The sequence below is a fragment of the Marinobacterium marisflavi genome (assembly GCF_982447095.1).
Window position 1 is genome coordinate 2,694,344 of record NZ_OZ457898.1, and the last position, 115,343, is coordinate 2,809,686.

Sequence of the window (115,343 nt, forward strand, 5' to 3'; positions counted from 1 at the left end):
CTGAATGGTACGTACGTTAAGGGTAATATCCTCACCCGTCGTACCGTCACCACGGGTTGCTGCGCGCACCAACAGACCCTGTTCATAGAGGATACTTACCGCTGCACCGTCGAGTTTGGGTTCGGCGCTGATACTCAGACTCCCCTCTTCACCCAGCCCCTCCTGCGCCTGGCGATAGAAGGCGGCCACATCCTCGGCGGAGAAGCGGTTGCTAAGGCTAAGCATAGCGACCTCATGCTTCACTTCGGCAAAACCTGTGTCTGGTTTCGCGCCAACGCGTTGAGTGGGTGAATCAGATGTAACTAACTCGGGATGTTCTGCTTCTAGCCCCTCTAACTCGCGATAGAGACGATCGTATTCGGCGTCTGTAACACTGGGGTCATCGAGGACGTAGTAGCGATAAGCGTGTTGATTGAGTTGCTCACGCAACGCTGCAATTTGGGTTGCTGGAGTGCTCATTAGTACTGGGCTCTTGCGACAAAGACACAGCCGCCTAGCGGCTGCGTCGTTTTGATCGCTGTTTTAGCTGGTAGGCACTGACGCGTTCGCGTAGATGCTCTTTAGTTTGGTTACGCAATACCGAGCGCTCACTATCAAGCAGCTCAGCATTCAAATTTTTAGCAAAGGTCTCTGCCGTTGCCAACATACACTCGTAGGCGTACATCGGATCACGCGCTTCGGCCAGCGACATAAACAGACTCACAGCTGGGGTCTGGTAGTCATCGATGGTATCCAGATCGAACTGACCGGTGTTTACCGCATCACTCATACTGAACTGGATCGGTGAGCGATCACTGGCGTCTTCAAAACGGTGGAACAGGTTCTGCTGCCCATACTCCATGCCACAGGCCTCAGCGAGAGCACGAACTGACTTGCCCGCTAGTGCAGCGCCCTTAGGTGCGACGACAAAGATTGCCAACGCTAGCTCGGGATCACTGAAATCGAGTTTGCGTGGCTGACGCTCACCGCTCACGGATTCGGCTTCGGGCGTACCTGACACCTCATCACTCTGATCTGCAGAAGAGGGTATCAGCGATTCGATATCATCAACCTCAGAGATTTCAGCCTCCTCAACTCGATCGAGCAGGGTGTCAAACAGGCTATCTGTTTGAGGCTGATCGGCATCTGCCTGAGCTTTGCTCTTCTTCGATTTGCGCGGTTTACGCTTGGCTGTCGGTTGCTGCTCCTGATGCTCGGGCTCAGCTTCAACTAGAGGCTCCAGTGCTGTTTCGGGCACCTGATTCGCCTCGTCGTCCGACTCCATATCGAGAATCTCATGAATGGGACGATCGAAATCTAGGTCAGGTATTGCAAAGAGGTCCTCCATCTCGCCAAGTTCTGGCTCAGGGCGTGCATCTTTGTTCGGTTCGCTCTGCTGTTCGGCCTCAGTTTCGACTTCTTGAGAGACCTCAGCGCTCTCCTCGACCTGCTGTTCTGCAGCTACCTCAGCAGTCTGAGTCTCCTCAGTAGCTTCAGTGCCTTGCGCCGGCTCGTCTGACGCGTTCTCGATTTCGGTCTCGGCCTGAGGCTCCTCGGCTTCTTGCAACTCTTCTTCAACTGCTGGAGCGGCTTCAATCTCTGTTTCGTCTGCTGGCTGCTCTACAACTTGCGAGTCGTCATCTGCAGTAGCCTCTGCATCAATCGCATCTACGTCAGGCTCTGAAGTGGATTCAATCTGGCTCTCGGACTCTGCATACGGGGCTGGCTGGGGCTCAGCAACGCTCTCATCAGTCGGAACAGGATCGGTCGCACTGAACGAAGCAGGCTCGAGTTCAGTGTCTTGGGTACCATCAAGCTGAGGTTGACCCGCGCTAAGATGAGCGCCACCAATAACGGGCTTACCTTCTGTCAGGCGTTTTGCTTCGGCTGGCGCCACATCGGCGACGCGCGGCTTGGAGATAAAGTCTCCGGTATCCGTTGGCGCAGACACTTCGCTACCATCGCGGCTAGCGGAGAGTCCAGAGAGCATGGAAGCTTCGCGATCGAGATCAGCATTCATCTCGGCGACGGCCGCATCGATCTCGGGAGAGTTAGGTAGTTCAGTCTCGGCGGCTGGGGGCAGGTCCTCATCGAGGTGCGATTTAACTCGCGCACCACCATTGGGCAGTTCGGGGTTGCGACCGTCCGCTTCGCCGATCCCTGACAGGGATGAATCAATATCCAATTTGAGGCGGCGTCGACGGCCGCTGATGCGGCGCCAACCATCAAACAGAATCAGTGCGACAAGTAGGGCTCCACCGAGGATTAACCACTCGCGAAGATCCATCAATAGCTATCCTTATTAGTTGTACGCGCGTTTAACTCTAACTTTACTCTACAACGTCGGATACTACCATCTCTAGCGGCGTTTCTAGCCCCTGAGTCGGTACCGGCTGAATCTCTACAATCAAATCACCTGGCTGGGGCGAAACATTTCCGCTTTTACTGATGCGTGCACTGACACTCACATGCTCATGGCTGCTCAAACGGTTTGAAGGTGCCATCGCCTGAGCATCGCTCAACTCCAAGCTTACCGGCAGATCCGCCAACGTCAGGCGTACCGCCGCTGCTGGCATTCCTCCCTCAAGCGAACGTGCAACCAGGAATACTGGGGTTTCGGGCGCAAACCCCTCTGTAACGCCCGGTGCTACCGATAGATTCACCGCAATTCGAGCCACTGCTGGCAGCTCGATATCACTTACATCTTCACCCCGCGCTGCCAGAGATTCGACTGCTCTCTGAACACCATTATGGATGGATGCAGCCGTGTCTGGATCAGCATTGATCAGCGCCTGTTGCCAGAACGCGATTGCAGCGCGGAAATCCTCTTTTTCAAACGCATCGGCTCCGAGTAGACCCAAAGCAGTAATTTCCAGCGGCTCAATCTCTAGTGTCGCCATCACCTGCTCACGCACCTCTGGACTCATACCGCCGGCTGCAAAATACATCGCCTGTGACAACTGCCCCATAACGGTCGCGTACTGCACATCTTCAGGCGAAAGCAGGCTGACCACGGTACGGTAGCCTTCCATCGCTTCCTGATAACGACCTTGCCCCATGTAGGTGGACGAAAGAATGTACCAACCCTCAGGGTTATTTGGATTGCGTTCAAGCTCTGTCTCTAGCTGCGCCAATGCCTCTTCGAAACTTGGCTCCCGTCCGTTGAACGGGTCAGCCGGGCGGTTCATCGCCAACTCCACCTCAGCGGAGCTGCCCAACTTCATATAGAGCCCTAGAGAGGCGACAGGGAGGAGCAGAGCAATAAGCACGACAGTCATCAGCTGCGCTTTCGACAGACTCTGCTGCTTCAAAGTCTGATGTTTACCATCCAAATCAATCAGCAGGTTCTTCTCGAGCTCGACTTTGAGTGAGTCAAACTCCTCTTGCGCCATAGAGCCACTCGCAAGCTCCTGTTCAAGCTCTGATAAGCGATCTCGGAAGACCTCTAAATTGTCTTGCTGACGCGCCTCAGACTGAGCGTTCGCCTCGGCATTTGCGCGGTAACGGATGACAGGGAGAAAAATAAACAGCAGCGCCAAAAGTGTTAGCGCGGCAATGCCAACCCAGAGAGTGATCATTACTTAGTATCCTTGTTCAGCAGCGCATCGAGTCGCGCGCGCTCCTGCTCCGTCAATTCAATATCTTTAGCACCGTGCTGTGCGCGGCGATTAGCCTTGCGCAGATAGACAATCAGCAAAATAACCACCAAACCCAGACCCAAGAGCAAGTATGGGCCATACCAGAGAAACCAAGTCTGCGAGTTCACCTTGGGGCGATACAGAACGAAGTCACCGTAGCGGGTCACCATAAAATCGATCACCTCGGTGTCCTGTGCGCCCGAATCAACCATGCGGTAAACCTCGCGACGCAGGTCTTTTGCAATCGGCGAGTCAGAATCTGCGATGTTTTGGTTCTGACACTTGGGGCAGCGGAGTTCAGCGGTCAATTCATGAAAGCGCTGCTCATCGGCAGAGTTTTTGAACTCATAGGTATCAATCGCAGCGAAGCTAAGCGTACTGAACAGCAACGAAAATAGCGCTAGAAATCGCATCAACTGGCGGCTCCCTCAACTTCCTGCATGATCGCCTGAAGCTGCTTCCAAACCTTGGCATCCACTGCACCAACATGACGGTAGCGAATCGTGCCATTGGCATCGATAACATAGGTTTCAGGGGCACCGTAGACTCCGAGATCCAAACCGAGACGCCCCTCTTTATCAAGAATCACTTCACGGTAGGGATTGAGGTAACGCTGCAGCCATGAGGTCGCTTTAACCGGCTCATCTTTGTAGTTGATACCGTAGATAACAACGCCTTGCTGAGCCAATTGGTTCAGGAAGGAGTGCTCCTCCTTACAGGTCGGACACCAGGTTGCCCAGACGTTAATCAGCGCAACCTCGCCCTTGAGGTCAGCCACGCTCAGTTGGCGATCGGGTTCGGTCAGCGAAGGAAGTTCGAATGCTGGCATAGGGCGATCGATCATGGCAGAGGGCAGCTCGCGCGGGTCGAGGTACAACCCCTTCCAAAGAAAGAAGCCCAACCCCAAAAACAGAGCCAAGGGAATTAAAAATAACGATTTACGCATTCGCGGGCTCCAGCCTCTGTTTATCACGGCGCGCCTGCTTACGATAGCGCGGGTCAGTCGCTGCCAACACTCCACCGAGGGTCATCAACAAGCCACCTAACCAGAGCCAGCGAACGTAGGGTTTAAACTGCAAGCGAATAGCCCAGGCACCATTCTCTAGCTCCTCACCCAAAGCAACATAAAGATCGCGGAACAGGCCCGGATCAAGATCAGCTTCCGTCATCACGATGCCACGGGCCGTATAGAGGCGCTTTTCAGGGTGCATCACGTCGTAGGGCTCGCCCTTGTAAAACACACGCAGTGTTCCTTTATCCGAGACAAAGTTAGGCCCCTCGTAATGCTCCGCCCCCTCGAATACAAAGGTGTAGTTGCCGACCTGCTCTTTATCGCCCGGTGCCATGCGTAGATCGCGCTGCTCGTCGAACGCCGAAACCATTGCAATGCCAACAGCTAGAACAGCTACGCCGAGGTGGGCCAGCTGCATACCGTAGTAACTGCGTGGCAGCTTACGCAAGTTCTCCCAAACCGAGGTGCTGCGTCGTCGAACACGATCTGCAACATCAGTCAGGGCCATAAACAGCAGCCAGAACGCCAAGATTACGCCCACATATGTCCCGACACTGCCCCCCTCGGTGCGGAAGGTGAGTGCCGCGGAACCGACCACTATTGCAGCGATAAAGGGAAGGATCAGTTGCTTAACTAGACTACCAAGATCCTGCCGGCGCCAACGTGTGACGGCGCCAATACCGAGGAAGAACATCAACAGCGCACCTACCGGAACCGTTAACGCGTTGAAGTATGGAGGTCCTACAGAGAGTTTGCCCAGCCCCATCGCATCGACGAACAGCGGGTAGAGCGTACCCAGAAGAACGGTGAAACAGATAACCGTGAGCAACACGTTATTCACCAGCAGCATCGTTTCTCGCGAAACCAGACTGAAGCTCGATTCGCTTTTAACCTCAGAGGCACGAATTGAGTAGAGCAACAGTGAGCCACCGATGGTAATCAGCAGCAACATCAGCAAGAAGAAACCACGCTCAGGGTCGGACGCAAACGCGTGAACGGAAGTCAGTACGCCTGACCGCACGAGGAATGTACCTAGGAGACTCAATGAGAATGCAAAGATCGCCAGCAAGACGGTCCAACTTTTGAACACACCACGCTTCTCTGTCACAGCCAAGCTATGCACCAACGCCGTACCCACCAACCAAGGCATTAGTGAGGCGTTCTCGACCGGATCCCAGAACCACCAGCCACCCCAGCCAAGCTCATAGTAAGCCCACCAGCTACCGAGCGCGATACCGAGTGTCAGAAATGCCCAGGCAATGTTTGTCCAAGGGCGCGACCAACGGGCCCACGCTGCGTCCAGTCGCCCACTCAGCAAAGCCGCAATAGCGAAAGCAAAGGAGACGGCAAATCCTACGTACCCCATGTAGAGCATTGGCGGATGTATTATCAGGCCAATATCCTGCAATAGTGGGTTGAGGTCAGCCCCCTGAGCGGGCGTGTCGACCAGCAGACGCTCGAACGGACTCGAGGTAAACAGCACAAACGCCATGAAACCTGTCAGTACAATACCTAGAACACCCAGCACGCGCCCAAGGATATCAGCCGGAAGATCGCGACTCTTCCAAGCTACTGCGACCGTCCAACCCGCCAGCGTAAGCACCCAGAGAAGCAACGAACCTTCATGGCCGCCCCAAACCGCACTGATTCGATAGAACCACGGCAGCGCGGTATTCGAGTTATTGGCAACATAACTCACACTGAAGTCATTAGTCAGAAAAGCGTAGGTTAGAATCACAAAGCTGATTGCGGTAAACGCAAAGATCCCGGAAGCGAGTGGCCTCGAGAAACTGATCCACAGCAGATTGCCCACCTGAGCACCCACCATCGGTATGATCGCTAGTAGCACGCTGAGGCAGAGTGCTAGCGCCAGCGCATAGGTTCCAAGTTCAGGTATCACTTGTTGAACTCCTGTCCTTCAGGTTTTGGCATCTTACCGGCTTTTTCCAAAGCTTCCGCAACCTCTGGCGGCATGTAGTTCTCATCGTGCTTTGCCAGCACCTCTACAGCCTGAAGCTTACCGTCGGAATCCATCTCACCCTGAGCCACTATGCCCTGCCCCTCACGGAAGAGGTCAGGCAGAATACCGGAGTAAACAATAGGAACAGAGTTCTCGAAATCGGTCACAGCGAATTCAACGCGCAGACTATTTGGGTCACGTATCACACTGCCATCGACAACCATGCCACCAGCACGGATACGGGTATTGAGGGGAGCCTCGCCGTTAGCGATCTGAGTCGGCGAGTAGAAAAGGTTAATATTTTGGCTCAGAGCATAGAGCGTGAGACCGATCGCTGTACCGGCACCGCCCAAGATAAATAGGACGATCATTAATCGCTTTTTACGTTTTGGATTCATGCGGATCCCTCCTCACGACGTAGACGACGGCGCAGCTCACGAATCACCTGTTTCGACTGCTGCATCGGCAACAGCAAGTTCATAACAATAATCAGCAGACCAAGCCCATAACAGAGCCAGACGTAGAGCCCGTGGCCGCCCATATTCAAGAAATCCGCAAAACTCTCAAACGCCATGATTTCCTACTTCCTATAAAGATTTACGCTCACCCTAAGAGGTCAAGCTGACTTATGCCTTAACACTCAACAGTTCGCGCACCCAAGAGGCGCGACGCTCACGCTGCAGTATTTCGTTACGTAGACGTAACATCAGCGCTAGACCAAAGAGGGTATAAAAGCCGATAACCATAACGAGCAGCGGCACCCACATCTCGGGGGGCATCGCCGGTTTCTCTGTCAGTTTGAAGGTTGCAGGCTGATGCAGGGTATTCCACCACTCAACTGAGTATTTAATGATCGGAATATTTACTAGTCCGACGAGCGATAGGACTGCCGTTGCCTGCCCAGCCGTTGTTTCGCTCTCTATCGCCGAGTTCAGTGCGATCACGCCCAGGTAGAGGAACAACAACACCAACATGGAGGTGAGACGCGCATCCCAAACCCACCAAGAACCCCAGGTCGGTTTACCCCAGATCGCACCGGTCAGCAGCGCCAGAACCGCTAACGAGGCGCCGATAGGTGCGACTGATTTAGCCACCATATCCGCAACTTTCATCTTCCAGATTAGGCCGATTGCACCGGCTAGCGCCATCAACATATAGAAGGACTGTGCCAAGATGGCTGCCGGAACATGCAGGTAGATGATACGGAAACTGTTACCCTGCTGATAATCTGCCGGCGCAAACGCCAAGCCCCAAACGGTCCCGGCCACCACGAGTGCGATGGAGATCACTGCAAACCAGGGAATTAGCATGCCGGTGATCTGATAACACCAGCGCGGCGAAGCCAACTGAAAGAACCAACGCGGTAACCACTTAACTGCCATAACGTCTATCCACTAACCGAAATTCGTAGAGCCGCGCCCGTTGCCAGCGGCGCGAGCGCCAAAGCCAGCGCCAGGAGCGCACCTAAAAGAGCAAAATAACCACCCAACGGCAAACCAGTGATCGCAGCTTGCACTGCGCTAGACCCGAAGATCAATACGGGTATGTAGAGCGGTAGAACCAATAAAGAGATCAATACGCCACCCCGTCGCAGTCCGACCGTCAAAGCTGCGCCAATCGCACCAATCAGCGATAGGGTTGGCGTACCAAGTAGAAGGCTTAGCATAAGGCCTGGCATACCCTCGGCTGGTAGAAACAGCATGACCGCGAGGATCGGAGCAACCAGCGTCAGCGCTAGCCCCGACATCAACCAGTGCGCGCTCACTTTAGCCAACACCACCATAAACAGCGGTTGCGGGCTGAGCAGCAATTGCTCAAGTGAGCCATCATCAAAATCCGCTTTGAACAGCGACTCCATCGACAGCAGGGTCGAGAGCAAGGCCGCTACCCACAGAAGTCCTGGGGCTAACTCCGCCAGAAACTGAGGCTCAGGGCTGACACCAATAGGAAAAAGGGTTACCACAATTAGGAAGAAGATCAGCGGGTTGACCAGCTCGCTCTTGCGTCGAAACGCCAGCACCAGATCACGCTTAAAGGTATGTACAAAGAGTTTCGCGAAGGAGGTTTGCTGGTTACTCATAAGCAACCTCCTGCGGCTCGCCCAGGCTCAGCGTACGCACTGGCATCTGATCACTCATATCCTGATGGGTCGTCAGTATCACACTGCCACCGCGACTCAGGTGTTTGAGCATCAGCGCCTCTTTGGCAGCGACACCGACCTTATCGATCGCGGTGAAGGGCTCATCCAAAATCCACAACCTGGCGTTACTCATGTAAAGCCGCGCCAGAGCGATACGACGTTTCTGACCCGCAGAGAGCTGATAGGCCGGCAGGTCCTCAAACCCCCGCAGTCCAACCTGAGCAATCGCGTAATCAATCTTCTCTATATCGAGCGACGGATGCAGAGCGCAGTGCCAACGTAGATTCTCTTCAGTAGTTAACTGATCACTGACGCCTGGCAGGTGTCCAATGTAGACCAGATCAGCCAGATAGGCCTCCTGTACCTCACCCATCACTTCGCCTTGCCAGAAGAGCTCGCCTTCAAAGTGGCTACTAAGGCCAGACAGAATTCGCAGCAGAGTGGTTTTACCACTGCCGTTGCGACCCTCTATCTGCAGAATCTCGCCTGTGTTTAACGTCAGATCAAGCCCCTCAAACAGGATTCGATCATCACGCTCACAAAAGAGAGATTTAGCACTTAGCAACTCTGTGCTCACATAAACTCCTAAACACACTCGATAGACTGAAATATTCGAGCGCGAACGCATCTAACACGGCTGTTGTTAAACTAAACTGAAACTTATACCAGCCGCTAACCAAAACTAGCGGCCGATTATAACCTTATTACTTCTAACAGTCAGGTGACTGAGACCAATGATGTTTTCGTTACAGGTATATACGTTTGACCGCCGGCACATACAGAGGCTCTAGCTCTGAATCCGTTCTGAAATTTAACTGGTTATACTTGCGAGTTAACTTCGATATGGTGGGTGTGCTGCGCGGTCATCTGCGTTATCACAGCGGACGCACAGAGCTGATATGGGGCGAAGCGTTATCACTATCGCGCCGTAAACGCAGTCATTGTTGCCTTAGAAAAACTGCGCAACTGATCAGGTCTTGACGCTGCGCAACCTCCGTATCATCGGGCAGCAGGCGTTCCAACTCATTACCGTTGTCATGCACTTGGCGCACGACACTCTTCATATCCAAGGTAAATATTCGCTTCACTTTCATCACTAACCCTTATCGGCTAAGAGACTGTATTCATTAGGGGTTTACTGACCTACAACCGTCGATAAGATCGTAAAAAAGACGATTTTCCGGTATCTCCTGATAGGAAAATACATGAATCTGGTGCCCGGAAAACAGGTTCTGCATCACTTTCAACAATTTGACGCTGACGTGACAGCGCCAGATCACCCAAAAGGGTTTTGCAGAAAAATACCAGAAGAGCAAAAGTGCCGAGAAAAGAAGCTAGCTTGTCAGCTGAGAAGAGTCACCGTGCGTAAGGCGTACGTACATCAACGCCACAGTAATCGCGTCGCCCAAAGCAGTGTGACGCTGGATTATCGGCATATTGAGCTTTGATGCGATAGTATCGAAACGAAGGTCCACATCGCCACCCACATGCTTCCACTTGATGATATCGTGGTACACATGTGAAAGCTCAATCGCTCTATTGGGTAGATCAAAGCCAAATTCTTGACGCAGGTACTTGCTCAGGACACGAATGTCGTACTTAACATAGTAACCTAAGATAGGACGATTACCGACAAATTCCAACACCTGCTCAAGCGCCTCACGCAGCTCTATACCCTCTGCCAAGTCCTGTGCTCGAATCTTGTGAATCTTAATAGACTCGGCTGTAAGATCAGCTGGCGGTTTGAGGGCGATATCTAGACGATCGCTGGTCTTCACACGCTTGCCGCTGATGCGCACGGCACCAATAGAGAGGATTGATGCCTTGTTCACATCCAGACTGGTTGTCTCGAGATCAAGTGATACAACCTCGTTCCCTTCGTACGTCTCAAATAGATGGGCCCAAGGGCCATCTTTCTGCGAACGTCTATCTTTAAATCGGCGGATCGCGCGTAACAACTGCTAAACTCCTAGATCAGTTGAATTCCCAATGAGCTATGCTTTCCCTGCTTAGCTGCTCAGATGATATCGACTAGTGAGACTCTTTTTAAACCCTTTAACCACCTGTAACGCATCACGCAGCAAATCTCTATCCATTTTATTCAAACTACCTAGCTCAATGATATTAGGCCTTGGGTCTACACCGCTCTCGGCTTCGTCCGCCCGTCGCAGCTGCTGACGTAGCCGAATGTTAATAAACAGCCCAAGCGCCTCACACAGATCCTTCGACTCCTGCTCACCCAGCACACCCATCTCCTGCAGCAACTCTAACCGCTCATAGGTGTTGGTTTTAAGAATGCGATGCTCCAGCGCCAAAGTTCTGACGCCATGGACAATCGGAAAGATACCGCCTTTTTTAATATCCAACTCACCTTTGTCTTTTATATTGCCAAAGAAGGTCAGCGGCGTATCAAACTCAATTGCGGCGCGTGCAAAGTGAGAGAAGAAGATATCGTTATTGCGCAGATTACGCAGGAACCAGTTACGCGCCACCTTGAACAGTGCCACGTTGCCCGCTACCGGTTTAGCATCCACTGCTATAGCGAGATTCATCTGATCCTCACCATCATTGCTGAGAGACCAATCCTGAAGTTTCTGCGTCCAGTCATCGACCGAGTTCACCCAATAGGGGTTGGAGACCATAATATTGCCGGGGCACGGAGGGAAACCGAAAGAGATTAGCTTTTCACTAAACTTCTGCATCACCTTCTCCATATCGGGCCAAATAAGCGCGTTACGGTAGATGATCGCGTTATCCTGGTCAGTCTTCATAATCTGTTCGCCACGCCCCTCAGACCCCATCACAATCAAACAGATATGCGGCTGCAGGTCATCGGGCACAATCAGATCGAACAGCTTGGAGATGATACGACCGTTCATTGCCGCAAGTAGATCCATAGTGAAACGAATGCGCACACCGGTAGAGATGAGGGCTTTAATCAACGCGTTGATTCCCTTAGCCGCCTCGCGCAGATCCTCAACCGTACTCGCTCGCTCAAGACGCAAGCCAATAACATGCGAGTGACTCGAAAAGTAAGAGAGGACATCAGTCAGCTGCACGATCCCGACCAGCGTCGCACCATCCATCACCACCACACGCTCAATCTGCTGCTGCGTCATCAGCACCAGTACATTAAACAGATAGTCCTCAGGATGTGTCGTTATCAGACGGTACTTGGCAATCTCCGATACATCAGTATCGAGCGCCTGCCCCTCCAGCACCACAGCATCAAGCAGATCAGTGCCAGTCACCATCCCCACACGTGAGCCTTTGCGCGCCAATACACAGTCAGACTTCGTCTCGCGCATCAACGCAGTCGCCTCAGCGATCGAAGTCCCCTCATTAACAATCAGCGGATCACGCAGAGTCGCATCAGATATAGTGGCGAGCATGAACTCCGCCATATCCTGACTTTCACCCTGCTGCGCGGCTATCTGCGACTTAGCGGCTAAGTTCTGCTGGAAGTAGTCCGCAAAATCGGCATTGGTTGCCATCAATTCCAGGAGCGCTGCCGTGGGCAGAATATGACAGATCGTCTCCTCTTCAGCGATGAAGTTATGGATAGTTGTGCCGTGTATCGCACTCCAACCGCCAAAGTAGTCCTCGTTCTCATAGTGCATAAAGACGTGCTCAATCCCGTCCTCGGCATCGGGATCCACCTCAGCAACACGCCCCTTATAGACGACATAAACCCCCTCAGAGAGCTCAGGCGCCTGCAGAATAGCCTCACCTTTCTGGTAATAACCCAAATCCAAATTCGAACGCAGAAACTTCTGCTCCCGCTCATTCAACAGACTGAATGGCAAGTTCGACATCTTAAAAGAATCAGGCATCCCCACACTCCAAAAACACCACTAAGCACTCACCCAAGTATGACCAATACACACCCGTTCTGCACCCACCCAAGTCAATGATTTTGGGAGACTTGGCAATACATTCGTAGGCTGGAGCGTCCGCGTAGTGCTTCTCAGACTCTTGATCGCACGGACGCGATCACGAAGCCTCCATGGATGGATTCACGGCGTGTCTGAGAAGTACTACGCGGATGCACTATGCACATTAATTTCACCAGCAAAAAAAAGGCGCATCGGGAGAGATGCGCCTTTCGGTCGAGTATTCAGCAATGCTTAGTGGCTAGAAGCTGCACCTGCACCCCGTGGAATACGAATATCTTCAACGATCTGCTGAATCTCAGCTGGTGGTTCAGCAGTCATAGAAGATACAACCTTAGCAACGATGAAGTTGAGGATCATACCTACAGTACCGAAGCCTTCTGGAGATATACCCATGATCCACTGATCAGACGTACCGCCCATGAACTTGAAGTAGACGATGTAAGCCATAGTTACAGCGATACCTGCAACCATACCTGCTACCGCGCCTGCAGTGTTCATGCGCTTGCTGAAGATACCCATCAGGATTGCTGGGAATACAGACGAAGCTGCCAGACCGAATGCAAGTGCTACCACCTGCGCCACGAATCCTGGCGGGTTCACCCCGAAGTAACCGGCCACAAGAATCGCGACAACAGCAGCACCACGTGCGTAGAGCAGCTCCTCCTTCTCTGTTAGATCAGGTTTGAGCGTCTTCTTCATCAAGTCATGCGAGATCGAAGTAGAGATTACCAGCAGCAGACCCGCCGCTGTAGACAGTGCCGCAGCAACCGCACCCGCAGCAACCAGAGCGATTACCCAGTTTGGAAGCTGAGCGATCTCTGGGTTAGCCAGTACCATGATGTCACGGTTGACAGTCAGCTCGTTCTCATCAGTTTTGCTGTAGAAAACTACACCGTCGTTGTTTTTGTCTTCCCACTTGATCAGACCAGTGTTCTCCCAACGAGAGAACCACTCAGGGATCTCGGTGTATTTAACACCTGTGTTGGCCACACCAGAAGCAGCAGTTTCCGCAGTACCGTTTACAGTCTGAATTAGGTTTACACGACCGAAGCCGGCAACACCTGGTACAGAAGTGTAGAGGATAGCGATGAAGATCAGCGCCCAACCTGCAGATGCACGCGCGTCTTTAACGCGAGGTACAGTGAAGAAACGTACGATTACGTGCGGCAGACCCGCAGTACCCGCCATCAGAGCGAACGTCATGAAGAACAGGTCAATCGTGGTTTTGGAACCGGCCGTGTATTGCGCAAATCCAAGCTCTACGGAGAGTTGGTCAAGCGTTGCAAGTACTGACTGTCCGCCATCCAAAGTTGCACCCAGTGCAGTCTGTGGCAGGAGGTGGCCTGTAACCTGTAGAGACAGGAAGATCGCAGGAACCATGAACGCCAGAATCAGTACACAGTACTGAGCAACCTGGGTGTAGGTGATACCCTTCATACCGCCAAGTACAGCGTAGAAGAATACGATCGCCATACCGATGATTACACCGGTGTTGATGTCTACGTGCAGGTAACGTGAGAATACGATACCGACGCCGCGCATCTGACCCGCTACGTAGGTGAAGGAGATGATGATCGTACAGATAACTGCGATGGTACGTGCAGTGTTGCTGTAGTAACGGTCACCAATGAAGTCAGGCACGGTGAACTTGCCGAACTTACGCAGGTAAGGTGCCAGCAGCATCGCCAGTAGTACGTAACCACCGGTCCAACCCATCAGATAAGCTGATGCGTCGCGGCCAACGAAAGATACGATACCCGCCAATGAAATGAACGAAGCAGCAGACATCCAGTCAGCAGCAGTCGCCATACCGTTAGCGATAGGTGGTACACCACCGCCCGCAACATAAAACTCTTTAGTTGATCCGGCACGTGCCCAGATCGCGATACCGATGTAGAGGGCGAAGGAGCCACCTACAAAGAGGAAGGTTAATACGTCAAGACTCATCTTCTATCCCCTTACTCGTGAACGTCGTACTTTTCATCGAGTTTGTTCATGCTGAACACGTATGCCCAGATCAAACCGACGAATGTGAAGATAGAACCCTGCTGTGCAAACCAGAAGCCCAGTGGGAAACCGAAGAACTGGATCTGATCCAGTGCATCGACGAACAGCACGCCGCAGCCGTAAGAGACTACAAACCAGATCGTCAGATAAGTGGTGATAATGCGCAGGTTCTCACTCCAGTAAGCCTGTGCATTTTCGTTGCTCAGTGACATAGCACCTTACCCTTATGTTGTTGATTTTACTTTTATAACTAAACGAGCGGCGCATCATACCGGCAGCTCACCCGAACAGGTGTACGACCTTAGTGGTATTTGATTGCTAAACACTCAATTAGTTAGAAACTCGTCCATACCAGGATATGGAGAACGTAGGTGCGAGGGTACGGAAAGGGTAATAACAGAACAAGCTAGACCAACGTATAGGGAATATAAGAACTTGTCTAAGTCATTGTTTGCACAGCAATATAAGATACGCCTTATATACACTTCTACAACTTATGTCTGTTCTTTCTCTATTGAAAACGCCGAGTAAAACAGATTTTTGCACAGTGACTTCAAAGGGTTAGAATGAGGTATCGACTCTGGCGAGCCGACTTATAGGAGCCCACATGTTCTCAGGTTTAACTATCACACTGCTGGCCGTTGGCTACCTTGGGCTGCTATTCGCCATCGCCTATTTGGGTGATCAGAGCCGTGTCGGTAAAGAGTGGGCTGGAAACCCATTCATCTACTCGCTATCGCTGGCAGTCTACTGCTCCTCATGGACCTTTTATGGTGCCGTTGGACGCGCATCGACCAGCGGCTGGGAGTTCCTGGCAACCTATATCGGCCCTGCCATTGTCTTTATCTTCGCCTGGCAAGTCTTAGAGAAGATCAACCGCGTCAGTAAACAGCAGAACATTACCACCATCTCTGACTTTATCTCGTCACGCTACGGCAAGAGTCAGACCGTTGCCGTTCTGGTAACGACAATCGCAGTCCTCGGTACTATCCCCTACATCGCGCTACAGCTCAAAGCCGTGGCAGTGAGTTACAACGCGATTGCCCCCGGCGCCACAGAGACCCTCAGTGCCGGTAGCGATACAGCGCTGGTCGTCGCGTTGATGATGGCTGTATTTGCGATCCTGTTCGGCACCCGGCACATTGATGCGACGGAGCATCATGAAGGCCTAGTACTTGCGGTCGCTTTCGAATCGATCATTAAACTGGCCGCCTTCCTGGCCGTCGGCCTGTTCGTAACTTTTGAGATGTTCGGTGGCTTAGAGAGTACAGTTGCAGCTGTTCGTAATGAATTAGACGCAGCGGCCAACTTCAACCGTCCGCTAACGGAGGGCAGCTTTATCACCGAGATTATTCTCGCCTGTGGTGCAGCTATCTGTCTGCCGCGACAGTTCCACGTCACCATTGTCGAGAACACTCGAACCGGCAACTTGCGCATGGCACGCTGGTTGTTCCCACTCTATCTGATGGCCTTGGCACTCTTCGTGTTGCCGATCGCAACAGCGGGTAACACCTACCTACCGTATCACCCACTCGGTGCAGACTCTTACGTTCTCAGTCTGCCACTCGCCGCGGGACATGAGTACCTCGCCTCCTTTGTCTTTATCGGCGGACTCTCAGCCGCTACCTCCATGGTTATTGTGGCGGTTATCACACTGGCGACAATGGTGTGTAACGATATTGTGATCCCAATTCTGTTGAGGATCCCCAGTTTACGCCTGGCGGAGACACGTGATCTTGGCTCACTACTACTAAGTGTGCGACGTATCACCATCTTCTGTCTGTTGTTGATGGGTTACTTCTACTACCGCATCCTTGGTGATCAGGGCTCTCTTGCATCCTTCGGGTTGCTTGCATTCGTCGCTGCTGTGCAGTTCTTGCCCGCTATTTTAGGTGCGGTCTACTGGACTCAAGGTAATCGCTACGGTGCGATTGCTGGTCTGAGTGCAGGGTTTGCGCTCTGGGTCTACACCCTGGTTATACCGGCGCTATCAGGCGCTAAGCTGATCCCTGACGCCTTCGACCCGGTCATTCTTGCACCAGAGTGGCTCGCACCAACCACGCTATTCGGCCTGAACACGCTGGATCCTCTAACCCACGGCGTTATCTGGAGTCTTGGCCTTAATACACTGTTCTACATCCTCGGCTCTAAGCTGCTGTCAGCGCGCCTTGTAGACCGCATACAGGCGAGTGCCTACGTCGATAGCCAGCGCGACCCTAACTCCGAACCGGGACGCCAGACCACCCCGGTGACTGTCAGCGACCTACAACTGCTGGCTGAGCGCTTCCTAGGCATCCGCCGCACGCAGCAGGCATTCAACGACTTCGCGATCCAACGCAACGAAGATCCCAGCCCGCCGTCTGAGCGCGCCCATCCAGACCTAATCCAATTTACCGAGCGTTTGCTAGCCGGTGTTATCGGCGCGTCCTCCGCGCGTATCGTGATGGACTCGACGCTGCGCGGCAAATCAATGCAGCTGGGCGATGTAGTAGCTATCGTCGATGAGGCCTCACAAGCGCTGCGTTTCAACCGCTCGCTGCTGCAGTCAACAATTGAGAACGTCACACTGGGCATTAGCGTGGTTGATCAGAAGCTGCGCCTAGTAGCCTGGAACCAGCGCTTTATAGAGATGTTCGACTTCCCTGAAGAGCTAATCACGGTTGGCCGCCCTATCGAGGAGATCTTCCGCTACAACGCCATTCATGGTGAGTATGGCGACTCTGCAAAGAGTATCGATGAGCTAGTTGAGGAGCGCATGGAGATGCTACGCTCACGAACACAGCACGATTTCGAACGCTACCGTCCTGACGGTAAGGTGTTAGAGGTACGGGGTAACCCAATGCCGGATGGCGGGTACGTCAGCACCTACATGGACATCACCGAACACAAACGCACCGAAGAGGCGCTGCGTGAAAGTGAGGAGAATGTGCGCATCTACACCGACAGTGTGCCGGTGATGATCACCTACCTCGATCCCGAGCAGAACTTCCTCTTCGTCAACAAAACCTTTGCTGATGCGATGGAGCTCGATCGCCACACTATTGCCGGCACACCCTCACACAGCGTTTTCTCCGAGACTGAATATCTGCTACGTCAGCCCTACGTAGAACGGGTCTTACAAGGTCAGCGTGTCTCCTTTGAAGCACCGCTGCCCACTCTTGATGACAGTCACCGCGTCGCGGAGCTGACGATGATTCCGCATATCGGCGACTATGGCGATGTGCTCGGTTACTTCACGCTCTATCAAGATATTACGGAGCGCCGCATTGCGGAGCTTGCGATCAAAGAGACCAATGAGAACCTTGAGAGGCGCGTAACCGAACGTACTCAAGCACTGCAGCTGGTAAACAAAGAGCTACGTAAAGAGAACACCATTCGCGCGCTGATGGAGGATGAGCTACGGCAGGCGAAATCCGATGCAGAGGATGCCAACCTCGGCAAAACGCGCTTCCTCGCGGCGGCCTCACACGATCTACTCCAACCTCTGAACGCAGCGCGTCTGTTCACCTCAGCACTGACCCAGAAGTCACATGAGGAGGAGACCCGGCAACTGGTTGAGAATGTAGATGGCGCGCTGCGCTCCGCCGAGGAGCTCATTACCGCACTGCTGGATATCTCGAAGCTCGACGCCGGAGCACTGGAGCCGAAATTGAGCCACTTCTCACTGGAGGCTGTCTTCAGCAATCTGACCAATGAGTTCAGAGCGATGGCCGACAAAAAGAACCTGGAGTTCAAGTCTGTCGCTTGTAAACAGGTGGTCTACTCCGATCAGACCCTGCTGCGCCGAGTCCTGCAGAACTTTATCTCCAACGCAATTCGCTACACCACTCAGGGTAAAGTTTTGCTGGGCGCACGTCGCATCGGTAACAAACTGCGTTTGGAAGTCTGGGATACAGGCGTCGGCATTGCACCGGATAAGATCGGCGAGGTGTTTGAAGAGTTCAAACGCATTGATAATCCGCGTCACTCAGAGGTTCAGGGGCTTGGACTGGGGCTAGCGATTACAGAGCGTATCGCAAGGATGCTCGCGCATGATCTGAATGTTCGCTCATGGCCGATGGAGGGAACGGTGTTCAGCGTTGACGTCCCTCTGGGCGACCCAAACAAGGCTGAGAGGGCTGCCCCTGAGAGCCGCGGCTGGATCAAGTCTAAGGGTCTCAACGGTATCAAGGTGCTGGTAATCGACAACGAGCCGAAGATTCTCGAGGGTATGTCTGCCCTACTGAAAGGCTGGTCTTGTGAGGTTCGCACCGCACTATCCGCTGTAGAAGCTGAGACGATTATCCGAGCAGAGTCATTTACACCCGACATCATACTGGCCGACTACCACCTCAGTGAGAACGACACAGGCCTGATGGCGCTGGAGCAGATTGAACCCTTGCTCGAGAACCCGGTACCGGCCATCGTCATCACCGCCGACCGTACCGATGAGATCAAGCAAGAGATCGCCAACGCCGGTGCCAAACTGCTGAACAAGCCGGTTAAGCCCGCCGCACTGCGGCAGATGATTACTAAGTCACTGAAATAAAACCAGGCAAAGACAATAAGCGGGCCGAGGCCCGTTTATTTGTCGCGTCGTTCGGCTCCGCCTAACAACCCTCCCACAACACCGCAGGAGGGACGGACGCACAACTGTGAGAGGGATATTCGCGCAGCGAATGTCGCGACCGAATTTTCAGCGGTCTCTTTAGGCGGGCTCTTTAAGAGGTCTTTGGCGGCTCAACACCCAGACGCTGTGCTGCAATAACCGCCTGCGTACGGCTATGCACTCCCAGCTTACGCAGAATCGCAGTAACGTGTGCTTTGATGGTCGCTTCAGAGACGTTGAGATCGTAAGCGATCTGTTTGTTCAGCAGACCTTCGGTCAGCATAGTCAGTACGCGGAACTGCTGTGGTGTCAGTGACGCAACAGCTTCAGCAAACTGCTGATCTTCATCGGTCACCAGATCATCCATGCTATCTTCCAGCTCTTGCGGCAACCACTCATCACCCTGCAGCACCGCTACAATTGCTTCAGAAATGGTCTCAAGCGGAGATGATTTAGGGATGAAACCAGAGGCGCCGTAGTCGATGGCGCGCTTCATCACATGTGTCTCTTCTGAGCCTGATACTACGATCACGGGTACACCGGGGTGCTGACCACGCAGGAACACTAGACCTGAGAAGCCCTGAGCGCCTGGCATATGGATATCCAGCAACACCAGATCCGCATCAACGTTTTCGTCGACCTTCTGCTGCACGGACTCCAGCGTGTCCGCTTCAATAATCTCAACACCGGGAACTGCCGAGGTTACCGCCTGGCGTAGTGCAGCACGAAACAGCGGATGGTCGTCAGCAATGATGATTTTTTGAGCGAGCTGCATTCGAAACTCCATGTTCTTTTTCTGTAGATTCTTATTTTGAATCAGGTTTTTAGGCCTCGTTGGTTATAACTTAATAGAAAGTCCGCAACCAAGCCAGTTAAAAAGCATTATAAACGCAAAAACCCCAAGCCAAAGCTTGGGGTTTTTTGTTGTAAAACTACAGGATGCTAATCACCGGTGTAGTTTTAGCTCTTGCGGTTCTTACGGTTATCGATCAGGTCATCAACTACGCTTGGATCAGCCAGCGTTGAAGTATCACCCAGCGCACCGAAATCGTCCTCTGCGATCTTACGTAGGATACGACGCATGATCTTACCTGAACGTGTCTTCGGCAAACCTGGCGCGAACTGAATGTGGTCTGGCGATGCGATAGGACCGATGTCCGAGCGTACCCAGTTACGCAGCTCTACCGCCAGCTCATCCGTTGGCTCAGTGCCAGCCTGCAGAGTTACATAGCAGTAGATACCCTGACCTTTGATATCGTGTGGGTAACCAACAACTGCGGCCTCAGCAACAGTCTTGTGCTCTACCAGAGATGATTCGATCTCGGCAGTACCCATACGGTGGCCCGATACGTTGATTACGTCATCGACACGACCAGTAATCCAGTAGTAACCATCTTCGTCACGACGCGCGCCGTCACCTGTGGTGTAGTAACCCTTGAAGCTTGAGAAGTAGGTCTGGATAAAGCGGTCATGGTCGCCCCAGATAGAGCGGCTCTGGCCAGGCCAAGAGTCTTTGATAACCAGGTTACCTTCACCAGCACCCTCGATCTCTTTGCCTTCGTTATCGAGCAGCGCAGGCTGCACACCGAAGAATGGACGTGTCGCCGAACCCGGCTTAGCTGCAGTGGCACCTGGCAGAGGCACGATCATGATGCCGCCAGTCTCGGTCTGCCACCAGGTATCAACGATTGGGCAGTTACCGTTACCGAAGATACGGTGGTACCACTCCCAAGCCTCTGGGTTGATTGGCTCGCCGACTGAACCCAAGAGTTTCAGTGATGAGAGATCCGCATCGCCCAGTACGTCGTCGCCTTTCTGCATCAGTGCACGGATTGCGGTAGGTGCAGTGTAGAACTGGTTAACTTTGTGCTTCTCGATAACACGGCCGAAGCGGCTGTTATCTGGGTAGTTAGGCACACCTTCAAACATCAGTGTTGTAGCACCGTTCGCCAGCGGACCGTAAACGATGTAGCTGTGACCCGTTACCCAACCCACGTCAGCTGTACACCAGTAAATGTCGCCTTCCTGGTAGTCGAACACGTACTGATGAGTCATTGCCGCCCAAACCAGGTAACCACCTGTAGTATGCTTCAGACCCTTAGGTGCACCGGTAGAACCTGAGGTGTAGAGAATGAACAGTGGCGCTTCAGCGCTCATCTCAGCTGGAGTGTTCTCAGCCGATGCAGCCGCACAGTGCTCTTCCCACCAGATGTCACGACCTTCAGTCCAAGCAACATCTTGTTCAACACGCTTAACCACAACGATTTTCTCAACCAGCGCAGCGGCTGCTGGGAACTTGTCGAGGGCTTTATCAACGTTGTCTTTCAGCGGAACAACTTTACCGCCACGCAGTGAGTAGTTCGAAGTGATAACCAGCTTAGAATTAGCACCTTCAATACGTGCTGCCAGTGCGTCTGGTGAGAAGCCACCGAAGACGATTGAGTGCACTGCACCCACGCGAGCACAAGCCAGCATTGCCACGGCCGCTTCAGGAATCATTGGCATGTAGAGGGTAACCACGTCGCCCTGCTGGATACCTTGAGCAGTCAGTACGTTCGCGAAACGACAGACACGCTCGTGCAGTTCGCGGTAAGTGATCTTTTCGCTCTCTTCTGGGTTATCACCTTCCCAGATGATCGCTACCTGGTCACCGCGTGTTTCGAGGTGACGGTCCAGACAGTTGTGAGCCACGTTGGTGGTGCCATCTTCGAACCATTTGATATCCAGATCGCCTTCAAACGAAGTGTTTTTAACTTTGGTAAAGGGTTTGAACCAGTCGATGCGCTTAGCTTCTTCGGCCCAGAAAGCTTCTGGGTTTTCGACTGACTGCTGGTACATCTCCATGTATTTAGCTTCGTCTGCGTGTGCATTTGCTGCCCACTCTGGCGTAACTGGGTAGATAGGGTGGTTCATTCCGGTCGGTCCCTTTGAATTGATGACTTTAGCTGCGATCTGACAACTACACAGATGGAGTGCAACTACTAAGAAAATATCTCAGCCGTAATTTATACCTGTAAGACCTAGCGCCTAAGAATTAGACATTGGTAGGTTTGGGGCGTTTTTATAACCAAAGTTCAGGGTGGGTTCGCTACAACCCACTCAGATCTACACCACCCTCGTGCAAGCGAGCGAGTTTGATGATCTCGCCGAAGAGGTACGTAAAAACAACTATAATGTCGACGCAACCGCAATTGCAGAACGCCCGAACAATCTCTTACTTCTGCTACGCTAAACCTCTTTCCAGCCGGTACAGCTTGCACTGGGACCTCAAGTCGCTAAAATCGCCCTGTGCCCCAGTAGCTCAGCTGGATAGAGCAGCCCCCTCCTAAGGGGCAGGTCGAACGTTCGAATCGTTTCTGGGGCGCCACACCAACACCTCTTTACTCTCCTGTAGCTATTGAATTTATGGTCCGATACGGTCAGTATAGTGGTCATATATTTCTTACGAATTCTGCCTAGAAAAGAGAGTAAAGATGGCCTTTGATGACACTCGTTATACGGAACGCGCGCAGACCTCTCGCATCCTCTGTCTGGATGATGAAGAGGCGGTGCTGAAATCGCTGCGTCGTCTGTTGGAAAACGTCCGTTACGAGGTTCAGTGCCATACCTCAGCAGCGGAAGCTCTCGCCTATCTAGAGCAGAACGAGGTTGATCTGCTTATCTCCGATATGCGCATGCCGGAGATGTCGGGTGACAAATTTCTGACCAAGGCCGCTGACATTGCACCAAACACCGTCCGCATTCTGCTAACAGGCTACGCTGATCTAGAGTCGACCATCAATGCGATCAACGACGGCAAGATCCACCGCTACATGCAGAAGCCTTGGGACAACGAAGAACTTCTCGAGATCGTCGCCTCTGAAATTTCTTTGAAACAGCGGGAAGATGAGCGCAAGCACTACGAGAAGCTAGTCTCCTCGCTGGCTACTACCGATGGGCTGACTGGTCTACTGAACCGTACGGCGTTTCTTGAACAGCTTGAGAGCCAAGCTGAGTGCGGCACGCTAATGACTGGTATGGCTGCCTCTTATCTCATTCTCATGGACGTTGACGGCTTCGCTAAGATCAATGATGAAGTGGGCCCTCAAACAGGTGATGACATACTCAAGCTTGTGGGTCGCATGCTGACTTGCAACCTGCGCTCAGGCGACCTGATTGCGCGCGTTGAGGCGGATGAGTTCGCGATCATCATCAACCAGTACACCAAAGAGGATTGCATCGATACCGTCATCGAGCGTATCCGCGGATTCATGACTGAGCGTACCTTCTTAGTGCGCAACCACCCAGTTGACCTCACCGTTAGCTTGGCAGCAGCGCCTATCGCTGTGGGTGCGAGCGCTGATGGTGTCTACAAGAAGGCCAGCGAGGCACTAGCTAAAGTACAGAGCGCAGGCGGTGATCGCTACGAGATTGCCGACTGACCGAGTTGTTCAGATAGAGAAAAAGCAGCCGATGGCTGCCTTTTTTGATTCTCAGCTCGGTAGCCTGATCTCTTTTTAAAGCGCACTACCAACTCATGCAAGTGCTGCGAGATTCCCTGCAGAACCAGAATACCCTGCGAACTATCACCCGCTTTACCCAGTAGTGATCACCGTTCTTAGAACGCTTCTTGGCCAGACCCATCCAAGGGCTGCCAGCCTTAAGTGTGTCCCACATCACCTGAAAGGCTTCAGGCGGCATATCAGGATGTCGGATGAGGTTATGTGGCTGGCTAATTAACTCATCGCGGCTGTAGCCAGAGATCTGCTCAAAGGCGTCGTTACAGTGCAAAATATTGCCCTGCAGATCCGTTGAGGATATGAGTTTTTTGCCTTCAGGAAACTGGACTTCATTCTGAGTAACAGGAAGGTTTCTACGCATTCTCTTGCCCTTCTAGTCGCGGCGGCTCTCAGTCGGGGCGCAGTCTTGCACGCACTAATATATAGTCGCCAATCGCGATTCCCGCAAAGCCTGCAGGGGTTTATCTTTGATCTGTATCAGGCTCTTTACTGCTCTTCCTTGCTGTCTGCCAACGGCAAACGTATCGAAAACCGAGCGCCTCCAGTAAAGGCCTCGTCTAGGCATAGTTCACCCTCTACCGCTTCAATTAGCATACGCGCGCGATAGAGCCCCAAACCTGTACCCGAACCGACGTCTCGAGTTGTGAAGAAGGGGTCGAATATCTTGTCACGATTCTCTTCGGGCACACCTGCCCCGTTGTCACTCACCAGTATCTGCATCCGCTGATCATGCACTTCAAATTCCAGAGCAACCCTGGCGTCATTACGTCCCTCAACAGCCTGACAGGCATTCACCAACACCGTATTCAACGCCTCTACCAGTGCATCAAAGGAGCCCAGCACATCGGCTGGCTGCTTTTCAGGTACCTCAACCTTCGCCGCATACTGGCCCGAACGCTGAAGCCGCTGTAGCGCCTCATCAACAGCGTCAGCAGTATGCACACGTGCAGGCGATGTTGACTGGCCGGACTGAATTGCTGTCATCTTCTCGACAATCACCTTGACGCGATCAAGACCCTTGCGGGTATCGACATAGAGCTCGGCAAGATCCTCCGTAATGAACTCGTAATCCATCTCATCTAACAGATCTTGAAGTTCCGTTTCAGAAAGCGGTGAGGTTCCAGAATGTGCATCCAGCAACCGAGCTGTCAGCTTACCCAGCGAGTCCTGATACTCTTTCAATGTACCCAAATTCGACATCACGAAGCCCAGCGGATTATTGATTTCGTGCGCTACGCCAGCTGTCAGCACACCGATAGTCGCCCGCTTCTCCGATTCAAGTAACTGCGTTTGTGCGTTCTGGATAGTCTCGATCGCACCCTCAAGCTCACGATTCAACTTCTGTAACTCATAGGTGCGCAGACGTACTTTATCTTCGAGCGTTTCGTTGAGATCTCGTAACTCATGAGTCAATTGGTTCATCTGCAAATGAGAGCTCTCTACCGCCCGCGTCATCTGGTTGAACGCCTTGCCTACGATATCGATCTCATCCTCGCCAGGCACTTCCACTCGCCGCGTAAGATCGCCCGCGCCAACGGCTTCAGCCGCATCGCGTAACGCACCGAGTTTGTGCGTAAGAAAACGGCCAAGCATGAACGAGAACAGCGCCACCAGCATCATCTCTAGCAGCACGATCGTGAAGCTCCAACGCTCCGCATTACCAATCACCTGCTCAATCGGGTCAGTATTAAAGCCCAGTTGGACGTAGCCGTAGGTTTGACCACCCTCACGAATAACGGTTTGCGCATCGAATACACCGTCGTTCACTTCATGCATACTGGAGTCAGTCTCCGGTAGAAGCTCCTCTGCTGCATCCGACGCAGCGAGGACCTGGCGATCGCTGTTCAGCACACGTGCATATTTAATACCCGGATTGGTCATCACCTCATTAACGATTGCAAAGAGTGTAGCGAGGTCATAGCTCAATACAGCGTCCTTCGCCGTCGCGGCGAAAAGTCGTGAAGTGGTCTCTGCACGCGTTTCAAGCGCTTCATAGTTTGAGTCTTTGATGTAACCCAACATCAAGAAGACCAGCGATAACAGCAGCACACCCTCGATCAGGGCGACGCCCAGTATGGTCTTGACACGAATCGAGTTACGAATGAGATTCATTATTCAATCAATGAGTCCAGTAGAGTGATACCGAGCGAACGAACATCATCCCAGTCAGCGTTTTCAGAGGCTTGCCAACGCTTGATCTTCAGCGGCTCCAACAGCGCTTTGCCCTCAGCTGTGTTAGCCATATCCACCAACGCTTCGGTAAGCTTGGCTACTGTTGCTGAATCGACACGCGGATGCGCGGCGATCGCATGCGGCGTGTAGGGCTGTGTTTTCCAAAGGACACGCAACTGTTCATTCACCTGCGGATTCGTCGCACTAAAAGTGCGTCCAATACCACCACCGGCAATAAAGAAGCCTTTCGAAACGTTGAGGTAGACAGAGTCGTGAGACGAGACGTAGACCGGCTCAATATTTATCCCCTGTTTGGCAATCTCAGCACGCGGTACAACTGATGCGGCGAAGGCAGCCGGTGATGGGAACGCCAACTTCTGCCCGTCCAACTGCTGGAGTGATTGAATCTCACTATCTTTGCGCACCACTATAATCCCCTGGATGGATGCATCACCACGGCGCACCATCGCACTGAAATCGCGATGCTGGTTAAAGAAAGTGAAGTGATACGGGTTCATATAGGCAATATCATATTCGCCCGCTAACAACCGCCTCTCAAAGGTCGGAATATCCGCAGCAGTCGCAAAATGAAGCTCAATTCCTGTACGCTCTCTCAGATACTGCAGAATCGGTGACCAGTTAGCGGCTAATACCGTCGCCGACTGCTGTGGCACTATGCCTATCGTCAACGTTTGAGCCTGTACTTGCCCGTGCAGAGCGGCCCAAGCTAACAACATAAATAGCAACTTCTTCATTTTCGCTTCCACTCCAGTCTTCAAAAATTAGCCCTGTGACATCCTCTATTGAGCGTCTCGCTGGGATAGCCAGAGACGAATATCTGGCCCACTCATGGGCTTCGCTAAGCCGTAACCCTGATAGCTAAAACGGTAACGCTCGCGTACGAAGCTGAGCTGCTGTTGATTCTCGACCCCCTCAAAACTGAGACGTTTACCGCGCTCCTCTATGCGGTCACAGAGATTAACCAGCATCTCCTGTTTGTTGGGGTGAGCATCTAACTCATGCAGAAAAGCACGATCAAGTTTTACAGCATCGACCGCTAGCACATCATCAGTGTTGAAATAGGCATGCGCCGCGCCCTGATCATCGAGCGTGAGCTCCACTCCAGCATCGCGTAACCATTCAAGATTAGCCATGCAGCCGGGTGTTTTTGAACGTAGAGTAGCTTCACCTATATCAATCGACAGCCGCTGCAGATTGAGCCCGGCTTTGCCGACGCTATGCTCTATCAGGCTCTGTAGATGCGGTGAGCTACATTGGCGCAGAGAGATATTTAGCACAAGTTTAATCTCTTCTGGCAAGTTCAGCGCTTTGAATTCGCTCACTGCAGCCGCCAACTGAAGTTCGGTAAATAGATCGGTATAACCCAAAAGATCGATATGCCGAATCAGCTCGCTAAGCGAAACATCTGAATCCGTGACAGCCGGACAGCGCACCAGGGCCTCTAAAGCCTTGAGCTCACCGGTATCTGCGCAGATCGGTTGAAACACTGCACTGAAGGAGCGTTCATTAACAGCGCGGGCGATCGTCTCGGATAGTTCAGTATCAAGTAACGTACCCCACCCGCTTTGGGCAAACTCTGCCTTGTCTAAATCCATGTGAGAGAGGTCAAGTAGCAGTTGACGTAACCTATCAGCACCGGCCAGTTCCTTGGGATGTGAAACACACCAACGGAGATAACTTAGGCTTCGCAACTGTTCTTCAACGGAAGCGGATTGCTCGCTGTCGACAAGCAACATCAGCGTATAGCCGTTCCAGTGACAGAAACCCGTATCATTAGGCAGCGTTCGAACAAGTCGATCCGTTAGTAGCGCGAGTGCGCTCTTGGTATCCAAATGCTCTTGCGCTAGCACGACTCTGGGAGATGAAAACTCCACAGCATAAAGCGCTCGTATTTTCCCGCCGGGGGTATCCAGTTCATCAACAAGATTGACCGGATAAAAGCGCTGGTAGTCGCGCTGTAGACTATTCAACAAGCCACGTCTGTCCATATCAATATCTGAACGTTTCTGTTCGGCAATATGGAAGGCGTTTTCAATTTGTTCTAGCAGGTCATTGTCGACCCAGGGTTTCGGCACAAAACGGTGCACGGCACCAGAATTAAAAGCACCGAGTACCTGCTTAAGCTCTGCAAACCCGCTAAGAATCAGGCCAACACAAGGGGGATCGAGTTCGGCTGCACGCTGCAACAGTGCGCCGCCGTCGGCACCTGGCATGCGAAAATCGGAGAGGATCACCGGAAACTCTTCGACCGCTAGGAGTTCAAGCGCCTCTTCAGCACTCTCGGCGATCGATATTTGATAACCAGCCCTGCGAAAAAGTCGACGAAGGGCGCGGAGAATTCCCACCTCATCATCGACCAGTAATAAGTTGCGCTGCACTCCATGCACCTTTAAAGCGACAGACGCTTACTCCTCTTCGAGGATGCTGCGTGATTGCACACCAACCAGACTACTCACACACTCTAGCAGCTGATCGTTATCAAAGGGTTTCGTCAGTACCGCGTCAGCGCCCAGATCAATCGCCTTCTGTAGTGCATCGCTGCCTAACGCAGAGATCACGATGATCTTGGTACCTGCGATCTCAGGTGTCTCGCGTACAAAACTGAGCACGTCGTAGCCACTCAAACCGGGCATGCTCAAGTCGAGGGTCATTAAAACTGGACGGTCCTTCATCAACTTAGTACCGCCTTGGAACCCATCCACCGCCACATCGGTCACGAAACCATTGCTGCGCAGCACACGCTGAATTGAGCGCGCGATCGCTGGCTCATCATCGACAATGAGCACACGACGGTTGTCGTCACCTGCAAGCTCCGGGGGGATCGGGATATCGTGCTCTACCAAGAAGGCGATAAAGTCCTCAACACGGACTCGGTTATTGCCCCTACCGGGCAGTTTGAAACCTTTCAGTGCTCCGCGTTCAATCCAGCGAATCACTGTTCTAAGGTTAACATCACATAGTTTGGCGATCTCGCCTGTGCTTAATGTCTTCATAGGTCTATGATTTACTTATGCAACCCGCGTTAATTTTTATTGTTAACTGACATCAGCTTCAGACAAACCCTGCTTAGCCGTTAACAGAATAGAGATGGCTCAAATCGGCCGTCTAAATGTCATGTCTTACAGGTTAGTAACAAATTTCAGATCGCGCCAACTATGAGAGGTAAAATGCATAGCGAGACGGATAAACAAGACAAACAACCTCGAATTCTCTGCGTTGACGACGAAGAGCACATCGTCTCATCCCTAAAACGCACCCTACGCAAAGAAGCAGAAGTATTCACAGCACAATCAGGTGCTGAAGCGCTTGATATCCTTAAGCAGAACGAGATAGATCTACTGATTACCGACATGCGCATGCCGCGAATGACCGGTGCGGAGCTTCTCACAGAGGTTAACAATCTTGGCCTTGATCCTGCGCGCATACTGCTGACCGGCTATTCAGATATGGAATTGCTACAGCAAGCGATCAACGAAGGGCGTTTGGATCGTTACTTGCGCAAACCTTGGGAGAATGACGATCTTTTGGCCGCTGTCCGACAGGAGCTGCACCGGCGTAATCTCGAGAGACGGAACGCAGAGCTGACCCAAGAGCTGAGCCTGAAAAATGAAGTTCTAAACGAGCTCAACAAGAATCTCGAAGCTAAGGTTAACGAGCGAACCGTTGAACTGCGTGCCAGCTACGCCCAATTAGAGGCCAGCCTGGCCGATCTGAAACAGTCGCAGAAAGCGACCGCTCGTATCTTCTACAACCTGCTCAGCCTTAGCGGACAGCTCGGTGGCAACCAGGCGATTCTGACTGGTAAGCTGTGTACTTTGATGGCCCGTAATAAACATCTGGAAAAAGAGTCTATCGGACAGATTCGACTGGCCGGTATTCTAGGCGACTTGGGTCTTCTCTGTATGGATACGAGTTTGCGCACTGCAAACTGGTACGAACTGACCGAAGAGCAACGCCGCATCTATATCACACATCCGAGCTTTGCTGTTGAAGCGATGGCACCTGCCACCCACCTGATTGAGGCTGCAACCGCCATAAAGTTTCAGTTTGAGCGCTTTGATGGCAAGGGCACGCCTGATAAGCTGAGCGGTACCGATATCCCACTGGCAGCCCGAATTCTCAGTGTCGCCAGAGACTACATCCGCACCCTGCACGGTGTGATGCAGAAAGGACGCCTCTCATCGTTTTCTGCTTTTAAGGAGATCGAGAAGGCCGCCGGGCATCTGTATGACCCGGAACTTGTAGAAATCCTGCAGGATGTCATCCCTCAACTAAATGAGGAGGTTGTAGAGAAGGATGAACGCATTCTCTCTACGTCCAAACTCCAAGGTGGGATGATCTTATCGCGCGATCTGTTCAACAGCCGCTCAATTCTGCTGCTACCCAACGGTAAACGTTTAACCCCCAGTATTATCGAGCGTTTGCACAAAATTGAGGAAGCGGACGAGACTTTCCTGGACGTCTACGTCTATAAATAACCGTTTACATTTATCAATAGCCGTTGACGTCTTTGAGTAGTCTTCCAGAAAAAACGCTTACTGAAGCAGAACACCTAGAGAGCCTTTAGGTAGTTTTTCGGCCGGCGTTTCCCGCAGAAACGCCAATGAGTTCTGCCGTTCGAGCTGATCCTCATCTAATTTCATTCTCTTAGTAAGACGCAAATAACGGTCCACCATACGCAAGCGCTCATCTCTGCGGGCACTATCATCACGAGCCGACTCTAGGAACAGCTGCGCTAAATTGAGATAGGCCAAAGCATTAGAGGAGTCATATTCAGTCGCCATGCCGAAGTAGCGAATCGCCTGAGAAGGCTTGCCAGCAAGGTAGTGCTTAATACCGATACGATTGACCTTGGCCGACATCTGCGGGTCGCGTTTCGGCGAATCTACCGCCGCTACAGTTTCTGGTACTTTGATCGGCTCGAGCACCGGTACGGGGTCGTTGTTAAGAAGCTCTTTCTCACGCGTGAGGTTGAGCGGATTACGCAAACCGGAATTGATCATATCAGCGCGGGATAGGGCTCGGGATGCGGCTTCAATGTCGCCGACTGCAAGATAAGTCTCATTCAGCACCAACTCTGATTTAACTCTGAGCGCCTCATCTTTGGGAAACTCTTGCTGAGCCCGCAACAGCGTCTCTCTAATCTCGTTAATCAAGCTCGCATGCGCTTTGTCGGGAGTTGTTTTAAGTTGCAAACGCGCGATGTTCGCCAGTTTGAGATGCGGCTCGGCACTGCCGTAACAACTTTTACGACCGAGAGTAATCGTGCGTTTATAGGCTGAGCGCGCCACCTCGTAAGCATTACTCTGGGTTGCCACACGCCCCAACTCCATTTGGCGAAGAATCCCTAGAGGCGCCTGTGCGGTGGCAGACTGCAGGGTCTCACGCGCCTCGTCCAACTCCCCCTGCAGCTCAAGCACACGCGCTAACAGGTCGTATGCCTGCATAAACAGCGGGTAATTATTCACAATCCCATCCAATAATTTCTGGGCGTCATCAAGTCGATGCATACTCAGGTAGGCATGAGCTAGGGCTACGCCGAGCTCTTTCTCTGGCTCTTCCCAGTAGTACTTCTCCAACAGCTGTATGGCATCGGGCGCTTCTCCCAACTCAATCAGTGCGCGGGCGCGAATCAGAGTTGCATCGTGGTAGGCGGGATCGAAACGGGATATCTTCTTGCAGGCACGCACCACATCTCGCTGATCGCCGCGCTCTAGCGCTTCGTCGACGGCACGCAAAGCCTGTTTCAAGCGCACAATAGCTGAGATGCGCTGATGCAACTCCTCCTTACTAAACGGCTTGGTTATTAGGTCATCTGGATGACTATCGAGCGCTTGCAGGATCACCTCTTGTGAGCTGTCAGAGGACATCAGAATCCACCCCGAACTGGGACGCATGTAGCCGCGGTAGCGGGCCTCCTCAAGCAGTTGAATCCCAGTCGTGGAGTCGCGGCCGTTATGACCGAGCAGCACAATATCGAACGCATGCTCTTCAAACAGCTCCAACACTTGTGAGCCCAGCGTCGCAACCGAGAGATTGAGTACACCGAGGTCACGCAGCATGTAGTAGATAGCCGAACGCATCGGTCCGCTGCTCTCTAGCAGCAAGACGTTTAGCTTGGCGTAGTCTCTGGGCTTTAGGGTCACGCTTACCTCGGTTCTGTACCGATATTTTTACTATAGTAGAGCATAGATAGAAGGGGTTAGCGGCCAATCCCTACAAATTCTTTATATAGAGTTATTTGTTATTAGAATTATTTTATTGATTCGATATAGTTATATCTGGATGAAAACTTATCGGAGGGACGACAATGCGCACGTTCAATGCGTTAAAAATCTCCTCAGTACAGCAGCTATTGAGTCTGACGCTGGGTTACCCAGCGCTACTAATCTATTTTGGTATCGCGCTTTCAGAGACGCTCAATCATAACCCGTGGACCTGGAGTGCGGTGTTACTTAGCCTGTACCTCGTTACGATTGTAAAGGTGGCGACTAAGCCCCTGTCACAAGTTAAACATCGTTAGCAGGGGCGTAGAGCCGGAATTAGAATCCAGATAGCAGGATAATAGTAACAACTAGTACGGCGAGGAAAAGCGTCTCACCGACCATCAGCGCGAGCGGCCTCCAACCCATCTCGGCCAACTCCTTGAACGAAGACTTCATGCCTAGCCCCACCATCGCCAGCACCAAACACCAGCGAGAGGTCTCTACCATTGTAGTCGCAACCAGTGGAGGAATAGCGCCGGCACTATTCATTACAACAACGAATATGAAGCCCAGCAGAAAGAGTGGCAGTGGCGACTTACTAGTCGCTGAAGCTGTTTGATCCACGCCCCATTTAGCCGCTATCAGAGAGATGACTATCACTACCGGTACGAGAACTGAAACTCGGAGAAGTTTGGTGAAGGTCGCAATATCTCCGATCTCATCTGACATCATGTACCCCGCACCGACAACTTGAGCTACATCATGAATAGTCGCTCCGAGAAAGACACCTGCCGCTTCAGGCGATAACTCCAAACTAGAGACAATCAGCGGGTAAGCGATCATCGCTACTGTGCTAAGCGCGGTCACGCAGACAACGGTAAATATTAGATTACGCTCCGCATCTTTGCTCTGCGGTAGAACCGCAGAGACTGCAAGTGCTGCAGAGGCACCACAAATACCCACTGACGCTCCCGTTAAAACACTCTTCTCTTTAGAGAGACCGAGTCGCGTTCCCAGAAACGCGCCAAACAGTATGGTTGAAGGCACTCCCACAAGAACAATAAGGATGGGCATCGGACCAAGACCCAGCAACTGCTCCACGGTAATGCGCGCGCCCAGTAGCGCGATCCCGAAGCGCAGAACCGTCTTCGCACAAAACTGGATACCCGCCACACAACTACCTTCATTCGACAGGTAATTGAGTGCCATACCCATCAGCAGAGCGTAGAGAATCACGGGACCACCGTAGTGATCCGACACAAAAGTCGAGGCCATGCCTATGACTAGACAAAGAATAAATCCCGGAGCTAGGGTTTTGACCCGATCAATAAATTGGGCGCTGCGCCCTGCGGTGATAATGCTCATGTAAGCTCCGATAAATAACTGTGATTAGCGGTGTGGCAAAGACTGATTCTCAGCTCAACGGGTTGTGCGTTGTAGGTGTAAGCGATCCGCTTAACACATAATAGAGGCGCGCCAACTTCGACATTTAGACATTGCGCCTGTTGCGGGTTGGCTCTGACGGCTGTTAACCACTCACGCGCCGATGTCACCGAGAAGCCAAAATCCTTTTCATAAAGTTGATAGAGCGTATTAGGCAGTGGTAAAGGATAATTTTCCAATCCCGGGGTACGGTTTGATGAGACAACTATCTCTTCAGTAATTACTGGAATACCCTCCAGAGACCTGTTGCGCTGAATACGGATCACATTCATCGATTCAATCAGGCCTAAATCAACCGCCTCGCTCTCAGTGGCAAGATCGCTCGCGATACTGACCAGGTGGCTTTCGGGTATCTGCTTTTCGTTGTTCTGGTCAACCATATTAAGAAAGTGAAACAGCGAACGATTGGCTGTATGTTCCGTGACAAAGGTCCCACGCCCTTGGCTGCGACGCAGCAAATTTTCCGAAGTCAGCTCATCAAGAGCCTTTCTGACTGTTCCCTGGCTCACTCCAAACTCGGCCGCAAGCAGTGCCTCACTCGGCAAAATACTGCCGGGTGCCCAACTGCGATCTGTCAGGCGCAATACCATCAACTCTTTCACCTGTTGATAGAGCGGTTTGAAGCTCGGCGATTTAATTTCATCCATTTTTTAGCAGCCTATTGCTATCGATCGATTTGGAGTGTATCTTAAAAATCAGTCTTATATAAGACATAAGACAAAAGATATATTTTAATAAACAATTTAACGGCACGACATGCCCTACATGCCGGGTCGTCAACCGATCCAAACTATTTGAGGAAAGCGAGATGAGTGAGACCCACTTTTTGATCCACGACAAAGATGATGTTGTCGGCGTAGCAGTAGTAGAGAACATCAAAGCCGGCATGGACGTTGTTGGCTACAAGATGGATACAGATGAGCAGGTAAACCTGAAGGCTCTGAGCGACATCCCCCTGGGTCACAAAATTGCTCTGCGTGACCTCGCTGAAGGCGACACTATTATCAAGTACGACGTAGACATGGGTCGCGTTGTTGCACCAATCAAAGCGGGCGAACACGTACACGTTCACAACGTGAAGACCAAGCGCTGGTAAGCAACTGAGCCGTTACATAACTGATTTTTAAATATTTGATTTAGCGCCTCATCTAAGCGCACTGGGAGAATACAATGAGTAATCCTACTTTTATGGGCTACCGCCGCGAAAATGGTCGCGTTGGCATCCGTAACCACGTCCTTATCCTTCCACTGGACGACATCTCTAACGCAGCCTGTGAAGCTGTCAGCAACAACATCAAAGGCACCACTGTAATCCCGCACGCATACGGCCGTCTGCAGTTTGGTGCCGACCTAGAGCTGCACTTCCGCACCATCATTGGTACTGGCGCAAACCCTAACGTCGCTGCTGTGGTTGTTATAGGTATCGAGCCAGGTTGGACTAATAAAGTCGTTGAAGGTATCGCTGCAACAGGCAAGCCAGTTGCTGGTTTCTCAATCGAGCAGAACGGTGACATCAACACCATCGCAGCTGCATCTCGTAAAGCTAAAGAGTTCGTTCATCATGCAACAGCATTGCAGCGCGAAGAGTGCCCAATCAGCGACCTATGGGTTGCAACCAAGTGTGGCGAGTCAGACACAACGTCTGGTCTCTCTGCTAACCCTACCGTGGGTAACTTCATCGACAAAATGTACGCAATGGGCGCAACCCTCTGCTTCGGTGAGACTTCAGAAATCACTGGTGCGGAGCACATTGTTGCTGGCCGCGCTGAAACGCCTGAAGCAGCCGAAAAGTTCATGAAGACTTGGTCTGCTTACAACGACTTCATCCTTGCTGAAAAAACCGACGACTTGTCAGACTCTCAGCCAACCAAAGGCAACATCGAAGGTGGTCTGACGACTATCGAAGAGAAAGCGCTGGGTAACGTGCAGAAGATCGGCAAGAAAGCTAAGTACATTGACGTACTGGAACCTGCTGAGGCACCAGCGAAAGGCGCGGGTCTCTACTTCATGGACACCTCATCAGCTGCTGCTGAATGTAACACCCTGCAGGCTGCTGCAGGCTATGTGCTTCACCTGTTCCCAACAGGTCAGGGCAACGTTATCGGTAACCCAATCATGCCGGTTATCAAAATTACTGGTAACCCACGTACAGTGCGCACCATGAGCGAGCACATCGATCTGGACGTTTCTGCTATCCTGCGTCACGAGATGACTCTGGACGAGGCGGGTGACGCCCTGATTGCTGAAGCTATTGGCGCAGCAAACGGCCGTCACACATGTGCAGAAGCACTCGGCCACGTTGAGTTCAGTCTGACTAAACTGTACCGCAGCGCTTAAGTTCTATCCCCGTTGAAGCGTTTAAGGCGGTCAAATGACCGCCTTTTTTTGGTTTAAAACGAGGAGTTGCTATGACTCAAATATCGGCCAAGACTTTAGAAACACTGCTGCACGAGATTCTGATCAAGCACAACACATCAGAAGAGAACGCCCACAGCGTAGCGCAATCGCTGGTGGCAGCCGATTTAGATGGTTTGCACTCTCACGGAGCGGCACGCGTATATGCCTACGCCAAACAAGCTCAGAACGGGAAAGTTGATGGGTACGCGCGGCCAATACTGGCTAGGCCGGCCAGCAGTGTATTCACCGTTGACGCAGCGGGCGGTTTTGCTTATCCAGCCATTGAACTCGGCCTCTGTGCTGCTGCAGAAAACCTAGAGAAGACAGGGATCGCGGTGCTCAGTATCGGTCAGTCACACCACTCAGGTGCTATTGGGCAATTTATCGAGCCGTTAGCGCGTCGCGGTTATGTTGTGATGGCCTTTTCAAATTCTACGTCAGCTATTGCGCCAGCAGGTGGGATTCGCCCCCTCTTCGGTACCAATCCAGTCGCTTTTTCCTGCCCCCGAGAAAATACAGACCCGTTATTGATCGATCTCTCATTGAGTAAAGTTGCGCGTGGGAAAATAAAATTGGCGTCTGACGCTGGCAAGGATATTCCTTTGGGCTGGGCAACTAACAAGCTGGGTGAGCCCACCACCAATGCTACGGAGGCACTCGACGGGGCACTACTGCCCATTGGAGATAGCAAAGGCGCGGCTCTTGCCATGATGCTCGAGCTGCTCTGTGCTGGTCTGAGCGGCTCCAACTTCGGCTACCAAGCAGGATCTTTTTTTACTGAAAAGGGCCCCCAACCGAGAATTGGTCAGTTTTTTCTGCTGATTAATCCAGCAACATTCAACCCAGGGTTTGTAAGCCAGGCTGAAAAGCTATTTACAGAAATTTTACTTCAACCAGGCACACGCTTGCCCGGCAGCGGACGCTTTGAGCGTCGTCGAAAGGCTTTAGCCGAAGGGATCGATCTTGATCCACGTATTATTGAACAGCTGCACCGTCTAAACGCGCAGTAAGACCACTAATCTCGGGCTATCATTTGAGCATTAAACGGGAATACCCATGCGCTCTAACGCCTTCACCCTATTCTGCTCAACGCTAGCCTGTACTTCGTCATACATACTTTGACGGTGACTATCCATCGCAACTAGCAAGGGGCCGAACTCTTTGAGTTTGAATTTCCAAAGACTTTCGGGGTTAAGTTCGTCCATATCGACATCAGTGATTTGCTCTATCCATGTGGTCTCGAGCGCCGCGGTACCGCCAACAATTGCCAGATAGACGCCTCCAAGCTCGTTGAACGCGTCGCGTGACTCATCCCCTAAACCACCTTTACCAATAATGATGCGCACACCCTCTCGTGACATTAGGGGCGCGGTAAAACGCTCCATGCGCATGGACGTGGTTGTACCGACACAGACAATTTCGTAACCCGCGGGGCAATTATCACGCGGTTCTACTTTACGTACATTTGGTGCGGTGTGTATGACCGCGTGTCCACTCAAGTCGAATTTGGTGGGGCGATCGTGATCAAACATGTGAATCTGTGTGGCGTCTCGTATTCCGTGAAGCCAGCCACTGAGCGTAACCGTATCGCCGATCTTCAGCTCGCGAATCGCTTCCTCGGAGCAGGGCATTTCAATTGTGTAATGTGCCATGTGTATCCCTCTAAAATCCGTACTCAACGCCGGCGGTTGTGAAACGCGCCTGCGCACGGCGAGCCGAGTTACACATAATATTTACAGCGACCGGATTCATTGTGATGTGTGTTGCGGCAGTCTCAACATGCACGGCAAAGGCCGTGCTATTGCCGCCGAGTCCTTGAGCCCCAATGCCAAGGCTGTTGACGGCTTCAGATAGTTCTTTTTCAAGCTTTGCACCCTCGGGATCGTCACAAACTGATCCCAAAGGCCGACTGGCAGCCAGTTTTGCGATCTTCGTGCACAGATCTGAGGTACCACCAACACCAACCCCGACAATCGTTGGTGGGCAGACCTTACCACCCGACTCCATCACCTTATCAATCACAAATTTTTTGACACCGTTGATACCATCGGCAGGGATACACATTTTCAGAAACGAGCCGTTCTCCGAACCGGAACCTTTGGGTACCATATCAATGGTCAGCACCTCGGATTCGTCACTAAAATCCACACTGATTACCGGAACCCGATGCCCTCCAGACGTGTGCTCATTGATTCGAGTAATAGGGTGAACAACACTGGAGCGCAAAGGGTGCTCTTGGGTTGCACGCGTGCATCCTCTGCGGATTGCCTCCTTGAGCTCATAACCATCAACATCCACTCCGCGCCCAATTGTAATGTTGTAAATAGGGATACCGGTGTCCTGACAGAGCAAATTATTTGTCTCTTCAGCGACCGCAATGTTCTCGACCATAGTCGCCAAGATCCGCTGCCCAGTGGGATGTTGCTCCTGCTTAACTAAGGTGTCAAAACCGCTTTTGACGTCATCTGGTAAAATTTTCAGAGCACGTATGTAGAGTGTTTTAGCCGCCTCTTCAACCTCATTTAGATCAACTTTCATTGCTACTCAAACCCAAAACTTACTATGGAAACCGATTATTAAATTAATAGTCTCTAAAGACTAACGATAAACATTTAAGATCTTTTGAAGCATCCCTTACAAAGGATCAGAAAAGGTTTGAGAAGAGCAGCCAGATACCGAATAGCGCCACCAGGTACCAGAGTAGACGTCGAAAGGTCTCTGCATCGAGATTTTCAGACAGGCGCTGCCCCATCCAACCGGCGACCAATGCAGGCAGAGTAAAGAGCGCAAGGTAGACTATGACAGTAGGCGTGAGCAACCCCGTTACGCCATACCCTAAAGGCACCAGCACCCCGCTAAGCAGATAAAAACTGTGCAGTGTGGCTCGTAGCTGCGCCGGTTCCCAGCTACGCAGGGAGCCATACACAGCGAATACAATCCCACGCAAGGCGTAGGCGCCCCCCAAAACCCCAGCAAGAGCCCCAAAGATGTAGCTCCAGACATTCGCCCGTAGCGGCGCTGGTTTAATTGCTGACAATGACCAGAGCGCCAGCACAATAAGTACTGCGCCTAGCAGAGTCCGAACAAGAACCTCATCTAGGCTGGTCAGCAGCAAAATACCAAGCGGAAACGTCACAAGCGCAATTGAGCCGGCGCGTTTTAACGATCCAACGTGGACATGTTTGCGCTCACGCCAGAGACCGCCGACTGATGTCACAATGGACAGCAGAAGAATCAACGGTACGGCCTCTTTCACGGGAATCATGAGCGACAAGATGGGCACCGCTATCAACCCATCACCAAAACCGAAAGCACCTCGCACAAACAGCGCAAAACATATAACAAAGAGCATCCACAACGTTGTGGCGCTTGTCGCTAACTCAAGCGCTTCATGCACTCAGACTATCCGTTTGCCGATGTACCTTAGGTGCCGTCTCCGTGTAGTTCTCCACCAGCGATTGTCCGGGTTTAATTATTGTGAACTCAACCGGAACCTGTTCAACGGTCAGCTTCTCATCCGCCAGACGGACTTGAGTAAAGTAGGACTCTTCAAGACTGCCGGGTTCCGGATAATCCTCTCGGAAGTGCGCCCCACGTGAGTTTTCACGCGCCAGCGCAGCCCGCGTAATGACTAGCGAGATCTCGATCAAATTGTAGAGGTTAAGCCAGTCGTGCCAAGTCAGGTTAAACACCCTATTCTCGGCACCGATATTGCCCCGCAGCAGTCGAGTTTGGAGGCTCTCGACGCGCTCCAAGCCGCGCGCCAGCCCCGCTTTGTCTCGCATAACACCGACATCATCCCACATGATATCCATCAACTCCTCGCGCAGAGCATGCACATTCAGCAACTCACCGTCGCCTTTGAACGGTAGCAGGGCACGTTCCAGCTCGTAATCCAGCACTCTAAGATCAGGGTCTGCCAGAGACGCTGTAGCGGCATACTCGGCCATCGCCTCCCCCGCAACACCGCCGAATACTGTCGAATTAGCAACACCGTTGCCCCCTAAACGATTCGCCCCGTGCACACCTCCCGCATCCTCACCGGCGACAAAAAGGCCTTTAAGATCAGTTTCGGTCTTGGTACTGCAAACAACACCACCCATCAGATAATGCGCTGTCGGCACAACCTCTACCTTACCGCCAGCCAGATCGAAACCGCAGTCTGCGCAACGTTTGACCATTCCTTTGAACTTCTCTCGCACGGTATCAGGGCCCAGATGACTCATCGAGATGTACACTCCACCATTCGGCGTAGTGTTCCCGGCTCGCATCTCCGCGTAGATTCCACGACTTACAATATCACGCGTCGCTCGCTCGCCCCGATCGTCATAGTTGAACATAAAACGCTCGCCGGCCCCATTGTGCAACTCACCGCCGGCACCTCTGAGGCCCTCTTCAAGCACGGTACCAGTCATGCGCGTATCTTTGCCCGCTAACAGGCCAGTCGGATGGAACTGCACCATCTCCATGTCGCGCAGCGGTAAACCGGCCCGTAGCGCCATGGAGAGCCCGTCCATACTTTTTTCGCCCGAGGGGGTGTAGTACTTGTACATCGTGGGGCCAGCGCCAGTGGCCAGAAGAACGGCCTTAGCCCTAACCAACTTCATGGCACCACTGCGCATATCGACCAGCAGAACGCCTGCGATCCCGGATCCACCGGCAGCCGGTATCAACGCGAGCGCACGATGCTCTTCAAGTCTAACAATCGGACGAGCCAGCACCTGCTCCATCAGGCGGTTAATTATCTCGATCCCGGTAAGGTCGCCTTTATGCACAGTGCGATCTGCAGTCTGCCCAGCAAAGGCCTTGTGGTGCAGCGTACCGTCCGCTTCACGATCAAAGAAACAACCGATCTCGTTTTCCAGCTCGCGAACACGCTCTACCGCTGTCTCGCAAAGTTTCCAAGCAAGTTCTTGGTTCGGAAGCCACTTCCCACCGGCAATCGTATCCATAAAGTGACGCTCTACGCTGTCACTGGAGCTCAAAGCGACGTTGTAGCCACCTTGAACCATGCGCGTGCAGCCGCATTTACCCATCAAACCTTTTACCGCAATGGTAATCTCTAGATTCGGATTGGATTTATGCGCATGAAGGGCTGCCAGCAATCCGGCGCCCCCGGAGCCCAGAATTAAGATATCCGTTTCAGTAATTTGCACAGCCATCAGAAAGCCCTCAGAAGGAATAGACTCGCCAACAAAAACGCGGCGGAGGCGGCGGCTGCCACGAAAGTTTTTTGGTGATCACGCCACTGCAACATCTCCAGTGCCATTAATCTCAGTCCCCCGAACAGGTGAATCGCCAAAAGAAATACCAACCCGAACTCAGCCGCTTTCACAACTGGGCTCTCTGTCCAGACCAGCAACTGGTCCAATTCATCTTTGTTATTCAGCGCCAGTCCTAGCACATACAGATGAGGCGGTATAAACGCAGCCAGACACAGTCCGGAAATGCGGTGAACAAGATATGCGTACCAAAGAGGATGGTCGCGATGTGGCTTTGCTCTCATGCCAATACCACCGCGTAGATTGCGCGGCCCCCCAACACTAGCGTAACTATGCAAAAGCCCCAGCTCAGAAGATCCAAACTGAGACCTCTCAATCGCCCCCATTCATAAGCAATTGAACGGACACCAATCGCCCCATGAACAGATACGCTGGCAACAAACAGACCATAGACAAGCGCCCAAAACAGACTACCTTGCGTACGGCCTAAAATCTCCTCGCTGGAGAGGCCGCCCTGGATGGCGTAGATCATCACACCCAAATGCAAGAGCACCAGCGGAGCCATAAGCAACGCACTCAGGCGCTGCAAAAAGTAGAGTCTAATACTGAGCATGGCCTATAACTCCCCTTTCAGAACAGCACGGGTCGCAAGACGTTTAAGACCGGCGATAGAGCGCGTGGGATTAAGCGTATTCGGACAGTGTTGCACGCAACCTTGCTGAGAGTGGCAGTTTTGACACCCACCCTCTCCTGTCACTGCACGTAAACGGGAGTTTTTACCACCATCGCGAACATCGTTTTGCAAGGTCCATGCGCGGTTTAAGGCTGCCGGCCCTAGATAACTGGGGTTCAGTTCGACCGCATCACAGGACGCATAACAAACGCCGCAATTTATACATTCGATCGCTGCGTCAGCTTCAACGCGCTCTTTGCTAGCCGGCTGCACAATTTCGATTGCATCATCTCGCGTTTTTGTGGGAACAAAACGACTTTCAGCTTGCGTCCACTTGTCGAAAAATTCCGACATATCGGTCGCGAGATCTTTAACCACAGGGAGATTCCGCAACGGTTCAATGGTCAGCGTGTCACCTTGAAGTACCTTGGAAACATGGGTTCGACAGGTCCAGCGCGGCTTGCCATTCACAGTCATCGCACAAGACCCACACATACCCACGCGACATGCAAAGCGATAGGAGAGGCTGGGATCCGCATTGCGCTGAATCCATGTGACGACATCAAGTACGGTCTGGCTTTCAAGGGCAGGGACATCGAACTCGTCAAAGCGTCGATCTATCTCATCACCACGACTCACTTTAACTCGAATAGAGTTGGACCGATCGCCCATTTAGAGACTCCTAAAAACATTGAATCAATGCATTTAGGGTAAATAGTTAGCTTGGCTTCATCAAACGATAAACCGTAACTACTATAGTAAGAAAAGCTTAAGCTAACTCTGTAGAGGGCGGGTGATGCCGGCCCTCTCAACGACCGAATAGAGTTCTCTCCACAGCAGGTCAATCAATGTCTGCAACGAGCTATCACGACGGTACAGGACACCAAGCACTCTAGCGGGAGCATCCACTCCCAAGTCTATGGTTTTAAGGCTCTCATGCTCTGGAATTCCGACGCACGGATTAGGCAGAATCGAGACCCCGAGGTTATTTCGCACCATCGCGCTGACCGCCTCAAGTGTATCCAGCTCCATGCTCTCATTGACCCTGATACCTTGCTCGACCAACCACTGATCAACTGTACGTCCGACCCAAGCCTTGCGCGCGAAGCGGATAAAGGGAAAGGTCTCCAGAATTTCTCGCGCATCATCCGAGTCGACCTGCGCATTTGCCAAGACGACATAGGGCTCTTCAGTAAATGGCCGCCAAACTAAATGGTCGTAGACCGTCATAGGTTCAGTAATAACAGCCGCATCCAGAAAACCTCTATCGACCTGTGCATAGAGATCATCGGACAGTGCTGGGTAGAGACGAACATGAAGGCGATCGTTGGACTCTTGTAGCCGTTTCAGCGCTCTAGGCATCAAACCACTCATCGAGGTAGCAACAGTACCGACGGTAAGATTTTGAACCGCGGCGAGTTCATCGGAGAGGCTGGGCTTAATACTCTCGTAAACCCGAACCAACTCGCGCACTTTTGGCACGATTGCGTAGCCGGTGGGGTTGAGCTCTGGCGGTCGTTTGGTGCGGTCGAAGAGTGAGACTCTGAGCTCATCTTCCAGAGCGCGCATTTGCTGGCTAACTGCAGAGGGAGTTAGATATTCAGCCTTCGCCGCTTCTGAGAATGTACCCAGTTCGGCTATAGCCAAAAATGTTTTAAAACGACGAATACTCACAGGCCGCTCATAAATAAGTTAAGTTTTTCTTATTTAATCGCAGCCTTATCGGGCAAATCAATAGAAATAATTAATCAAAAGCCGGAACTGGTGCTATCAGCACTCACTACCCGTCAGATAGCGCTGTTTGTACATTGCGTAAAGGGCGGTCCAATCTTTCACACCGTAACCCGCATCCTGAGCCTCAGAGTAGACAGCGGCGGCAGCTTTGGCGGTCACCAAGGGCACATCGGCATCAACGGCCATGTTTATTGCTAAATCCAGATCCTTTTTCGCCAGATCAAGCATAAAGTCCGCTTCGATATCGCCTTTAAGCACCTTATTTGGATAGGTGGTCACCATATGCCCCTTGCTTGCGGGCGTGCCTCCCATGACCTCTATAGCTTTGTCGACGTTCAGGCCGTATACCTCGGCCAAGGTAAGAACCTCAGCAGTTAAGGAGTTTAACGCGGTCGACATCAGGTTATTGATCGCCTTCATGCGCACTCCCATTCCGGGTCCTCCACAGTCCTCTATTTCTGAGCCCATGCACTCCAAAACTGGACGTGCCTCTTCAATATCCGCCGCAACACCTCCGGCCATAATCAATAGTTTTCCGAGGCGGGCAAAATGGGAGGTTCGACCCACTGGGGCATCAATCATTCTCAAACCCTTGCGATTCAACCCTTCTCTTATTTTATCTGTCTCCTTAGGGCTGATCGATGACATATCGATAATCAGGCGGTTCCCTCTAAGCGTCTCTACCACGCCCTTTTCACCGAAAAGAACGGCCTCAACAATCGCGCCAACAGGGAGCATCGTTATGACAATATCTGCACCTTTCGCAGCTTCAGCAGCCGACTCAGCTCCCTGCCCCCCATTGGCCACAAGTTGCTCAACCGCAGCAGTGTTGGGATCGTACCCGATAACTTCAAATCCACCTTTAACGATATTAGCTGACATAGCACTGCCCATAGTGCCTAGACCAATAAATGCGATGCGTTTCATAAAGCCTCTCAACAATGCTCAATCAGAAAATGATTGGCTAACAAATTTTGTTTTACAGTAAGCATCGAACCCTTCAGGACCACCTTCGTATCCTATACCGCTATCTTTCATGCCCCCAAAAGGTGCCTCCGCCAGGGCTGGAGAGAAATTGTTAACTCCGATCCAACCCGCCTCCAGGTCATCTGCGACGCGAGTAGCCGTATCAAGGTTGGATGTAAACGCGTACGCGGCCAATCCGAGGTCCAGTGCATTCGCACGTTCAATAACTTCTGCGTAATCATCGAAGGGAACCACAGGTGCTACGGGCCCAAAAGGCTCTACGCTCATTATCGAAGCGTCGTCAGGCACATCCGTTAGCACTGTGGGATTAAAGAAATATCCCTTCCGGTCAGGCGCATCCCCACCCGCTATCACTCGAGCGCCTCGAACTTTCGCATCCGCGATAAATGCCCTCATCGACTCCACGCCCTTTGCCGTGGCTAATGGCCCCATAGTGGTATTAGCATCAAGCCCGTCGCCCAACTTGAGTTGCTCAACATAGCGGCAAAAATGTGCCAGAAACTCATCAAATTTTGATCGCTGAACAAAGATCCGGCTGACGCCTAAGCAGACTTGCCCAGAATTACGGAATTTGAATGCAGCCGTGAGCTCAGCGGCTTTGTGGATGTTTGCATCTTCGAACACGATCACCGGCGCATGCCCGCCCAACTCCATCGTAACGGGTTTTAAATATTCGCCGGCAAGCGCGCTCAATTTTCGACCAACCGGAACAGACCCCGTTAACGATATCTTCTTAACGATGGGTGATTTGATGAGAGCCTCAGAGACCATGCCTGAGTTACCAAACAGCAGATTGAGTACACCGGGTGGCACGCCTGCGTCCTCACAAGCTTTTACCAGTCCTACGGCAATACCGGGAGCAAGTTCAGACGGCTTAACGATCATGGCGCATCCAGCACCTAGTGCAGCTGCAATTTTCCGAGCGGTTAGTACAGCGGGAAAATTCCACGGCGAGAATCCAGCAACAACACCTAGCGGCTCTTTAACCGTCGTCTGGCGCATACCAGCCTGACGTTGAGGTAGTAGACGACCATAGGTACGAACAGCCTCAGCAGCACACCACTCAAAAGTCTCAGCAGTTCTATCGAGCTCTAAGATAGACTCCACTAGTGGCTTCCCCTGCTCGAGCGTCATGATGCGCGCCAGCTCACTTTTTCGCTCTTCGATGAGACGAGCAGCTTGATTCAGTATCTTGCTTCGTTCCCAAGGAGAGACCTCCCGCCAAATTTCAAAGCCGAGATTGGCGCTGTTTAGAGCTGCCTCAACATCCTCTGTTTGCGCTTGCGCAACCTCAGCGACAATCTGCTCATTGGCCGGATTAATGACAGGCTTAGTATGCCCACTAGTACCCGGGACCCACTTGCCGTGAATATAGAGTTGGTGCAGCAATTTAATCACTCCCCTCGCAATAGCGCGCACGGCGCTAGGTAAACTTCGCACTTAGTATTCGCAGGAAGCTCTTAGGGGTACAGTGAAATGTTCTTAAACAAGTGTTAAGTGTTTGGACAGTCGCCCAGCGAATCACGAATAACAATAGAGTAAGGGATGTTTTCTGGACGAACTTTATGCCCGAGTTCGACCGCCTCAAGAAGGCGCTCACCAGCCAGCTCACCCATCAACTTGTGACGGAGTCTGACGGTTGTCAGCGCAGGAGTTAAAACTTGAGCCATCGCAATGTCATCGAAACCAGTGATGGATAGATCTTCAGGTACTTTGCGCCCCATAATGTGAGCTTGCCTTAGGGCACCAGCCGCAACAACATCGTTTGCACAAAAGACACAGGTCAAATCAGAGTGACGCTGTAACAGAGTCTCGAGCGCAGATGCCGCCAGCTCGTGGTTGTATGTCACCTCTATCAGAGCGTCGTTTGCTACCGCAACGCCAGCGGCGGCAAATGCATCAAGAGCCCCCTGCACGCGATCGGTTGCGCGATCGTTCCAGTCTCTAACACCTGAGAGAATACCGATCTTCTTATGACCACGCGCAAGAATCTCGGCTGCCATAGCGGCCCCTGCAGAGTAGTTATCAAAACCGATTTGCGGCTCTTCGTTACTGCTGCGATAACACCATGACAAGCAGTACGGAACTTTACGAGCATGGATGAGTTGCCGCGTTTTATCATGCCTCGCAGTGCCGATAAGTAGCAGACCTGCGACTCCATGTGCGATGAGGCGTTGAACCTGCTGATATTCGCGGTCCGGATTATAGTTTGAGCTGGAGACCAGCAAAGTAATACTGCGATTATTCAGCCAAGCCTGCATCGCCTCTATGCCCTCGGCAAATATGGCATTTTCCAGCGTTGGCACGACAGCACCTATTACATCGGCTCTGCGGCTGGCTAGCGCTCGTGCATTGAGATCGGGTACATAGCCAAGAACCTCAATGGCCTTCGAGATTCTCTCTGCTGTCTGCTTTCGTATGCGGCCTGGCTGACTGAAGAATCGAGAAACGGTCGCCGTCGACACTTCAGCCAGACGAGCAACATCCTGAGCCGTGGGGCGAGCTAAATTTTTTTCGTTCTCTTCGGTGGATGCCATCTGCTAAAAACCAACTTTGGATTCAATATCTTACAGGGTATCAAATGCAACCGCTTGCAAAAAACTTATGTAAGCGGTTACATTTTTTCGTGTAAGCGCTTGCATTTGGTTTACAGTTAAGACTAAAGTAATTCTGCAGGCAATAAAAAATTCAATAAAACAGGTAGCCGCATGACATCTTTGAAATCTTTGGTTGTTATCTCAGCCGCCCTTTTTGTTGTTTTCTTTTTTAACGTTCTGCTTGGGGCATTCGCGGGAAATGCTTTCCTGTCGGATGTAGGTGAAGCACTGGTGTTGTTCGCAGCAACGCTTGTGTTCGTTGCAGCAATGCTGGCCGCCGAGAAACGGGCCAACAACCAATAACACCCTGAGGAAAATGATCGTGTCAGATAAAAATAAAATCTTTCAAGAAGAACGCCGTAACTTTCTTAAACTAGCCGGCTCCGCTGGGTTCACTGCAGCTGTTGTGGCTGGTGCAGGCGGCATGTTGCTGTCTCCACAGGCAATGGCGCAGACAGCTAAAGAAGAGCGTGATCGCGAAAAAGCCGCTGATCATGTTATGACACTTGCGACTGCATACGTACTCGGCGCTAGCCGCAGCTACCCAATTATGCAGCTCGACGTTAAAGAGAACATCCAGAACGCAACCAACGGCAAGGTATATGTGAAACTTGCTCCAGGCGGTCAGCTTGGTGCTGGTGGCGCACTGGCTCAGAAAGTACAGAACGGCACAATCCAGTGTGCACAGCACTCTCTGGCGAACTTTGCGCCTTTTGCTCCGGCTGCCGACCTTATCAACCTGCCATACTTCTGTGGTGCCAACCAGAAGTTCACTAACCTGACCCAGTCAGACGTGTGGAAAAACACTGTGCACCCACTCGTAGAGAAGAACGGCTTCAAAGTTCTTAACTACGTTGTAATCGATCCACGCGTAGTCGCAGTACGCAAAGGTGGCAACAAGGTCATCATGCCTAGCGATCTAGCTGGAGTGAAATTCCGAGTTCCTGGTTCAAAAATGCTGCAGCAGTACTACCGCATGGTCGGTGCTAACCCAACACCAGTTGCATGGGGTGAAACACCGTCTGCAATCAAACAGGGTGTTGCCGACGCGCTAGATCCATCAGTAGGCGCCCTACACGTATTCGGCTTCAAGGATATTCTGAGCCACGTAACCTTCACTCAGGCCGTGCCAGACGCTCAGGTATTCTCTGTAAACCTTGAGTGGTTCAACAGCCTGCCAAAAGACGTTCAGGAAGGCATCGAGTTTGCGGGTGAGATGAACACTCAGCAGAACCTTGCGAAAGTTCCTGCAGCACGTGCGTTTGCCATGGCAGAACTGCGCAAGTCTGGCGTTGAGTTCCACCAGTTGAGCGCTGCACAGCTCGCTGAGTGGGAATCGGTTGGCGGTTACCAGAACAGCGAGTGGGATAGCTTCAAAGCTGAACTCGCCGGTTCAATGGATGCCTTCAACAAGCTCGCTGAAGGCACTATGCAACAGAGCCGTTACTACGTACACGACGCATAAGCCGTCGAATCAAACCGGCCCCCATCCGGGGCCGGTTATACTTTCTGGAGAATACTATGTGGTCAGCGTTAGATAAGAACGTTGAGCGATGGGCTTTGCTCGTTTTCTATACCATGCTGGTTGTTACCATGGCTGTCGAGGTCATACGCCGCGAGCTGTTTGCCTACTCGTCAGTTTGGGGTGAAGAGATCGTGCGCTACAGCTTTATCTACCTCGCGTGGATCGGTGCCTCAGCCGCGGTCAAAGATCGAGCGCACATTCGCATCGATGTGCTCTACAACTTTGTATCGCCGCGCATCAAAGCAGGCCTCTACCTCATCAGCGACTTCATTATGTTGCTGGTATCTATGTTGGCCTTCTACTACTCGATTGAGTCCGTCTGGATTGCATTCAAATTTGAGAGTGTAACCCACGGCCTGCGCACATCTCTTGCGCTATTCCTTGCCGCAGTTCCCGTCGGCTTTGGCCTTGTCTGTATCCGCATCGTGCAATCAATGCTGCGCGACATTACAGATATACGCAAGGGCGAAGCGGTCTACGAAGGCGCAACTCTGTTTGAATCGGAAGATAAATAATGAACTATCTAATGCTTGCGCAGCAGACAGTTGAGCTTGGGTGGTCCTTCTACCTACCTCTGATTCTGTTCGTACTCTTCGTGGCCATCGGCGTGCCCGTTTGGGCGAGCATAGGCGTTGCAGCAATTACAATGCTGATAATGTCTGGCGACCTCCCACTATCGTTGGTCGGCGAGTCACTTTTCGACGGTATAGATCACTTTGCACTGACCGCCGTACCTCTATTCATTCTTACGGGTGACGTTCTTGTACGAACCGGGCTAAGCAAGAAATTTCTAGACGTTGCAGAGGCGTTGACCTGCTGGACCCGCGGGGGCTTCGGTTCCGCCACAGTACTGGTCTGCGGCATGTTCTCAGCGATCTCTGGTTCTGACGCAGCGGGCGCAGCTGCGGTTGGACGCATGACCATCAGCCGATTGGTTGAGTCTGGCTACCCACGCCCCTATGCCTGCGCATTGGTAGCGGCAGGTGCCTGTACCGGTATTCTGATCCCACCATCAATCGCCTACATCATTATAGGCCTGGTGCTGGGTATTTCTGCCAGCACGCTGTTCCAAGCTGCTGTTATTCCGGGTGTCCTGATTCTGGTGTCGATTTTGGCAACCAATACGGTGATGAACCGCCTCAACAATTGGGAGAACAGTGATCGCTTAACGGGTCGCGAATGGCTTGCCAATGTAGGCAAATCGATCAAAAACGGCTGGTACGCGTTTATTGTGCCGGTAATTATTTTCACCGGTATCTTTTCCGGCAGTCTGACGCCAACAGAAGCGGGGGCTATCGCGGTTGTAGTGACCATCATTCTTGGATTTATTCTTGGCACTCTTAAGCTGAGCGACTTCCCAAGCATGCTAATCAGTTCAGCGAAAGTGAACGGTGTCATTATCCCGATCATCGCATTCTCGCTGCCGCTTGCTCAGGCACTGGCAATCATGGGCGTGCCTCAGGGCTTCGTCTATGCGGTTACTTCGATGACCGAATCGCCAGAGATGATTATCTTCCTAATGATCTGCATCTTGGTGGTTGCAGGCTGTGTTATGGAGACCACACCGAATATCGTGATTCTAGCTCCGCTGCTGCATCCGCTAGCGATGGAGATCGGTATGAACGAGATTCAGTTCTGCGTAATGATGATCACCACTCTAGGTGTTGGATTTATCACGCCGCCGTTGGGCCTAAACCTTTTCGTTGTCGCTGGTTTAACTGGCGAGTCAATACTGAAGATTTCATACCGTGCGATCCCCTTCGTGCTGTTTATGTTGGGCGTAACGCTGCTTATTGCTTACGTTCCAGAGCTATCTACATCTTTGCTACCTGATATTTACAAGTAAGAGACCCCTAAAATGACTATCGAGTACCTGAAAAAAGCTGAGATCTCCTCAACCGCGAACCAGAGCGATGTTTCTGCCCTCGTGCAAGAGATCCTAAACGATATTGAGAAAGGCGGTGATGAAGCCTGCTTGCGCTACCGCGACAAGTTTGACGGTTACGACGGCAACGTTGTCCTGACACAGGAGGAGATCGACGCTGCCTGTGCAAAAGTGCCACAAAAACTGAAGGACGATATCGCCTTTGCACACGCTAACGTGAAAAAGTTCGCAGAAGCTCAGAAGAGCACGATCGTCGACACCGAAGTAGAAATCATCCCAGGCCTGATTGCTGGCCAGAAAGCCATCCCTGTACAAGCAGCAGGTTGTTACGCTCCGGGTGGTCGTTACGCTCACGTTGCTTCTGCTCTAATGACGGTTACCACTGCTAAGGTTGCTGGCTGTAAGGAGATCGTAGCCTGCTCTCCACCACGTCCAGATGGCGGTATCCACCCGGCGATCGTTTACACCGCTCACCTTTGTGGCGCTGACAAGATCGTTGCCCTTGGCGGTGTACAGGGTATTGCGGCGATGGCCTTTGGTCTTTTCGGCTTGCCGAAAGCAGATATCCTCGTTGGTCCGGGTAACCAGTTTGTAGCAGAAGCTAAGCGTATCCTGTTCGGTCGCGTCGGTATCGATATGTTTGCTGGCCCAACCGACTCTCTGATTCTTGCTGATGGAAACGCTGATCCTGAACTCGTTGCTGCTGACCTAGTGGGTCAGGCTGAACATGGCTACAACTCTCCAGTTTGGCTGGTAACAGACAGCCGTGAACTGGGTGAGCAGGTTCTGGAATGGGTTCCGAAGAAGATTGAAACCCTGCCGGATCTGAACCGCGAAAACGCTACCAAAGCCTGGGACGCATACGGTGAGGTTATTGTTTGTGCCGATCGCGAAGAGATGGCTCAGGTGTCAGACTCATACGCGCCAGAGCACCTGACCGTACAGGCAGACGATTTGGACTGGTGGTTGAACCGCCTGACTTGCTACGGTTCACTCTTCCTCGGTGTAGAGACAACCGTAGCCTTCGGCGACAAGGCTTCGGGCCCTAACCATGTACTGCCGACGTCAGGTGCTGCTAAGTACACCGGTGGACTCTCAGTTCACAAATACATGAAGCTGGTTACCTGGCAGCGTTCTAACATGGACGCAATGAAGGACGTTGCGATTGCAACGGCACGTATATCGCGACTGGAAGGCATGGAAGGTCACGCTCGCACGGCGGATATCCGTCTTGAGAAGTTCTTCCCGAATGAAACCTTCGACCTAGCAGGCCAGTAAATGGAAGCGAACTTCCAAGTTCGTGGCCGTGTAGCCGTCGTTACAGGCGGCTCGAGCGGGATAGGTCTGCGCTTCGTGCAGGCTTATCTCGATACTGGAGCCAAGGTTATCGCCGTGTCGCGCACACCAGGTCCATTAACAGATCTGGCAAATAATCAGGTCGGGCAGTTGGTACATGTATCTGCAGACCTTAGTGACATCGCTAGTATAGAAAAACTGCCACAACAACTAGTCGACGTTTTCGGGCAGGTCGACATACTCGTCAACGCCGCCGGGGTGAACCCTCGCAAAAACTCGGACGATCTCGGTCTAGATGAGTGGAACATGACACTCAACCTGAACCTCACCGCACCTTACATCCTAGCCCAGGGCCTGGCCAAAGGTATGCGTCAACGTGGTTGGGGACGGGTAATAAATATCGCTTCACTGCAGAGCGAGAGGGCATTTCCAAACGGTATTGCCTACGGCGCGACGAAAGGTGGTGTGGCGCAATTAACCCGTGCTATGGCTGAAGAGTGGTCACGCGACGGTGTTGGCGTCAACGCAATCGGTCCGGGATTCTTTCCGACTGCGCTAACACAGCGAGTGTTCGAAAATAGTGATCTTGTCGATCAACTTGCGGCTCAGACTTGTATTGGACGAAACGGCTCGCTTGATGATTTAGTCGGGCCATTGATGTTTCTCTCGTCACCCGCCAGTGACTACGTCACTGGACAAATATTGTATGTAGATGGGGGCTTTACTGCCAAATGAAAGCGCTAGTCTATGAGGGCAACGGTACCCTCAAATTTAAAGAGATGGATACACCTACCACCGCTGATGGCGAGGTTTTGGTTCGTGTCGTGTCAGCCGGTATCTGCGGCTCAGACCTGCACGCCTTTCACGGTAAAGATGAACGGCGGCCGCCGCCACTGATTCTGGGACACGAAGTCTCAGGTTTTGCCCAGCTAGACGGTGAAGAGCGAGCTGTTGTGGTAAATCCGCTGGTAACCTGCGGTGTTTGCCCGGCCTGCCTCCGAGGAGAGGACAATCTCTGCCCTGACAGGCAAATCATTTCGATGGCACCAAGACCCGGCTCATTTGCCGAATACTTTGCAATGCCAAAGAAAAATCTGATTGAGCTACCTCAGGGTTTTGATATGCGCAAGGCAGCACTTTGTGAACCCATCGCTTGTGGCTGGCATGCTGTTCGTCTTGCCGAGCGCTCTACCGGTATGCTGCTGTCCGACATCAATCTGATTGTCTGCGGAGCAGGAGCGGTTGGTTTGGGAACAGCCCTATCGGCACGTGCTCTGGGAATAAAAAACATCTGGGTGGTTGAGACTCAGCCGGGACGACGTGCAAATGCTCAGCGCCAAGGTCTGACTGCTGTCGACCCAGGCGAGCTTAATCAGCTTGATCTGCCGACCATCGATGCGGTTATTGATGCTGTTGGCATAGCGCCGACGCGAGCGATGGCCAGTGAACGTCTACGTCCAGGTGGCACCCTTGTTCATATCGGCCTCGGAAGCGCACAGGACGGCCTTGATATACGACGTACTACACTTCAAGAACTCAAGTTCATTGGTAGCTACACCTACACAATGAAACACTTCAAAGAGGTTGTGCAAGCGATGAATGAGGATCGTTTTGGTGCACTGGATTGGTATCAGGTCGAGCCAGTAAGCGATGGGCAGATTTGGTTTGAACGTCTTTCAAACAATGAAGTTGCTGCAGCAAAAGTGCTCTTAGAGTTTACCTAATAGCAGCACCAGAGGCAGGAAGTGAGGAGTTCTCCTCTACTTCCTGCGCCAACGCTTCTCAGCGCTGCCACCTCCATCAGTTGCTTACTTTTTCTCATCTTTTGAGTCTAAAAAGATCGTTTGTCACTACCGTGTAACCTCCGCATACTGCACCCCAATATCGGAGGTAATTTATGGACAATGTTTCTACAAGCACTGATTTGACTCAGACTTTCTCAGATTCTAACTACTCAGAATCAGATTACTTACAGTTGGCGCGCGCCTACCGTAATGAAGCAGCAGGTGCTGTGTTTGCAGAGATGTTCAGAGCTGTATCTACTTTTCTTAAGGAGAAGTTGAACTTTGATTGGCAAGCCCTCCTCAAACGAGCTTAAACCTGAATCAAAAAAGGCCGCATGATCGCGGCCTTTTTTACGTCAATTCGATCTGATAGCTGTATTGGTCAGTCAAACAGCGGCTGTATCTGAGCTCAACCGGGCGACCGTCAATTGAGAACGCTAAGCGCTCAATTTGCAGCAGTGGACTACCTACTGGCACCTTCAAAAATGTTTTATCGTAATCGTCAGCAAGGACAGCGGTGATGCTCTCTTTTGCCGTCAGAATCGAAACGCCATACTTGCTCTGGTACAGCGTGTAGAGCGTATTTGGCAGCGGTTGTTGAGCGGCAATATTTGGAAAATCTGCGCAACTGAGCACCACGGTCTCAAGTACGACCGGCTGTTCGGCCAACAAACGCACACGCTCGATCAGAGCGACCTGTTCTCCCCTTTTTAGCTCTAACTTAGTCACTTCGTCCGGGATTGCTTCTCTCTCAGTAACACTGATTACATCGCTGGAAGGTGCAGGGGAGACGCCCTCAGCATCTGCTAGGCGAAAAAAATGAAACAGCGCCTGCTCTTGGGTGTGTTCCGAAACAAAAGTACCGCGTCCTTGACGGCGAACAACTACCTTCTCAGCCGTCATCTCATCCAGCGCTTTGCGAACCGTTCCCTGACTGACTCCCAACTCAGCAGCTAACTGATTCTCGCTCGGTAGCAAACTGCCAGGTAACCAGTATCCTTCGACGATGCGTGTCAAAAGATGCTCTTTTACTTGAACATAGAGCGGTTGAAAACGAGTGGGAAATTGATCTGCTGGCATCCTTGCAATATCTCTTTCGGAGTTAGGTAATCGTACAATCGAGTATATCAGTGCACCGACTCTAATATACTCTTTTAACAGACGTAAAAAAGCCGAGCAGTTGCTCGGCTCTTTGACATAGCTGGCCTTAGCCCACGAACTTGATCATAACCCCTGCAGCGACTGCTGAACCGATCACGCCCGCGACGTTTGGTCCCATAGCATGCATCAGGAGGAAGTTCTGAGGGTTGGCTTCAAGGCCCAGTTTGTTGGACACTCGTGCAGCCATAGGAACGGCAGAAACACCCGCTGATCCTATGAGCGGATTAATAGCATTACCACCCTGCATTTTGTTCATTAGTTTGGCCATCAATACGCCGGCTGCAGTACCAATACCAAAGGCAACAATACCGAGCAGAAGAATGCCCAGCGTGTTCAAGTCTAGGAACTTATCTGCGCTCAGTTTAGACCCGACTGACAGGCCCAGGAAGATGGTAACAATGTTGATCAGCGCGTTTTGAGCAGTATCACTCAAACGATCGACCACACCACATTCACGCATCAGGTTACCAAAACAGAACATACCCAAGAGCGGGGCCGCGTCCGGCAGCAACATCGCAACCAAGATCAAAAGAATGATTGGGAAGAAGATCTTCTCAGTCTTCGAGACGTGTCGTAGCTGATGCATCGAAATCTTGCGTTCAGCTTCAGTCGTTAGTAAACGCATGATGGGTGGCTGAATCAACGGCACCAGTGCCATGTAAGAGTAGGCAGCGACGGCAATGGCTCCGAGAAGCTGTGGCGCTAGCATACTCGCAACATAGATCGCTGTAGGGCCATCAGCACCGCCGATTATCCCGATCGCGGCAGCGTCCTGAATGCTGAAGTCCATCAGCCCGAGGGTGCTCAGCCCAACGGCACCAAGTACCGTAGCAAAAATACCAAATTGAGCAGCGGCACCGAGGAACAGAGTTTTCGGGTTTGCCAAGAGCGGACCGAAATCGGTCATTGCGCCTACGCCCATAAAGATCAACAGCGGTCCAATCATCGAGCCGATAACAACCGAGTAGAAGTTGTACATCATCCCGTTAGAGTAGCCTGCATCCGCAGCTACAAGAGAGGCCGCGTGATGCGCCGATGCATTTGACTCGTGGTAGGCCGTCAGAACCTCATAGGTTTCCGTGCTCGCTACACCCAGGGTCGAGGCAAGAGATTGGAGAACCTCAGGCTTTGCGAAATGGACTGCGTTCTCTACAGCCGACAGCGCCAAACCCGCTTCCGGGATGTTCGCCATGATGCCGCCGAAGCCGATCGGCACAAGTAGCAACGGTTCAAATTTCTTGTGGATCGCAAGATATAGGAGGAGGAGACACACCAGTATCATGGTGAGCTGCCCGCCCGTTATGTTGTAGAGCCCTGACGCGTGCCAGAGTTCAAGAACCTTTTCCATGGATTCCTACTCCGTGATTACGCCAGAGTGATCAGAGAGTCGCCTACCTGCACGGTATCACCCTCTTTCACATCTACAGAGACCACAGTACCTGATTTCGCAGCACGAACTTCAGTCTCCATTTTCATCGCTTCCAAAATCACCAGAACTTCGCCTTCCTGAACAGCCTGACCAGCACTCACCTGTACTTTCCAGATGTTACCTGCCAACGGAGCTGGAACAGACTCGCCTGAGCCGGCTGCAGGGGCCGCTGGAGCAGCGGCTGGCGCTGCTGGAGCAACAGCGCTGATATCGCCGCCTTCAGTAACCTGAACAACGTAATTCTGGCCGTTTACAGTGATAGTGTAGACCTGCGGTCCAGTGTTTTTAGGTGCAGACATAGCGCGTGCGTCCTCTAAAGTCGGTACGGGTTCAAATGCGTCGGGGTTACCGCGATTTTCCAGGAATTTTAAGCCAATCTGAGGGAACAGAGCGTAGGTCAGAACGTCATCAATCTCTTGTTCCCCTTGCTCTAGGGAGATGCCCTTCTCAGCGGCGATACTCTTCAGTTCATTAACCAACTTGTCCATTTCAGACTCGAGCAGGTCAGCGGGACGGCAGGTAATAGGTTCGCCACCATCAAGAACTTTAGCTTGAAGTTCAGCATTGTACGGCGCAGGCGCCGCGCCATACTCACCCTTAAGGATGCCCTGAACTTCTTTCGATATCGTTTTGTAACGCTCACCCACCAGGACATTGATCACAGCCTGAGTACCCACGATCTGTGATGTCGGGGTAACCAGTGGGATGTGTCCAAGATCTTCGCGAACGCGAGGAATCTCAGCAAGTACCTCATCAAAACGGTCAGCCGCACCCTGCTCTTTAAGCTGGTTTTCCATATTAGTGAGCATGCCACCTGGGACCTGAGCCACCAAAATACGGCTATCGGTTCCCTGCAAAGAACCTTCGAACTTCGCATATTTCTTACGCACAGCACGGAAGTAAGCAGCGATGTCCTGCAGTGCTACCAGATCCAGACCCGTGTCACGATCGGTACCAGCCAGAGCTGCAACTACAGACTCAGTCGCTGTGTGGCCGTAGGTGCCAGACATTGACGAGATAGAGGTGTCCACGCGATCCACACCCGCTTCAACCGCCTTAAGAATTGTCATATCAGACAGGCCCGGTGTTGCGTGAGCATGGAACTGAACTTCGAGGCCGGTCTGGGCCTTAAGTCGAGAAATCAGATCAAACGCATCGTAAGGCGCGAGAATACCTGACATATCTTTGATAGCGATCGAATCAACACCAAGGTCTTCGAGCGACTTAGCAAAATCTACCCAGGTATCAACTGTATGTACCGGACTCGTGGTGTAAGAGATCGTACCCTGAGCATGTTTACCGGTTTGCTTGACCGCCTTGATAGCGCGCTCAAGGTTACGCGGATCATTCATCGCGTCAAAAATACGGAAAACATCAATACCGTTATGAGCTGCACGTTCAACAAACTTATCTACCACGTCATCAGCATAGTGACGGTAGCCGAGAAGGTTCTGACCACGAAGCAACATCTGTTGCTTTGTATTCGGCATAGCCGCTTTAAGCTCGCGGATACGAGTCCAAGGATCTTCGCCAAGGAAACGGATACAGGAGTCAAAGGTTGCACCACCCCAGCTCTCAACTGACCAGTAACCAATTTTATCGAGCTTCTCTGCAATAGGAAGCATATCGTCGAGGCGCATGCGTGTGGCAAGCAGAGACTGGTGGCCGTCGCGCAATACAACGTCCGTAATGCCCAGTGGCTTCTTCGCGTCAGACATAATAACTTGATCTCTCTATATTACTTTGAACGATGGTGATGCATGGCAGCCGACAAAACGGCAAGCAACTCATCTTTGTTCTGACCAGCAGCAACCGGAGCTGCTGGTTTTGCTCTCGGTAAGACCACAGGTTCAGGGATGAACTTAGTCACAAACTTGGACATCAGGCTGGTCGCAAATACCAGCAGTGTAAGGAATACAAACACAAAGCCCATACCAAAGCCCATTAACGACAGGCCCTCAGTCAGCAGGTTTTCCATCCCAAACTCCTCTCTTACCCTAACTTATGGTCTGCGCGCTGAGCAGACATTTACTAAATAGAATTAAAATTCCATCTTTGGAATATTTATCCTTTTACCGGCGCGTTGCACTTTATCCCACATGCACACCTAATTCGCAAGCCTACATAAGGACTAATTAGTTCTATAAATGTCGGAAATATTACATTTTAAAAAGTGACCATTTCGCAAATGCACAATCTGCGCGGACTCTGCAGCCCTCTACCGCCTGCTCAGTTCAACAAAAAGCGACACACTCAATAATTGAATATATCTCAACTTTTCCTTGGAGGATCTCCAGTAAAGAAATAGAGCACATTTAGAACCACATAAACCTTATGTAAGCGCTTACATGTGAACTATAATGATGAGTAGCCGGGGTTACAACACTCTTTGTAAACTCTGGAAAAAGTTTTCATTTCTCGACCTAACTCGGGTAACAGGTACAGTAGAGCGATGTTGAAAATAAAATTGAACAACCCAGACGCTGCTCAGCCAGTTATCACTCATTTACGACAAGCAATATTGAATAACTGCTCATTTGTTGTTGGCCTGGTAAACGAGAACACTTGTCATGATTTGAGACAGATCTGTAAGACGATGGGGCTGATTACTCACTTTGTAACCGGCAGGACCGGGTATAACGAGACTTACTATGGTGTGATTGTTTCAACTGAGGGCCCATTAGAGTCCGGACCCACTGACATGATCGAATTGGACTGTTATTTTTCGGAGAAGCCGTTTAAGTTTTTGTCTCGGGAAGATGCAACCAAGGTGTGGCCCCACGAAACACTTGAGGATCGCGTGATTGATGTGTGCCTGGCTGCGATTACAGGCTTCGCAGTGCCTACCTCAGCTGAGCTTTTTGAACCGAGAGAGAAGACTTAAACGCGTGACAGAGTCGAACGGGCACCTGGAAGCGGCTGGGCAAGCCAGTTCAACAAAAAAGCCACCTTATAGGTGGCTTTTTTGTTGAATATGGCGCGCCCGGCACGATTCGAACGTGCGACCGCCTGGTTCGTAGCCAGGTACTCTATCCAGCTGAGCTACGGGCGCTTGGTATAACGGGTGCGATTTTGCTGAAATGGCGCGCCCGGCACGATTCGAACGTGCGACCGCCTGGTTCGTAGCCAGGTACTCTATCCAGCTGAGCTACGGGCGCTTATTCAGCATTTCGCTGTTGCTGTTTTTGATCAAGATTGGCGCGCCCGGCACGATTCGAACGTGCGACCGCCTGGTTCGTAGCCAGGTACTCTATCCAGCTGAGCTACGGGCGCTTAATCTTGATGGCGGAGCGAGAGGGATTCGAACCCTCGATACGCGTAAACGTATACACCCTTAGCAGGGGTGCGCCTTCAGCCACTCGGCCACCGCTCCACAACAACGGCGCGTATAGTACAAGACCGTCTTAGAAAGTTAAAGCACTTACTCTCGAAAACTGAGGAAATCTGGGGAAAAGTTTACGACGAAGCCTCGTTTGGCTCACTCTCCTGCTGAATGCGCAGGTAAATCTCTTCTCGGTGGACGCTTACGTCCTTAGGTGCGTTAACACCAATACGAACTTGATTGCCTTTGACACCTAAGACAGTCACGGTAACGTCGTCCCCTACCATGAGGGTCTCTCCGACACGACGCGTAAGAATAAGCATGATCTCTTCCTTAAATTCCGTTTAAACCTAACTGCGGATTAGCATCAATGTTCGAGTTCACTCTTCCTACGTGAAATCCTAGCTCAAACCTAAGTAACTGCAGACTGATATTTACTATAGACCAGTCTGCAGATTCTGCTTAGCCTGTAACAGTATCAGATTTATCCAAGTCAAAGGCAGAGTGCAATGCACGCACTGCTAGCTCCATGTACTTCTCAGACATCACAACGGAGACTTTGATCTCAGAGGTAGAGATCATCTGGATATTGATGTTCTCGTCAGCCAGAGTCGTGAACATTTTGCTCGCAACACCTGCGTGTGAGCGCATACCCACACCGACAATCGAAACTTTCGCGATCTTGTTGTCGCCTACGCACTCGCGACCGCCCAGCATCGCGTTAACCTCTTTGAGGATCGCGAACGCCTTGTCGTAGTCATTACGGTGCACAGTGAAAGTGAAGTCAGTAGTTTGATCAGCAGCCACGTTCTGGACGATCATATCCACTTCAATGTTTGCATCACTGATTGGTGCAAGAATGCGTGATGCAACGCCAGGCAGATCGGGCACACCCATCAGGGTCAGTTTCGCTTCATCGCGGTTAAACGCGATACCAGAGATAATTGGCTTTTCCACTGTATCTTCTTCCTCTGTACTAATCAGCGTACCGCCACCGTCTTGGAAGCTCGAGAGCACTCGCAGGGGTACTTTATATTTTCCCGCAAATTCGACTGAACGAATCTGCAGTACCTTCGAACCGAGACTTGCCATCTCAAGCATCTCTTCGAAAGTGATCTTATCAAGACGCTGCGCGCTCTCGACAACGCGCGGGTCGGTTGTGTAAACGCCATCAACATCGGTGTAGATCTGACACTCATCCGCTTTTAGCGCAGCTGCAAGTGCTACACCGGTAGTATCCGAACCACCACGACCCAGAGTGGTGATATTCCCCTCTGCGTCCATACCTTGGAAGCCCGCAACTACCACTACGCGACCCGCATCCAGATCCTGGCGCATCAGGTCGGTTTGAATGTCTTCAATTCGTGCTTTGGTATGCGAACTGTCCGTTTTAATCCGCACCTGCGCACCGGTATATGAACGCGCATCCAGACCTAGGTTTTTCAGCGCCATACTCAGCAGTGAGATAGTCACCTGCTCGCCGGTCGAAACCAACACGTCATACTCGCGTGGGTCAGGGGTCTCTTGAATCTCTTTCGCCAGACCGATCAATCGGTTGGTCTCACCGCTCATCGCAGAAACAACAACAACGATATCGTGGCCCTGATCGCGGAAGCGCTTGATCTTCTCGGCTACCGCCTGGATACGCTCAACCGTACCAACCGAGGTGCCACCATATTTCTGTACAAATAAAGCCATTCCCTAATATTCCTTCTCAGCTGTTCGGTCGCGTTAGACTGCTGCGCGCACCAGCGCTTCAACACTTGCGATCGCTGCTGGCAGTGCCGCAGGATCTGTACCGCCACCCTGCGCCATATCTGGACGACCACCACCCTTGCCGCCAACTTGGGCTGCAAGATTACGGATCAAATCGCCCGCTTTGACACGATCAGTCAGGTCTTTGGTTACACCAGCAACCAAGCTTACTTTTTCGCCATCCTCTGCACCGAGTACAACCACACCTGAACCCAACTTATTCTTCAGCTGATCAAGCATATCGCGCAGGGATTTTGCGTCCGCTCCTTCGATCTTAGTTGCAAGCAGTTTAATGCCATCGATCTCAACTACAGAAGAGATCAACTCTCCACTCTGAGCGCTGGCAAGTTTAGCGTTGAGACGCTCGATCTCTTTCTCCAACGAACGATTGCGTTCGTTCAGAGCACGGTATTTATCAACCAACGAGTCACGACCCGATTTCACCATACCGCCGAGTTCACCGAGCAACAACTCACTCTGGCTGAACCACTGCATTGCCGCTTCGCCAGTGACCGCCTCGATACGACGCACGCCGGCAGCGATACCGCTCTCTGAGACAATCTTCATTAAGCCGATATCACCCGTGCGCTTGGCGTGTGTACCACCACAGAGTTCGGTTGAGAAACCATCACCCATACCCAGGACACGAACCATATCGTCGTATTTTTCACCAAAGAGCGCTGCAGCACCTTTAGCCTTTGCGGCTTCGAGCTCCATAATTTCGGTCGTTACCGCTGAGTTCTTACGAATCTCGTCATTCACCATCTTTTCGATAACAGCCAGCTCCTGCGCGGTTACTGCTTCGAAATGGGAGAAGTCAAAACGCAGACGCTCTGGATCACAGAGAGAGCCCTTCTGCTGCACATGATCGCCGAGCGTGCGACGCAGGGCTTCATGCAGCAGGTGGGTTGCAGAGTGGTTAAGTGCCGCTGCCTGACGCTTCTGCTTATCAACTTCGGCTACCAGCGTTGCGCCAACTTCGATAACACCCTCAGTCACCGTACCCTGGTGCAGATGGTTACGACCCTCTTTGGTACAGTCCGTCACCGCAAACTGTCCGCGGTCCCAGCTGAGTGAACCCGTGTCACCGACCTGGCCGCCAGACTCGGCATAGAAAGGCGTGCGTTTGAGAACGACGATGCCACTCTGACCGGCACTCAGTTGCTGTACTGATTCACCCTCGCAAAGCAAAGCAGCGACTTCAACGCGGTCCTCTAAATGTTCGTAACCAGAGAACTCGGTCTCGCCATCGAGTTTGATCGCATCGTTGTAATCAACGTTGAAGCTGCCTGATGCACGCGCGCGCTCACGCTGCTCAGCCATCGCAGCCTCAAATCCATCCATATCGATGGTCAACTCCTGCTCACGGGCAACGTCTGCGGTGAGATCTACAGGGAAACCGTAGGTATCATAAAGTTTAAATACTGTTTCGCCGGGAATTACCTTGTCGCTCAAATTCGCGATTGCATCGGTCAGCAGCGCCATACCCTTATCAAGAGTGCGAGCGAACTGCTCCTCCTCTTTTAACAGAACGCGCTCAACCTGATCCTGCATTTTCGCCAGTTCAGGGTAGGCTTCACCCATCTCTGCAACCAGCGGAGCAACCAGCTTGTGGAAGAACGGCTCAGTTGCGCCCAACTTGTTACCGTGGCGGATCGCTCGGCGCATAATACGACGCAGAACATAACCGCGACCTTCATTCGATGGCGTAACTCCGTCGGTAATCAAGAATGAACATGAGCGAATATGGTCAGCAATTACACGCAGTGATTTGTTCGACAGGTCGTCAAAGTCAATCGTAGCTGCAGCCGCTTTGAGCAGATTCTGGAACAGGTCGATCTCGTAGTTAGAGTGGACGCCCTGCATAACTGCAGCAATTCGTTCTAGACCCATACCGGTATCAATCGACGGGCGCTCAAGTGGTGTCATCTCGCCATCGGCTGATCGGTTGTACTGCATGAATACAACGTTCCAGATCTCGATGTAACGATCACCATCCTCCTCAGGACTTCCTGGAGGACCACCCCAGACCTCAGGACCGTGGTCAAAGAAGATCTCAGTACACGGGCCACAAGGGCCAGTGTCACCCATCGCCCAGAAGTTATCTTCATCGAGTTTGGAGAAGCGCTCGGGATCTACACCGATCTCCTCTTTCCAGATTTTCTCAGCTTCACTATCACTGTGGTGAACCGTCACCCACAAACGCTCTTTCGGCAGGCCCAGTGTCTCTGTGAGGAATGTCCAAGCAAAACGGATAGCGTCCTGCTTGAAGTAGTCACCGAAACTGAAGTTACCCAGCATCTCAAAGAAGGTGTGGTGACGCGCCGTGTAACCGACGTTATCAAGGTCATTGTGCTTACCACCTGCGCGAACACAGCGCTGCGAAGTTGTCGCGCGGCTGTAGTTACGCTTATCGGTCCCAAGGAATACATCCTTGAACTGCACCATACCGGCGTTGGTAAACAGAAGGGTGGCGTCGTTCCCTGGAATCAAAGGGCTAGATGCAACAATTTCGTGCCCTTGTGATTTAAAGAAATCGAGGAAGGCGTTGCGAATTTCAGCGCTGCTCATCTGTTTCATAGCGTAAACCGAGTTCCTGCAAGTGGATTCATAAAATGGCGCAATAGTATACACCTCTATGCTTTTCGTTCGAATACCCTAATTGCAGGATTTAGCAGCTAAAACTCCTCTGGATCCTCCAGTTGATAGCGCATCGCATGATTGATCTCATCAAAACCAAAGCCGCGACCCGCCATATGCCGCATTCGCTTTGCTCGCTCTTTCTGATCCTGCGCAACGGTCTCGCCATAGCGCCTGCGGTAGTAATCCAGCGCCACCTGCTTAGGTTCAATATCTGTGGCACCCAGCGCTTCTTCAATCAATTGGTTGGAGACACCTTTCTGGCGCAGTTCAAACTCGATCTTGCGGCGTCCTTGACCCTGTTCAAAGCGCTGGCGCACCTGCGACTCAACGAATCGCTGATCGCTGAGATAGCCATCCGCCTCAAACTGATCTAGCACCTTCGCTGCGACTTCAGGCGGACACTCTCTTTGAGTTAATTTCTGCGCAAGTTGCGCCCTTGGATAGTCACGACGGGCCAATAGATCGAACAGATAGGAGCGTGCTTCGCTCTCTGTCTCGATTGCTCGTGAGGCTTTTGATCGCTTCGGCATCGTCATAAACACAACCTACTAAAACAACGACTCGATACACAGGCTATAACTGACTGCATTTCGCTTTCTTTGCTTGCAAAGCAAGCTCTAACGAAACAGGGGGCTCATTGAGCCCCCTGTTTAGATTATTTAGCTTAGAAGTCCAGCTCTGCATTGGACTCTTTCGAGTCTTTATCTGCCGGATCCTCTTTCACTGGAACGGATAACAGCTGCTTACGGATCTCAGTTTCGATCTCGTTGGCAATCTCTGGGTGCTCCTCCAAGAACTTAGCGGCATTCGCTTTACCCTGGCCGATCTTATCGCCTTTGTAGGAGTACCAAGCGCCCGCTTTCTCAACCAGTTTCTGCTGCACGCCCAGGTCAATAACTTCACCCATATGGTAGATACCCTGACCGTACATAATCTGGAATTCAGCCTGCCTGAATGGCGGGGCGACTTTGTTCTTAACGACTTTAACACGAGTCTCGTTACCGACAATCTCATCGCCCTGTTTTACCGCGCCCGTGCGACGAATATCCAGACGCACAGAACAGTAGAACTTGAGGGCATTACCGCCCGTAGTCGTTTCCGGGTTGCCGAACATCACACCAATCTTCATGCGGATCTGGTTGATAAATACCAGCAGCGTATTCGACTGCTTAACGGTACCTGTCAGCTTACGCAGCGCTTGGGACATCAAACGCGCCTGCAGGCCCACATGCGAGTCACCCATATCACCTTCAATCTCAGCTTTCGGCGTTAGCGCAGCAACCGAGTCGACGATAATCACATCAACCGCACCAGAGCGGGTCAACATATCGGTGATCTCAAGAGCCTGCTCACCTGTATCCGGCTGAGATACCAGCAGACTGTCGACATCAACACCAAGCTTTTCAGCATAAATCGGATCCAGTGCGTGCTCGGCATCAACGAATGCACAGGTTTTACCCTGACGCTGCGCTTGTGCAATAACCTGCAGCGTCAATGTCGTTTTACCTGAAGACTCAGGGCCGTAGATCTCTACGATACGACCAAAGGGAAGCCCCCCAATACCGAGCGCAATATCGAGGCCCAGTGAACCGGTAGAGACAGAGGGAATTGCCTCACGTGGCTGCTCGCCCATACGCATTACGGCGCCCTTACCAAACTGACGCTCAATCTGAGAAAGTGCTGCGTCTAGGGCTTTTTGTCTGTTTTGATCCATAACGGGCCTCACTGAAGAAGTACTGTATTAATAAACAGTATTAAAACAGATCTCTGAGATAATGCAAGCTAACGTAATGGAATGAGTGCTAATTTGTTTTCAACAACCCTTGCAGAGCTTCAGCAACCGCTTGTTTCCGAACAAATTTACGATCGCCGTCAAACAGAAATTTTTTTGCCGAAGTTTTTTCAGGCGTCATCCACGCGATCCAAACAGTACCTACAGGTTTTTCGTCGGAACCTCCACCAGGGCCCGCGACACCGCTTATCGCGACCGAGTATGAGGCATTTGAATTAGCACAAGCGCCATGCGCCATCTGCAGCACAACTGCTTCACTGACCGCTCCGTGATCAATCAACGTCTGGGCCTGCACACCCAACATTCGCTCCTTGGCACGATTTGAATAAGTCACAAATCCAGCATCAAACCAATTAGAGCTACCCGCCAAAGATGTCACTGTCTGCGCCACCCAACCGCCGGTGCAGGATTCAGCCGTTGCTAACACCGCACCCTGTGCCATTAACTGAGCACCTACCTCTTGCGCAATCGCCTCTAAATCCACCTTCAATCCCCTCTCAATTCGCGTAGAATTGCTGACACATTATCCAACAACCGATGAGCCGTCCAAGTTAAGCCGATGACCGACACAAGCAATCTCAGCCAGCATACTCCGATGATGCAACAGTACCTTAAAATTAAGGCGCAGCATCCTAATGAGTTTGTTTTTTATCGCATGGGAGACTTCTACGAACTCTTCTTCGATGATGCTAAACGCGCGGCGCATATCCTTGATATTTCGCTAACCGCGCGCGGAAAGTCCGGCGGCGAGCCCATCCCCATGGCTGGCATTCCGTACCACTCGGCGGATAACTATATTGCCAAGATCGTACGAGCCGGTGAGTCTGTGGCGATCTGCGAGCAGATTGGCGACCCTGCCACCAGCAAAGGCCCGGTAGAGCGTCAGGTTGTTCGTGTAATCACCCCTGGCACACTAACGGATGAAGCTCTGCTAGACGAGCGTCGCGATAATTTACTGGCGGCTATTTTTGTACAGAACAGTCGCTACGGTATGGGTGTCTTGGATATCAGTGCCGGGCGTTTTGTTGTGTCTGAACTCGATTCTGAGAATGCGCTGATCGCAGAGCTAGAGCGCATGAAGCCGGCCGAACTGCTACTACCAGATGAACTAGCCAACGCAGATTGGATCGACAACCTTAGGCGCACCGGTATTCGTCGCCAGCCCCCTTGGGCCTTCGAGCCACAGACCTGCGAACGCCTACTAAACGAACAGTTCAAAACGCGTGATCTCAGCGGCTTTGGCTGCGAGCAGATGCCGTTAGCCGTTGCCGCTGCAGGCTGCTTGATGCAATACGCCAAAGACACTCAGCGCGGAGCGCTGCCACACGTTACTCGATTGATGGTCGATAAAGCAGCCGAAGCCGTTCATATTGATGCTGCTACACGCAAAAACCTTGAACTGGACACCAACTTAACCGGTGGCAGCGACCATACTCTGATCTCAGTACTGGATCGCACTCAAACACCGATGGCAGGTCGCCTACTGCGCCGCTGGATCCACCAGCCACTGCGCGCCACTGTAGAGCTCATGCAACGCCAGGGCGCGATTGAGTGGCTACGCTCGGACTACCGCTTTGAGGATCTGCAACCCAACCTAAAAGCCATCGGCTATATGGAGCGCATCCTCTCACGCGTAGCGTTGCGGTCTGCTCGACCACGCGACCTTGAACGTCTAAAACACGCACTTGCGCAGCTACCGAGCATCCAGCTCTCTCTGCACGGCGCAGAGAGTGAGCGCATTCAGACCCTTGCAGCGGAGATATCCGAATTTCCGGAGCTAGCATCGTTACTTGAGCGTGCCGTAATCGATGGTCCACCGGTTGTTATCCGTGATGGCGGTGTCATCGCTGAAGGCTACGACAGCGAGCTAGATGAACTACGCAACCTCAGCGAGAACGCCGGTAATTACCTACTTGAGCTCGAGCAGAGAGAGCGTGAGCGCACGGGTATTTCGACTCTAAAAGTAGGGTACAACCGTGTGCACGGTTACTTCATTGAAGTGACCAAAGCGCAGGCGGTCGATATGCCCATCGACTATCAGCGTCGCCAGACACTCAAGAATGCTGAGCGCTACATCACGCCGGAGCTCAAAGCGTTTGAGGACAAAGCCCTGAGTGCTCGCAGCCGTGCTTTAGCGCGCGAGAAGGCACTCTACGACGAACTCGTTGAGACACTCGCAGCGCAACTTGGGCCACTACAACTTAGCTCACAAGCACTCGCGCAGCTCGATGTTCTGCAGAACCTTGCCGAACGCGCGACTACGCTAGATTACGTACGCCCAACGCTCGTTGATAAGGCGGAGATACTGATCACCGGCGGACGCCATCCGGTTGTGGAACGGGTTCTTGATACCCCCTTTGTAGCCAACGATATTAGCCTCAACAGCGAACAGCGGATGCTGGTGATAACCGGGCCTAACATGGGCGGTAAATCAACCTATATGCGACAGATCGCCCTAATTACCCTGATGGCGCAGATCGGCTCCTGCGTTCCAGCAACCGAAGCCCAGATCGGCCTGACTGATCAGATATTTACCCGCATGGGCAGCTCGGACGACCTAGCAGGCGGCCGCTCAACCTTTATGGTAGAGATGACTGAGACCGCTAACATTCTGCATAACGCCACAGACCGTTCGCTTGTGTTGATGGACGAAGTGGGCCGTGGCACCAGCACCTTTGACGGCCTCTCCCTCGCCTGGGCCGCTGCAGAGCATCTAGCACAAAAGAGCCTGTCACTGACGCTTTTTGCGACCCACTACTTCGAACTGACACAGCTTGCCGAGCAGAATCTAAGCGTAGAAAACGTTCACCTCAGCGCTGTGGAGCACAACGACCACATCGTCTTTATGCACGAAGTAAAACAGGGGCCCGCCAGCCAGAGTTACGGCCTGCAGGTTGCACAACTCGCCGGCGTACCACGCAACGTTATCCAATCTGCGAAAGCACGCCTAAAGCAACTGGAACAGGACTCGACGGCCAGCCCACATCGCCCGGCTGAACCCACCGCGCCGATGAGCCCGCAAGCCGATCTATTCATCACGCCAGTGCCATCCGAGTCGGATAATCGCCTAGCCCAGATCAACCCAGATGATCTGACCCCACGACAAGCACTTGAACTACTCTATGAGTTGAAGCGTTTAAATAGAGAGTAGTTTTTCTCTTTTTGGAGGGGTAATAGATGACCTACCTGGTAACCGAGAACTGCATCCGCTGCAAACACACCGACTGCGTCGACGTCTGCCCGGTAGACTGCTTCTACGAGGGGCCCAACTTCCTCGTAATCCACCCAGATGAGTGCATCGATTGCGGCCTCTGTGAACCTGAGTGCCCCGTCGACGCTATCTTGCACGAAGATGACCTCACGCCCGAACAGGATAAGTTCTACGCACTCAACCAAGAACTGGCCGAACTCTGGCCCAACATAAACCAGAGCAAACCCGCCCTCCCCGATGCCGACGAGTGGCAGGACGTTCCGGATAAACTCCAATATCTCGAGCGTTAATCGTCATAACGAATTTAGATAGATCACCTGGACCTCGGGGCTGGAAAGGGGTCTACCTACCCTTGGCGGTAGGGAACCGCCACGGAGCGATCAGGGATGACTCGAGCGAGTTGGTAGACCCCTTCCCAGTCCCGAATACAATCCACTACATTGCAGTCAAAACTGCAAACGAAAACGCCGGCATAATTGCCGGCGTTTTTCATTGATCCTCAATACCTCTAAAGACTAAACAGATCCTCTGCATTCAGCCCATTCTCTTCCAATATTTCTCGCAAGCGCTTCAACGCCTCAACCTGAATCTGACGCACTCGCTCGCGTGTTAGGCCAATCTCTCGGCCCACCTCTTCCAGCGTTGCCATCTCATGACCACGCAGACCGAAACGACGCGCCAACACATCGGCGTGCTTCTCGGGCAGCATATCAAGCCATTTATTGAGATTGCCGGTTATATTGTCATCTTGTAGACGCTGCTCTGGATCAAGGCCATCTTCATCGGCAATGGTCTCGACCAGCGACTTCTCGTTATCACCGCCCAGTGGGATATCAATTGAACCCACACGCTCATTCAGACCCAGCATCTTCTCGACATCAGCCACCGGCTTGCCAACATGCTCTGCAATCTCTTCTGGGCTCGGCTCATGATCGAGTTTCTGCGCCAACTCACGGGCGGCACGAAGGTAGACGTTAAGTTCTTTAACGACATGAATCGGCAGACGAATGGTACGCGTCTGGTTCATAATCGCGCGCTCGATGGTTTGACGAATCCACCAGGTCGCGTAAGTGGAGAAGCGAAATCCGCGCTCCGGATCAAACTTCTCTACGGCGCGGATCAAACCGAGGTTACCCTCTTCGATCAGGTCAAGCAGAGAGAGACCACGATTGATATAACGGCGTGAGATCTTTACCACCAGGCGCAGGTTACTCTCGATCATCCGCTGACGTGCAGGCACATCACCTTTTAACGCCAAACGGCCAAAGTAAACCTCCTCCTCGGCTGAGAGCAGAGGTGAGAAACCGATCTCGTTAAGGTACAGCTGTGTGGCATCGAGCGACTTAGCATTAACCAGATCCTGGTGCGCCATGCTGCCACGCCCCCGGCCTGAGTTTAGAAACTCCGGAGAACTGTCCTGAGACTCTTCGCCATCGTTGTCGCTGTCCTCAACATCATCGCTCGAGTCGTCATCGTCAACTAACTCGATGTCCTCATCGTGGCCAGCATTGGTTTTTGAGTTCATCTCTATCAGCCCCAAATATGCATGCGCAAAGTCTGAACACCTGCCTTGGCGAAATCAGATTTGAATTCCTATCGTTTCGGTAGATACCTTAAGGGATCTACCGGGCGTCCATCGCGGCGCACCTCAAAATGCAACATTGGCACGCTTGCTCCCGTATTACCTATTTCGGCCACAAGCTCGCCTTGTTTAACTTTTTGATTCTCGCGAACCAAGATACGGCTGTTGTGCGCATAGGCGCTCAAAAAGTCTTGGTTGTGGCTGATAATGACAAGGTTTCCGTAACCTAGCAAGCCACTACCAGCATATACCACCGTACCTTCAGCTGCGGCAAAAACAGGATCTCCGATCTTTCCAGAGATATCCAGACCCTTGTTTCCGCCCTCCGCAGACGAATACCTAGCAAGAACCTTGCCATCATGCGGCCAACGCCACTTAATGTTCGTTGCTGCAGCAACCTCTCCAGCTGCTGGGGTACTCCTAGGCTCAGAATTTACCACATTTTGAGAATTTTTCTTGGTTTTTGTCGGTACCTTTTGCGGTGCGACCGATTTTTGACCGCTAGGGGCAGGCTCGGTTTTAAGCACCTGACCTACAAAAATACGGTTCTTGTCACGAATATTGTTAGTGCGCTGCAGTTCGCGCGGATCCACACCTAACTTAAACGCGATACCAAAGAGCGTGTCGCCACTTTGAACACGGTACTCGCCCGCCGCCAATCGAGTCGGTTCAGGACGCACGCCCAGCGATTGATCAGACACCGGCGCGTAGCCAGTACTGCACCCGACCAAAAATAGAACGGCAAAAGCGAGAACCGGTCTAAGCATTTAAGCCTTAGCCTCTGAATTGCTCGATCCTCGATTACGATCCAGCGCTAACACCAGCAACGCACCCACTATTGCCAATACCGCGCAGGCAAGCGTTTGGGGATCGACTCCAGTGAGATCAAAAAACGCCTGGGGCGTAATATTCTGCTCAACAAGCGGCACCTTCTCCCCTTTTGAGTTTATCGTGTAGGAGAGGGTGTACTTCCAAGGCCAGACTTTATTCAAAGAGCCCAACAGGAAACCACCCAGCAGGGCCAGTGTTAATGAGTGATAACGGCTGAAGGCCCAACTTAGCACTCGAGTAAAACTGAGAAGGCCAAGGACACAGCCGAACGCGAAGAGCCCCATTGTCACAAGCTGCAACTCTTTAACGGCGGTCAGAATGGTTGAATACATACCTAATAACAGCAGAATAAAGCTGCCGGAGATGCCCGGCAGAATCATCGCACAGATAGCAATCATTCCGCTGATCACCACAAAGATCGGCGTCGCCTCAACAGCCGCTGGCGTCAAACTGGTAATGAGATAAGCGAAAAACGAGCCAGCAAAAAAGGTGAGTGTGCGAATAGACGTCCACTCTCCAACATGACGCGCAACAGACCAGACTGACGCCATAATAAGGCCGAAGAAGAAAGCCCAAAGCAGCACGGGGTGCTGATCCAACAGATAGAGAACGATATGTGCCAAGGTCGCCAAACTAAGACCGATCCCGGCCAGCAGGGTCACCAAAAAATTTCCATTAATGTGCTGCCAGAACGCTTTTAAACCTTGCTTAAAAAGCACCTGCAGGGCTTGCGGATCACACCGGCGGATAGAGTGAATCAACTCCTCGTAGATACCGGTAATAAACGCCACCGTGCCCCCTGACACGCCAGGCACAGCATCCGCCGCACCCATTAAAACGCCTTTAAGTAGGAGCCTCACATAGCCCCAAACTGATCGCTGCTGCACACCTTTCTCCGTGCTACTGATGAACAGTTCCTTGTAGTAACGGCACAAAGCGTACCGACTCAACAATCTGTGTATCAAAACCTGTCTGTGATCGACGCTCTATACGCATCAATCGTTGCTCATCCCCACCCACGGGAATCACCATCACACCGCCAATCGCCAGCTGCTGTTTAAGCTCTTCAGGCACAGCCTCAGGCGCTGCAGTTACCATAATCGCATCGAAAGGGCCCTTCATCGGCAGCCCCATGCCACCATCCGTGTGGTAAAGCTCAACGTTATTGAGCTGTAGCAGTGAGAGCCGCTCTGCCGCTCGCTGCTGCAAGGGCAAAATACGCTCGACACTAAACACTTGCTGACACAAAAGCGCCAACACCGCTGTTTGGTAACCCGAACCGGTACCGACCTCAAGTACACGGTCACGAGCACCCTGAGCCAACAACAGCTCGGTCATCTTCGCAACGATATAGGGCTGGGAGATGGTTTGGTTGAAGCCTATCGGCAGCGCCGTATCCTCGTAGGCTTTGTGCGACAGCGCCTCATCAATAAACAGATGCCTTGGCGTCTCTGCCATCACTTCGAGCACGGCCTCATCTCGTACGCCCTGTTCGCGTAGTCGGGCGATCAGGCGGTCACGCGTGCGCTTGGAAGTCATGCCAATACCTTGGCGAATTACATCATTCACTGGCACCGGACTCCATCCAACGAGTCAGACTCGCCAAACTACTGTGATTCGTCATATCGATCTGCAACGGGGTAATCGACGCATAACCGTTAGCGACAGCATGAAAGTCGGTTCCTTCACCCGCATCAGCCGCTTTACCAACAGCCGCTATCCAGTAACGCTCTTTACCCCGGGGGTCCAGCACACAGAGTGGCGGCTCGCCGGCAAAACGATGACCCAAACGAGCGACCTGCACACCCTTGAGCTGGTCAAACGGTATATCCGGCACATTTACATTCAGTACGGTACGCGCTGGCACATCCAGACTATCGAGTTGTGTCAGCAATTGAGAGACCACACGCGCAGCCGTTTGATAGTTCCGTGGGTGGAAATCAACCGTGGAGACAGCGATCGCCGGCAAACTTAGATGACGCCCCTCCATTGCAGCGGCGACAGTACCGGAGTAGATGACATCATCTCCCAAATTGGCGCCAGCATTTATCCCCGAAACAACAATATCCGGGACTACACCCTCAGTAAAAGCTCCCGAGACGCCTAAATGCACACAATCTGTCGGTGTACCGTTTACTCCCAGAAATCCACTGGAGTGCTTGATCGCTTCTAGAGGCCTATCCAGCGTCAAAGAGTTGCTGGCAGCACTGCGATTACGATCAGGTGCAATGACGGTGCAGTGATGGCCGGCGGCCATCAACTCCTTTGCCAACACCGCTAATCCGGGGGCGTAAACACCATCATCGTTTGATATTAAGATATTCATCAGTTCGAACTTCAATATTGCTTCGGTACGGCGGGTTCTCAGCTAGTCTCTACGACCAATGACACAGTTCCCGTAGTATGCTCGTGGCAAAACTACCGGATGGCAGTGAAAACTCCAGCTCCCATTCTCCTTCAGCAGCCTGATTCAACTCAAGCCCTTGAGGCACCAAGAGTGCAGCGCGCCGCTCTTGCCTCAGGCCCAGTTCTTCCAACTGCTGACAGATGTCTGAATAAACCGACATCTGCTGCTGCTCAAATTCGCGTGCGCTAGACTGCGAATAGAGCTCACCACGTCCCCAGAGCGGTGCACTCAACACCTGTTCACGCTGAGTAAAACTATGTTGCTGCGCTTCGTTATCTGCGTCCCACAACTGGCAGCGCTGAGTATAGGGCTCTATCAGTACATCACCCTCCAGCAGATTGTCCCACAGACCCTCTCTGAGACGCGCCGCCAACAGTTTATTAAACAACTGCGAACGCACCGCTGAGATATATAGACCGCGCTTCACCCGCTGGCGCTCTTCTAACTCACCGTTGAGCATCGCTAAACCGGAGATTAGGTTATTACCCTGCTGACCAAAGCGCTGCTCACCAAAGTAGTTCGGTACACCTTGACGGATCAGTTCAGCACGCTTAGCAAGGTCGGCGTCGTCGGTGACTGAGCGAATTCGAAGCTTGAAACGATTCCCGCGCAGGTTCCCCAATTTGATCTTACGCCGGTGCTTGTTCTGCTTCAGCACCTGAATGGTGTCACCACCAAACATCGACCAATTCAGCAGTTTACGTTTGCCCGGCAGGTGCACACTGAACCACTGTTCGGTAACTGCGTGTCGATCCTTCTTGCCGGCATAGGCTACATCTCGCGGACTTACCTGAGCGAAGTTAGCTAGCTGACGTGCGACCCAATCGGTATTCTCGCCGGTTTTGCGAATGTAGAGATAGTGATGCTCACCTTCCCCCTCTGGCTCATACCCTAGGTCCTCCTGCACGATAAAATCCGCAGGCTCGACACGTATCTGCCCACGGCTCTTCGGCTCACCGAAGAGCCAGGGCAGCGTCATATCCAGAAAATCAGTCACGTTTGGGCTCCTGTTCTGGAATCACCTGGAAGAAGGTCTCACCCTCCCCAATCATCCCCATCTCTGACCGAGCGCGCTCTTCGAGTGCTGATAAACCCTTTTTCAAATCTTGAACCTCAGCCTCAAGACGACGGTTACGCTCCAGCAGGTCCTGATTAATGCGCTTCTGTTCGGCTATATCTTCCTTCACCTGCCAAACATCGGGCAGGCTGGGCTCACCAAACCAGAGTCGGTACTGCAAAACGAGCAGCAGCAGAATCAAAATGCTCCAAATCCAGCGCACGCGTCACTCCATCATCTAGCAAACAAAAAAGGGGCTAACGCCCCTTTTTTAACACATCTCAGACTTACGCCTGACCTTTAATTTCTGAACGACCCTTGTAGGCCGCTGCAGCACCGAGCTCTTCCTCGATACGGATCAGACGGTTGTACTTAGCAACACGGTCTGAGCGACAGAGCGAACCGGTTTTGATCTGGCCTGCGGCTGTACCCACAGCAAGATCTGCGATGGTGGTATCTTCAGTCTCACCTGAACGGTGCGAGATAACAGCTGTAAATCCAGCATCCTGAGCCATCTTAATCGCATCCAGAGTTTCAGACAGTGAGCCGATCTGGTTGAACTTGATCAGGATAGAGTTACCAATGCCCTGCTCAATACCGCGGGTCAGAATCTTAGTGTTAGTTACAAACAGGTCGTCACCAACCAACTGCACCTTGTCACCGATCTTCTTCGTCAGACTTGCCCAACCTTCCCAATCAGACTCATCCAGACCATCTTCGATAGAGACGATCGGGTAGTTCTCTGAAAGAGCCGCCAAGTAATCACCGAAGCCTTCAGAGTCGAATACTTTGCCTTCACCTGAGAGGTCGTACTTGCCATCTTTGTAAAACTCAGATGCTGCACAGTCCAGCGCGAGAGTTACATTGGTACCGAGCTCGTAGCCCGCATTGGCAACCGCTTCACGGATAACAACAAGTGCCTCTTCATTCGAAGCCAGGTTAGGTGCAAAACCGCCTTCATCACCAACAGCGGTGTTCAAACCACGCGCTTTGAGCACCGCTTTGAGTGCGTGGAAGATCTCCGCACCACAACGCAGGGCCTCGGCAAAGCTCTGGGCACCTACCGGCTGCACCATGAACTCCTGGATATCAACGTTGTTATCAGCGTGCTCACCACCGTTGAGGATGTTCATCATCGGCACAGGCATAGAGTAGCGACCTGGAGTACCGTTGATCTCAGCAATGTGCTGGTAAAGTGGGATGTTTTTCGCTGCCGCCGCTGCTTTAGCTGCTGCTAGTGAAACCGCTAGAATCGCGTTAGCACCGAGATTCGCTTTGTTCTCTGTACCATCCAGCTCAAGCATCTTGTTATCAAGCGCGCGCTGGTCTGTTGCGTCCATACCGATCAGCGCATCACGGATAACACCGTTCACCGCACCCACCGCTTTTAGAACACCCTTGCCGAGGTAACGGCTTTTATCACCGTCACGCAGCTCAAGTGCTTCACGTGAACCTGTTGATGCGCCAGATGGAGCACAAGCGGTACCGAAGAAACCCCCTTCGAGGGTAACGTCCGCTTCTACCGTAGGGTTACCACGAGAATCGAGGACTTCGCGCCCTTTGATCTCTACAATTTTTGACATTGAGTAAACTCTCCTAAATTAGCTTTTCGCCTGCTCGGCGATAGCAGCTTCAATGAAACCTTTAAAGAGGCCGTGACCATCGCGCGGAGTTGAAGTGAACTCCGGATGGAACTGACAGGCAACAAACCAAGGGTGATCTTTCACTTCGACCACTTCGACAAGTTCGCCATCAGTCGAGCGTCCCGAGATAACTAGACCTGCGGCCTCGAGCTGCTCAATGTAGTTATTATTTACTTCGTAACGGTGACGGTGACGTTCGTTGACCTCTGTCTTACCGTACGCCTCGGCTACTTTCGAGCCCGGCTTGAGGTGAGAGATCTGTGCGCCCAGACGCATAGTACCGCCTAGATCAGATGCATCATCACGAACTTCAACTTCACCCGTATGATCAATCCACTCAGTAATCAGGCCGATAACCGGATGTTTGGTGCCTTGATCAAACTCTGTTGAGGTTGCCCCCTCAAGCCCAGCCACATGACGGGCGAACTCGATCACAGCAACCTGCATACCTAGGCAGATACCCAGATATGGAACTTTGTTCTCACGCGCAAAACGAACCGCGGAGATCTTACCCTCAACACCGCGCTCACCAAATCCACCTGGGACTAGAATAGCGCTGTAACCTTTGAGGATATCGACACCTTCACGTTCAACACGCTCGCTGTCGATGTAATCAATCTTAACTTTTTTACGCAGTGCAATGCCGGCATGAGAGATCGCTTCGATCAGCGATTTGTATGCATCCAGCAGCTCCATGTATTTACCCACCATGGCGATCTGCACTTCACCCTCTGGATTAAGGAAGGCGTCAGCCACAGATTCCCATTCAGAGAGATCTGCTTTGGGACAATCTAGTCGGAAACGGTCGACAACGATCTCATCCAGACCCTGAGCTTCGAGCATCGCCGGAATCTTGTAGATGGTGTTCGCATCGGGCAGCGAGATAACCGCACGCTCTTCAACGTTGGTGAACATCGATAGTTTGCGCGCTGAAGACTCTGGCATGAGTGTCTCCGAGCGACAAACTAAGATATCAGGCTGAATACCGATCGAGCGCAGCTCTTTAACCGAGTGCTGTGCCGGTTTAGTCTTCGTCTCACCCGCTGTCGAGATGTAAGGTACCAGTACCAGGTGCATGAACAGCGCACGATTCGAGCCGAGCTCAACCTTCAACTGTCGTACCGCCTCGAGGAACGGTAGGGATTCAATATCACCCACGGTGCCACCGATCTCACAGAGCGCGATATCAGCATCACCTGCGCCCTCAATCACTCGACGTTTGATCTCATCAGTGATGTGCGGGATAACCTGTACAGTTCCACCGAGGTAGTCACCGCGACGCTCTTTCTTCAAAACATGCTGATAGACTCGGCCTGTTGTGAAGTTATTGCGCTTGCTCATCGTCGTGCGGATAAACCGCTCATAGTGGCCCAGATCGAGGTCAGTCTCTGCGCCATCCTCGGTCACAAACACTTCACCGTGCTGGAATGGGCTCATGGTGCCCGGGTCTACGTTGATGTAGGGGTCCAGCTTTAGCATGGTGACTTTAAGGCCGCGAGCCTCAAGAATAGCCGCAAGTGATGCGGATGCGATGCCTTTGCCCAATGAGGACACAACACCGCCGGTGACGAAGATATAACGCGTCATGCAGAACCTGTAAGGTTAAAGTTTCGGGGGAGTTTTCACACTCGAGATGGGAGTGCAGTCTACCAAAAGCTCGCCAATCTCACAATTCTCAACAACGCCAATTTAGCGCCAAACCGCCCTGAACCCACCAGGCTTCAGAACTCCAGTACCCAACAACTGAGATGATTTCACCTTCAACCTCCAGCAGCGGCCAAGAATCGCGTAACCAGGGGGGTATCTTATTGGCATTCATGAATTTTTTAACGCTTTGTGTGCCACCGGGTAGTTTCACAATATCGCCCTCTTGGCGAGGACGCAGCAGGACTTTAAGTCCTGAGGGGAGTCCCCGAGAGGCAATTGAGCCTACAAGCTCACCACTGGAGAGCTGTTGAGCACCCTCTTGCAACACCAGTTCGAGCTTGTGTTGTAACTCAACAGGCCGAGAGACCCAAAGCTGCTGTTGATACCAGTGCACATGCGAACCGGCGATTTTCCAGCACCCAGTACTCGACGTTTTGAGTTGAGTGATCAGATCCTCCAGCTGGTTACGGCTAGCCAGAGGCAAATCCTGAGAACGTAACCAGTGAAATACCAGGTTATTCAGGCGTAGGTCGCGACTCTTACCTCGAAGCAGCTCGGGATTCACTGCAAGTGGGTTTTGAAACGCTCCGCCTGCATCCAGCTCAGCCAACTCTGCGTTCAACTGCGCGGCATCGGCACAACTCTGTGCGGTGGTCGCTAATTTCTCGCTCCAGTCCGGCCAGCGCTGGCTCAGCTGCGCAGCTAAAATCGCGCGAATCCAGTTACGCAGGTAAGTGGTTTGCCTATTAGAGGGGTCATCAATCCACTTGAGACCTGATTCTGCAGCCACGGCTTCAAGTTGCGTGCGGGTGCGAGTAAGCAACGGCCGCACAAGCGTACCTTTTGCCAACGGACGTGAAGGAGCCATCGCCGATAGCCCTTGAACCCCCGCGCCACGGAACAGCCGCATCAAAAAGGTCTCCGCTTGGTCATTTTGATGGTGTCCAAGCAGAAGGAGATCACCCTGCCCGAGATACTGTTCAAACACAGTGTAGCGCGCATTGCGAGCATCCTCTTCAGAGGCGGAATCAGGGCTTACCGAAACCGCCTGAAACTCGACATTCAACTGCGCAGCTACAGAGCGGCAATGTTCGACCCAATCGGCGGAGTCGACCTGCAGATTGTGATTAATGTGTAGCGCATGAAGCAGCGAGCTGGGATGAGTATCAGGGACCATTTGGCTCGCCAGCCAAAGAAGTGCGGTAGAGTCTAATCCACCGCTAAAACCGACCCAGATTGTGCCGGCTTTAGGGTGTTGCAACAGAAGCTGTCGCAGTGCTTCTTGCGTCTCTGCGACAGCTGTAGCGATCATTCGCGACCGATTGCTCCGTAGGAGATTACACGCTCGTAGCGACGTTCCAGAAGGTCATCAGTTTCTAGCGGTTTAAGCGTATCCAATACCTCTTTGATCTGCTGCTTTAGGTTTGCAGCCATCAGAGCAGGATCACGGTGCGCACCACCGAGCGGTTCAGACACGATACGATCAACCAGACCCAGTTCATACAGACGCTCGGACGTAATACCCATCGCCTTAGCAGCATCTGAAGCACGTTCCGCACTCTTCCACAGGATTGATGCACAACCCTCTGGAGAAATAACCGAGTAAGTAGAGTACTGTAGCATCAGCAGCTCATCACAGACGCCAATGGCCAGCGCTCCACCAGATCCCCCCTCACCGATAACGGTCGCGATGATCGGGGTTTTAAGTTGAGACATCTTAGCTAGGTTGAAAGCGATCGCTTCAGACTGACCACGCTCTTCGGCATCGATACCAGGGTAGGCCCCGGGTGTATCGATGAAGGTCAATACTGGCATATTGAAACGCTCAGCCATCTCCATAACGCGCAGCGCCTTGCGGTAACCTTCAGGACGCGGCATACCGAAGTTACGACGAACTTTCTCTTTCACTTCGCGACCTTTCTGATGGCCGATGATTGCAACCGGCTGCCCATCCAAGCGCGCAATACCACACACAATCGCCTGGTCATCAGCAAAATGACGATCACCGTGAATCTCTTCGAACTCGTCAAAAATCATACGGATGTAATCGAGGGTGTATGGACGCTGAGGATGACGCGCCAATTGCGAGATCTGCCATGCAGTGAGATCAGAGAAGATCGACTGCGTCAGGGTTTTGCTTTTCTCCTGCAGACGAGAAACCTCTTCTGACAGGTTTAGATCAGCGTTATCTTCGCCGACGTGGCGGAGTTCGTTGATCTTGGATTCGAGATCAGCAATCGGCTGTTCGAACTCTAGGTAATTCGGATTCATACTAGCTACTTCTGTTTGAGCTATGGGTAATGGGGCCAGATTCTACCGTTTGAGCGCCTCAGAAACCAGAGGATGAGACGCTTTAACTCGCGTACTCAAGCGAGACGGCCGGATTTCCAAACTGCTCTTTGAGCGCCAATATCAGCTCATCTTTAGGGTTTACAGCCCACTGCTCGCTTAACTTCAAGCGCCCCCGCGCCGCGTCACAACTATAAACCAACTCAATCGAGACACCCTGCTGTATCGGCCTGTACTGCGCTAGCGTCTCGGAGAGGCGCTTCAGATCACGCGGTTTGAGCTGTTCATCCTTGCAGCTAATAACCAGTTTTTCAGCATAGCGAGTGCGCGCCTCGGCGACGCTCAAGACAGATTGCCCACGCACCTTCAGACCGCCATTGTAGTCATCTTGAGCCACTTCACCTTCTACCACGATCACCTGATCCTTTGTGATCATGCGTCGAGCGTTCTCGTAGGCTTCGCCAAACAAGGTCACATCGATGCGCGCTGAGCGGTCATCCAGCGTGACGAAACAGAGCGTCTCTCCACGCTTGGTTTTCTTCAGCCGCATATCGACGATCAAACCAGCCATCTTCTGGGAGCGGCCTCGCGCAGGCTGTAACTCAACCAGCTTGCGGCTGACAAAGTTACGCAGCTCCTTCTCATACTCATCGATTGGATGCCCAGTAACGTAAAGACCAAGGGTATCTTTCTCCCCACCCAAGCGCTCTTTGTCACTCCACTCGCGCGCATTGAGATACTGCTGATAAGGGTTTGCGTGCTCCGGTTCAGGTTCGCCACCAAAGAGGTCGAACATACCTGCATCCTGATTGCGCGCATCCTGATCCGCCGACTGCAACGCAGCTCCAATAGAGGCCCAAAGCACTGCTCGATTAGGTCCGAGCTTATCCAGCGCACCCGACTTCACTAACGACTCGAGTACACGTTTATTCAGGCGCTTCGTGCCCACGCGCTTACAGAAGTCGAACAGATCAATAAACGGCCCCTCTTTACGCGCCTCAACGATCCCCTCAACCGGGCCTTCGCCCACACCTTTAACAGCACCGAGACCGTAAACCACCTGATTGCTCGGACTCACTGTGAACTTAAACTCCGACAGGTTCACATCGGGTAGCAGTACCTCCAGTTTCATCTGACGGCACTCCTCGATGAAGATCACCACCTTGTCGGTATTCTGCATATCTGAGGACATAACCGCCGCCATAAAAGGCGCGGGGTAGTAGGTTTTCAGCCAAGCCGTCTGATAGGAGACCAATGCATAGGCGGCAGAGTGCGACTTATTGAAGCCGTAACCGGCAAACTTCTCCACCAGGTCAAAAATATTACCGGCGAGCTTCTCATCGATGCCCTGAGCATTGGAGCCCTCGATAAAGAGGTGGCGCTGCTTCGCCATCTCTTCAGGTTTCTTCTTCCCCATCGCACGGCGCAGCATATCCGCACCGCCCAGTGTATAACCGGCCATCACCTGAGCGATCTGCATAACCTGCTCTTGATAGAGGATGATGCCGTAGGTTGGCTCCAAAACAGGCTGCAGTGAATCGAGCTGATAATCGGGATGCGGCCAAGCCATCTCAGCGCGGCCATGCTTACGGTTAATAAAGTCATCCACCATGCCGGACTGGAGCGGACCCGGACGGAACAGCGCTACCAGTGCGACGATATCCTCAAAGCGTGACGGCAGCAGACGACGGATTAGATCCTTCATACCGCTGGACTCAAGCTGAAATACTGCAGTGGTTTCGGCGCGTTTCAACAGCTCGTAGACCTTCTGGTCCTCAAGATTAATCGCTTCGATAACAACCGGCTCTTCACCCTGTTCAGCTTTGACCTTGTTGATCGTCTCGAGAGCCCAATCGATGATGGTCAGTGTACGCAGACCCAAGAAGTCGAACTTAACCAAGCCCGCCTCTTCAACATCGTTCTTATCAAACTGGGTAACCAGGCCATGACCTTCGGAATCACAGTAGGTGGCGGAGAAATCTGTCAGCTTAGTTGGCGCAATAACCACACCACCAGCGTGTTTACCTACGCCTCGGGTTACACCCTCTAGCTTGTAGGCCATCTCCATGATCTCTTGCGCCTCTTCGCTGCTCTCAACGAATTCACGCAGCTGCTCCTCCTGCTCCCAGGCTTTCGAGAGCGTCATACCCACTTCGAATGGAATCAGCTTGGAGAGCCGGTCAGCCAAACCAAAGGCTTTGCCCTGCACACGCGCCACATCTCGCACCACCGCCTTGGCGGCCATAGTACCGAAAGTGATGATCTGCGATACCGCATCGCGCCCATAGGTCTGTGCCACGTAGTCGATAACCCGGTCGCGGTTATCCATACAAAAGTCGATATCGAAGTCGGGCATCGAGACACGCTCTGGGTTCAGAAAGCGTTCGAACAGCAGGTCGTACTCAAGCGGATCGAGATCGGTAATCTTCAGCACATAAGCGACCAGTGAACCGGCACCGGAACCACGCCCTGGACCGACCGGAATGCCGTTATCCTTACCCCATTGGATGAAGTCCATTACGATCAGGAAGTAACCGGGGAAACCCATCTGAATTATGATGTCGAGCTCGAACTCTAGACGCTCATCATAAGGTTTACGCTTCTCTTCAAAATCGGCCGCCGATCGGTCTAACAGAAAATCGAGACGCTCCTCTAGACCCTGCTTTGAGACATGACGGAAGTAGTCATCCATCAACACGCCATCAGGTATCGGGAAGCGCGGTAGATAGTAGGTACCTAACTCAATCTCAATATTACAGCGCTGCGCTATCGCAACGGTGTTTGCGAGTGCAGAGGGCAGGTCGCTAAACAGCTCAGCCATCTCCTCAGCGGAGCGGAAATACTGCTGTTCGGAGTAGTCGCGTGGTCGAGAAGGGTCTTCAAGCGTACGGCTCTGGTTAATACAGACACGCGCTTCGTGCGCCTCGAAGTCATCCGCTTTGATAAACATCACTTCGTTGGTCGCGACAATCGGACAGTTCGCTTTACGAGCGAGCTCTACGGTTTTGTGTAACAGAGTCTCTTCATCCGGACGGCCAGTACGCTGAACCTCGAGGTAGAAGCTATTGGGAAAGAGTGCCATCCACTGATGTAGACAGGTTTCAGTCTCTGGATGCTGACCGAGCAGCATGCGCCCCAGCTCACCGCGACGACCACCGGAGAGCGCAATCAGACCCTCAGCCTTCTCAGCGATCCAACTCTTGTAGATCAGTGCACGTTCAAGATCGATATTCTGACCTTCGGCATAGGCGCGCGAGACCAGCTCCATCAGATTACGATAGCCCTGCCCCGTGCGGACAAGCAGGGTCAATTGGAAAGGTGGTAGATCCGTGTTGTCATCATCGACCACAAAAAAATCGACACCGCAAATTGGCTTAACACCGGCTCCCAACGCCGCTTTATAGAACTTAACTAGCGCGTAGAAGTTGGTCTGATCAGTCAAACCGACAGCCGGCATGCCATTATTCGCAGCCGCTTTCACAAGCTCTTTAACACGAACTAGGCCGTCAACCAGGGAGAACTCTGAGTGCACTCTTAAATGAACAAACTGTGCCTCGGACATTAATCCTGATCCTCAAGTAGACGTTTAACGGGGCCAAATGAACGACGATATTGTGGCAGAACTCCATGCTGCTGCAATAGCTTCATGTGCTCAGCGGTGGGATAGCCCTTATGCTTAGCAAAGCCGTACTCCGGGTGCGCTCTATCCAACTCAACCATCTGCTGATCGCGATAGACCTTGGCGATTATTGAGGCAGCACCAATCTCTGGCACTTTGGCATCCCCTTTAACGATCGCCTCAACACTAACTCCAAGTTTCGGGCAGCGATTACCATCCACCTTAACATGATCAGGCTGGGGATTTAGCCCCTCCACCGAACGCTGCATCGCTAGCATACTGGCATGCAAGATATTGATCTCATCAATCTCTTGCGGTGACGCGCTTGCAATACACCAAGCAAGCGCCTTCTCTTTAATCTCTTCAGCTAACTGCTCGCGACGTTTCTCGGAGAGTTTCTTAGAGTCAGTCAGCCCCGCGATCGGGTTCTCAGGATCTAGAATCACTGCAGCTGCAACCACCTCACCGACCAATGGGCCACGACCCACCTCATCAACACCCGCAATCAGGCCTGTGGGCGCGAAGTCGAGAGCTTGGGGCCTCATAGCTTGGCTCTCTTTTTCAGCAGCGCTATAACCGCCTCCGCTGCACGATCGTCAGCATTCAACCTCAGCCTTTCAGCCTGTTGTCCAAAATGTTCCTGCAAATAGTGACGATAAGCTCGATCGTCCAGAGTACGCATTATCAGCGGTCCTAGAACCTCTGCTTTCACACGATCCTGAAAAACTTCAGGGACCAGAGCGTCGTTAGCCATAAGATTGGGTAGCGCCACATAGGGTGTGCGCAAAAGACGCGAGATAATTGCGTAGGTCAGCCCCGCCATCCGATAGGCAACAACCATTGGCGTGCGACAGAGCATAGCCTCTAATGTGGCCGTGCCCGAGGCGATAAGTACGGCGTCGCTCGCCACTAGTGCTTTATGCGACTGACCCTGAATCAACGAAACTTTCAAAGTTTCACCGCGCTGCGCCAATAGCTCGGAGAGCTGTTGAAAACGCGCTTCGTTAGCAGCAGGTAAAACAAACTGAAGTTCGGAGCGGCGCTGTTTCAACCATATTGCTGTATCGAGAAAGTCAGGCGCAAGCTTGCCCACCTCAGAACCACGACTCCCCGGCATCAAACAGACAACCGGACGTTTGGGGTCCAACCCCAGTTGCGTGCGCGCGGATAGCTGATCGATATCTGGCGGTAGCTGAGTAGCCAATGGGTGGCCGATAAACTGAGCATCTACAGGGGTAGAATCGTAGAATTTTGCCTCGAAAGGGAGAAAGCAGAGCATGGTATCGACCGCTTTCACAATCTTCTGCAGACGCTTTTCACGCCAGGCCCAGACGGAGGGACTCACATAGTGAACGGTGGGAATACCCGCCTCTTTTAAGCGACGCTCCAGACCTATATTAAAGTCTGGTGCATCCACACCTATAAAGAGGTCTGGAGGATCGCTGAGCCAACCTGTTACCAGCCCTTTGCGACGTTTCAGCAGTTCTGGCAAACGCTTGAGGACCTCAACCAGCCCCATGACCGAGAGACGCTCCATCGGGAAGATCGAGAGCAAACCTTCGGCCTGCATACGACGCCCACCTACACCCTCAAACTGGATATCGGGGTAGTCCCTTTTGAGCTTCGCCATCAAGCCGGAAGCGAGAATATCCCCCGACTCCTCTCCAGCCACAATGGCGATACGCAATGCACTCATAAAGGGAGAATTAGCGGATAATACCGCGACTCGAAACCTGCAGGGAGTCGATCATTGGCTGCACCTCAGCTTCCGACTCGACCAATTCAGACAGCCGAGCTAAGGCGTCGGCAAGTGTAAGGTTCTGGCGGTAGATCGCTTTGTAAGCCTGTTTAAGGGTACGGATCGTTTCCGCTGAGAAACCACGACGCTTTAGGCCTTCGGCGTTAATGCCGTGCGGCTTGGCTGGATTACCTGTAGCTAGGGTATAAGCGGGAATATCTTGCAATACCACAGTACCCGCACCACACATCACGTGAGCGCCGATCTTGCAGAACTGGTGCACTGCGGTGAAACCGCCGAGGATGGTATGATCACCAACATGCACATGGCCAGCGCAAGCAGCGTTATTGGCCAGAATGACATGGTCACCGATATGACAGTCGTGAGCAACGTGCACATAAGCCATCAGCAGGTTGTGGCTCCCCACCCGGGTTATACCCTCATCCTGAACGGTGCCGCGATGTATAGTGACACCCTCGCGAATGACGTTGTTGTCGCCAATCTCCAGCCGAGTTGGCTCGCCGGCGTACTTCTTGTCCTGGCACTCTTCGCCCACAGTCGCAAATTGGAAAATGCGATTATTGGCACCAATTTTTGTCGGCCCTTTAATAACCACATGGGACTCGATGCGCGTACCCGCACCAATCTCCACATCTGGGCCGATCAACGTCCAAGGGCCGACGACAACGTCGTCAGCCAGTTTTGCAGATGGATCAACAATTGCCTGGGGGTGAATCAAACTCACACCTTCCTATCAGCACAGAGGATAGTCGCAGAGCTGACTGCGCTGCCTTCAACCGTTGCTTTAACTTCGAACTTCCAGATCCCGCGCTTTTCAGACAGCACCTTCGCCTCTAATTGTAGACGATCACCCGGCACTACAGGGCGCTTGAAGCGCAGATTATCAGCGCCAACGAAATAGTAAATAGAACCGTCCTGAGGTGTTTTATCCATAGTTTTAAAACCAAGGATACCAGCAGCCTGCGCCATCGCTTCCACAATCAGTACACCGGGCATTACAGGGTGATCAGGGAAGTGGCCATTAAAAAACGGCTCATTCACCGTTACGTTTTTGTACGCCACAATCGATTCGCCTGGAGTAAGCTCTACCACGCGATCCACCAACAGAAAGGGGTATCGGTGCGGTAGGTAATTGCGAATCTCGTTTACATCCATCATCTTTCTTTAGCCTTTTTCGGCGAGCTTCTTCACGAGCTCTTGGAGTTCTAATATCCGTTTATGCATCTCGTCCAGTTGACGAAACCTGACTGCATTGCGTTTCCATTGGCGGTGCGGTTCGATCGCGGTGCCTGAGGAGTAGGCACCCGGCTCATTGATGGAGCGACTAACCAGCGACATCGCAGTCACATGAGTACCATCAGCAATCTCAAGATGGCCGGTAATACCACTCATACCTGCGATAGTACACCGCTTGCCGATGCGAGTGCTACCGGCAATAGCGCAACCGCCGGCGATCGCCGTATGCTCACCAATCACAACGTTGTGAGCAATTTGAATCTGGTTGTCGAGTTTGACCCCGTTCTCGATCCGAGTATCCTCAAGTGCACCACGGTCAATCGTGGTGCATGCACCTATCTCAACATCATCACCGATCACTACAGAGCCGAGCTGGGCGATCTTCTGCCAACCCTGTGAAGAGGGAGCAAAACCAAAACCGTCCGCCCCAATTACAGCACCCGAATGGATAATGCAGCGTTCTCCAATTTTGACGTTGTAACCAATAGATACATTTGCTGCGATCTGCGTTCCGTTACCGACCGACGCATTGCTACCAACTACCGCATTAGCGCCAATAACCGCATGCTCTCCAACCCAAGCACCCGCTTCGATAACCGCTCCGGCAGCAATACTTGCACTGCTCGACACAATCGCTGTAGGCGCGATGCAGGCTTGTTTGGAGATACCCTCTTGCGTTGAAGCAGAGATGAACAGCTGACTAATTTTCGCGTAGGCCAGATAAGGATCATTAACAGCAATGGCCCGCTGTGGCGCTAGACTGGTCATTTCAGGTCTAAGCAGCACAACTGCGGCTTGGGAGGACTCAAGTTCGTTCTGATACCGGTTATTTGAGAGGAAACTGATTTGGCTGCTGGTAGCCTTTTTAAGCGTCGCTATACCGGTAATGGTGCAGTCCCCGCCCACTAACTCGCCCTGAACTAGTTCAGCAAGATAGGTGGCCGTGTAGGATAGAGCAGTCATAGTATTAAAGGGCGTTTAAACGCTTTACGACCTCTGGCGTAATATCAACCCCAGCTTCCATGTAGATGGTAGACTGGCGATTGAGAATCACTGAGATATCGCGCTCTTCGATAAGCTGGCGAATGATAGCATCGAGCTTTGGGCGCATCTGCGCGATAAATTCCTGCTCACGCTGAGCACGCTTCTGCTGCAACGCTTGTGCCTGTTGCTGAAACTGCTGATACACCTTTTTAAACTGAAGCTGGGCGCGTTGGGCGTCTTCACCGGACGCGGACTGCGCCTTGGCCTGCAACTCTCTGGCCTGCTCTTCCAACTCTCTGACAGAGCTCTCTGCTGAAGCGGTTTCGCTCACAAGCTTTTCACGAAAAGCGATTGCCGCATCGGATGCCAACAACGCCTCTTGGGCACCAAGAGCAACCACGCTACCGGCAGCAGTGACAGTGCTAAGTGATAAAGCACAGAGAAATAGGGCGAAACGATGCAGCCTAGCACTCATTAGAATGTGCGACCCAAGGCGAACTGGATGGCATCAGTGACATCGCCCGATTGTTCGTTCAGCGCCTGCGCGTAGGATACCGAGAGCGGACCGATAGCGGTCAACCAGCTCAAGCCGACACCCGCGGACATACGCAGATCGCCAAGCTCGATATTTTCGCTACAGTTTACCAGCCCAGTACCACATTCACGTGCATAGACGTTACCGGCATCAATGAAAGCAGTGGTGCGCAGATCTGAATTATCCTCTAAGAAAGGAACCGGAAAGATTAGTTCAACCGCGCCAGTTAGAAGAATATCCCCACCGATAATGTCATCAGTTACTCCATCGCGCGGACCCAGGCTGTTATTGCCGTAACCGCGAACGGTCGACAGGCCTCCTGCAAAGAAGTTTTTAAAGAAGGGATATGGGTTACTATCAAGAGTATCGGCATAACCGGCACGAGTTTTGAAGCCGAGCACCCAAGTCTCATCTACGTTAAGCGGTTGATAGTAACGCCCATCGTAAGTCGCTTTGTAGTAGCTAAGATCACCCCCCGGGACAGCGATGGCCAAATCCACACGCTGTGAACGCCCCTTGGTTGGGAAAAATCGACTATTAAGATCGTTGTAGCGCCAGCCCAAATTAAGCTGGTAGGTCAAATACTCTTCTTGAGAGCCGCTAACGAAACTGCTGATAGTCGATGGAATGGCCACACCTGAATTCAGAGCTACTTCAGTAGTATCGAGACCTAATGAAGCCGAAACACGTTGGAACTGATCAATCGGGTACCCAAAAGCGATCGAACCGCCCAACTCATTAGTGTTGTAGTTTGAGACATCGTCCTCTTGGAAATCGCGCTCACGGTAGTAGACATCAAATCCACGGCTTACGCCGTCAAGTGTGTAGTAAGGGTCGGTAAAGTTGAGACTTAGCTCCTGCAACACACTAGAGTTACTCACTGCGATACCGAAGCTGTTACCGGTACCGAGGAAGTTGTCCTGCTGGAGACCCAAATCAAACAGCGCGCCAGCTGAGTCGGAGAAGCCGATACCTGCGGAGAACTGGCCAAGGGCCTGCTCTTGGACATCAATCAGAACATCTACTTGGTCATCTGTACCGGCGACTGGCTGGGTTTTGATGTTGATAGACGAGAAGTAGCCCATGCGGTCCAGCTTCTCTTTCGCTCGGTCGATTAGGTCAGCCTTAGCGAGCGCACCCTCCATTTGGGGAATTTCACGTCGAATAACCTCGTCAGCAGTGGTGGAGTTGCCGCGGATCTCGATTCTACGAACATAAGTCACCTTGCCGGGCTCGACAAAGATTGTGATCGCAACTTCGTTATCACTAACAAACTCAGGCGTAGCATTCAGCTTGCCGCCTAGGTAACCTGCATCGCCCAAAGCTTTCTGCATATTATCTATAATGCGAGTCAAAGCTTTACGTGAATACAAATCGCCTGGCTGAGCTGTAATCGCCTCGCGCAGTGCAGTATCTGCCACACCGGTCTCACCCGCCAGTTTGATCTCAGATAGGGTGTAGGGCGCGCCTTCAGTGAGGTTAATGTTGATGTAAACCTGCTTCTGGTCTGGGCTTATCGAGACATCAGTCGAGTTAATTTCAAACTTGATGTAGCCGCGATCTAGGTAGAACGATCGCAGACGTTCAATGTCTGCGCTCACACGCTCACGTGCGTATTTATCGTTATCGGTCCAAAATGACCACATGTTAGTCAAACCGGTATCGAACAGATCGAGCAGCTCATCATCGGTGAAGTTTTTGTTACCGATAATGTTGACCTGTTTTACGATCGCCGTCTTACCCTCTTTGATGTCGATATTCAGGGCGACACGGTTACCTTCAACCTCCTCTACCTCTGTATCGATCGTAGCGGTATAACGACCTGCGGCGTTGTAAACTTTGAGCAATTCAAGGCGAATTTGGTCTAGAGAGGCACGACGAAAGATATCACCCTCCTCCACACCACCATTTTTCAGAGCATCACGCAGTTGCTCCTCTTTGATCAAGTCATTACCTTCGATTCGGATAAGCGAAACAGACGGGCGCTCAACAAGACGCAAGACAAGTACATCACCCTCATCACGCAACAGCTGTACGTCATCAAAGTAACCCGTTTCAAACAGGTCGCGGGTGGCATCGTTTAGGCGCTGATCATCGACCTGATTACCACGACTGATTGGAAAATTGCGGAACACGATACCGGGCTCAACTTGCTGCAGGCCCTCGATACGGATGTCTGAAACGGTGAAATTCGCTGCTTGAACCACCCCTGCCCAGAGGGCCAGTACCGCTGCAACTATATTTAAGCTTTTCATCGCTTTCAAAGATCCTTAATTATTCAATTTCACAGGCGTGCAATGTCGTTGATCATCGCTAACGCCATCAAACTAAACAGAAGCGCCATACCGACTCTCAGACCAAACGCCTGAACGCGCTCGCTGACGGGCTTGCCCCGTACCACTTCAACGAAGTAGTAAACCAGATGCCCACCGTCCAACATCGGAATTGGCAAGAGGTTCAACACACCAAGGCTGACACTTAAATAGGCGAGAAAACTGATGAATGACTCAAGCCCAGAAGCCGCCGAGGCCCCCGCCACTTTAGCAATGGTTATCGGGCCGCTCAAGTTATTTAGCGAGATCACCCCGACGATCATTTTCCTAATAGAATCAAGGGTCAAACTCACCATCTGTACAGTTTTATTAAATCCGCTAACCAGAGCCTCTACCGGGCCTTGTTGCAGGTCAACTAAATGATCTTCAGGCCAAGTGTAGGGCTGAACTCCCGCACCGATAAAACCCACAACCGAACCGTCGCTCAATGTCCGACTCCCCGGAGTGATCCTAAGGGTCAATTCTGACGAGTCGCGCAAAATCGTAAAATCCAATGCAGAGTTGGCAGATGCCTGAATCACACCAACCAGATCCATCCAGTCGGCAATTGGCGCACCGCCCACCGCAACAACTTTGTCCCCCACACGCAAACCACTCGCTTGTGCAGCAGCATCGGGCGTTATCTGGCCAATCACCGGCTCAATAAGAGGCTGCCAAGGTTGCAGGCCAAAGGCTCGCAGCGGCGACTCGCTCTCCAGATCTACACGCCATCCTTGCAGTGGTACCGAGTAGTTTTTCAACCAACCACTGTCAGGCTGACCGGCTCTGAGTTCAAGCACTCCCTCATCACCGATACGGGCAGCGAGCGCTAAATTTACCTCTTCCCACGAACGAACCGCGCGGCCATCAATTTCGGTGAGTACAAGCTCCGACTGAAGTCCAGCCTGCTCGGCTAGCGATGCCGGCTCAACAACACCGATAGTCGGTTTTACGACGGTGACGCCCCAGACAAACAGAAACCAGTAAGCTAAAACAGCAAAAATGAGGTTAACCAGAGGGCCTGCAGCGACAATCGCGATTCGCTGCATAACCGGCTTATTGTTAAACGCTTGTTGGCGCAGCGCTTCGGGCACATCGCCCTCTCGCTCATCCAACATGCGAACATAGCCACCAAGAGGAATAGAAGCCACCGCATACTCAGTGCCATCTCTGCCCACACGCATCCAGATAGGTTTGCCGAATCCGACCGAGAAACGCAGAACTTTAACGCCGCAGCGTCGAGCCACCCAGAAGTGTCCCCACTCATGGATTGTGACCAAGATACCCAGAGTAACGAGCGTCGCTAGAAGGGTTTGGATTAAGTCCATCTTTTACCTAGAAAATCTGCATCCAATATTGTCCGAGCAGAAAAATTGGGGCAGCGGCCGTCAGACTATCAATGCGATCCAGAATCCCACCATGTCCCGGCAAAATACGACCACTGTCTTTAATTCCCCGCTCGCGCTTAAACATCGACTCAAACAAATCGCCAAGCACCGAAACCATGCCGGTGACGAGCGCCAGTAGAAGCAGCGCTAAGGTCGCTCCGGCAGATAACTTCGCTGAGATCGCAAAGCCGATAGCAACCATTACGCAGACAGAGAGCCCGCCGAGCACCCCCTCACGAGTTTTACCTGGGCTTACTTTTGGAATGAGCTTGTTGCGGCCAAAGCGCTTGCCGGCAAAATAGGCACCAATATCTGCACCCCAAACCAACAAAAATAGCATGAAAATCAGTAGATTACCCTGTGGGTGCGCTTTCATACCCACCATTGCGACCCAAGCTGGAATCAACACTAGGTAGCCTATAAAGATCTTTGTCGCGGTCTGTTCTATGCCTTTGGTTTGCGGATAACGCCCAACACGACTCAATGCAAACCACCAAAAGACAAAAGCAGCCATTAGGATTGGCACCTCAACAAAGGCGAGCAGAATATGTGTACTAACAAGCAATAGTGCAAGACTGGCGACGTAGAGCCAACGGTGCGTGCGGCGATGCAGCGCTAGATTAGACCACTCCCAGCCACCAATCAGCACAAGCAGCCCCATCAGGATCGAAAATGGCAACAGCGGAAGCAGAAATACTGCTGCCAGCGCGAGTGGTGCCAGTATCAGGGCTGTCATCAAGCGTTCTTTAAACATGCTCGGCTGCCACCTGCTCGCTGGTACGACCGAAGCGTCGCTCTCGCGTTTGAAAATCTTGTAAGGCATCCAGCATCTGTTGATAGCCAAAGTCTGGCCAGTAGAGTGGGCTAAAATAGAGTTCGGTGTAGGCAAACTGCCAGATTAGGAAATTACTGATGCGTTGCTCACCGCCAGTACGGATACAGAGGTCCGGCAGAGGTTGATCAGCAAGACTCACCTCTAGCCCCAAACGCTCGGCCGTAAGCTCCTCGAGTTTCATTTCGCCGGCAGCGACTTGCGCCGCAAGAGTGCGAGCGGCACGCGCGATATCCCACTGACCGCCGTAGTTAGCGGCAATATTCAGGCAGAGACCGGTGCAATCTTGCGTCAGCGCTTCACCTATGGCAATTCGCTTCTGCAGCCCCTCACTAAATCCACTCTTATCACCGATCACCTGCAGACGAATGTTGTTCTTCGCCAGCTTCTTCACCTCACGATCCAGCGCCCAGGCGAACAGGTCCATCAGACCGTTTACCTCATCTTCCGGACGACGCCAATTCTCACTCGAGAATGCGAACAGCGTAAGAGACTCCACACCCGATTCGGCGCAAGCTTTGATAACAGCGCGCACGCTCTCAGCACCCGCCTTGTGCCCCGCCAGACTGGGAAGTCTGCGCTCTTTAGCCCAACGGTTGTTACCATCCATGATAATGGCAACGTGCTTGGGCATTGGGCGAAGCTTAGCCTTGTTATCAGTTGTTGTGTCGGCCATCAATATTGTCCTACTGCACCCCTCTACGAAAAGAGCGCCACCATCAACAGACGAAGCGCTCTGCAGGGTGCGATGGAGATTAGATCTCCATTAGATCCTTCTCTTTTTGTGACAGTAGGCTCTCAACCTCGGCAACATGTTTGTCCGTTGCTTTCTGCGTTAGATCTTCGCCGCGACGCGAGTCATCTTCGGAGATCTCTTTCTCTTTCAGCAGGTCTTTAATGCTGCTGTTAGCGTCACGGCGCACGTTGCGAATAGCAATACGTGCATTCTCTGCCTCTTGGCGAGCTTGGCGAATGTAACCCTTACGTGTCTCTTCGGTCAGCGCCGGCATTGGTACACGAATCACGTTACCAGCTGTGGATGGGTTGAGACCCAGATCAGACTTCATGATCGCCTTTTCGATAGCTGGAACCATTGGCTGTTCCCAAGGAATAATCGACAGCGTACGCGCATCTTCAACCGTTACGTTAGCAACCTGATTAATCGGCATCATCGAGCCGTAGTAATCAACCTGCACACTATCTAGAATCGCTGGTGTTGCACGGCCGGTACGAATTTTCTTGAACTGCTCAATCAGCGATTCAGCACTTTTAGCCATACGCTCATCCGCGTCGCGGACAATCTCATCAATCATCTTACTCTCCAGTCGGCTTGCCGCTGTCTATCAGCGTACCCTCATCGCCACCACCAACAACATTAACCAGTGCACCGTGTTTGTTCATATTGAATACACGGACCGGCATATCGTGGTCACGAGTGAGGCAGATCGCCGTCATGTCCATGACGCCGAGTTGTTTTTCAATAACCTCATCAAAGCTCAAACGGTCATAACGCACTGCCGAGGAGTCCTTCATCGGATCCGCCGTGTAAACACCGTCTACCTTAGTCGCTTTGAGTACGACATCTGCATCTATCTCGATACCACGAAGACAAGCTGCAGAGTCAGTTGTAAAGAAGGGGTTGCCTGTACCAGCTGAGAAGATCACAACATCTCCCTGGTTTAGGTAACGCATCGCGTTGCGACGATCATAGTGATCAACCACTCCGCTCATTGGAATCGCAGACATAACACGCGTTGCGATATTGCAGCGCTCAAGTGCGTCACGCATCGCAAGTGCGTTCATAACCGTTGCCAGCATACCCATATGATCGCCCGTAACACGATCTAGGCCCGCCGCGCTCAGGGCTGCGCCCCTGAACAGGTTACCACCACCAATCACAATACCGACCTGAACGCCGATACCGACCAACTGGCCAATCTCCAGCGCCATTCTATCCAGAACCTTCGGATCGATACCGAAGTTCTCTTCACCCATCAGCGCTTCACCGCTGAGTTTTAGCAAAATACGCTTGTATTTGGAGCTAGGTTTGGCAGCAGGCATAGGACCTCCGGGAAAGGCAGAATCGAGTGGTGTCTAACTTATATCGAAAGCGCGCGGCCCCGCAAGTCATTGCAGGACCGCGACAGCAGAATTAGCCGTTGAGCTGCTCTGCAACTTCCTGTGCGAAGTCTTTAACTTCAACTTCGATACCTTCGCCTACTTCCAGACGGGTAAAGCCGTTGATGTCAGCACCAGCATCTTTAATCAGCTTGCCAACTGTGAGCTCTGGGTTCTTAACGAACGCCTGCTCAACCAGGCTGTTCTCAGCCAGGAACTTCTTAACACGACCCACAGCCATCTTTTCTTTGATTTCCTGCGGTTTACCTTCCATATCAGGCTGAGCCATGATGATCTCCTTCTCGCGATCAAGCTCGTCCTGTGGCATATCTTCTGGCTTACATACACGTGGGTTCTGTGCAGTTACGTGCATTGCAACGTCACGTGCCAGCTCCGCTTCACCGCCAGTCAGAGAGACCAGAGTTGCGATACGGTTGTTGCTGTGAACGTAAGCATCAACGTTTGCGCCTTCCACTACCACGACACGGCGAACAGAGATGTTTTCACCGATCTTCTGTACAAGTGCTTCACGAGCAGATTCAAGATCGCCTGCCATCAGCGCAGCAACGTCAGCCTGCTTATCAGCGAAAGCTTTAGCCAGAACAGTGTCAACGAAACCAAGGAAGTTGTCGTCGCGTGCAACGAAGTCAGTTTCAGAGTTAACTTCTACAACGACAGCGTAGCTGTTGTCGTCTGCAACTTTGACGCGAACAACGCCGTCAGCCGCTGTGCGGCTCGCTTTCTTAGCAGCTTTCAGACCTGACGCTTTACGCAGATCATCAATCGCTTTTTCGATGTCGCCTTCAGCTTCAACCAGTGCTTTTTTGCACTCCATCATGCCAAGACCGGTGCGCTCGCGCAGCTCCTTAACCATTGATGCAGAGATGTTTGCCATTTCGCAATCCTCTATATTCTTTAAGAACTTAATTCAGACTTAAAAAAGGGGAGCCTGGCTCCCCTTCTCGTAAACTTACCATCCGAAGATGAAGCTTTTACTGCGCTTACTCAGCTGCAGCCTGCTCGTCTACTTCAACGAAGTCGCTCTTCGCGCCAGCGTTTGCATCGCTGCCTTCTACACATGCATCAGCAACAGACTGAGCGTAGATCTGGATAGCGCGCAGCGCATCGTCGTTACCTGGGATAACGTAATCGATGCCGTCTGGGTTAGAGTTGGTATCAACGATACCGATTACTGGAATGCCCAGCTTGTTTGCTTCGTTAATAGCGATGCGCTCGTGATCAACGTCGATTACGAACAGTGCGTCAGGCAGACCGCCCATATCCTTAATACCGCCGATAGATAGCTCAAGCTTCTCCATCTCGCGACGACGCATCAGCGCTTCTTTCTTGGTCAGCTTTTCAAACGTACCGTCTTGAGCCTGAGCTTCAAGATCACGCAGACGACGGATAGACTGACGGATAGTTTTGTAGTTGGTCAGCATACCACCCAACCAACGGTGGTTTACGTAAGGCATACCTGCACGGCTTGCTTCTTCTTTAACCACTTTCGCAGCAGCACGCTTAGTGCCCACGAACAGAACCTTGTTCTTGTTCGATGCCATGTTTTTAACGACTGCCAGAGCGTCGTTCATAGCAGGCAGAGTGTGCTCGAGGTTGATGATATGAATCTTGTTGCGAGCGCCGAAGATGAATTTCGACATTTTCGGGTTCCAGTAACGAGTCTGGTGACCGAAGTGAACACCTGCTTTGAGCAGGTCACGCATGCTGACTTTTGCCATTTTTGAACTTTCCTTCTAGCGGGTTCAAACCTCCACAACCCCCATCTGCCAACCGTTTCCGGCACCCAGGCAGCCTGTGACGAGCTGTGTGTGTTGTGTTTAAGCACACCCAGTAATGAGCAGTACTTGCGTTAATTGTGCCGAGGCACGAAATTTTGGAGCGCAGTTTATACCACAAGCCGCAAATAAAATGAAGCAAACTTTGGGCAGCAAAAGGATCTGAGGTACACTTGGGGCAGTTAACTATTTCCCGGCTAAGCGACGCAATTTTACCGCGTAGTGACTTGGCACAGATCGATGAGACGAAGAGATGAGCATAAAGATTAAATCCGCCCTCGAAATTGAGAAGATGCGCGTAGCCGGACGTCTGGCCGCCGAGGTACTGGAGATGATCGAGCCCCATGTAAAACCGGGCATCACCACCAACGAACTGAACCAGATCTGCCATGATTATATCGTTAACGACCAGCAGGCCATCCCAGCGCCGCTGAACTACCATGGCTTCCCGAAATCGATCTGCACCTCAGTAAACTCGGTTGTCTGCCACGGTATCCCCAACGACAAAGCGCTCAAAAACGGCGATCTGATTAATATCGACATTACTGTCATTAAAGATGGTTATCACGGCGATACCAGCAAAATGTTTTTGGTGGGCGAGGTTGCACCGCATGCGGAGCGCCTCTGCAAAGTCACGCAGGAGTGTATGAATCTTGGCATCGAACTGGTTAAACCGGGCGTACAGCTAGGCGATATCGGCCACGCCATCCAGAAACACGCCGAGGCTCACCACTACTCAGTTGTGCGCGAATACTGCGGACATGGCATTGGCGCGGAATTCCACGAAGATCCGCAGGTACTTCATTACGGCCGCCCCGGTACCGGTGAAACGCTTGAAGCGGGAATGTGCCTAACAATCGAGCCGATGATTAATGCGGGCAAGCGCAACGTAAAACTAAACAAGCGCGATGGCTGGACGGTTGAGACTGTCGATCGCCGCCTCTCGGCCCAATACGAGCACACCATACTCGTCACCGAAACAGGCTACGAGATTCTGACCCTGCGCAACGAAGAACGCGTTTAATACACTAGCCCCGATCATCGTCGTTCTTCAGCGTATAAACAGGAGCAGCTGCAGATGCAACTGACAGCAATACCGATAAATGGTGTCGAGCGTTTTTTTGACCAACCCAAACTTCATCGTGAAGCCGAGTCTCTCGGCGCCACTAAAGCGCTTAAAAACGCGCTGAACGCATCCACTGAGGCAATGCATGCAGCCTTTATCGATAAGGCGGATATTCGCACCCTCATCTATGGCCGAGCCTGGGTAATCGACCAACTCCTGCGTTTCGCATGGAAACAGTTTGATTGGCCAGAAGAGGGACAATTAAGTCTTATCGCTGTTGGCGGCTACGGCCGCGGCGAGCTGCACCCGCACTCGGATGTCGACATCCTCCTACTAATGGACGGTCTCGACCCAGCTGACTTTGAAGCGAGCATTAGCGGTTTCCTCACTCTGCTTTGGGACGTCAACTTGGATATCGGTTCGAGTGTCCGTACGCTCGAGGAGTGCTACAACGAGGCGCGCGGCGACATTACGATCGCCACCAACCTGGTTGAATCGCGCACACTGGTGGGTGACAAAAGCCTGCGTGAACGCATGTATGAGCAAGTCACCTCGGAAGATGCTTGGTCGGATGCGGAGTTCTTCAAAGCCAAGCTCAAAGAGCAGACAGACCGTCACTCACGCACTAACAACACCGAATACAACCTTGAGCCCAACATTAAAAACTCACCGGGTGGTTTACGTGATCTGCAAACCATCGGCTGGGTTGCGAAACGACACTTCGGTGCAACGTATATCAAGGACCTAGTAGAGCATGGTTTTCTGACAGATACAGAACTTGAGCAACTCAGCCGTGGAGAGATGTACCTGTGGCGAGCGCGTTATGCCCTACATATGAAAACGAACCGCCGCGAAGATCGACTACTATTCGATCATCAAAGAACGCTAGCCGGCTTTTTTGGATATGAGGATAACGATAGCGCGTTAGCAGTAGAGCAGTTTATGAGCCAGTACTATCGCGTCGCCAAGCGCATGTCTGCGTTCAACGATATGCTGCTGCAGTACTTCGACGAAGCCATTCTGCGTGCCGACGTCGAACAGGAGGTACGGCAAATCAATAGTCGCTTCGTTGTCCGCGACGACTACCTAGCAGCAGCCTATCCCACCGTGTTCGAGCACAACCCCTTTGCCTTAATGGAGCTGCACGTCATCATGGCACAGCACCCTGAGATTAAGGGTGTACGTGCCTCAACCATTCGCTTGATCCGCACCCATCGGCACCTGATCGACGACGACTTCCGCAAGGATATCCGCAACACAAGCTTGTTCATGGAGCTGTTGCGTTCACCCGAGCGCGTCTCGACTGAGCTCAAACGCATGAATCGCTACGGTATTCTGGGGCGCTATCTTCCGGAGTTTGGCAATATTGTGGGTCAGATGCAGCACGATCTGTTCCACATTTACACCGTCGACGCACACACGCTGAAGGTTATTCAGATGATGCGACAGTTCCGCCACCGTGAGTACCGCGATGTTTTTCCGATTGCGCACCGAGTGGTGAACAATATTCCCAAGATCGAGCTGCTCTACGTTGCAGGCCTCTATCACGATATCGCTAAAGGTCGCGGTGGCGACCACTCGGAGCTTGGCGCTGTCGACGTGATGGATTTCTGTCAACGCCACCACCTCAGCAAGTGGGACGCAGAGCTGGTTGCCTGGCTGGTGAAGAGTCATCTATTTATGTCGATGACCGCACAGCGTAAAGATCTATCGGATCCAGAAGTGATAAACAGCTTTGCTCGACGGATGGGCGACGTCACCCATCTAGATTATCTCTATGTACTCACGGTAGCGGACATCAACGCCACCAATAATGAGCTCTGGAACAGTTGGCGCGCTTCGCTGTTGCGTCAACTCTACACGGAGACGCGTCGCGCTCTGCGACGCGGGCTTGAGAACCCGATCGATCGCGAGGAGCGCATTGAGCAGGCTCAGCATGAGGCGCTAGCCGCACTCGAGCGTCAGCATGTAGACACAACAAGAGCCAAAGCTCTCTGGGCTCGACTCGGAGAAGATTACTTCCTGCGCGAAGATGGCAAAGCGATCGCACGTCATACCCAGGCGATCATTGAGCATAACAATAAGCCGTTACCGCTCATTATGCTGAGCCAGAACACCTTTAGAGCCAACGAAGGTGCAACTGAAATATTTATCCATACAGAAGACTCGCCCAACCTTTTTGCGGCAACAGTAGCGGCACTCGACCAGTTGAATCTGAGTGTTCAGGACGCTCGCATCATCGTGACAGACAACGGCTACACGCTGAACACCTACACCGTACTGACCGAAGATAATCAGCCGCTATCAGAGAATCCGGATTATCTGCAAAGTATCTACGACTATCTGTTTGAGCAGCTAGATGACCCTGATGACTATCCAGAAATCATCCAACGTCGGGTACCGCGCCAACTGAAGCTCTTCCCAATGAAGACCAGCGCGACTCTTAGCAGTGATAGCGGCGTAAACCAGACTGTTCTCGAGGTATTCACGGCCGATCGCCCCGGCCTCCTGTCGCGTATAGGCAATATCTTTAGCCAGTTTGGTATCGTTGTGCACAAAGCTAAAATCGCCAACGTCGCTGAGCGTGTAGAGGACTTCTTCTACATCACCGACGCCGATAACCAAGCACTAACAGACCCTGACTACTGCAACCGGCTAACAGACGCGATCTGTAAAGAGCTGGACGAGCATATGCACTGATTCACAGAGAACATTTTCAAAAAGGAGCTTTTAGATGGACCAGAATAAACAGAACGAGATAGAAGCCGCTGTCTTTCGCCGCCTACTCGACCACCTCGACAACCACAAAGAGGTGCAGAATATCGATTTGATGAACCTCGCAAGCTTCTGTCGCAACTGCCTGTCAAAGTGGTACGTTGCAGCAGCTGAAGAGCGTGGAGAAAGTGTCGACTTAGATGCGGCTCGCGAGCTTGTTTATGGCGAGCCCTACGGGGATTGGAAAGCTAAATACCAAACTGAGGCGACGCCTGAGCAGAAAGCCGCCTACGCTGCTAAGCACGGTTAATACGCCTGAGTTAATGAGTACCCAGTATCTATTTCTCGAAACGCTGCGAGCCATCCCTGGGCGCTCCGTATTTGCCCGCTGCACGCTTGCTCCTGCGTCGTGCAGCATACCGTCCTCCATGGACATATCCATGGCAAATACGGTTCGAGAAACAGACACTGGGCACTCGAAAAACCAGAGCTCAAGCATCGTCGGGGACACCTCTGAAGACTCTTGTTGACATGGAGGTCAACACGAAGCCCCCAAGGATGGGTTTACGGCGTGTCTGAAGAGGTGTCCGCGGCGAGGATTGAGCCACAGGTTCTCAATTCGCGCTGATCCAAGCCCTCTCAACCTGGTTCAAGTCCACTTCAAGAATGGTTGCATAGACGTCTTCTTGGACAGGGAAGCTCTTAACGACCCGAGCTCCACGCACGACGCCTGCGACTGCGGTTTTAAACTGGTCGTTCTGTAGAATCATCGACTCCACCGTCGTCGTACCATAGAGATACTGGCCATTCACAATCGCTGCCAGCTCTTGATAGGCACGCAACTTAGAGACTCGCATGGCGTTCAGCTGTTTCTGATCACTCGTCTCGCCGGGCTGTAGACTGATGGGTGCATAGCCCGTTGCTTGCACCCAATTTTCATCTGCAGCCACGGTTTTAGACGGCGAGGGTGTTAGCGCGGGGGTGACTGTTTGACATCCCGATAACGCCAAACAGAGCGCACATGCCAAAACTACAGATCTCATTCAGCAACTCCTGCAGGCACTCCGCCTGTCTCGACAACCATCCCTTTCTCAGCAGCGAGCAACGGGTCGTATCCGGGCAGACGCCCCTCTAAAAGCTGATCCGCCACATGCACCTGCCCTGCAGCAAGCACTTGGCGCGTAGTCGTATCCAGCACGCGAGCATTGATTACCAAACCATCAGCATAGTGAGCATAGTTACCCACCAGAACAAAGTAGATGCGGTTGCGCGATCTGAGCTGGCCTATCTGCTGCTCAGAGACCTCTGGCATTGCACGGTCCGGCATGCCCGCTACTCGGTAATCGATTAGGTTGTATTCGTTGGCTTGTAGCGAGTAGAAAAGTGATTCAGAGACGCGTTCACCCACAGTGCTGTAAACCGAGTGTCCTGGCAGCGCTCCAAAAGGCAAAATTGTCATTGGAAAGCGCTTCACACGCGCTTCACTCAAACCCGTGATCAATTGCTCTCCGAGAATCTCTGCAGCGCTACTCAACGGGTCTACCTTGGTATCGAGCGACACTGCCCGAACACCAATTGCCGGCTGCGCTTCTAACGGCTCTTCACGCTCACTCAAATAAGGGGACTGAGCCTCCTGCATCGATTCAACGGACCCAGACAGACTCCCATCATTACTCGACTGAGGAGCTGAAAACATCGCCATCTGACAGCCGCTCAGCATTAGGGCCACACCCAAGGTGCTAACAATTCTCATAGGGTAATCCCGATCAATTTCTACAGGAAATATAGTCTAGGATTCACTGTTATACCGTGCATTCTGCGCAAAACTGGGAAATAACTGACATTTGAACCAAACTGTTCTGTATCTCACTTGCTTACGGGTTAGTTATGCGAACACTGCTTTTATCTGTCTCTTTCCTCCTCAGTTTGATTACATCGGCTCAAGCAGCATCAATCGAAGCGATCGGCCGGGCCCTAATCGAAAATGATGACATTGATAACGCCCGAGAGCGCGCGATCAGCCGTGCGACCGAGCAGGCCAGCATGATGGCCTTAGCGCAGATTGCCGTCACCCAGAGTGTACGCGACGGCATTCTCGAGATTGATAACCTGCGTGTCAGTACACAGACAACTCTCGGGGCTGTTGAGCTGATCTCTGAGAATCGATCCGGCAACCAGCTGGAAGTACTGATCCGAGCCGAAGTCAATGCCGTTGAGGGCTGTGCCGATGATTCCGAGGCAACCGCCTATCGTAAACCTCTCGCACTCACCCAATGGACGCTGGCTCGGCCCGCTGAAGCCAATCTTGGCCGCCTTCAGTCACTATCTAGACTGCTACCTGGCTACCTGATCGCTCAGCTTGAACAGAGCGCGCATCTGAAATTGATTGACGCGCGCAACTATCGGTTGCCGACCTACAGCGAACTAAGCCCCGATGCAGCGCTGCAACGAGCACGAGATGCTGAGAGCCTGAATACCCAGTACCTGCTTACGGCGAGTATCGACTCGCTATCGATGGAGGCAGTAGCCAATGACACACCCAATGTGCTGGTTGACCTTGCTGAACGTACGGGTCTGAAACAGCGCGCAAATCAACGTTACTTCCAATTAAGCGCGGACCTTATCGATAGCCAAACCGGCGATCTGCTCCAGCGCTATCGACTGCAGACCACTGGCCGTTGGGAGGCTGCACTCCAGTCAAAACAACCGATCTCACTGGAGCAGTTTGTGCAAGAGCCCTATGGTAAAACAGTCATACAGGAGCTTTCTGGATTGGCAAACGAGCTGGCGAACAGCCTCGCCTGCCAACCCTTGCAGGCCAATATAGTCTCAACCAGCGGTGCTAGCGCTTGGATAGATAGAGGTGCCGATGCAGGACTCAAGCCAGGGGACCGATTGTCGGTCGCGCGCAGGGTTCAGATGTACGACTCAATGATGCAGCCGGTCACTTCAACCGAGCCCACAGACATCAACTTTACTATCGAGCGCACAGAATTTGGACGCGCCCAGGGCCGATTATCGCAACCGGGAGATATTGCCGGCATTCAAGCGGGCGATATCGTTCTGGGTTATTAGACTCAGTTCTATCGGGTTCTGGGCTGTTAACAACCTGTTATTGCTGAGTTCCGCGGATCCAAATCTCCACGCGGCGATTCGCAGCGCGCCCTCCCTCACTGTCATTACTCGCAATCGGGTTACGCTCACCAAACCCACGACTACTGATGCGCAGACTTTCGACACCCACCTGCGACAGATAGTTAGAGACACTCATTGCGCGGCGCTCAGATAGGCTCTGGTTGTATTCAAACGAACCGGTAGAGTCGGTGTATCCATCTACATTGATTGCTGTCTTATCAAACTTGAGCAGCACCTTGGCAACAGAATCAAGTACGGGATAGAAATTACCGGCTATACGATCGCTATCGGTCGCAAAGGTAATATTGCCTGGCATAACCAAGCGAATCTCATCGCCCACTCGCTCAACGCGCACACCTGTACCTTCAAGCTCTTGGCGTAGCAGCATCTCCTGTTGATCCATGTAGTAACCAATACCGCCACCTACAGCGCCACCTACGGCAGCACCAATCAAGGCACCTTCACCACGATTACCCTTGGATACCGCTGCCCCCAATACAGCGCCTGCCAACGCACCTATTCCGGCACCTTGAGTCGCATTCGAGGTTTTGGGCTGCTGGGTGTACGGATCGAGCGTCTGACAGCCGGCTAGCGTTGCTGCAACCACCAGCGTAGTTAGGACTTTCTTCACATCAGTCTCCAGAAGATTCAAAGATTATTTAGCTTCCGATTAAGTTTAGACATAAATTACTGACACGCCTGCGAATTCCTGATGTTTTACCGGCTGCAGCGCTAGCCACTACGCCCCCTATCGCGCTACAATTCGGCACAAGTTGTAGGTATATAGCGCGTCGTGCGTGGCGCATTTAGGCATAGGGGAGAGTCGCTTGTCTCAGCTTCCAGTTATCGTCGGTTTTGGTGGCATCAGCCCCGCGGGACGCTCCTCTAACTACCACGCCTACAACCGCATAATTTTCGATAAACTTGATGCCGCAACCCGTCACGAGACCTTGCTAGACCTCGCAATGCTGACCGGTCTGGGGGTCTTCAAGGATGGTAGCTATAAAGACAGTGCCGGCAATACTCTGGACGCCAGCGCACTCGCGCAGAAGCTCGAAAAAGAACTCCTCTCTCGCACCCTGATTCGCCGCATCCCGTCTGAGCAGTTCGATGCCAATGCAGTATTAATGAACTCAGCCGCCCGCATTAGCGAAGCTGAGGGCACCATCAATTTCCGTCTGCGCAGCCGTCTTCTACCCGAAAATGTTCCAGATAACTGGCGGGTAACACCACTGGATGGTGGCATGGTTGATGTCGCAGTAAGCGGCGGAACTGATGTAATTTTCCCAGACAGCCGCCGTCTACCGGTTCAAGCTGCAGGCACACTGCCGACGGGATTTGAGCCAGGCAAACTCTATCAGTCACGCAACCATCCACGCGCACTGCAGATGGCAGTCTATGCTGCCTCTGATGCGCTCAGTGCAACTGGACTCGATATTGATGCACTGTTGCAGACGCTATCTCCTGACCAGATCGCTGTCTTCGCCAGCAACTCAATTGGCCAGTTGGATGAGCTCGGCTTCGGTGGCCTGACAAAATATCCACCGCTCGGTAAGCGCACTACCTCAAAGCAGATGCCACTGGGCTATGCCCAGATGCCAGCAGACTTCGTAAACGCGTATATGCTGGGCAACCTCGGCACCACAGGGGGTGCGCTAGGCGCCTGTGCCACCTTCCTCTACAACCTGCGTTCTGGTGTTGAAGCCATCCGTACCGGCAAGGCTGAGCTAGTACTAGTCGGCGGTGCCGACGCTCCGGTGATTCCTGAGGTGATCGAAGGCTTCCGTGCTATGGGTGCACTGGCTGAGGATAAAAAGCTGCAGGCACTTGACGGCCTGAGCTCTATTGAACAGGTCGATCACCGTCGCGCATGCCGTCCATTCGGTGAGAACTGCGGCTTCACAATCGGTGAGTCAGCTCAGTTCATCGTGTTGATGAGCGACCGTCTAGCAATTGAAAGTGGCGCTAACATCTATGCGTCCGTACCCGATGTTTACGTTAACGCAGACGGCTACAAAAAATCGATTTCAGCTCCAGGTGTAGGCAACTATCTGACGCTAGGTAAAGCAGCCTCACTGATCGAGAAGCTGATCGGTAGTGACTCGCTACAAAAACACTCCATGTTACAAGCTCACGGCACCAGTACCCCGCAAAACCGCGTAACCGAGTCGCATGTGCTCAACGAGATCGCTAAAGCCTTCTCGATTGATCAACTGACTGTGACCGCAGTTAAAGCCTATCTTGGCCACTCACAGGGCACAGCCGGCGGTGATCAAATTCTGTCGACGCTCGGAGTCTGGTCTAAGGGCATCATTCCTGGCCTGACTACCACTTCAGCCATTGCTGACGATGTACATCAGTCAAACCTGAACCTACCACTGCAGCACTTAGAGGTAGGTGCGGAACATGTGCACGCTGCCATGATCAACTCCAAGGGATTTGGCGGTAATAACGCCAGCGCGGCTATGATCTCACCCAACAAAACATTAGAGATGCTGAGCAAGCGTTACTCGAATGAAGAGATGAAACTCTGGCAGCAGCGTAATGAAGCGGTCAACGAGAAAATTGCCGAGTACAACTTGGCTTCGCTGCGCGGAGAGATGCGACCAACTTATCGCTATGACTACCAAGTTTTAGAGGGCGAAGATCTAGCGATTAGCCATGCAGGCATTAAAGTGCCACAGCATCCAATCCCCGTTAGCTTTGATGTTAACAATCCGTACAAAGACCTTAGCTAGGGTCAACCCAAAGCAGACTGACACTCAGCGCTCTTAAATTGCTAGATCCCCAACAGGCGGCGTGCATTAGCCGTTGTCTGTTCGGCTACTCGCTCTACAGATTCACCGCGCAACTCAGCTAGCGTACGAGCGGCGTAGCCGACCCGGTGTGGCCAGTTAGGTTCTCCCTGAAAACCTTGCATCGGCATATCGGGGGCGTCTGTCTCTAAAAGAAGCGACTCTAGCGGCACCGCTCTAACCACACGACGTAACTTCTGCGCACGCTCGTATGTGATAGAGCCGCCGATGCCAATCAAAAAACCGAGATCCCAAAGCTGTTTGGCCTGCTGCTCACTGCCAGAGAAGGCGTGCAGCACACCGCCGGATTGAGGTTGAAGCTTGCGCAGCACCTTGATGATCTGATCCACTGCCCGGCGACCGTGCATTAGCAGGGGCAGGTCAAACTGCTTTGCCAGACGAACTTGGCCTTCAAACAGCTCTAACTGCCTCTCAAGGTTTGGATCTTCGATGTAAAGATCCAACCCTGTCTCACCCACTGCCTTAATCTGAGGGTGCTGACTAAGAGCCGCTTCAAGGCGCTCAAGATCGTCATCAAGATGTTCACTCAAATAACAGGGGTGCAATCCGAGGGCGGGGTAGCGTGTAACTGGTCCAGCAGCCACACACACATCAATGACGTTCTGCCAGCGCGATGCTGTGACGCCTGGCACGATGATGGTTGAGACCTGTTCTGCTTGGGCCAATGCCAGCGTGAGTTGAAGATATTCAGGATTCGACACCCCTGAGAGAGGCTCAAAGTCGAGGTGACAGTGGGTGTCGATCAGTTCCATTAGTGCTCGCGGGTCGCGCGGAAGGCCACGTCGGGCCAGCGCTCCTGCGTCAAATTGAGATTCACGCGCGTGGGTGCGAGATAGGTCAGCAACCCAGCACCATCAATCGCGAGGTTGTCGTAAGCCTTCTTCTCAAAGTCGCCAAGCATCTTGTTATCTGAGCACTCAACCCAGCGCGCGGTGGCAACGCTGATTGGCTCATAGATACACTCAACCTTGTACTCATCTTTGAGGCGATACATAACCACATCAAACTGTAGCTGACCCACCGCACCAAGAATCAGGTCGTTGTTGCGCTTAGGCATAAACAGCTGTACCGCACCCTCCTCCGAGAGCTGCTGCAGACCTTTCTGTAGCTGCTTCATCTTCAATGGATCGGTCGGGCGCACGCGCTTGAACAGTTCAGGAGCGAAGTGCGGAATCCCGGTGAATTTAAGCTCTTCACCCTCGGTGAAGGTGTCACCGATCTGAATCGTGCCGTGATTGTGCAGGCCTATAATATCGCCTGACCAAGCCTCTTCCACAGCCTCGCGATCACCGGCGACAAAGGTTACTGCATCCGCGATACGCACGTCCTTAGCTATGCGCGTGTGACGCATCTTCAGACCCTTGGTGTACTTACCCGAACAGATACGCATAAAGGCGATGCGGTCACGGTGTTTAGGGTCCATATTGGCCTGTATCTTAAAGACAAAACCCGTGAACTTCTCTTCGTCAGCGCCAACGGTACGCGATTCAGTAGCGCGCTCTGTAGGCGCCGGCGCCCACTCAACAAAGTCATGCATCATCTCGCGTACGCCGAAATTACCCAGGGCAGTCCCGAAAAAGACGGGTGTCTGCTCGCCTGTGAGGTAGGCATCGATATCCCACTCGTGGCAGGCGCCTTTTACCAGCTCAATCTCATCACAAAACTCATCGTACTCATCCGCTAACAACGCGCGCGCCTCGTCTGAGTCCAACCCTTTAATCAGTTTCTCATCCGCCAGAGTGTGCCCCATCCCTTTGGTGTACTGATGTATTGTATCGGTATAGAGGTTGTAAACACCTTTGAAGCGCTGACCTGAGGCGATTGGCCAGTTGATCGGTGCCGCCGCAATCTTCAGTACGGACTCAATCTCATCCAGCAGCTCAATAGGGTCACGGATATCGCGGTCGAGCTTGTTCACAAATGAGAAGATCGGCGTATCTCGCAGACGACAAACTTCCATCAGTTTTATCGTTCGATCCTCGACACCCTTAGCGCCATCAACCACCATCAGCGCCGAGTCGACTGCCGTCAGTGTGCGGTAGGTATCCTCCGAGAAGTCTTCGTGCCCCGGAGTATCTAGCAGGTTTACAATGCGATCACGAAACGGGAACTGCATCACCGATGAGGTGATCGAGATACCACGCTCTTGCTCCATCCCCATCCAGTCCGAAGTCGCATGACGATCACTACCACGCCCCTTAACGGTACCGGCCACCTGAATCAACTGACCAAGTAGCAACAGCTTCTCAGTAATCGTGGTTTTACCGGCGTCGGGGTGAGAGATAATCGCAAAAGTGCGTCGCTGGGCGACCTGATTCTGAACAGCTGATGACATTTAACTGACTTCTTTAAATTAGGTTTGGGCGGTGCCCGAAAAATTGTCGCGTATTTTCGCTGATTCCCTCGCGTTTCACAAACTGAGATCGCCCTCACATCTGGAGGCAGCACAGATTACGCTGGGTGGGGTTGTGAGACCCGCCGTAAATCCGGCCGCGCGCTTGCTCCTGCGTCGCGCGGCATACCGTTCATCCATGAACATATCCATGGGAGCTTCGTGGCAGCATCCCTGCTGCCACGAGTCTCACAATCCCCACCCACCGCACTCTGCACTGCTGGAGATTCTAGTCAACCCCGCCTCCTTAACTCAAGCATCAGCGGGCTTCGGAGTTGGTATGGCACTCAGGCCGGCGGAGTGAGTTGCGGACTACCCTTTCCAGACTCTCAATTTACAAGGATGTAAATTGCGAAGCGCCACATGGAAGTGCTCGAGCGTGTCTGGAAAGGGTAGTCCGCACCCCGCTTCGCCCCTAAAGAGCCAAAAAAAACGGCGCTCGATGAGCGCCGTTTTGATGGTAGGTAGCGTTACTTGGTAACAATCTCCGGCCCCATTATTGAGTATGGCAGCCAAGTAGACAGTGCAGGGATGTAAGTCACCAGAATCAGGAAGACAAACAGCACGGCAACAAATGGAGCGGCAGCTTTAACAACGCGCGCCAGACTCATACCGGTGATCCCCGAGGTCACAAACAGGTTCAGACCTATTGGAGGGGTAATCATACCGATCTCCATATTCACGACCATGATGATACCCAGGTGGATCGGGTCTACACCGAGCTCCATCGCGATTGGGAATACCACCGGCGCCACAATTACCAGCAGGCCTGATGGTTCCATGAACTGACCACCGATCAGCAGCAGGATGTTTACGGCAATGAGGAAGGTAAACCAGGTAAAACCAGCGTCCAGCATCCACTCAGTGATCGCCTGCGGGATACGCTCCGCTGATAGCGTGTGCGCAAACAGCAGCGCGTTGGCGATGATGAACATCAGCATAACGGTAGTTTTGGTGCCTTCCAGCATCACCTTTCGCGTCTCACCACCGAAGATACCCGGCAAGAATTTACGCACGATCAGCCCTAGGTTGCGCCCCCAGATCGGAAGACCTGCTGCGAAACAGTGCATGAAGCCCTCGTGCAGATCGCCACTACGCTTCACAATGTAGAGGATAGTGATCGCCGCACTGATGATCAGACCCCAAATGGCTCGTTCACCAAAAGTGACGGTAGCATCAGGACCAGAGGTTGCGAAGAAGGACATGATCATGAACACGAGGAACATCGATACGCCGTAGACGCTACCATTGAAGCCGATTCGCGCGTGATCTGCATCCGTATCAAGAACCCAAGGAGTATCTTTAAGCGGTCCCATGTCGCGGTAGACGAACACGGCAATCAGCATTGAGTAAACCGCAGCGACAACCGCTGCCTCGGTTGGTGTAAATGCACCACCGTAAATACCACCCATGATGATAACGATCAGGAACAGGCCCCAGCCCGCCTCCTTACCACCGCGTACTATTGCTCCGAAGCCTTTCCACTCTTCTGCAGGCAGGTTTTTGATACGAGCAACCACATAGATCGCCAACATCAGCATACCGCCAGCCATCAAGCCTGGGATAACACCAGCAAGGAACATTCGACCAACCGATACATCAGTTGATGCGGCGTATACCACCATTACGATCGATGGAGGGATCAGTATGCCCAGAGTACCTGCGTTGGCGATAATGCCCGACGCGAACTCCTTCGAGTAGCCAACTTGGCGCATACCGGCAATCGCAATGGTACCGATCGCAACCACGGTCGCCGGTGATGAGCCAGACAGGGCAGCGAACATCATACAGGCCAGAACCGATGCCATCGCCAGACCGCCGCGGAAGTGACCAACAGAGGCAATTGCAAAGTTGATCAGGCGCTTAGCCACACCGCCGGTCGACATAAAGGCTGATGCCAAAATGAAGAAGGGTATTGCCAGTAGCGTGTAGTGCGTGCCCACACCGAAGAGTGAGATCGCAATAGACGAGAGCGAATCACTCGAGAAAAAGGTAATAAACAGGATCGACGAGAGACCCAGCGCGATACCCACGGGCAGACCGATAAACAGCAGCCCGAGTACCAAAGCAAAAAGAATCAGTGCTTCCATCTCAGATGCCCCTATTAGTCTTTAAGAACATTTTTGTTTTCGTCCACAAGGTCCTGTGCCTCGTGACCGCTGATCAGCATATGACGCTTATCAGTCCAGATATCGATAAAGGCCTGTAACGAGCGGAATGCCAGCAGTGCCAGACTCACAGGCAGTACAACCAGTACCAGCCAGCGCTGTACACGCTCTTTCACGCCAAACCAATCCATAATGAAGTCTGGCCAGCGCATCTCTTCTACACCGATATTGATCTTGTACATCTTCGCCCAGTACTCAATAGCGCCACCGCGAACATCCACGCCGAGGGCAGCCAACCAGGCTGAGTCCAGCAGAATGAGACCATAAAGCATCGTCATAGCCGCGCCAAATAGCGCCATCGCTTTACCAACCTTGCTCGGAACAGCGTTTAGAACGATATCCACCCCTAGATGAATACCCGTCTTCACGCCATAGCTCATCCCCAAGAGGATCAGCCAGGAAAACATAACCATGTTGAACTCGAGTGCGCCCGTCCAACCAGAATTGAAACCGTAGCGCGCCACAACCTGACCGAAGGAGACCAGCATGATCGATGAAATGATCAATACTAGAAGGTTCTCTTCAAGGCTTGCGACAAATTTTGGATAGAGTTTTTCCAGCCCCCAAATGGCTAGAATAAACACCAACAGATAAAGATGCGGCCAATACTGCACAGCTTTACTCCAGGTTTAGCGGGAACGAGCCCAGGGTATAAGGTAAAGCGGGCCCCTCTGGACCCGCTCGGCATCAAAGCTCTTTGATGATTAAGAGTTTGCAGCCGCTTCGATCAGGTCAGCACCGATCTGATCTTCGAACTGTTCCCAAACTGGCTTCATAGCGTCAACCCACTTCTTGCGGCCTTCCGCGTCGAGTGTGTTGATCTTGCCGCCTGCATCCAGAACGTTCTGACGGTTGCCCGCTTCCTTGTCTTTAACAGCCAAGTTAGCTTCATTGGTTACGTCATTCGCGATTTTCAGGAACTGAGCGCGCTTGTCTTCAGGCATGCTGTCCAAGAACTCTTTAGAGGTCATGAACAGGTAAGCCAGCAGCTGGTGGCTAGTTTCAGTTGTTGAGTCCTGAACCTCAAAGAACTTCTTGGTGTAGATGTTCGACCAAGTGTTTTCCTGACCGTCTACAACACCAGTCTGCAGCGCACCGTATACTTCAGCAAACGCCATAGCCTGTGGAGTACCACCCATAGCAGCGATCATCGCTTTAGCAACGTCAGAAGACTGTACGCGGAATTTCAGGCCGTTTGCATCAGAAGGCTCCAGCAGCGCTTTGTTCGCTGAGAAGTACTTCATACCAGACATCCAGTAGCCCAGACCAACGAAACCTACATCTTCCATTTCACGCAGCAGACCCTGACCCGAATCAGAGTTGGTGAAACGCATTGCAGCGTCCATGTCAGAGAAGATAAATGGCAGGTCGAATACACCGTACTTAGAGGTGTATGAACCGAACTTAGACAGTGATGGCGCAAGGATTTGAACATCGCCCAGCAGCAGAGCTTCAAGCTCCTTCGAATCGCCGAACAGAGTAGAGTTCGGGTAAACCTCTACACACATGTAACCGTTCATTTCACTGTTTACGCGCTCTGCGAAAGCGTTAGCAGCAACAACTTTAGGGTGAGTCGTACCACCCGTTACGTGGCTCAGCTTCGCGACGATTTCACCAGAATCACAGCTTGCCTGAGCAGTTGCAGCAGATACAGACAGTGCCAATGCAGATAGGCCTAGAGTCAGCTTTTTCATTATTTATATTCTCCAGTTATGTGTTTGGGCATGGCGCCCACGCTTTAATGCGACCGGAGTAATACAGAATAAATGCCAACTATGAATTTGTATTTAATTTCAATAAGTTAAAAATAATGAGCATCCATTCAATGACACTTGCGACAGGAAAAAGGCGGAATTCAACACATTTCAACATCTGGATTTTGGCGGATATCCGCCATTTTCATGGATCTGGTACAGACCCAATATACATCACTGCTCGTCAATGTATCGACGGGCATCAAAAGTGCGGATCCAGTCCGGGTGAAACACCATCAGCCCAGTCATAATGATGCCGTTTATGAGTCCCTCAGGAAACATGATGAGCGGCAGATAACGTATGTACTCTATGTAGATCTTGCCCCAGTCATGCACTTCCGCCAGACCGAAGAGCAGCGCCAAACTCAGACCTGAACTAGCAACCGTGACCCCTCCTCCGATGAAGGCAACAACGAACAGATAGATAAAGAAATTGAGCGGCAAACGCTGCTCTGCCTGACGCAGTATCAACATGCAGACGCTCGCGGGGATCAAAACCTTGGTTAGCAAATTCACCGGCAGCATCTGCCAGGGTTCAACCCCTATCAAACTGAGAAGCACTAACGCAGCGGATCCGGCGAGTAACGCCAGATCCCAGCCAAACACCAGAGCAAGTGTTGTTATACCCAAGAAATGGATACTCAACCCAGCTGAGAGACCGGCACGAAAGCTCCAGGTCAGCATCAGAATGACCGCCGCGGCGTACAACATATGCTGCAGCCGTGGCTCTGCTCGCAATACAGCAAGAGGCAGGCGTCTAACGGCAATAAAGAGTGCGGGGACTACCCAAAAAGCAGCAAACAGCTGCCAGCTTAGTCCAAGCGAAACACTCGCAGTATCCAAATCCATTCTCAATATTTTCTCAAAAAGAACTGTGAGCCAATGCGCTCAAATGACCGAGCTAACCCAAATCCAGCGACATCAAAACCGCATCTTCGGCTGCTTTTCCAGATGTTGCAGAATAATACCCCGGGCGGCGGCCATCATTGATATAGCCCAAGCTTTGGTAGAGTTTTTGCGCAGGCTCGTTACCCTCACGCACCTCCAACAAAATCCGTTCGATTCCATTTTGATGAAGCTGCTGTTGGGCTAACTCAAGTGCCGCAGCAGCGTAACCAAGGCCACGAAACTCTGGCACCACGCCAATACGCAGCAGCTCCGCCTCGGGGTTAATTACGCTGAAGCTGGCGTAACCGACTAGCTCAGCCTCTACCTCAAAGAGAAAGAGTGGAAAGCGCTGAGGGTTACTCAGATAGGAGTTCCAGAGTGATTCCGAGTAGGGATCGCTGAAACAGGCACGATCGAGTATGACCAGAGCCTCAACGCTCGCGGCTACCAGTTTCACCTAGTCAGACGCACCGCTGACAAGCGGTTGTAGATCAGCCCAGAGCTGACGTTTGATGTCAGGCAGGCGCAACACCTCTGACAGGGTCGCGCTCGCCAAGCAACTGATGTTTTTCTGCGGGTGCAGTAGTAACTGACCTCTAGCCACCTCGCTGTGTTGCTCGCCCATCACCCAGCGACTGAGCCCCGAACCTAACATCAGAATATGCTCGGCACGACTCTTCTTCTGCATCGATTCAAGCGTAAGCTGCACATATTTAAACGCTTCGTCGGCGCCCTGATTGAGTTTCGAGCCTGCCAAATGGGGCCACTGCAGCATGACTGGCAGGCTCATCTGCTGGGTATCCTCGCCTAACGCACGCACCAAGCCCACAAGCAACTTTTTATAAGCATCGCTCAGCACCTGTGGCCCGGCATTAGGCAGTTGATCAATGATGACAAAGCGCGGCGTGCGAGTCAGCGCAAAACGAAAACGCGGTACAGGCTGCGGAGCAACACGGTGTGCGATAGCGGGTGAGGTGCCGGCAATTTGACCACTTTGTTGCCCTTCATAACTAACCGGGGACGCAGCGTCCTCAGCAAGCGCCTCGCTGATATGAGCAATTGAGCGCTGCTCTGCGTGCTGCTCATCCAGCGTGTGGCCGCCTTTAGTGGCCGGTGGATTAACGATCTGTGCTGCTGCCTTTGATTGTGCCTCAGCGGATAGTTCCTGTGCAGGATGAGTAAAACTGTAGATCCAAGCGGGCGACGCCGCAGCCTTAGCGAGCGGTGCTCGGGGTAGCCAGAGATCGACTCCGAGCTGCTTCAGGTATTCAGCTTGAGTGTTCATAAGCCCAGTCAGTTACACCTGCGGATGCGCTTTGGTCTGATTAGCATCGAGCAGGTTAAGCGCATGCAGATACGCCTTGGCAGACGCGATAATGATATCGGTGTCAGCCCCCAGA

108 protein-coding genes and 5 tRNA genes (2 of these 113 running past the window's edge) are annotated in these 115,343 nt (G+C 52.2%); 24 read left to right on the forward strand and 89 right to left on the reverse strand.

Features of this window, described 5'->3' with window-relative positions:
- From ligA to AC1WNR_RS13355, 16 genes are all read right to left on the reverse strand, one after another.
- Window positions 1-459, reverse strand: partial view of an NAD-dependent DNA ligase LigA gene (gene ligA / locus AC1WNR_RS13280; protein WP_481644974.1) — the 5' end (the start) only. It extends 1,884 nt beyond the left edge of the window; only the first 459 of its 2,343 coding nucleotides appear in the window; its start codon is at window positions 457-459; the stop codon falls past the left edge of the window.
- Between the two features lie 34 nt (window positions 460-493).
- Window positions 494-2,266 carry a cell division protein ZipA gene (locus AC1WNR_RS13285; RefSeq protein WP_481644975.1) on the reverse strand — a complete coding sequence of 591 codons (1,773 nt, stop codon included), beginning with the start codon at window positions 2,264-2,266 and terminating at the stop codon, window positions 494-496.
- 43 nt (window positions 2,267-2,309) lie between these two features.
- Window positions 2,310-3,557: a c-type cytochrome biogenesis protein CcmI gene (ccmI, locus tag AC1WNR_RS13290; RefSeq protein WP_481644976.1), complete on the reverse strand. Its 1,248-nt coding sequence runs from the start codon at window positions 3,555-3,557 to the stop codon at window positions 2,310-2,312.
- Entirely contained in the window at window positions 3,557-4,030 is a 474-nt protein-coding gene (locus AC1WNR_RS13295) for a cytochrome c-type biogenesis protein (protein WP_481644977.1), read from the reverse strand. Before AC1WNR_RS13295 ends, ccmI begins: the two co-directional genes overlap by 1 nt.
- Window positions 4,030-4,563, reverse strand: a complete 534-nt coding sequence (locus AC1WNR_RS13300; protein WP_481644978.1) for a DsbE family thiol:disulfide interchange protein — start codon at window positions 4,561-4,563, stop codon at window positions 4,030-4,032. The genes AC1WNR_RS13295 and AC1WNR_RS13300 overlap by 1 nt, the downstream gene beginning before the upstream one ends.
- Complete coding sequence (locus AC1WNR_RS13305; RefSeq protein WP_481644979.1) at window positions 4,556-6,529, reverse strand: heme lyase CcmF/NrfE family subunit; 1,974 nt, start codon at window positions 6,527-6,529, stop codon at window positions 4,556-4,558. The genes AC1WNR_RS13300 and AC1WNR_RS13305 overlap by 8 nt, the downstream gene beginning before the upstream one ends.
- A complete protein-coding gene (gene ccmE, locus AC1WNR_RS13310; RefSeq protein ID WP_481644980.1) occupies window positions 6,526-6,987 on the reverse strand; it encodes a cytochrome c maturation protein CcmE in 462 nt (153 codons plus the stop codon). The genes AC1WNR_RS13305 and ccmE overlap by 4 nt, the downstream gene beginning before the upstream one ends.
- Window positions 6,984-7,163 carry a heme exporter protein CcmD gene (gene ccmD, locus AC1WNR_RS13315; protein WP_481644981.1) on the reverse strand — a complete coding sequence of 60 codons (180 nt, stop codon included), beginning with the start codon at window positions 7,161-7,163 and terminating at the stop codon, window positions 6,984-6,986. The genes ccmE and ccmD overlap by 4 nt, the downstream gene beginning before the upstream one ends.
- Before the next feature lie 52 nt (window positions 7,164-7,215).
- Window positions 7,216-7,971 carry a heme ABC transporter permease gene (locus AC1WNR_RS13320; RefSeq protein ID WP_481644982.1) on the reverse strand — a complete coding sequence of 252 codons (756 nt, stop codon included), beginning with the start codon at window positions 7,969-7,971 and terminating at the stop codon, window positions 7,216-7,218.
- A gap of 5 nt (window positions 7,972-7,976) precedes the next feature.
- Complete coding sequence (ccmB, locus tag AC1WNR_RS13325; RefSeq protein ID WP_481644983.1) at window positions 7,977-8,669, reverse strand: heme exporter protein CcmB; 693 nt, start codon at window positions 8,667-8,669, stop codon at window positions 7,977-7,979.
- Window positions 8,662-9,306, reverse strand: coding sequence for a cytochrome c biogenesis heme-transporting ATPase CcmA (ccmA, locus tag AC1WNR_RS13330; protein WP_481644984.1), 645 nt, complete (start codon window positions 9,304-9,306; stop codon window positions 8,662-8,664). The genes ccmB and ccmA overlap by 8 nt, the downstream gene beginning before the upstream one ends.
- Before the next feature lie 361 nt (window positions 9,307-9,667).
- A complete protein-coding gene (locus AC1WNR_RS13335) occupies window positions 9,668-9,823 on the reverse strand; it encodes a hypothetical protein (protein WP_481644985.1) in 156 nt (51 codons plus the stop codon).
- Window positions 9,824-10,063: 240 nt separating this feature from the next.
- Entirely contained in the window at window positions 10,064-10,687 is a 624-nt protein-coding gene (locus AC1WNR_RS13340; protein ID WP_481644986.1) for a 3'-5' exonuclease, read from the reverse strand.
- Between the two features lie 51 nt (window positions 10,688-10,738).
- Window positions 10,739-12,562 carry a DUF294 nucleotidyltransferase-like domain-containing protein gene (locus AC1WNR_RS13345; protein ID WP_481644987.1) on the reverse strand — a complete coding sequence of 608 codons (1,824 nt, stop codon included), beginning with the start codon at window positions 12,560-12,562 and terminating at the stop codon, window positions 10,739-10,741.
- Window positions 12,563-12,856: 294 nt separating this feature from the next.
- Complete coding sequence (locus AC1WNR_RS13350) at window positions 12,857-14,572, reverse strand: sodium:solute symporter family protein (protein ID WP_481644988.1); 1,716 nt, start codon at window positions 14,570-14,572, stop codon at window positions 12,857-12,859.
- A gap of 11 nt (window positions 14,573-14,583) precedes the next feature.
- Window positions 14,584-14,844, reverse strand: a complete 261-nt coding sequence (locus AC1WNR_RS13355) for a DUF4212 domain-containing protein (RefSeq protein WP_481644989.1) — start codon at window positions 14,842-14,844, stop codon at window positions 14,584-14,586.
- A gap of 395 nt (window positions 14,845-15,239) precedes the next feature.
- On the opposite strand from AC1WNR_RS13355, the gene AC1WNR_RS13360 reads away from it, so the two are divergent.
- Window positions 15,240-19,160: a hybrid sensor histidine kinase/response regulator gene (locus AC1WNR_RS13360; protein ID WP_481644990.1), complete on the forward strand. Its 3,921-nt coding sequence runs from the start codon at window positions 15,240-15,242 to the stop codon at window positions 19,158-19,160.
- Between the two features lie 172 nt (window positions 19,161-19,332).
- On the opposite strand, the gene AC1WNR_RS13365 is transcribed toward AC1WNR_RS13360, so the two are convergent.
- Both AC1WNR_RS13365 and acs read right to left on the reverse strand, forming a co-directional pair.
- Window positions 19,333-19,995: a response regulator transcription factor gene (locus tag AC1WNR_RS13365; RefSeq protein ID WP_481644991.1), complete on the reverse strand. Its 663-nt coding sequence runs from the start codon at window positions 19,993-19,995 to the stop codon at window positions 19,333-19,335.
- A 185-nt stretch (window positions 19,996-20,180) separates the two neighbouring features.
- Window positions 20,181-22,133: an acetate--CoA ligase gene (acs, locus tag AC1WNR_RS13370; RefSeq protein WP_481644992.1), complete on the reverse strand. Its 1,953-nt coding sequence runs from the start codon at window positions 22,131-22,133 to the stop codon at window positions 20,181-20,183.
- Between the two features lie 377 nt (window positions 22,134-22,510).
- Here acs and AC1WNR_RS13375 point away from each other — a divergent pair.
- Window positions 22,511-22,587 (forward strand) — tRNA-Arg (locus AC1WNR_RS13375).
- A gap of 106 nt (window positions 22,588-22,693) precedes the next feature.
- Entirely contained in the window at window positions 22,694-23,641 is a 948-nt protein-coding gene (locus AC1WNR_RS13380) for a GGDEF domain-containing response regulator (protein WP_481644993.1), read from the forward strand.
- A gap of 85 nt (window positions 23,642-23,726) precedes the next feature.
- Here AC1WNR_RS13380 and AC1WNR_RS13385 read toward each other — a convergent pair whose 3' ends face one another.
- The 5 genes from AC1WNR_RS13385 to AC1WNR_RS13405 form a co-directional block, all read right to left on the reverse strand.
- The gene (locus AC1WNR_RS13385) at window positions 23,727-24,080 is read right to left on the reverse strand and encodes a PAS domain-containing protein (RefSeq protein WP_481644994.1); all 354 of its coding nucleotides are present in this window, start codon (window positions 24,078-24,080) and stop codon (window positions 23,727-23,729) included.
- 125 nt (window positions 24,081-24,205) lie between these two features.
- A complete protein-coding gene (locus AC1WNR_RS13390; protein WP_481644995.1) occupies window positions 24,206-25,831 on the reverse strand; it encodes a sensor histidine kinase in 1,626 nt (541 codons plus the stop codon).
- A complete protein-coding gene (locus AC1WNR_RS13395; protein ID WP_481644996.1) occupies window positions 25,831-26,646 on the reverse strand; it encodes a phosphate/phosphite/phosphonate ABC transporter substrate-binding protein in 816 nt (271 codons plus the stop codon). The genes AC1WNR_RS13390 and AC1WNR_RS13395 overlap by 1 nt, the downstream gene beginning before the upstream one ends.
- Window positions 26,647-26,691: 45 nt before the next feature.
- On the reverse strand, window positions 26,692-28,290 hold the full coding sequence (locus AC1WNR_RS13400; protein WP_481644997.1) for an EAL domain-containing response regulator: 1,599 nt from the start codon (window positions 28,288-28,290) through the stop codon (window positions 26,692-26,694).
- A gap of 27 nt (window positions 28,291-28,317) precedes the next feature.
- Window positions 28,318-28,905 (reverse strand): response regulator, encoded by a 588-nt coding sequence (locus AC1WNR_RS13405; protein WP_481644998.1) that lies wholly within the window; start codon window positions 28,903-28,905, stop codon window positions 28,318-28,320.
- Between the two features lie 174 nt (window positions 28,906-29,079).
- Here AC1WNR_RS13405 and nosR point away from each other — a divergent pair, with 174 nt between their 5' ends.
- On the forward strand, window positions 29,080-30,390 hold the full coding sequence (nosR, locus tag AC1WNR_RS13410) for a response regulator c-di-GMP phosphodiesterase, NosR family (protein WP_481644999.1): 1,311 nt from the start codon (window positions 29,080-29,082) through the stop codon (window positions 30,388-30,390).
- Between the two features lie 57 nt (window positions 30,391-30,447).
- Here nosR and AC1WNR_RS13415 read toward each other — a convergent pair whose 3' ends face one another.
- Window positions 30,448-32,058, reverse strand: coding sequence for a tetratricopeptide repeat protein (locus AC1WNR_RS13415; protein ID WP_481645000.1), 1,611 nt, complete (start codon window positions 32,056-32,058; stop codon window positions 30,448-30,450).
- 164 nt (window positions 32,059-32,222) lie between these two features.
- On the opposite strand from AC1WNR_RS13415, the gene AC1WNR_RS13420 reads away from it, so the two are divergent.
- Window positions 32,223-32,435: a hypothetical protein gene (locus AC1WNR_RS13420; RefSeq protein ID WP_481645001.1), complete on the forward strand. Its 213-nt coding sequence runs from the start codon at window positions 32,223-32,225 to the stop codon at window positions 32,433-32,435.
- A 19-nt stretch (window positions 32,436-32,454) separates the two neighbouring features.
- Here AC1WNR_RS13420 and AC1WNR_RS13425 read toward each other — a convergent pair whose 3' ends face one another.
- Together AC1WNR_RS13425 and AC1WNR_RS13430 are read right to left on the reverse strand one after the other, a co-directional pair.
- Window positions 32,455-33,483, reverse strand: coding sequence for a YeiH family protein (locus AC1WNR_RS13425; RefSeq protein ID WP_481645002.1), 1,029 nt, complete (start codon window positions 33,481-33,483; stop codon window positions 32,455-32,457).
- A complete protein-coding gene (locus AC1WNR_RS13430) occupies window positions 33,480-34,208 on the reverse strand; it encodes a GntR family transcriptional regulator (protein ID WP_481645003.1) in 729 nt (242 codons plus the stop codon). The genes AC1WNR_RS13425 and AC1WNR_RS13430 overlap by 4 nt, the downstream gene beginning before the upstream one ends.
- 161 nt (window positions 34,209-34,369) lie before the next feature.
- Here AC1WNR_RS13430 and AC1WNR_RS13435 point away from each other — a divergent pair, with 161 nt between their 5' ends.
- The 3 genes from AC1WNR_RS13435 (at window position 34,370) to AC1WNR_RS13445 (ending at window position 36,968) form a co-directional block, all read left to right on the forward strand.
- Window positions 34,370-34,657, forward strand: a complete 288-nt coding sequence (locus tag AC1WNR_RS13435) for a UxaA family hydrolase (RefSeq protein WP_481645004.1) — start codon at window positions 34,370-34,372, stop codon at window positions 34,655-34,657.
- Window positions 34,658-34,731: 74 nt separating this feature from the next.
- Window positions 34,732-35,898, forward strand: coding sequence for a UxaA family hydrolase (locus tag AC1WNR_RS13440; protein ID WP_481645005.1), 1,167 nt, complete (start codon window positions 34,732-34,734; stop codon window positions 35,896-35,898).
- A 71-nt stretch (window positions 35,899-35,969) separates the two neighbouring features.
- Window positions 35,970-36,968 (forward strand): Ldh family oxidoreductase, encoded by a 999-nt coding sequence (locus tag AC1WNR_RS13445; RefSeq protein WP_481645006.1) that lies wholly within the window; start codon window positions 35,970-35,972, stop codon window positions 36,966-36,968.
- 30 nt (window positions 36,969-36,998) lie between these two features.
- Here the strand turns inward: AC1WNR_RS13445 and AC1WNR_RS13450 are convergent, their stop codons facing one another.
- From AC1WNR_RS13450 to AC1WNR_RS13500, 11 genes are all read right to left on the reverse strand, one after another.
- Complete coding sequence (locus AC1WNR_RS13450) at window positions 36,999-37,610, reverse strand: fumarate hydratase C-terminal domain-containing protein (protein WP_481645007.1); 612 nt, start codon at window positions 37,608-37,610, stop codon at window positions 36,999-37,001.
- A 10-nt stretch (window positions 37,611-37,620) separates the two neighbouring features.
- A complete protein-coding gene (locus AC1WNR_RS13455) occupies window positions 37,621-38,496 on the reverse strand; it encodes a fumarate hydratase (RefSeq protein WP_481645008.1) in 876 nt (291 codons plus the stop codon).
- A 106-nt stretch (window positions 38,497-38,602) separates the two neighbouring features.
- Window positions 38,603-39,355: a sulfite exporter TauE/SafE family protein gene (locus tag AC1WNR_RS13460; RefSeq protein ID WP_481645009.1), complete on the reverse strand. Its 753-nt coding sequence runs from the start codon at window positions 39,353-39,355 to the stop codon at window positions 38,603-38,605.
- A complete protein-coding gene (locus AC1WNR_RS13465) occupies window positions 39,348-41,120 on the reverse strand; it encodes an L-aspartate oxidase (RefSeq protein WP_481645010.1) in 1,773 nt (590 codons plus the stop codon). Before AC1WNR_RS13465 ends, AC1WNR_RS13460 begins: the two co-directional genes overlap by 8 nt.
- Window positions 41,120-41,464, reverse strand: a complete 345-nt coding sequence (locus AC1WNR_RS13470; protein ID WP_481645011.1) for a succinate dehydrogenase, cytochrome b556 subunit — start codon at window positions 41,462-41,464, stop codon at window positions 41,120-41,122. The genes AC1WNR_RS13465 and AC1WNR_RS13470 overlap by 1 nt, the downstream gene beginning before the upstream one ends.
- Complete coding sequence (locus AC1WNR_RS13475) at window positions 41,461-41,793, reverse strand: hypothetical protein (protein WP_481645012.1); 333 nt, start codon at window positions 41,791-41,793, stop codon at window positions 41,461-41,463. Before AC1WNR_RS13475 ends, AC1WNR_RS13470 begins: the two co-directional genes overlap by 4 nt.
- A gap of 3 nt (window positions 41,794-41,796) precedes the next feature.
- A complete protein-coding gene (locus tag AC1WNR_RS13480) occupies window positions 41,797-42,525 on the reverse strand; it encodes a succinate dehydrogenase/fumarate reductase iron-sulfur subunit (RefSeq protein WP_481645013.1) in 729 nt (242 codons plus the stop codon).
- Between the two features lie 102 nt (window positions 42,526-42,627).
- Complete coding sequence (locus AC1WNR_RS13485) at window positions 42,628-43,527, reverse strand: LysR family transcriptional regulator (protein ID WP_481645014.1); 900 nt, start codon at window positions 43,525-43,527, stop codon at window positions 42,628-42,630.
- A 96-nt stretch (window positions 43,528-43,623) separates the two neighbouring features.
- Window positions 43,624-44,514, reverse strand: coding sequence for a sulfolactaldehyde 3-reductase (yihU, locus tag AC1WNR_RS13490; RefSeq protein ID WP_481645015.1), 891 nt, complete (start codon window positions 44,512-44,514; stop codon window positions 43,624-43,626).
- Window positions 44,515-44,532: 18 nt separating this feature from the next.
- Window positions 44,533-45,963: an NAD-dependent succinate-semialdehyde dehydrogenase gene (locus tag AC1WNR_RS13495; RefSeq protein ID WP_481645016.1), complete on the reverse strand. Its 1,431-nt coding sequence runs from the start codon at window positions 45,961-45,963 to the stop codon at window positions 44,533-44,535.
- 104 nt (window positions 45,964-46,067) lie between these two features.
- Complete coding sequence (locus tag AC1WNR_RS13500; protein ID WP_481645017.1) at window positions 46,068-47,111, reverse strand: LacI family DNA-binding transcriptional regulator; 1,044 nt, start codon at window positions 47,109-47,111, stop codon at window positions 46,068-46,070.
- 171 nt (window positions 47,112-47,282) lie between these two features.
- Between AC1WNR_RS13500 and AC1WNR_RS13505 the strand changes: the two genes are divergently transcribed.
- The 8 genes from AC1WNR_RS13505 to AC1WNR_RS13540 all read left to right on the forward strand — a co-directional run bounded on the left by AC1WNR_RS13505 (window position 47,283) and on the right by AC1WNR_RS13540 (window position 53,975).
- Entirely contained in the window at window positions 47,283-47,474 is a 192-nt protein-coding gene (locus AC1WNR_RS13505) for a hypothetical protein (protein ID WP_481645018.1), read from the forward strand.
- Window positions 47,475-47,493: 19 nt separating this feature from the next.
- Window positions 47,494-48,636: a TRAP transporter substrate-binding protein gene (locus tag AC1WNR_RS13510; protein WP_481645019.1), complete on the forward strand. Its 1,143-nt coding sequence runs from the start codon at window positions 47,494-47,496 to the stop codon at window positions 48,634-48,636.
- 56 nt (window positions 48,637-48,692) lie between these two features.
- Window positions 48,693-49,211: a TRAP transporter small permease gene (locus AC1WNR_RS13515; protein ID WP_481645020.1), complete on the forward strand. Its 519-nt coding sequence runs from the start codon at window positions 48,693-48,695 to the stop codon at window positions 49,209-49,211.
- A complete protein-coding gene (locus AC1WNR_RS13520; protein WP_481645021.1) occupies window positions 49,211-50,542 on the forward strand; it encodes a TRAP transporter large permease in 1,332 nt (443 codons plus the stop codon). Before AC1WNR_RS13515 ends, AC1WNR_RS13520 begins: the two co-directional genes overlap by 1 nt.
- 12 nt (window positions 50,543-50,554) lie before the next feature.
- Window positions 50,555-51,859, forward strand: coding sequence for a histidinol dehydrogenase (gene hisD, locus AC1WNR_RS13525; RefSeq protein WP_481645022.1), 1,305 nt, complete (start codon window positions 50,555-50,557; stop codon window positions 51,857-51,859).
- A complete protein-coding gene (locus AC1WNR_RS13530) occupies window positions 51,860-52,612 on the forward strand; it encodes an SDR family NAD(P)-dependent oxidoreductase (RefSeq protein WP_481645023.1) in 753 nt (250 codons plus the stop codon).
- Window positions 52,609-53,601: an alcohol dehydrogenase catalytic domain-containing protein gene (locus AC1WNR_RS13535; RefSeq protein ID WP_481645024.1), complete on the forward strand. Its 993-nt coding sequence runs from the start codon at window positions 52,609-52,611 to the stop codon at window positions 53,599-53,601. Before AC1WNR_RS13530 ends, AC1WNR_RS13535 begins: the two co-directional genes overlap by 4 nt.
- A 173-nt stretch (window positions 53,602-53,774) precedes the next feature.
- Window positions 53,775-53,975, forward strand: coding sequence for a hypothetical protein (locus AC1WNR_RS13540; protein ID WP_481645025.1), 201 nt, complete (start codon window positions 53,775-53,777; stop codon window positions 53,973-53,975).
- A gap of 37 nt (window positions 53,976-54,012) precedes the next feature.
- On the opposite strand, the gene AC1WNR_RS13545 is transcribed toward AC1WNR_RS13540, so the two are convergent.
- From AC1WNR_RS13545 to AC1WNR_RS13560, 4 genes are all read right to left on the reverse strand, one after another.
- Entirely contained in the window at window positions 54,013-54,741 is a 729-nt protein-coding gene (locus AC1WNR_RS13545; RefSeq protein ID WP_481645026.1) for a GntR family transcriptional regulator, read from the reverse strand.
- A 127-nt stretch (window positions 54,742-54,868) separates the two neighbouring features.
- Entirely contained in the window at window positions 54,869-56,170 is a 1,302-nt protein-coding gene (locus tag AC1WNR_RS13550; protein ID WP_481645027.1) for a sodium ion-translocating decarboxylase subunit beta, read from the reverse strand.
- Between the two features lie 17 nt (window positions 56,171-56,187).
- Window positions 56,188-57,969 (reverse strand): sodium-extruding oxaloacetate decarboxylase subunit alpha, encoded by a 1,782-nt coding sequence (oadA, locus tag AC1WNR_RS13555; protein ID WP_481645028.1) that lies wholly within the window; start codon window positions 57,967-57,969, stop codon window positions 56,188-56,190.
- A gap of 20 nt (window positions 57,970-57,989) precedes the next feature.
- Entirely contained in the window at window positions 57,990-58,229 is a 240-nt protein-coding gene (locus tag AC1WNR_RS13560) for an OadG family protein (protein ID WP_481645029.1), read from the reverse strand.
- Window positions 58,230-58,703: 474 nt separating this feature from the next.
- Between AC1WNR_RS13560 and AC1WNR_RS13565 the strand changes: the two genes are divergently transcribed.
- Window positions 58,704-59,135 (forward strand): hypothetical protein, encoded by a 432-nt coding sequence (locus AC1WNR_RS13565; protein WP_481645030.1) that lies wholly within the window; start codon window positions 58,704-58,706, stop codon window positions 59,133-59,135.
- 91 nt (window positions 59,136-59,226) lie between these two features.
- Here the strand turns inward: AC1WNR_RS13565 and AC1WNR_RS13570 are convergent.
- The 10 genes from AC1WNR_RS13570 to AC1WNR_RS13615 form a co-directional block, all read right to left on the reverse strand.
- Window positions 59,227-59,303 (reverse strand) — tRNA-Arg (locus tag AC1WNR_RS13570).
- Between the two features lie 29 nt (window positions 59,304-59,332).
- Window positions 59,333-59,409: transfer RNA gene (locus AC1WNR_RS13575), tRNA-Arg, on the reverse strand.
- 38 nt (window positions 59,410-59,447) lie between these two features.
- Window positions 59,448-59,524: transfer RNA gene (locus AC1WNR_RS13580), tRNA-Arg, on the reverse strand.
- A gap of 10 nt (window positions 59,525-59,534) precedes the next feature.
- A tRNA-Ser gene (locus AC1WNR_RS13585) sits at window positions 59,535-59,624 on the reverse strand.
- 83 nt (window positions 59,625-59,707) lie between these two features.
- Window positions 59,708-59,896, reverse strand: coding sequence for a carbon storage regulator CsrA (csrA, locus tag AC1WNR_RS13590; protein ID WP_481645031.1), 189 nt, complete (start codon window positions 59,894-59,896; stop codon window positions 59,708-59,710).
- Window positions 59,897-60,035: 139 nt separating this feature from the next.
- Window positions 60,036-61,271, reverse strand: a complete 1,236-nt coding sequence (locus AC1WNR_RS13595) for an aspartate kinase (RefSeq protein ID WP_481645032.1) — start codon at window positions 61,269-61,271, stop codon at window positions 60,036-60,038.
- Window positions 61,272-61,304: 33 nt separating this feature from the next.
- Window positions 61,305-63,899: an alanine--tRNA ligase gene (alaS, locus tag AC1WNR_RS13600; RefSeq protein WP_481645395.1), complete on the reverse strand. Its 2,595-nt coding sequence runs from the start codon at window positions 63,897-63,899 to the stop codon at window positions 61,305-61,307.
- 107 nt (window positions 63,900-64,006) lie between these two features.
- Window positions 64,007-64,501, reverse strand: a complete 495-nt coding sequence (locus AC1WNR_RS13605; RefSeq protein WP_481645033.1) for a regulatory protein RecX — start codon at window positions 64,499-64,501, stop codon at window positions 64,007-64,009.
- 134 nt (window positions 64,502-64,635) lie between these two features.
- Complete coding sequence (gene recA / locus AC1WNR_RS13610; RefSeq protein WP_481645034.1) at window positions 64,636-65,685, reverse strand: recombinase RecA; 1,050 nt, start codon at window positions 65,683-65,685, stop codon at window positions 64,636-64,638.
- An 88-nt stretch (window positions 65,686-65,773) separates the two neighbouring features.
- Window positions 65,774-66,247: a CinA family protein gene (locus AC1WNR_RS13615; protein ID WP_481645396.1), complete on the reverse strand. Its 474-nt coding sequence runs from the start codon at window positions 66,245-66,247 to the stop codon at window positions 65,774-65,776.
- A gap of 75 nt (window positions 66,248-66,322) precedes the next feature.
- Here AC1WNR_RS13615 and mutS point away from each other — a divergent pair, with 75 nt between their 5' ends.
- Window positions 66,323-68,914, forward strand: a complete 2,592-nt coding sequence (mutS, locus tag AC1WNR_RS13620; RefSeq protein ID WP_481645035.1) for a DNA mismatch repair protein MutS — start codon at window positions 66,323-66,325, stop codon at window positions 68,912-68,914.
- Window positions 68,915-68,940: 26 nt separating this feature from the next.
- Complete coding sequence (fdxA, locus tag AC1WNR_RS13625; protein WP_481645036.1) at window positions 68,941-69,264, forward strand: ferredoxin FdxA; 324 nt, start codon at window positions 68,941-68,943, stop codon at window positions 69,262-69,264.
- Between the two features lie 218 nt (window positions 69,265-69,482).
- Here fdxA and rpoS read toward each other — a convergent pair whose 3' ends face one another.
- The 26 genes from rpoS to rpsB all read right to left on the reverse strand — a co-directional run bounded on the left by rpoS (window position 69,483) and on the right by rpsB (window position 96,952).
- Window positions 69,483-70,499 carry an RNA polymerase sigma factor RpoS gene (gene rpoS / locus AC1WNR_RS13630; protein ID WP_481645037.1) on the reverse strand — a complete coding sequence of 339 codons (1,017 nt, stop codon included), beginning with the start codon at window positions 70,497-70,499 and terminating at the stop codon, window positions 69,483-69,485.
- Between the two features lie 68 nt (window positions 70,500-70,567).
- The gene (locus AC1WNR_RS13635; RefSeq protein ID WP_481645038.1) at window positions 70,568-71,257 is read right to left on the reverse strand and encodes a peptidoglycan DD-metalloendopeptidase family protein; all 690 of its coding nucleotides are present in this window, start codon (window positions 71,255-71,257) and stop codon (window positions 70,568-70,570) included.
- Window positions 71,258-71,323: 66 nt separating this feature from the next.
- On the reverse strand, window positions 71,324-72,274 hold the full coding sequence (locus tag AC1WNR_RS13640; protein ID WP_481645039.1) for a polyprenyl-phosphate transporter: 951 nt from the start codon (window positions 72,272-72,274) through the stop codon (window positions 71,324-71,326).
- A 13-nt stretch (window positions 72,275-72,287) separates the two neighbouring features.
- Window positions 72,288-72,926: a protein-L-isoaspartate(D-aspartate) O-methyltransferase gene (locus tag AC1WNR_RS13645; protein WP_481645397.1), complete on the reverse strand. Its 639-nt coding sequence runs from the start codon at window positions 72,924-72,926 to the stop codon at window positions 72,288-72,290.
- A 22-nt stretch (window positions 72,927-72,948) separates the two neighbouring features.
- Entirely contained in the window at window positions 72,949-73,713 is a 765-nt protein-coding gene (gene surE / locus AC1WNR_RS13650) for a 5'/3'-nucleotidase SurE (RefSeq protein ID WP_481645040.1), read from the reverse strand.
- Window positions 73,714-73,762: 49 nt separating this feature from the next.
- The gene (gene truD / locus AC1WNR_RS13655) at window positions 73,763-74,791 is read right to left on the reverse strand and encodes a tRNA pseudouridine(13) synthase TruD (RefSeq protein WP_481645041.1); all 1,029 of its coding nucleotides are present in this window, start codon (window positions 74,789-74,791) and stop codon (window positions 73,763-73,765) included.
- Window positions 74,784-75,074, reverse strand: a complete 291-nt coding sequence (gene ftsB, locus AC1WNR_RS13660) for a cell division protein FtsB (protein ID WP_481645042.1) — start codon at window positions 75,072-75,074, stop codon at window positions 74,784-74,786. The genes truD and ftsB overlap by 8 nt, the downstream gene beginning before the upstream one ends.
- Window positions 75,075-75,138: 64 nt before the next feature.
- Window positions 75,139-76,434 carry a phosphopyruvate hydratase gene (eno, locus tag AC1WNR_RS13665; protein ID WP_481645043.1) on the reverse strand — a complete coding sequence of 432 codons (1,296 nt, stop codon included), beginning with the start codon at window positions 76,432-76,434 and terminating at the stop codon, window positions 75,139-75,141.
- Between the two features lie 18 nt (window positions 76,435-76,452).
- Window positions 76,453-78,081 carry a CTP synthase gene (locus tag AC1WNR_RS13670; protein ID WP_481645044.1) on the reverse strand — a complete coding sequence of 543 codons (1,629 nt, stop codon included), beginning with the start codon at window positions 78,079-78,081 and terminating at the stop codon, window positions 76,453-76,455.
- Between the two features lie 88 nt (window positions 78,082-78,169).
- The gene (gene tilS / locus AC1WNR_RS13675; RefSeq protein ID WP_481645045.1) at window positions 78,170-79,453 is read right to left on the reverse strand and encodes a tRNA lysidine(34) synthetase TilS; all 1,284 of its coding nucleotides are present in this window, start codon (window positions 79,451-79,453) and stop codon (window positions 78,170-78,172) included.
- Window positions 79,450-80,412, reverse strand: coding sequence for an acetyl-CoA carboxylase carboxyl transferase subunit alpha (gene accA, locus AC1WNR_RS13680; protein ID WP_481645046.1), 963 nt, complete (start codon window positions 80,410-80,412; stop codon window positions 79,450-79,452). Before accA ends, tilS begins: the two co-directional genes overlap by 4 nt.
- Before the next feature lie 82 nt (window positions 80,413-80,494).
- On the reverse strand, window positions 80,495-83,992 hold the full coding sequence (dnaE, locus tag AC1WNR_RS13685) for a DNA polymerase III subunit alpha (RefSeq protein WP_481645047.1): 3,498 nt from the start codon (window positions 83,990-83,992) through the stop codon (window positions 80,495-80,497).
- Window positions 83,992-84,594, reverse strand: a complete 603-nt coding sequence (gene rnhB / locus AC1WNR_RS13690; protein WP_481645048.1) for a ribonuclease HII — start codon at window positions 84,592-84,594, stop codon at window positions 83,992-83,994. The genes dnaE and rnhB overlap by 1 nt, the downstream gene beginning before the upstream one ends.
- A complete protein-coding gene (gene lpxB, locus AC1WNR_RS13695; protein ID WP_481645049.1) occupies window positions 84,591-85,745 on the reverse strand; it encodes a lipid-A-disaccharide synthase in 1,155 nt (384 codons plus the stop codon). The genes rnhB and lpxB overlap by 4 nt, the downstream gene beginning before the upstream one ends.
- Before the next feature lie 10 nt (window positions 85,746-85,755).
- Complete coding sequence (lpxA, locus tag AC1WNR_RS13700) at window positions 85,756-86,526, reverse strand: acyl-ACP--UDP-N-acetylglucosamine O-acyltransferase (RefSeq protein ID WP_481645050.1); 771 nt, start codon at window positions 86,524-86,526, stop codon at window positions 85,756-85,758.
- A 2-nt stretch (window positions 86,527-86,528) separates the two neighbouring features.
- The gene (gene fabZ / locus AC1WNR_RS13705) at window positions 86,529-86,966 is read right to left on the reverse strand and encodes a 3-hydroxyacyl-ACP dehydratase FabZ (RefSeq protein ID WP_481645051.1); all 438 of its coding nucleotides are present in this window, start codon (window positions 86,964-86,966) and stop codon (window positions 86,529-86,531) included.
- 6 nt (window positions 86,967-86,972) lie between these two features.
- Window positions 86,973-88,007, reverse strand: coding sequence for a UDP-3-O-(3-hydroxymyristoyl)glucosamine N-acyltransferase (lpxD, locus tag AC1WNR_RS13710; RefSeq protein ID WP_481645052.1), 1,035 nt, complete (start codon window positions 88,005-88,007; stop codon window positions 86,973-86,975).
- Between the two features lie 4 nt (window positions 88,008-88,011).
- Window positions 88,012-88,503 (reverse strand): OmpH/Skp family outer membrane protein, encoded by a 492-nt coding sequence (locus AC1WNR_RS13715; protein WP_481645053.1) that lies wholly within the window; start codon window positions 88,501-88,503, stop codon window positions 88,012-88,014.
- Window positions 88,503-90,818 (reverse strand): outer membrane protein assembly factor BamA, encoded by a 2,316-nt coding sequence (gene bamA, locus AC1WNR_RS13720; RefSeq protein ID WP_481645054.1) that lies wholly within the window; start codon window positions 90,816-90,818, stop codon window positions 88,503-88,505. Before bamA ends, AC1WNR_RS13715 begins: the two co-directional genes overlap by 1 nt.
- Before the next feature lie 29 nt (window positions 90,819-90,847).
- On the reverse strand, window positions 90,848-92,203 hold the full coding sequence (gene rseP, locus AC1WNR_RS13725; RefSeq protein WP_481645055.1) for a sigma E protease regulator RseP: 1,356 nt from the start codon (window positions 92,201-92,203) through the stop codon (window positions 90,848-90,850).
- A gap of 7 nt (window positions 92,204-92,210) precedes the next feature.
- Window positions 92,211-93,017, reverse strand: coding sequence for a phosphatidate cytidylyltransferase (locus tag AC1WNR_RS13730; RefSeq protein WP_481645056.1), 807 nt, complete (start codon window positions 93,015-93,017; stop codon window positions 92,211-92,213).
- On the reverse strand, window positions 93,010-93,771 hold the full coding sequence (uppS, locus tag AC1WNR_RS13735; RefSeq protein WP_481645057.1) for a polyprenyl diphosphate synthase: 762 nt from the start codon (window positions 93,769-93,771) through the stop codon (window positions 93,010-93,012). Before uppS ends, AC1WNR_RS13730 begins: the two co-directional genes overlap by 8 nt.
- A 79-nt stretch (window positions 93,772-93,850) precedes the next feature.
- Entirely contained in the window at window positions 93,851-94,408 is a 558-nt protein-coding gene (gene frr, locus AC1WNR_RS13740) for a ribosome recycling factor (protein WP_481645058.1), read from the reverse strand.
- A gap of 1 nt (window position 94,409) precedes the next feature.
- A complete protein-coding gene (gene pyrH / locus AC1WNR_RS13745; protein WP_481645059.1) occupies window positions 94,410-95,156 on the reverse strand; it encodes a UMP kinase in 747 nt (248 codons plus the stop codon).
- 91 nt (window positions 95,157-95,247) lie between these two features.
- Entirely contained in the window at window positions 95,248-96,108 is an 861-nt protein-coding gene (gene tsf / locus AC1WNR_RS13750; RefSeq protein ID WP_481645060.1) for a translation elongation factor Ts, read from the reverse strand.
- Between the two features lie 106 nt (window positions 96,109-96,214).
- Window positions 96,215-96,952: a 30S ribosomal protein S2 gene (gene rpsB, locus AC1WNR_RS13755; RefSeq protein ID WP_481645061.1), complete on the reverse strand. Its 738-nt coding sequence runs from the start codon at window positions 96,950-96,952 to the stop codon at window positions 96,215-96,217.
- Window positions 96,953-97,262: 310 nt separating this feature from the next.
- Between rpsB and map the strand changes: the two genes are divergently transcribed.
- The 3 genes from map to AC1WNR_RS13770 are packed head-to-tail and all read left to right on the forward strand — an operon-like array spanning window position 97,263 to window position 101,100.
- Window positions 97,263-98,033, forward strand: coding sequence for a type I methionyl aminopeptidase (map, locus tag AC1WNR_RS13760; protein WP_481645062.1), 771 nt, complete (start codon window positions 97,263-97,265; stop codon window positions 98,031-98,033).
- A gap of 54 nt (window positions 98,034-98,087) precedes the next feature.
- Window positions 98,088-100,775, forward strand: coding sequence for a [protein-PII] uridylyltransferase (locus AC1WNR_RS13765; RefSeq protein WP_481645063.1), 2,688 nt, complete (start codon window positions 98,088-98,090; stop codon window positions 100,773-100,775).
- Window positions 100,776-100,809: 34 nt separating this feature from the next.
- The gene (locus AC1WNR_RS13770) at window positions 100,810-101,100 is read left to right on the forward strand and encodes a DUF1244 domain-containing protein (protein WP_481645064.1); all 291 of its coding nucleotides are present in this window, start codon (window positions 100,810-100,812) and stop codon (window positions 101,098-101,100) included.
- A 304-nt stretch (window positions 101,101-101,404) separates the two neighbouring features.
- Here AC1WNR_RS13770 and AC1WNR_RS13775 read toward each other — a convergent pair whose 3' ends face one another.
- Together AC1WNR_RS13775 and AC1WNR_RS13780 are read right to left on the reverse strand one after the other, a co-directional pair.
- On the reverse strand, window positions 101,405-101,833 hold the full coding sequence (locus AC1WNR_RS13775; RefSeq protein ID WP_481645065.1) for an LPP20 family lipoprotein: 429 nt from the start codon (window positions 101,831-101,833) through the stop codon (window positions 101,405-101,407).
- Window positions 101,830-102,543, reverse strand: coding sequence for a FlgO family outer membrane protein (locus AC1WNR_RS13780; RefSeq protein WP_481645066.1), 714 nt, complete (start codon window positions 102,541-102,543; stop codon window positions 101,830-101,832). The genes AC1WNR_RS13775 and AC1WNR_RS13780 overlap by 4 nt, the downstream gene beginning before the upstream one ends.
- A 134-nt stretch (window positions 102,544-102,677) precedes the next feature.
- Between AC1WNR_RS13780 and AC1WNR_RS13785 the strand changes: the two genes are divergently transcribed.
- Window positions 102,678-103,865: a flagellar assembly protein T N-terminal domain-containing protein gene (locus tag AC1WNR_RS13785; protein ID WP_481645067.1), complete on the forward strand. Its 1,188-nt coding sequence runs from the start codon at window positions 102,678-102,680 to the stop codon at window positions 103,863-103,865.
- A 37-nt stretch (window positions 103,866-103,902) separates the two neighbouring features.
- Here the strand turns inward: AC1WNR_RS13785 and AC1WNR_RS13790 are convergent, their stop codons facing one another.
- Window positions 103,903-104,556: a YiaD family glycine zipper/OmpA-like lipoprotein gene (locus AC1WNR_RS13790; RefSeq protein WP_481645068.1), complete on the reverse strand. Its 654-nt coding sequence runs from the start codon at window positions 104,554-104,556 to the stop codon at window positions 103,903-103,905.
- Window positions 104,557-104,752: 196 nt separating this feature from the next.
- Here AC1WNR_RS13790 and AC1WNR_RS13795 point away from each other — a divergent pair, with 196 nt between their 5' ends.
- Entirely contained in the window at window positions 104,753-106,663 is a 1,911-nt protein-coding gene (locus AC1WNR_RS13795; RefSeq protein WP_481645069.1) for a beta-ketoacyl synthase, read from the forward strand.
- Window positions 106,664-106,704: 41 nt separating this feature from the next.
- On the opposite strand, the gene AC1WNR_RS13800 is transcribed toward AC1WNR_RS13795, so the two are convergent.
- From AC1WNR_RS13800 to AC1WNR_RS13840, 9 genes are all read right to left on the reverse strand, one after another.
- Window positions 106,705-107,493, reverse strand: a complete 789-nt coding sequence (locus tag AC1WNR_RS13800) for a TatD family hydrolase (protein WP_481645070.1) — start codon at window positions 107,491-107,493, stop codon at window positions 106,705-106,707.
- On the reverse strand, window positions 107,493-109,076 hold the full coding sequence (locus AC1WNR_RS13805) for a peptide chain release factor 3 (RefSeq protein WP_481645071.1): 1,584 nt from the start codon (window positions 109,074-109,076) through the stop codon (window positions 107,493-107,495). Before AC1WNR_RS13805 ends, AC1WNR_RS13800 begins: the two co-directional genes overlap by 1 nt.
- A 527-nt stretch (window positions 109,077-109,603) precedes the next feature.
- Complete coding sequence (locus AC1WNR_RS13810; protein ID WP_481645072.1) at window positions 109,604-111,223, reverse strand: TRAP transporter large permease; 1,620 nt, start codon at window positions 111,221-111,223, stop codon at window positions 109,604-109,606.
- Window positions 111,224-111,237: 14 nt separating this feature from the next.
- Window positions 111,238-111,915 carry a TRAP transporter small permease gene (locus AC1WNR_RS13815; protein WP_481645073.1) on the reverse strand — a complete coding sequence of 226 codons (678 nt, stop codon included), beginning with the start codon at window positions 111,913-111,915 and terminating at the stop codon, window positions 111,238-111,240.
- A gap of 90 nt (window positions 111,916-112,005) precedes the next feature.
- Window positions 112,006-112,995 carry a DctP family TRAP transporter solute-binding subunit gene (locus AC1WNR_RS13820; protein WP_481645074.1) on the reverse strand — a complete coding sequence of 330 codons (990 nt, stop codon included), beginning with the start codon at window positions 112,993-112,995 and terminating at the stop codon, window positions 112,006-112,008.
- Between the two features lie 234 nt (window positions 112,996-113,229).
- Window positions 113,230-113,898 (reverse strand): energy-coupling factor ABC transporter permease, encoded by a 669-nt coding sequence (locus AC1WNR_RS13825; protein WP_481645075.1) that lies wholly within the window; start codon window positions 113,896-113,898, stop codon window positions 113,230-113,232.
- Window positions 113,899-113,956: 58 nt separating this feature from the next.
- Window positions 113,957-114,400, reverse strand: coding sequence for a ribosomal protein S18-alanine N-acetyltransferase (rimI, locus tag AC1WNR_RS13830; RefSeq protein WP_481645076.1), 444 nt, complete (start codon window positions 114,398-114,400; stop codon window positions 113,957-113,959).
- Window positions 114,401-115,228, reverse strand: a complete 828-nt coding sequence (locus AC1WNR_RS13835; RefSeq protein WP_481645077.1) for a hypothetical protein — start codon at window positions 115,226-115,228, stop codon at window positions 114,401-114,403.
- Window positions 115,229-115,240: 12 nt separating this feature from the next.
- Window positions 115,241-115,343, reverse strand: the final stretch of a protein-coding gene (locus tag AC1WNR_RS13840; protein WP_481645078.1) for a 2-isopropylmalate synthase. 1,436 nt of this gene lie beyond the right edge of the window; the window shows 103 of its 1,539 coding nt (coding positions 1,437-1,539); its start codon lies off the right edge, out of view; its stop codon occupies window positions 115,241-115,243.

Excerpts from the sequence above, each read along its gene's own strand:
- AC1WNR_RS13285 (WP_481644975.1), bottom strand. The coding sequence starts at position 2,266 with ATGGATCTTCGCGAGTGGTTAATCCTCGGTGGAGCCCTACTTGTCGCA.
- ccmI (WP_481644976.1), bottom strand. The coding sequence starts at position 3,557 with ATGATCACTCTCTGGGTTGGCATTGCCGCGCTAACACTTTTGGCGCTG.
- AC1WNR_RS13295 (WP_481644977.1), bottom strand. The coding sequence starts at position 4,030 with ATGCGATTTCTAGCGCTATTTTCGTTGCTGTTCAGTACGCTTAGCTTC.
- AC1WNR_RS13300 (WP_481644978.1), bottom strand. The coding sequence starts at position 4,563 with ATGCGTAAATCGTTATTTTTAATTCCCTTGGCTCTGTTTTTGGGGTTG.
- ccmE (WP_481644980.1), bottom strand. The coding sequence starts at position 6,987 with ATGAATCCAAAACGTAAAAAGCGATTAATGATCGTCCTATTTATCTTG.
- ccmD (WP_481644981.1), bottom strand. The coding sequence starts at position 7,163 with ATGGCGTTTGAGAGTTTTGCGGATTTCTTGAATATGGGCGGCCACGGG.
- AC1WNR_RS13320 (WP_481644982.1), bottom strand. The coding sequence starts at position 7,971 with ATGGCAGTTAAGTGGTTACCGCGTTGGTTCTTTCAGTTGGCTTCGCCG.
- ccmB (WP_481644983.1), bottom strand. The coding sequence starts at position 8,669 with ATGAGTAACCAGCAAACCTCCTTCGCGAAACTCTTTGTACATACCTTT.
- AC1WNR_RS13335 (WP_481644985.1), bottom strand. The coding sequence starts at position 9,823 with ATGAAAGTGAAGCGAATATTTACCTTGGATATGAAGAGTGTCGTGCGC.
- AC1WNR_RS13345 (WP_481644987.1), bottom strand. The coding sequence starts at position 12,562 with ATGCCTGATTCTTTTAAGATGTCGAACTTGCCATTCAGTCTGTTGAAT.
- AC1WNR_RS13350 (WP_481644988.1), bottom strand. The coding sequence starts at position 14,572 with ATGAGTCTTGACGTATTAACCTTCCTCTTTGTAGGTGGCTCCTTCGCC.
- AC1WNR_RS13355 (WP_481644989.1), bottom strand. The coding sequence starts at position 14,844 with ATGTCACTGAGCAACGAAAATGCACAGGCTTACTGGAGTGAGAACCTG.
- AC1WNR_RS13360 (WP_481644990.1), top strand. The coding sequence starts at position 15,240 with ATGTTCTCAGGTTTAACTATCACACTGCTGGCCGTTGGCTACCTTGGG.
- AC1WNR_RS13365 (WP_481644991.1), bottom strand. The coding sequence starts at position 19,995 with ATGCAGCTCGCTCAAAAAATCATCATTGCTGACGACCATCCGCTGTTT.
- acs (WP_481644992.1), bottom strand. The coding sequence starts at position 22,133 with ATGAACCACCCTATCTACCCAGTTACGCCAGAGTGGGCAGCAAATGCA.
- AC1WNR_RS13380 (WP_481644993.1), top strand. The coding sequence starts at position 22,694 with ATGGCCTTTGATGACACTCGTTATACGGAACGCGCGCAGACCTCTCGC.
- AC1WNR_RS13385 (WP_481644994.1), bottom strand. The coding sequence starts at position 24,080 with ATGCGTAGAAACCTTCCTGTTACTCAGAATGAAGTCCAGTTTCCTGAA.
- AC1WNR_RS13390 (WP_481644995.1), bottom strand. The coding sequence starts at position 25,831 with ATGAATCTCATTCGTAACTCGATTCGTGTCAAGACCATACTGGGCGTC.
- AC1WNR_RS13395 (WP_481644996.1), bottom strand. The coding sequence starts at position 26,646 with ATGAAGAAGTTGCTATTTATGTTGTTAGCTTGGGCCGCTCTGCACGGG.
- AC1WNR_RS13405 (WP_481644998.1), bottom strand. The coding sequence starts at position 28,905 with ATGAAGACATTAAGCACAGGCGAGATCGCCAAACTATGTGATGTTAAC.
- nosR (WP_481644999.1), top strand. The coding sequence starts at position 29,080 with ATGCATAGCGAGACGGATAAACAAGACAAACAACCTCGAATTCTCTGC.
- AC1WNR_RS13420 (WP_481645001.1), top strand. The coding sequence starts at position 32,223 with ATGCGCACGTTCAATGCGTTAAAAATCTCCTCAGTACAGCAGCTATTG.
- AC1WNR_RS13425 (WP_481645002.1), bottom strand. The coding sequence starts at position 33,483 with ATGAGCATTATCACCGCAGGGCGCAGCGCCCAATTTATTGATCGGGTC.
- AC1WNR_RS13430 (WP_481645003.1), bottom strand. The coding sequence starts at position 34,208 with ATGGATGAAATTAAATCGCCGAGCTTCAAACCGCTCTATCAACAGGTG.
- AC1WNR_RS13435 (WP_481645004.1), top strand. The coding sequence starts at position 34,370 with ATGAGTGAGACCCACTTTTTGATCCACGACAAAGATGATGTTGTCGGC.
- AC1WNR_RS13440 (WP_481645005.1), top strand. The coding sequence starts at position 34,732 with ATGAGTAATCCTACTTTTATGGGCTACCGCCGCGAAAATGGTCGCGTT.
- AC1WNR_RS13445 (WP_481645006.1), top strand. The coding sequence starts at position 35,970 with ATGACTCAAATATCGGCCAAGACTTTAGAAACACTGCTGCACGAGATT.
- AC1WNR_RS13450 (WP_481645007.1), bottom strand. The coding sequence starts at position 37,610 with ATGGCACATTACACAATTGAAATGCCCTGCTCCGAGGAAGCGATTCGC.
- AC1WNR_RS13455 (WP_481645008.1), bottom strand. The coding sequence starts at position 38,496 with ATGAAAGTTGATCTAAATGAGGTTGAAGAGGCGGCTAAAACACTCTAC.
- AC1WNR_RS13465 (WP_481645010.1), bottom strand. The coding sequence starts at position 41,120 with ATGGCTGTGCAAATTACTGAAACGGATATCTTAATTCTGGGCTCCGGG.
- AC1WNR_RS13470 (WP_481645011.1), bottom strand. The coding sequence starts at position 41,464 with ATGAGAGCAAAGCCACATCGCGACCATCCTCTTTGGTACGCATATCTT.
- AC1WNR_RS13475 (WP_481645012.1), bottom strand. The coding sequence starts at position 41,793 with ATGCTCAGTATTAGACTCTACTTTTTGCAGCGCCTGAGTGCGTTGCTT.
- AC1WNR_RS13480 (WP_481645013.1), bottom strand. The coding sequence starts at position 42,525 with ATGGGCGATCGGTCCAACTCTATTCGAGTTAAAGTGAGTCGTGGTGAT.
- yihU (WP_481645015.1), bottom strand. The coding sequence starts at position 44,514 with ATGAAACGCATCGCATTTATTGGTCTAGGCACTATGGGCAGTGCTATG.
- AC1WNR_RS13500 (WP_481645017.1), bottom strand. The coding sequence starts at position 47,111 with ATGGCATCCACCGAAGAGAACGAAAAAAATTTAGCTCGCCCCACGGCT.
- AC1WNR_RS13505 (WP_481645018.1), top strand. The coding sequence starts at position 47,283 with ATGACATCTTTGAAATCTTTGGTTGTTATCTCAGCCGCCCTTTTTGTT.
- AC1WNR_RS13515 (WP_481645020.1), top strand. The coding sequence starts at position 48,693 with ATGTGGTCAGCGTTAGATAAGAACGTTGAGCGATGGGCTTTGCTCGTT.
- AC1WNR_RS13520 (WP_481645021.1), top strand. The coding sequence starts at position 49,211 with ATGAACTATCTAATGCTTGCGCAGCAGACAGTTGAGCTTGGGTGGTCC.
- hisD (WP_481645022.1), top strand. The coding sequence starts at position 50,555 with ATGACTATCGAGTACCTGAAAAAAGCTGAGATCTCCTCAACCGCGAAC.
- AC1WNR_RS13530 (WP_481645023.1), top strand. The coding sequence starts at position 51,860 with ATGGAAGCGAACTTCCAAGTTCGTGGCCGTGTAGCCGTCGTTACAGGC.
- AC1WNR_RS13535 (WP_481645024.1), top strand. The coding sequence starts at position 52,609 with ATGAAAGCGCTAGTCTATGAGGGCAACGGTACCCTCAAATTTAAAGAG.
- AC1WNR_RS13540 (WP_481645025.1), top strand. The coding sequence starts at position 53,775 with ATGGACAATGTTTCTACAAGCACTGATTTGACTCAGACTTTCTCAGAT.
- AC1WNR_RS13545 (WP_481645026.1), bottom strand. The coding sequence starts at position 54,741 with ATGCCAGCAGATCAATTTCCCACTCGTTTTCAACCGCTCTATGTTCAA.
- AC1WNR_RS13550 (WP_481645027.1), bottom strand. The coding sequence starts at position 56,170 with ATGGAAAAGGTTCTTGAACTCTGGCACGCGTCAGGGCTCTACAACATA.
- oadA (WP_481645028.1), bottom strand. The coding sequence starts at position 57,969 with ATGTCTGACGCGAAGAAGCCACTGGGCATTACGGACGTTGTATTGCGC.
- AC1WNR_RS13560 (WP_481645029.1), bottom strand. The coding sequence starts at position 58,229 with ATGGAAAACCTGCTGACTGAGGGCCTGTCGTTAATGGGCTTTGGTATG.
- AC1WNR_RS13565 (WP_481645030.1), top strand. The coding sequence starts at position 58,704 with ATGTTGAAAATAAAATTGAACAACCCAGACGCTGCTCAGCCAGTTATC.
- csrA (WP_481645031.1), bottom strand. The coding sequence starts at position 59,896 with ATGCTTATTCTTACGCGTCGTGTCGGAGAGACCCTCATGGTAGGGGAC.
- AC1WNR_RS13595 (WP_481645032.1), bottom strand. The coding sequence starts at position 61,271 with ATGGCTTTATTTGTACAGAAATATGGTGGCACCTCGGTTGGTACGGTT.
- alaS (WP_481645395.1), bottom strand. The coding sequence starts at position 63,899 with ATGAGCAGCGCTGAAATTCGCAACGCCTTCCTCGATTTCTTTAAATCA.
- AC1WNR_RS13605 (WP_481645033.1), bottom strand. The coding sequence starts at position 64,501 with ATGCCGAAGCGATCAAAAGCCTCACGAGCAATCGAGACAGAGAGCGAA.
- recA (WP_481645034.1), bottom strand. The coding sequence starts at position 65,685 with ATGGATCAAAACAGACAAAAAGCCCTAGACGCAGCACTTTCTCAGATT.
- mutS (WP_481645035.1), top strand. The coding sequence starts at position 66,323 with ATGACCGACACAAGCAATCTCAGCCAGCATACTCCGATGATGCAACAG.
- fdxA (WP_481645036.1), top strand. The coding sequence starts at position 68,941 with ATGACCTACCTGGTAACCGAGAACTGCATCCGCTGCAAACACACCGAC.
- rpoS (WP_481645037.1), bottom strand. The coding sequence starts at position 70,499 with ATGAACTCAAAAACCAATGCTGGCCACGATGAGGACATCGAGTTAGTT.
- AC1WNR_RS13645 (WP_481645397.1), bottom strand. The coding sequence starts at position 72,926 with ATGACTTCCAAGCGCACGCGTGACCGCCTGATCGCCCGACTACGCGAA.
- surE (WP_481645040.1), bottom strand. The coding sequence starts at position 73,713 with ATGAATATCTTAATATCAAACGATGATGGTGTTTACGCCCCCGGATTA.
- eno (WP_481645043.1), bottom strand. The coding sequence starts at position 76,434 with ATGTCAAAAATTGTAGAGATCAAAGGGCGCGAAGTCCTCGATTCTCGT.
- AC1WNR_RS13670 (WP_481645044.1), bottom strand. The coding sequence starts at position 78,081 with ATGACGCGTTATATCTTCGTCACCGGCGGTGTTGTGTCCTCATTGGGC.
- tilS (WP_481645045.1), bottom strand. The coding sequence starts at position 79,453 with ATGATCGCTACAGCTGTCGCAGAGACGCAAGAAGCACTGCGACAGCTT.
- accA (WP_481645046.1), bottom strand. The coding sequence starts at position 80,412 with ATGAATCCGAATTACCTAGAGTTCGAACAGCCGATTGCTGATCTCGAA.
- dnaE (WP_481645047.1), bottom strand. The coding sequence starts at position 83,992 with ATGTCCGAGGCACAGTTTGTTCATTTAAGAGTGCACTCAGAGTTCTCC.
- rnhB (WP_481645048.1), bottom strand. The coding sequence starts at position 84,594 with ATGAGGCCCCAAGCTCTCGACTTCGCGCCCACAGGCCTGATTGCGGGT.
- lpxB (WP_481645049.1), bottom strand. The coding sequence starts at position 85,745 with ATGAGTGCATTGCGTATCGCCATTGTGGCTGGAGAGGAGTCGGGGGAT.
- fabZ (WP_481645051.1), bottom strand. The coding sequence starts at position 86,966 with ATGATGGATGTAAACGAGATTCGCAATTACCTACCGCACCGATACCCC.
- lpxD (WP_481645052.1), bottom strand. The coding sequence starts at position 88,007 with ATGACTGCTCTATCCTACACGGCCACCTATCTTGCTGAACTAGTTCAG.
- AC1WNR_RS13715 (WP_481645053.1), bottom strand. The coding sequence starts at position 88,503 with ATGAGTGCTAGGCTGCATCGTTTCGCCCTATTTCTCTGTGCTTTATCA.
- bamA (WP_481645054.1), bottom strand. The coding sequence starts at position 90,818 with ATGAAAAGCTTAAATATAGTTGCAGCGGTACTGGCCCTCTGGGCAGGG.
- rseP (WP_481645055.1), bottom strand. The coding sequence starts at position 92,203 with ATGGACTTAATCCAAACCCTTCTAGCGACGCTCGTTACTCTGGGTATC.
- AC1WNR_RS13730 (WP_481645056.1), bottom strand. The coding sequence starts at position 93,017 with ATGTTTAAAGAACGCTTGATGACAGCCCTGATACTGGCACCACTCGCG.
- uppS (WP_481645057.1), bottom strand. The coding sequence starts at position 93,771 with ATGGCCGACACAACAACTGATAACAAGGCTAAGCTTCGCCCAATGCCC.
- frr (WP_481645058.1), bottom strand. The coding sequence starts at position 94,408 with ATGATTGATGAGATTGTCCGCGACGCGGATGAGCGTATGGCTAAAAGT.
- pyrH (WP_481645059.1), bottom strand. The coding sequence starts at position 95,156 with ATGCCTGCTGCCAAACCTAGCTCCAAATACAAGCGTATTTTGCTAAAA.
- tsf (WP_481645060.1), bottom strand. The coding sequence starts at position 96,108 with ATGGCAAACATCTCTGCATCAATGGTTAAGGAGCTGCGCGAGCGCACC.
- rpsB (WP_481645061.1), bottom strand. The coding sequence starts at position 96,952 with ATGGCAAAAGTCAGCATGCGTGACCTGCTCAAAGCAGGTGTTCACTTC.
- map (WP_481645062.1), top strand. The coding sequence starts at position 97,263 with ATGAGCATAAAGATTAAATCCGCCCTCGAAATTGAGAAGATGCGCGTA.
- AC1WNR_RS13765 (WP_481645063.1), top strand. The coding sequence starts at position 98,088 with ATGCAACTGACAGCAATACCGATAAATGGTGTCGAGCGTTTTTTTGAC.
- AC1WNR_RS13770 (WP_481645064.1), top strand. The coding sequence starts at position 100,810 with ATGGACCAGAATAAACAGAACGAGATAGAAGCCGCTGTCTTTCGCCGC.
- AC1WNR_RS13775 (WP_481645065.1), bottom strand. The coding sequence starts at position 101,833 with ATGAGATCTGTAGTTTTGGCATGTGCGCTCTGTTTGGCGTTATCGGGA.
- AC1WNR_RS13780 (WP_481645066.1), bottom strand. The coding sequence starts at position 102,543 with ATGAGAATTGTTAGCACCTTGGGTGTGGCCCTAATGCTGAGCGGCTGT.
- AC1WNR_RS13785 (WP_481645067.1), top strand. The coding sequence starts at position 102,678 with ATGCGAACACTGCTTTTATCTGTCTCTTTCCTCCTCAGTTTGATTACA.
- AC1WNR_RS13800 (WP_481645070.1), bottom strand. The coding sequence starts at position 107,493 with ATGGAACTGATCGACACCCACTGTCACCTCGACTTTGAGCCTCTCTCA.
- AC1WNR_RS13805 (WP_481645071.1), bottom strand. The coding sequence starts at position 109,076 with ATGTCATCAGCTGTTCAGAATCAGGTCGCCCAGCGACGCACTTTTGCG.
- AC1WNR_RS13810 (WP_481645072.1), bottom strand. The coding sequence starts at position 111,223 with ATGGAAGCACTGATTCTTTTTGCTTTGGTACTCGGGCTGCTGTTTATC.
- AC1WNR_RS13820 (WP_481645074.1), bottom strand. The coding sequence starts at position 112,995 with ATGAAAAAGCTGACTCTAGGCCTATCTGCATTGGCACTGTCTGTATCT.
- AC1WNR_RS13835 (WP_481645077.1), bottom strand. The coding sequence starts at position 115,228 with ATGAACACTCAAGCTGAATACCTGAAGCAGCTCGGAGTCGATCTCTGG.